The 115,343-nt window shown below is 52.3% G+C and carries 80 protein-coding genes (2 of these 80 running past the window's edge); 17 read left to right on the top strand and 63 right to left on the bottom strand.

All coding sequences use genetic code 11. The features are described from left to right. Positions 1-208, top strand: partial view of an ABC transporter ATP-binding protein gene (locus AC4G46_RS11380; RefSeq protein WP_491128846.1) — the 3' end only. It extends 1,508 nt beyond the left edge of the window; the window shows 208 of its 1,716 coding nt (coding positions 1,509-1,716); its start codon lies beyond the left edge, outside the window; its stop codon occupies positions 206-208. A 274-nt stretch (positions 209-482) separates the two neighbouring features. Here the strand turns inward: AC4G46_RS11380 and AC4G46_RS11375 are convergent, their stop codons facing one another. From AC4G46_RS11375 to AC4G46_RS11365, 3 genes are all read right to left on the bottom strand, one after another. Further along, positions 483-1,649 (bottom strand): M20 family metallopeptidase, encoded by a 1,167-nt coding sequence (locus AC4G46_RS11375; protein WP_491128031.1) that lies wholly within the window; start codon positions 1,647-1,649, stop codon positions 483-485. 140 nt (positions 1,650-1,789) lie between these two features. Next, positions 1,790-3,235 (bottom strand): DEAD/DEAH box helicase, encoded by a 1,446-nt coding sequence (locus AC4G46_RS11370; protein ID WP_491128030.1) that lies wholly within the window; start codon positions 3,233-3,235, stop codon positions 1,790-1,792. A gap of 30 nt (positions 3,236-3,265) precedes the next feature. Continuing rightward, positions 3,266-3,931, bottom strand: a complete 666-nt coding sequence (locus AC4G46_RS11365) for an HD domain-containing protein (RefSeq protein WP_491128029.1) — start codon at positions 3,929-3,931, stop codon at positions 3,266-3,268. A 339-nt stretch (positions 3,932-4,270) separates the two neighbouring features. Between AC4G46_RS11365 and AC4G46_RS11360 the strand changes: the two genes are divergently transcribed. Continuing rightward, positions 4,271-5,545, top strand: coding sequence for a histidine--tRNA ligase (locus AC4G46_RS11360; RefSeq protein WP_491128028.1), 1,275 nt, complete (start codon positions 4,271-4,273; stop codon positions 5,543-5,545). Between the two features lie 75 nt (positions 5,546-5,620). Here the strand turns inward: AC4G46_RS11360 and AC4G46_RS11355 are convergent, their stop codons facing one another. The 16 genes from AC4G46_RS11355 to AC4G46_RS11280 form a co-directional block, all read right to left on the bottom strand. Next, positions 5,621-7,081, bottom strand: a complete 1,461-nt coding sequence (locus AC4G46_RS11355; protein ID WP_491128027.1) for a glycoside hydrolase family 1 protein — start codon at positions 7,079-7,081, stop codon at positions 5,621-5,623. A gap of 26 nt (positions 7,082-7,107) precedes the next feature. Then, entirely contained in the window at positions 7,108-9,003 is a 1,896-nt protein-coding gene (locus AC4G46_RS11350) for a beta-glucoside-specific PTS transporter subunit IIABC (RefSeq protein ID WP_491128026.1), read from the bottom strand. A 116-nt stretch (positions 9,004-9,119) separates the two neighbouring features. Further along, positions 9,120-9,956 carry a BglG family transcription antiterminator LicT gene (gene licT / locus AC4G46_RS11345; RefSeq protein WP_491128025.1) on the bottom strand — a complete coding sequence of 279 codons (837 nt, stop codon included), beginning with the start codon at positions 9,954-9,956 and terminating at the stop codon, positions 9,120-9,122. A gap of 388 nt (positions 9,957-10,344) precedes the next feature. Beyond that, on the bottom strand, positions 10,345-11,586 hold the full coding sequence (locus AC4G46_RS11340; RefSeq protein WP_491128024.1) for a helix-turn-helix transcriptional regulator: 1,242 nt from the start codon (positions 11,584-11,586) through the stop codon (positions 10,345-10,347). Positions 11,587-11,699: 113 nt separating this feature from the next. Then, positions 11,700-13,733 (bottom strand): methyl-accepting chemotaxis protein, encoded by a 2,034-nt coding sequence (locus AC4G46_RS11335; RefSeq protein ID WP_491128023.1) that lies wholly within the window; start codon positions 13,731-13,733, stop codon positions 11,700-11,702. Between the two features lie 214 nt (positions 13,734-13,947). Next, positions 13,948-14,907 carry a radical SAM protein gene (locus AC4G46_RS11330; RefSeq protein WP_491128022.1) on the bottom strand — a complete coding sequence of 320 codons (960 nt, stop codon included), beginning with the start codon at positions 14,905-14,907 and terminating at the stop codon, positions 13,948-13,950. Positions 14,908-15,070: 163 nt separating this feature from the next. After that, positions 15,071-16,315, bottom strand: coding sequence for a stalk domain-containing protein (locus AC4G46_RS11325; protein ID WP_491128021.1), 1,245 nt, complete (start codon positions 16,313-16,315; stop codon positions 15,071-15,073). A gap of 150 nt (positions 16,316-16,465) precedes the next feature. Beyond that, positions 16,466-17,416 carry a nucleoside hydrolase gene (locus AC4G46_RS11320; RefSeq protein ID WP_491128020.1) on the bottom strand — a complete coding sequence of 317 codons (951 nt, stop codon included), beginning with the start codon at positions 17,414-17,416 and terminating at the stop codon, positions 16,466-16,468. A gap of 126 nt (positions 17,417-17,542) precedes the next feature. Continuing rightward, on the bottom strand, positions 17,543-18,721 hold the full coding sequence (locus AC4G46_RS11315) for a MalY/PatB family protein (protein WP_491128019.1): 1,179 nt from the start codon (positions 18,719-18,721) through the stop codon (positions 17,543-17,545). 65 nt (positions 18,722-18,786) lie between these two features. Next, positions 18,787-19,158, bottom strand: coding sequence for a LytR/AlgR family response regulator transcription factor (locus AC4G46_RS11310; RefSeq protein WP_068725375.1), 372 nt, complete (start codon positions 19,156-19,158; stop codon positions 18,787-18,789). A gap of 149 nt (positions 19,159-19,307) precedes the next feature. Further along, positions 19,308-19,997 carry a S1 family peptidase gene (locus AC4G46_RS11305; protein WP_491128018.1) on the bottom strand — a complete coding sequence of 230 codons (690 nt, stop codon included), beginning with the start codon at positions 19,995-19,997 and terminating at the stop codon, positions 19,308-19,310. Positions 19,998-20,019: 22 nt separating this feature from the next. Continuing rightward, complete coding sequence (locus tag AC4G46_RS11300) at positions 20,020-28,719, bottom strand: chitobiase/beta-hexosaminidase C-terminal domain-containing protein (protein ID WP_491128017.1); 8,700 nt, start codon at positions 28,717-28,719, stop codon at positions 20,020-20,022. A gap of 82 nt (positions 28,720-28,801) precedes the next feature. Beyond that, positions 28,802-36,541: an S-layer homology domain-containing protein gene (locus AC4G46_RS11295; RefSeq protein WP_491128016.1), complete on the bottom strand. Its 7,740-nt coding sequence runs from the start codon at positions 36,539-36,541 to the stop codon at positions 28,802-28,804. 28 nt (positions 36,542-36,569) lie between these two features. Continuing rightward, complete coding sequence (locus AC4G46_RS11290; protein ID WP_491128015.1) at positions 36,570-42,206, bottom strand: hypothetical protein; 5,637 nt, start codon at positions 42,204-42,206, stop codon at positions 36,570-36,572. A 500-nt stretch (positions 42,207-42,706) separates the two neighbouring features. Beyond that, on the bottom strand, positions 42,707-43,360 hold the full coding sequence (locus tag AC4G46_RS11285; protein ID WP_491128014.1) for a deoxynucleoside kinase: 654 nt from the start codon (positions 43,358-43,360) through the stop codon (positions 42,707-42,709). Next, the gene (locus tag AC4G46_RS11280) at positions 43,357-43,980 is read right to left on the bottom strand and encodes a deoxynucleoside kinase (RefSeq protein WP_491128013.1); all 624 of its coding nucleotides are present in this window, start codon (positions 43,978-43,980) and stop codon (positions 43,357-43,359) included. Before AC4G46_RS11280 ends, AC4G46_RS11285 begins: the two co-directional genes overlap by 4 nt. A gap of 161 nt (positions 43,981-44,141) precedes the next feature. Between AC4G46_RS11280 and AC4G46_RS11275 the strand changes: the two genes are divergently transcribed. Beyond that, the gene (locus AC4G46_RS11275) at positions 44,142-45,719 is read left to right on the top strand and encodes a stalk domain-containing protein (RefSeq protein ID WP_491128012.1); all 1,578 of its coding nucleotides are present in this window, start codon (positions 44,142-44,144) and stop codon (positions 45,717-45,719) included. Positions 45,720-46,131: 412 nt separating this feature from the next. Here AC4G46_RS11275 and nspC read toward each other — a convergent pair whose 3' ends face one another. The 7 genes from nspC to clpP form a co-directional block, all read right to left on the bottom strand. Beyond that, a complete protein-coding gene (gene nspC, locus AC4G46_RS11270) occupies positions 46,132-47,268 on the bottom strand; it encodes a carboxynorspermidine decarboxylase (RefSeq protein WP_491128845.1) in 1,137 nt (378 codons plus the stop codon). 20 nt (positions 47,269-47,288) lie between these two features. Next, the gene (locus AC4G46_RS11265) at positions 47,289-48,488 is read right to left on the bottom strand and encodes a saccharopine dehydrogenase family protein (protein ID WP_068725404.1); all 1,200 of its coding nucleotides are present in this window, start codon (positions 48,486-48,488) and stop codon (positions 47,289-47,291) included. A gap of 616 nt (positions 48,489-49,104) precedes the next feature. Then, positions 49,105-50,148: a FecCD family ABC transporter permease gene (locus AC4G46_RS11260; RefSeq protein ID WP_491128011.1), complete on the bottom strand. Its 1,044-nt coding sequence runs from the start codon at positions 50,146-50,148 to the stop codon at positions 49,105-49,107. Beyond that, positions 50,145-51,152 carry a FecCD family ABC transporter permease gene (locus tag AC4G46_RS11255; RefSeq protein ID WP_491128844.1) on the bottom strand — a complete coding sequence of 336 codons (1,008 nt, stop codon included), beginning with the start codon at positions 51,150-51,152 and terminating at the stop codon, positions 50,145-50,147. Before AC4G46_RS11255 ends, AC4G46_RS11260 begins: the two co-directional genes overlap by 4 nt. A gap of 88 nt (positions 51,153-51,240) precedes the next feature. Further along, a complete protein-coding gene (locus AC4G46_RS11250; protein ID WP_491128010.1) occupies positions 51,241-52,896 on the bottom strand; it encodes a helix-turn-helix domain-containing protein in 1,656 nt (551 codons plus the stop codon). A gap of 175 nt (positions 52,897-53,071) precedes the next feature. Next, a complete protein-coding gene (locus AC4G46_RS11245; protein WP_090715362.1) occupies positions 53,072-53,278 on the bottom strand; it encodes a hypothetical protein in 207 nt (68 codons plus the stop codon). A gap of 18 nt (positions 53,279-53,296) precedes the next feature. Then, the gene (gene clpP, locus AC4G46_RS11240) at positions 53,297-53,878 is read right to left on the bottom strand and encodes an ATP-dependent Clp endopeptidase proteolytic subunit ClpP (protein WP_491128009.1); all 582 of its coding nucleotides are present in this window, start codon (positions 53,876-53,878) and stop codon (positions 53,297-53,299) included. Between the two features lie 199 nt (positions 53,879-54,077). Here clpP and AC4G46_RS11235 point away from each other — a divergent pair, with 199 nt between their 5' ends. Together AC4G46_RS11235 and AC4G46_RS11230 are read left to right on the top strand one after the other, a co-directional pair. Next, entirely contained in the window at positions 54,078-54,821 is a 744-nt protein-coding gene (locus AC4G46_RS11235) for an RNA polymerase sigma factor (RefSeq protein ID WP_491128008.1), read from the top strand. Positions 54,822-54,898: 77 nt separating this feature from the next. After that, entirely contained in the window at positions 54,899-55,792 is an 894-nt protein-coding gene (locus AC4G46_RS11230) for an NAD-dependent epimerase/dehydratase family protein (protein WP_491128007.1), read from the top strand. Here AC4G46_RS11230 and AC4G46_RS11225 read toward each other — a convergent pair. From AC4G46_RS11225 to AC4G46_RS11215, 3 genes are all read right to left on the bottom strand, one after another. Continuing rightward, on the bottom strand, positions 55,772-57,592 hold the full coding sequence (locus tag AC4G46_RS11225) for a methyl-accepting chemotaxis protein (RefSeq protein ID WP_491128006.1): 1,821 nt from the start codon (positions 57,590-57,592) through the stop codon (positions 55,772-55,774). The two genes, AC4G46_RS11230 and AC4G46_RS11225, sit on opposite strands and share 21 nt — an antisense overlap. A 221-nt stretch (positions 57,593-57,813) precedes the next feature. Further along, positions 57,814-58,224: a VOC family protein gene (locus tag AC4G46_RS11220; protein ID WP_491128005.1), complete on the bottom strand. Its 411-nt coding sequence runs from the start codon at positions 58,222-58,224 to the stop codon at positions 57,814-57,816. Between the two features lie 158 nt (positions 58,225-58,382). Next, on the bottom strand, positions 58,383-62,456 hold the full coding sequence (locus AC4G46_RS11215) for a choice-of-anchor I family protein (protein ID WP_491128004.1): 4,074 nt from the start codon (positions 62,454-62,456) through the stop codon (positions 58,383-58,385). Positions 62,457-62,652: 196 nt separating this feature from the next. Between AC4G46_RS11215 and AC4G46_RS11210 the strand changes: the two genes are divergently transcribed. Together AC4G46_RS11210 and AC4G46_RS11205 are read left to right on the top strand one after the other, a co-directional pair. After that, on the top strand, positions 62,653-63,810 hold the full coding sequence (locus tag AC4G46_RS11210; protein WP_491128003.1) for a glycosyltransferase family 4 protein: 1,158 nt from the start codon (positions 62,653-62,655) through the stop codon (positions 63,808-63,810). Between the two features lie 21 nt (positions 63,811-63,831). After that, positions 63,832-63,963: a hypothetical protein gene (locus AC4G46_RS11205; RefSeq protein ID WP_491128002.1), complete on the top strand. Its 132-nt coding sequence runs from the start codon at positions 63,832-63,834 to the stop codon at positions 63,961-63,963. Positions 63,964-64,010: 47 nt separating this feature from the next. Here AC4G46_RS11205 and AC4G46_RS11200 read toward each other — a convergent pair whose 3' ends face one another. The 5 genes from AC4G46_RS11200 to AC4G46_RS11180 all read right to left on the bottom strand — a co-directional run bounded on the left by AC4G46_RS11200 (position 64,011) and on the right by AC4G46_RS11180 (position 66,923). After that, positions 64,011-64,910 carry an IS3 family transposase gene (locus AC4G46_RS11200; RefSeq protein ID WP_491128001.1) on the bottom strand — a complete coding sequence of 300 codons (900 nt, stop codon included), beginning with the start codon at positions 64,908-64,910 and terminating at the stop codon, positions 64,011-64,013. 38 nt (positions 64,911-64,948) lie between these two features. After that, a complete protein-coding gene (locus AC4G46_RS11195) occupies positions 64,949-65,263 on the bottom strand; it encodes a helix-turn-helix domain-containing protein (protein ID WP_491124359.1) in 315 nt (104 codons plus the stop codon). Between the two features lie 59 nt (positions 65,264-65,322). Then, positions 65,323-65,607: a hypothetical protein gene (locus AC4G46_RS11190; protein WP_491128000.1), complete on the bottom strand. Its 285-nt coding sequence runs from the start codon at positions 65,605-65,607 to the stop codon at positions 65,323-65,325. 63 nt (positions 65,608-65,670) lie between these two features. After that, a complete protein-coding gene (locus AC4G46_RS11185; protein WP_491127999.1) occupies positions 65,671-66,570 on the bottom strand; it encodes an IS3 family transposase in 900 nt (299 codons plus the stop codon). A 38-nt stretch (positions 66,571-66,608) separates the two neighbouring features. Beyond that, positions 66,609-66,923 (bottom strand): helix-turn-helix domain-containing protein, encoded by a 315-nt coding sequence (locus tag AC4G46_RS11180; RefSeq protein ID WP_491124843.1) that lies wholly within the window; start codon positions 66,921-66,923, stop codon positions 66,609-66,611. A 16-nt stretch (positions 66,924-66,939) separates the two neighbouring features. Between AC4G46_RS11180 and AC4G46_RS11175 the strand changes: the two genes are divergently transcribed. Continuing rightward, positions 66,940-67,368: a hypothetical protein gene (locus AC4G46_RS11175; protein ID WP_491127998.1), complete on the top strand. Its 429-nt coding sequence runs from the start codon at positions 66,940-66,942 to the stop codon at positions 67,366-67,368. Positions 67,369-67,676: 308 nt separating this feature from the next. Here the strand turns inward: AC4G46_RS11175 and AC4G46_RS11170 are convergent, their stop codons facing one another. From AC4G46_RS11170 to AC4G46_RS11130, 9 genes are all read right to left on the bottom strand, one after another. After that, a complete protein-coding gene (locus AC4G46_RS11170) occupies positions 67,677-68,753 on the bottom strand; it encodes a response regulator (RefSeq protein WP_491127997.1) in 1,077 nt (358 codons plus the stop codon). Positions 68,754-68,756: 3 nt separating this feature from the next. Then, entirely contained in the window at positions 68,757-72,806 is a 4,050-nt protein-coding gene (locus tag AC4G46_RS11165) for a PAS domain-containing protein (protein WP_491127996.1), read from the bottom strand. A gap of 221 nt (positions 72,807-73,027) precedes the next feature. Next, positions 73,028-73,291: a hypothetical protein gene (locus AC4G46_RS11160; protein WP_491127995.1), complete on the bottom strand. Its 264-nt coding sequence runs from the start codon at positions 73,289-73,291 to the stop codon at positions 73,028-73,030. 102 nt (positions 73,292-73,393) lie between these two features. Next, positions 73,394-73,963, bottom strand: coding sequence for a GNAT family N-acetyltransferase (locus AC4G46_RS11155; RefSeq protein WP_491127994.1), 570 nt, complete (start codon positions 73,961-73,963; stop codon positions 73,394-73,396). Positions 73,964-74,033: 70 nt separating this feature from the next. Further along, the gene (locus tag AC4G46_RS11150) at positions 74,034-74,951 is read right to left on the bottom strand and encodes a helix-turn-helix transcriptional regulator (RefSeq protein ID WP_491127993.1); all 918 of its coding nucleotides are present in this window, start codon (positions 74,949-74,951) and stop codon (positions 74,034-74,036) included. 1 nt (position 74,952) lies between these two features. After that, positions 74,953-75,561 carry a GNAT family N-acetyltransferase gene (locus tag AC4G46_RS11145; RefSeq protein WP_491127992.1) on the bottom strand — a complete coding sequence of 203 codons (609 nt, stop codon included), beginning with the start codon at positions 75,559-75,561 and terminating at the stop codon, positions 74,953-74,955. 133 nt (positions 75,562-75,694) lie between these two features. Continuing rightward, positions 75,695-77,530: a UbiD family decarboxylase gene (locus AC4G46_RS11140; RefSeq protein WP_491127991.1), complete on the bottom strand. Its 1,836-nt coding sequence runs from the start codon at positions 77,528-77,530 to the stop codon at positions 75,695-75,697. A gap of 152 nt (positions 77,531-77,682) precedes the next feature. Then, the gene (locus tag AC4G46_RS11135; RefSeq protein ID WP_491128843.1) at positions 77,683-79,110 is read right to left on the bottom strand and encodes an NAD(P)-binding domain-containing protein; all 1,428 of its coding nucleotides are present in this window, start codon (positions 79,108-79,110) and stop codon (positions 77,683-77,685) included. Between the two features lie 408 nt (positions 79,111-79,518). Beyond that, entirely contained in the window at positions 79,519-79,956 is a 438-nt protein-coding gene (locus tag AC4G46_RS11130) for a hypothetical protein (RefSeq protein ID WP_491127990.1), read from the bottom strand. Positions 79,957-80,322: 366 nt separating this feature from the next. Here AC4G46_RS11130 and AC4G46_RS11125 point away from each other — a divergent pair, with 366 nt between their 5' ends. Next, positions 80,323-81,420, top strand: a complete 1,098-nt coding sequence (locus AC4G46_RS11125; RefSeq protein ID WP_491127989.1) for a S8 family peptidase — start codon at positions 80,323-80,325, stop codon at positions 81,418-81,420. Between the two features lie 90 nt (positions 81,421-81,510). Here AC4G46_RS11125 and AC4G46_RS11120 read toward each other — a convergent pair whose 3' ends face one another. Next, a complete protein-coding gene (locus AC4G46_RS11120; protein ID WP_491127988.1) occupies positions 81,511-82,143 on the bottom strand; it encodes a hypothetical protein in 633 nt (210 codons plus the stop codon). A gap of 372 nt (positions 82,144-82,515) precedes the next feature. On the opposite strand from AC4G46_RS11120, the gene AC4G46_RS11115 reads away from it, so the two are divergent. Next, positions 82,516-83,685 (top strand): copper amine oxidase N-terminal domain-containing protein, encoded by a 1,170-nt coding sequence (locus AC4G46_RS11115; RefSeq protein WP_491127987.1) that lies wholly within the window; start codon positions 82,516-82,518, stop codon positions 83,683-83,685. A 26-nt stretch (positions 83,686-83,711) separates the two neighbouring features. Continuing rightward, complete coding sequence (locus AC4G46_RS11110; RefSeq protein WP_491127986.1) at positions 83,712-84,533, top strand: GNAT family N-acetyltransferase; 822 nt, start codon at positions 83,712-83,714, stop codon at positions 84,531-84,533. A gap of 61 nt (positions 84,534-84,594) precedes the next feature. On the opposite strand, the gene AC4G46_RS11105 is transcribed toward AC4G46_RS11110, so the two are convergent. The 5 genes from AC4G46_RS11105 to AC4G46_RS11085 form a co-directional block, all read right to left on the bottom strand. After that, positions 84,595-85,380: a nucleotidyltransferase domain-containing protein gene (locus AC4G46_RS11105; protein ID WP_491127985.1), complete on the bottom strand. Its 786-nt coding sequence runs from the start codon at positions 85,378-85,380 to the stop codon at positions 84,595-84,597. 127 nt (positions 85,381-85,507) lie between these two features. Continuing rightward, complete coding sequence (locus AC4G46_RS11100) at positions 85,508-86,815, bottom strand: amidase (RefSeq protein ID WP_491127984.1); 1,308 nt, start codon at positions 86,813-86,815, stop codon at positions 85,508-85,510. Positions 86,816-86,948: 133 nt separating this feature from the next. Further along, on the bottom strand, positions 86,949-87,407 hold the full coding sequence (locus tag AC4G46_RS11095) for a GNAT family N-acetyltransferase (RefSeq protein WP_491127983.1): 459 nt from the start codon (positions 87,405-87,407) through the stop codon (positions 86,949-86,951). 305 nt (positions 87,408-87,712) lie between these two features. Next, positions 87,713-90,583 carry an excinuclease ABC subunit UvrA gene (uvrA, locus tag AC4G46_RS11090; protein ID WP_491127982.1) on the bottom strand — a complete coding sequence of 957 codons (2,871 nt, stop codon included), beginning with the start codon at positions 90,581-90,583 and terminating at the stop codon, positions 87,713-87,715. Between the two features lie 18 nt (positions 90,584-90,601). Further along, entirely contained in the window at positions 90,602-91,516 is a 915-nt protein-coding gene (locus AC4G46_RS11085; protein ID WP_491127981.1) for a nucleotidyltransferase, read from the bottom strand. Positions 91,517-91,645: 129 nt separating this feature from the next. Between AC4G46_RS11085 and AC4G46_RS11080 the strand changes: the two genes are divergently transcribed. Continuing rightward, positions 91,646-92,536 (top strand): AraC family transcriptional regulator, encoded by an 891-nt coding sequence (locus AC4G46_RS11080; RefSeq protein WP_491127980.1) that lies wholly within the window; start codon positions 91,646-91,648, stop codon positions 92,534-92,536. A gap of 99 nt (positions 92,537-92,635) precedes the next feature. Here AC4G46_RS11080 and AC4G46_RS11075 read toward each other — a convergent pair whose 3' ends face one another. The 8 genes from AC4G46_RS11075 to AC4G46_RS11040 form a co-directional block, all read right to left on the bottom strand. Next, positions 92,636-93,532: a GNAT family N-acetyltransferase gene (locus AC4G46_RS11075; protein ID WP_491127979.1), complete on the bottom strand. Its 897-nt coding sequence runs from the start codon at positions 93,530-93,532 to the stop codon at positions 92,636-92,638. 100 nt (positions 93,533-93,632) lie between these two features. Beyond that, the gene (locus tag AC4G46_RS11070; RefSeq protein ID WP_491127978.1) at positions 93,633-95,630 is read right to left on the bottom strand and encodes an AraC family transcriptional regulator; all 1,998 of its coding nucleotides are present in this window, start codon (positions 95,628-95,630) and stop codon (positions 93,633-93,635) included. A gap of 261 nt (positions 95,631-95,891) precedes the next feature. Next, positions 95,892-96,335: a hypothetical protein gene (locus AC4G46_RS11065; RefSeq protein ID WP_491127977.1), complete on the bottom strand. Its 444-nt coding sequence runs from the start codon at positions 96,333-96,335 to the stop codon at positions 95,892-95,894. A 175-nt stretch (positions 96,336-96,510) separates the two neighbouring features. After that, on the bottom strand, positions 96,511-97,341 hold the full coding sequence (locus AC4G46_RS11060; RefSeq protein WP_491127976.1) for a metallophosphoesterase family protein: 831 nt from the start codon (positions 97,339-97,341) through the stop codon (positions 96,511-96,513). 48 nt (positions 97,342-97,389) lie between these two features. Next, positions 97,390-97,773 carry an iron chaperone gene (locus AC4G46_RS11055; protein ID WP_491127975.1) on the bottom strand — a complete coding sequence of 128 codons (384 nt, stop codon included), beginning with the start codon at positions 97,771-97,773 and terminating at the stop codon, positions 97,390-97,392. 53 nt (positions 97,774-97,826) lie between these two features. Beyond that, a complete protein-coding gene (locus tag AC4G46_RS11050) occupies positions 97,827-98,291 on the bottom strand; it encodes a DUF1801 domain-containing protein (protein ID WP_491127974.1) in 465 nt (154 codons plus the stop codon). 47 nt (positions 98,292-98,338) lie between these two features. Beyond that, positions 98,339-98,905: a YdeI/OmpD-associated family protein gene (locus AC4G46_RS11045; RefSeq protein WP_491127973.1), complete on the bottom strand. Its 567-nt coding sequence runs from the start codon at positions 98,903-98,905 to the stop codon at positions 98,339-98,341. An 85-nt stretch (positions 98,906-98,990) separates the two neighbouring features. Beyond that, entirely contained in the window at positions 98,991-100,010 is a 1,020-nt protein-coding gene (locus AC4G46_RS11040) for a phosphotransferase enzyme family protein (protein ID WP_491127972.1), read from the bottom strand. 160 nt (positions 100,011-100,170) lie between these two features. On the opposite strand from AC4G46_RS11040, the gene AC4G46_RS11035 reads away from it, so the two are divergent. Together AC4G46_RS11035 and AC4G46_RS11030 are read left to right on the top strand one after the other, a co-directional pair. Beyond that, on the top strand, positions 100,171-101,064 hold the full coding sequence (locus tag AC4G46_RS11035) for a LysR family transcriptional regulator (RefSeq protein ID WP_491127971.1): 894 nt from the start codon (positions 100,171-100,173) through the stop codon (positions 101,062-101,064). An 86-nt stretch (positions 101,065-101,150) separates the two neighbouring features. After that, positions 101,151-102,842 carry a M3 family oligoendopeptidase gene (locus AC4G46_RS11030; protein WP_491127970.1) on the top strand — a complete coding sequence of 564 codons (1,692 nt, stop codon included), beginning with the start codon at positions 101,151-101,153 and terminating at the stop codon, positions 102,840-102,842. 269 nt (positions 102,843-103,111) lie between these two features. Here the strand turns inward: AC4G46_RS11030 and AC4G46_RS11025 are convergent, their stop codons facing one another. Continuing rightward, positions 103,112-103,831: a glycosyltransferase family 2 protein gene (locus tag AC4G46_RS11025; protein ID WP_491127969.1), complete on the bottom strand. Its 720-nt coding sequence runs from the start codon at positions 103,829-103,831 to the stop codon at positions 103,112-103,114. A 239-nt stretch (positions 103,832-104,070) separates the two neighbouring features. Here AC4G46_RS11025 and AC4G46_RS11020 point away from each other — a divergent pair, with 239 nt between their 5' ends. Next, positions 104,071-109,824 carry a right-handed parallel beta-helix repeat-containing protein gene (locus AC4G46_RS11020; protein ID WP_491127968.1) on the top strand — a complete coding sequence of 1,918 codons (5,754 nt, stop codon included), beginning with the start codon at positions 104,071-104,073 and terminating at the stop codon, positions 109,822-109,824. 379 nt (positions 109,825-110,203) lie between these two features. On the opposite strand, the gene AC4G46_RS11015 is transcribed toward AC4G46_RS11020, so the two are convergent. Further along, positions 110,204-110,857 carry a hypothetical protein gene (locus AC4G46_RS11015; protein WP_491127967.1) on the bottom strand — a complete coding sequence of 218 codons (654 nt, stop codon included), beginning with the start codon at positions 110,855-110,857 and terminating at the stop codon, positions 110,204-110,206. Positions 110,858-111,069: 212 nt separating this feature from the next. Here AC4G46_RS11015 and AC4G46_RS11010 point away from each other — a divergent pair, with 212 nt between their 5' ends. Continuing rightward, positions 111,070-111,441, top strand: a complete 372-nt coding sequence (locus AC4G46_RS11010; protein WP_491127966.1) for a VOC family protein — start codon at positions 111,070-111,072, stop codon at positions 111,439-111,441. 71 nt (positions 111,442-111,512) lie between these two features. Here AC4G46_RS11010 and AC4G46_RS11005 read toward each other — a convergent pair whose 3' ends face one another. Continuing rightward, positions 111,513-112,064, bottom strand: coding sequence for a hypothetical protein (locus tag AC4G46_RS11005; RefSeq protein WP_491127965.1), 552 nt, complete (start codon positions 112,062-112,064; stop codon positions 111,513-111,515). 94 nt (positions 112,065-112,158) lie between these two features. Further along, positions 112,159-112,968, bottom strand: coding sequence for a CPBP family intramembrane glutamic endopeptidase (locus AC4G46_RS11000; protein ID WP_491127964.1), 810 nt, complete (start codon positions 112,966-112,968; stop codon positions 112,159-112,161). A 243-nt stretch (positions 112,969-113,211) separates the two neighbouring features. Here AC4G46_RS11000 and AC4G46_RS10995 point away from each other — a divergent pair, with 243 nt between their 5' ends. Next, a complete protein-coding gene (locus tag AC4G46_RS10995; protein WP_491127963.1) occupies positions 113,212-113,748 on the top strand; it encodes a CDP-alcohol phosphatidyltransferase family protein in 537 nt (178 codons plus the stop codon). 17 nt (positions 113,749-113,765) lie between these two features. Here AC4G46_RS10995 and AC4G46_RS10990 read toward each other — a convergent pair whose 3' ends face one another. Continuing rightward, positions 113,766-115,085 (bottom strand): DUF1963 domain-containing protein, encoded by a 1,320-nt coding sequence (locus tag AC4G46_RS10990; protein WP_491127962.1) that lies wholly within the window; start codon positions 115,083-115,085, stop codon positions 113,766-113,768. 18 nt (positions 115,086-115,103) lie between these two features. Next, on the bottom strand, positions 115,104-115,343 hold the final stretch of the coding sequence (locus AC4G46_RS10985; RefSeq protein WP_491127961.1) for an LLM class flavin-dependent oxidoreductase. Its footprint extends 813 nt past the window's final position; the window shows 240 of its 1,053 coding nt (coding positions 814-1,053); its start codon lies beyond the right edge, outside the window; the stop codon is at positions 115,104-115,106.

The raw sequence follows: 115,343 nt of genomic DNA, 5'->3' as shown, positions 1-115,343 counted from the left end.
GACCGAGGCCGCCATCCAGCAGTCTCTTGCTGAGCTGTCTGTCGGCCGCACCACTCTGGTCATTGCCCACCGGCTGACCACGATCAAAAATGCCGACCGGATCATCGTTGTGAACGAGGACGGCATTTCCGAGGAAGGCCGCCACGAAGACCTGCTGAATGCAGGCGGCACCTACAGCCGTCTGTATCAGGCACAGTATAACGCGTAGAGCGCCTTGACTAAATAAACGTAAAAAACCTTCCGCTCCCCGGCCTGTCGGCCGCCTGGCGGAAGGTTTTTTGTAGTAGTGCAATTAGACCGGCCGCTTCTGTCGCTCTAAGCCGGCGGTCTAACGCCCGCTGCAAACTGGCAGCCTACTATCGCGGGTCTCTAACGGACACCAGCGGATGTCGCGACAATGATGAACATACTGGTGAACCGCCAGCAGTATTCATTCCACCCGGCAGCATATGCCGGCATGGCAGACTTACACAACAGCCCTTCTAGTCTGCAGCCATCCCTAGAAAGCGGACCGCCAGCTCCCGGTAAAAGCTGATTGATTCAAGGTACGCTTCAATATCAATCCATTCGTCCGGCTGGTGGGCAAGCTTGGGATCACCGGGACCGTAGATCAGCACGGGCAGCTTCCCGTGATTATGGAGCACGGAGGCATCCGTGTAATAGGAGACTCCCTGCACTGTCCCCTCATCTGCACTGCCGGCAAGCTCAAGCGCAGTGCGGATCAGCTCCTCGCCGGGATCAGTGTAGACCACGCTCCGGTCCAGCAGCTCCTCCACCTCATAACGGAAGCCTGCATTCAGCTGCTGCATGCCTTCAAGCCTGGCCGTAATCTCGGCCAGCAGCCCGGAATGCAGCAGCGGCGGAACCGTCCGGATATCCACATCAATGCTGCAGCGGTCAGCGATCACATTGGTCTGCACACCGCCGGCGATGGAGTTAACCGACAGGCTGCTTGATCCCAGGACGGGATCATGGGCCTGCCACTCCAGCGCATGCCGCTTAAGCAGCGCGATCACTTCCATCATCCCTTCCACCGCATTCAGGCCAAGGTGCGGCATGGAGCCGTGGGCACTGCGTCCATGCAGCGTAATCCGCAGCCACAGTGCTCCTTTGTGGCCAACAGCAACCCGGCTGCCTGTCGGCTCGGCAATCACCAGCCCGTCCAGCTCCTCCAGGTTATGCTGCTCCGCATAGTGCCGGGCCCCGCAGCTGTCGACCTCCTCTCCGGCTGTCGCCAGCACAATCAGATCCCCGCCCAGCCGGATGCCCTCCTGATGCAGTGATACGGCGGCGAGCAGCATCGCCGCCAGTCCGCCTTTCATATCAGAGGTACCCTGGCCGTACATCCGGCCGTCCTCAATCGCTGCGCCATGAGGCGGGTATTTCCCGGCTTCCGCAGTCCAGGGGCTGACGGTATCCAGATGTCCGCAGAACATCAGCTTCCGCCCCCCGCCGCCGGCAACTACAGCTTCAAGATTACTGCGCCCCTGCTCAACTGTGATGACACGGCTTTCCAGGCCCTTCCCGCGCAAATACTCCTGCAGCAGCAGGGCTAAACGGTGCTCATTGCCCGGCGGGTTACAGGTATCCACCTGAATCAGGCTCTGCAAAAAGGGAACGGCAAATTCCCGGCTTCTCACGTCTATCATCTTCCACATCCCCTTCAGCAGCGTAATTTCAAATAATTATGTTGAAATGTACGCTATTCCGCCGCGGTTTGCAGCCCAAAATATCACGTGCCGGGCAGCCTTGATTTATTTCCACATTTGCCGGTGCCCGTTTGCCCCTGTTATTTTTTCGCAATATGCACCTTTAGCTGCTTGCCTTTGATAGTTGTATTCTTCATTGCCTGGAGCACCATCGGGCCCTTGCCGTTGAGAATATCCACATAGGTTACGTTGTCCTGAATCGTGATGATCCCGATGTCTTCGGCAGTCATTCCCTCAAGCTTGGCAAGCGTACCAACGAAATCAACCGCGCGCAGCTTTTTTTTCTTACCGCCGTTAAAATACAGCTTCATGATGTTGCGGTTCATTACCTCGGTTTTGCCTGCCTTGCGGACCTGCTTTTTGCCGAGCTTTTGCTCAAAAGCTTCCCTTGCCTCTTCCACAGCCTGCTCCGCAGGAGCCTGCAGAGCCGGGATACTGAAGCCGATATAGGCTTCAATATCAGCAACCCACTTGTGCTCATTAGGCGTAACAAATGTAATTGCTTTGCCGCTGCTGCCTGCACGTGCGGTACGTCCGGTGCGGTGCACGTAGCTTTCTTTTTCCATCGGGATGTCGTAATTGAATACATGAGTTATGTTCTCTACGTCAATCCCGCGGGCAGCCACATCCGTAGCAATCAGATAGCGGAACTGTCCTCTCCTGAACGCATTGATGACTTCAAACCGCTCGTCCTGCAGCATCCCGCCGTGCAGCTTGTCCGCGGGCAGCTCCTGGTCAGCCAGTCCCCGGAATAATTCATTAACCTGCTCCTGTGTCCGGCAAAAAATAATACAGCTGTCCGGGTTCTCCACCGTCAGCAGATCCAGCAGCAGGCCGAACTTGGCCGCAGGTCTGACCTCAATCAGCGTATGCTCAATGGCCGCCGTAGTGATCCCGCTGGCTGCAATCTCAATATCCGCCGGGTCAGTCATGTATTTGCGGCACAAGCTTTTTACAGCCTCGGGTAATGTCGCAGAAAATAGCATCGTTACCCGGTCTTCAGGCAGGCGCCGGATGATCTGCTCAATCTGCTCGATAAAGCCCATGCCCAGCATCTCATCAGCCTCATCAATGACCAGATAGCGAATCCGGTTCAGAGGCAGGGTGCCCCGTTCGATATGGTCGAACACTCGTCCCGGCGTTCCTACGACAACATGCGTTTTCTGCGCCAGCTCGATTTTTTGCGGGGCGAACGGCTGCTTGCCGAACACAGCGGCAGCCTTGATCCGCTTGAAGCGTCCGATATTGGCAATATCCTCTTTGACCTGTGCCGCCAGCTCCCGGGTCGGGGTAAGCACCAGAACCTGCGGCTTATTCTCCGCCCAGTCCACCAGCTCGCAGACGGGGATGCCGAATGAGGCAGTTTTGCCGCTGCCGGTCTGTGATCTTACAATCAGATCCCGGCCCTTCAGGGCAACAGGAATCACTTTGCTCTGTACTTCGGTGGGAGCCGAATAGCCCATCAGGTCAAGGGCTTTGATAATCTCTTCATTTAACTCGTAATCTCTGAATTGCAGCTCGCTCATGTAATTATTCCTTCCTTGTTGCGCCTGTTCTCATTTTAACGGCTTCCGGCTGCCCTGATTCCATTCCTTATAAAATTGCTCCAGATACAGCAGCATGAAATCATGCCGCTCCTCAGCCAGCTTGCGTCCGTAGGAAGTATTCATCAGATCCTTCAGCTTCAGCAGCTTCTCATAAAAATGATTAACCGCCGTGCCCTTGGAGTAGTCACGGTATTCCTTCTGCAGCGATTCATCACGCGGAGCCTCCTCCGGATCATACACCGGACGGCCCTTGGCCCCCGAGAAAACCATCGTCCGGGCAATGCCGATAGCCCCCAGCGCATCCAGCCGGTCCGCATCCTGCACGCATTGCCCTTCCAGTGTAGACATGGGAGCACCTCCTCCGCCGCTGAAGGACATCGTCCCGATAATCTGCATGATATGTCCGGTCTGCCCGGCGTCCTCCAGATGCTCCTCCAGCCAGCCTGCAACTTTTTGCAGCCCCGCTTCCTTGGAGTCGTTCAGCTTCTCATCGGCGACGTCATGCAGCAGAGCAGCTACTGTACAGATTAGTACATCGGCTCCTTCCATTCCGGCAATCAGCGCAGCTGTGTTCCGTACCCTATCCGTGTGAAACCAGTCATGCCCGGTAGTATCCCGGCCCAGCTGCTCCTTGGCAAAGCCCTCGGCTGCCGCAATTAATTGTTCATGATCCATCAACAATGCCTCTTTTCACTTTAGTTATCAGAACATCCGGCACACCGCCGTTTTTGCCCCTTGCACAGCTCCATTTCATCCGCTATAATGTGCATTAATCTAAATTCGAAGGGAGCTGATTCCGGTGAACCTTATAAACAGCATTTCCATCATACAGAATCAGCTTCATCATCACAAGCGGCGTTAGCACACCTGAAGGCATTCAGGGAGGGCTAACGCTATTCGCGTTCGACCTCCCTGCGTAATATCGAAACGCGCAGGACCACGAGGTCCGGCGCGTTTTTTTATTTGGCCGGGCATGCCGAAAATTCCGGACCACACTAAAGGGAGCTGCTTATTATGCAAAATATCAAAGGAACCTATGATTACTTCGGACGGGAGCAGGCGGTAAGGCAGAAGGTCCAGACCGTGCTGCGCGGGCTGTTTGAGCTGTATGATTTTGAACCGATGGAAACCACGCTGCTGAATGAACTGGAGCTGCTGACCTCCAAATATGCCGGGGGCGATGAAATTCTCCGTGAAATGTATCAGTTAACGGACCAGGGCGGGCGGACGCTGGGTCTGCGTTATGATCTGACCATTCCGTTCGCCAAAGTGGTTGCGCTGAATCCCGGTATCAGCTTTCCGTTTAAACGGTATGAGATTGGCAAGGTATTCCGCGACGGTCCGGTCAAAAAAGGCCGGCTGCGCGAGTTCCTGCAATGCGACGCCGATGTGGCCGGCATTGCCGGCCCGCAGGCTGAGGCCGAGCTGATGCAGCTGGCTGCGGAGGTCTTCCGCAGACTTGATATCCCCATCGTCCTGAAATGGAACAACCGCCGGTTTCTGGGCGAAATCCTGGCAGCGGCCGGTGTCCCTGCAGAGGACAGCCTGTCCGTGATGCTGACTCTCGACAAGTTGGCCAAGGTCGGCCTGCAGGGTGTGCTGGCTGAGCTCCGCGATAAAGGGCTCACAGAACAGGCTGTGCTCGCCATAAGCGGGCTTCTGGAAAATGAAAATGCGGATTTCAGCACCCTGGCAGAGCGTTATGGGCTGGGCTGCCAGCCGGGCGCACTTGAGGTTCAGGCGCTTCAGCAGCTGATAGATGCCACCGGGCTCTCCCGGATCTGCAGCTTCGACCCGTTCCTCTCACGCGGCCTGTCCTTTTATACCGGAACGGTGTATGAGATTTTTGTTGCCTCCGGCGGCTATACCTCGAGCCTGGGCGGGGGCGGACGGTATGATAACATTATCGGCAAGCTTGTCGGCCGGGACGATATCAATGTGCCGACGGTCGGCATCTCCTTCGGCATGGAATCGATTATGGCCCTGCTGGGAGAACGTCCGGTGCAGGAGGCCAATTCCGGCGTGCTGCTGATTCCGATCGGTGAGACTATGCCGCAGGCACTTACAGCTGCTGCCGTGCTGCGGAACGCCGGTGTCCGGGTCAATGTCGACACCGGCACGCGCAAGCTCAAAAAAATACTGGCCGCCGCCTCAGCTAAGGGCATCCGGTACTGCCTGCTGGCCGGCGAAGATGAAGCGGCGCAGGGCAAGCTACGGCTCAAGGATATGAAGCTTGGGACGGAGCAGCTGCTAACAGTGGACAAAGCATTCAAAATAATTTCCGGTTAAGGCAGTACAGCACAACAGCCGTATCAGATCCTTGTCTGATACGGCTGTATGCCGGCTTATTCTCTGATTCTTGCTCTATTCAAGCTTTTCTCCGTTGCTTTCAATCACTTGCTTATACCAGCCGAAGCTCTTCTTGCGGGATCTGGCCAGCGTTCCTCGCCCTTCATTGTCTTTATCCACATAGATAAAGCCGTAGCGCTTCTTCATTTCCCCTGTCCCTGCGCTCACCAGATCGATGCAGCCCCAAGGCGTATAACCGATTAGCTCCACACCGTCGGCCACAGCTTCCTTCATTTCCGCAATATGGCCCTTCAGGTAGTCGATCCGGTAATCATCATTGATTGAGCCGTCCGCTTCCACAGTATCTACAGCCCCAAGGCCATTCTCCACAACCATCATCGGAATCTGATAACGGTTATAGATATTATTCAGTGACCATCTGAGACCCTGCGGATCGATCTGCCATTCCCAGGCACTGGCCTGAAGATAAGGGTTTTTCAGTCCCATGGACAGGTTGCCGCCGATGGCTTCCTGATCCGGGTCGGCGCTTACGCAAGTGGAGGAGTAATAACTGCAGGTATAGAAATCAACCCGGCCCTCCCGCAAAATCTGTTCATCATTGTCCTCCATAGCGATTTGGATACCATTGTCGGCAAAATACCGTTTGGCAAAACCCGGATACGCGCCGCGCACCTGAACATCCGAGCAGAGAAAGTTCGATACATTATCCTTTTGCTGCGCAAGTATAATATCCGCAGGATTGCAGGTCAGCGGATAGGAGCACATGTAGGCGATCATGCAGCCTATTTTGAACTCCGGATTAATGGAATGCCCCAGCTTCACCGCTCTTGCACTGGCGAGGAACTGGTGATGCAGCGCCTGGTACCTGAGCTGTTCATCACCGGAAGCTGCCGGAGCATGGCCGAACTCCGTATTGCCCTGCGGCAGGATCGCTCCGGCCATGAATGAGCCAAATGGCATCGTCAAAATATTGATCTCATTAAAGGTCAGCCAATATTTCACCACATCTTTATACCGGTTAAAGATCACTTCGCAATAGTTCACATAAAAGTCTGCCACCCGCCGGTCGGTCCAGCCGTTGTACTTCTGCGCCAGATGGAACGGAGCTTCGTAGTGGGAGATGGTGACCAGCGGCTCAATGTTATATTTTCGCAGCTCGGCAAATACATCATCATAGAACTTCAAGCCGGCTTCATTGGGCTGCGCATCATCCCCGTTCGGGAAAATTCTCGTCCAGGCCATGGACATCCGGAACACCTTGAAGCCCATCTCCGCAAACAGCCGGATATCTTCCTTATAGTGATGATAGAAATCGACCGCCTCGTGGCTCGGATAGTTCAGCCCCTGCTCAGGAACCGGTGTAATTTTTCGGGGAGTGGTGTGCGTTCCGGCTGTGATTACATCTGCAGTGCTCAGTCCTTTGCCGCCCTCGTTGTAACCGCCCTCCAGCTGGTTCGCGGCTGTTGCTCCCCCCCAAAGAAATCCTTCCGGAAAATGCTTGGTCAATGGCTGCATCTCTATTCCTCCCTTAATAAGTTGTGTCAGATCATTACTGTTAATAAATCCTCTTTGTAGCTGATGGATTTCTTCCCGGTTTCAATAACATCCAGGTAATTATTTGAATTTGAAACGATTACAGGTGTGGTCAGAATATAGCCGGCCGCTCTGATCGCCTCCAGATCAAATTCCATGAGCAGATCACCCTTTTTCACATTGTCGCCCTGCTTCACTCTTGGTGTAAAATGCTGCCCTTTCAGCTTAACGGTATCTTTGCCGACGTGAATCAGGATATCTACCCCGTGATCGCTGGTGATTCCAATCGCATGACCGGAGGCAAAGAGTGAGGTCAGCACCCCGTCCACCGGAGAAAACACTTTGCCTTCCGCAGGTTCAATGGCAATTCCTTTGCCGAGCGCACCTGTAGAGAACGCCTCATCCTTAACCTCGGAAAGTGCGATAACCTCGCCTTTTAACGGACTGCTTACGGTCTCCTGCTTCACCAGTACGTCACCTTTAGGACCTTCGGCAGACTGTTCTTTAACAACATCATCTTTAAATCCGCCGAAGTACATCAGCAGGAACCCGAGCACAAAGCTCACGCTAATTCCGATAATTGCCCCGTAGAATCCCGCATCCATTCCTTCAGGACTGATATAGCTCGGGATTCCGAAAATCCCCAGACCACCCAAGATGTACCCCTTGGTTCCCATCAGCCCGATGATACCGCCGCCGACACCTGCTGCGATACAGCTGAGAATGAACGGCTTTTTGCGCGGAAGGGTAATCCCGTAGATGGCCGGCTCGGTAACCCCGAAGATCCCGGAGATGACCGCCGGAATAGAAAGCGATTTCAATTTGATGTTTTTGGTCCGCAGCAGGATAGCGAGCACAACACCTGTCTGGGCAAAGGAAGCTCCAAAGACACCGGCCAGGATCGGGTCATATTTCAGCACGGTGAGGTTGTTGATGGCAATCGGTACAAAGCCCCAGTGCAGGCCGAAGATAACAAATACCTGCCAGAACGCGCCAAGCAGAATGCCGGCAATAACCGGACTCAGATTATAGACGAACAAAGTGCCTGCACCAAGCAGCTGGCCTGCCCAAGTCGCAACCGGACCGATGACAATCAATGCCAGCGGTACAATGATGAGCAGGGTGCAAAAAGGAACAAGGAAGGTCCGTACCACGCTTGGAATGATTTTTTTGAACACGGCTTCAATCTTCGCGCCCACATACGTCGAGAGGATAATCGGAATAACGCTGGACGAATAGCTCATCAGGATTACCGGAATGCCAAGGAAGGTCAGGTAAACCGGCGATTCAATGACACTGCCGCTAAACAAGGTATACAGCGGTTGACCGGAAGCCGTTATCGATGAAAATGTAGGATATACCAGCGTTGCCCCGATTGCCATTCCTAAGAAGATATTGGCGTTGAATTTCTTAGCTGACGTATATCCCAGGAAGATCGGGAAGAAGTAGAACAGGCAGTCACCGATTGCATTCAGAATCTGATAGGTACCTGAAGTGCTCACCAGCAGCCCAAGTGAAAGGAACAGCGCGGTAAAACCTTTAATCATCCCTGTTGCACACAATACACCCAGCGCCGGTGTGAACACACCTGAGATGATATCGATAAATTTATTGAAAAGGCCAACCTTTTCGTCTGGAATTTCAGCTGCCGCTGACTGAAACCCGCCAATTGCCGAGACCTCTGCATATACCTCCGGCACATGGTTGCCGATAACAACCTGATACTGGCCTCCGCTCTGGATTACCGTTACAATCCCGTCCATGCTCTTCAGAACCTCGGTGTCCGCCTTACTCTCGTCCTTTAATTTAAACCGCAAACGGGTGATGCAGTGTGTCAGACTGTTAACATTTTCTTTGCCGCCTACGTTCTTAATGATGGCTTTTGCGAGCTGCTCGTATTTCATGTTGACCGCTCCTTTATTAGAACATTCTTATAAAAAAGACGAGACCTAATAGATAACATACAGAGCATGTTATCTATTTTGGTCTCGCCTGCTTTACCAGTAACAATCCAAAATGATTATTCAGTTTGCCGGTCTGTTACACGATGTACATGAATGGTCAGGTACAGCTTTTCCTCATCCGACAATTCGGTATTCAGATACTTCTCAATTTTCATCATACAGTTGTAAGCATTCTTATATTTTGCCTTGACTTGTTTTAATAAGAAATCATCATCCAGCTCCATCTTCTTTTTCTGGTGAATCCGCTGGAAGTAGAAGCGCAAATGGGTGATAAACCGTTCAAAGCTGATCGATTTCTCGTCGAGTGTAATATTGTAAGTGTATTTGATAATGTTCAGAATATCCTGTATCTTCTGGGTTTGGCCAGCTACGTCTGATGTCTTATGGTACGAGCTGTTGATCTGGGCATTAATTAAATGAAGGGCAATGTTGCCCGCTTCATCTTCTGACAGCTCTTTACCGACAGAATCACGGATAAATTCCAGCGCCTTTATGCCGACGGCAAATTCCTTGGGATAAATCTTTTTGATTTCCCAGATCAGCGGATTAGGGTTCTGAATCCCTTCGTCATACATCTTGAACGTATTATAAATGTGATCTGTGAGTGTAACATAAATATATTCGCTTAATGGCACCTGCAGCATGTTCTTGCCGTATTCGATGATATCGTAGCAGAGCGATACGTATTCAGACGGGACATCCTCCAGCAGCAATCTGAACCGCTCCGAAGCTTCCTTTTGCTTAAGAATGAAGACCTTTTCTATCAGTCCCTCGTCCACAATGTCGCCGATGCTTTTTTTGAAGCCAATCCCGCAGCCCATGACTACAAATTCCTGCTTTTGCGAATCTTTGGCGACAATGGCATTGTTGTTAAAGATTTTTTTGATAATCATCCGAGCTGCCTCCTCCATATCCCTGTATAATGTAACTGCAGGATTTAGACACTGGACGAATAGAATCAGGCCATCCGACACTATTAAGCATTTCCAAAAAGACTAAAATTTCAACATCACCTGCTCTGTGTATTCGTTCTATACCTACATTGAGTACAAGTGGTGAGATTAAAAAAAGGCAAAACCCAAAACATGTCTCAACACATGTCCTGGGTTTTGCCTTTTCAGTAACAATCCCAAAGTCAGAATAACACTTTTCTTCTGCTTTGACAAGAGGAAAGTATGCGCTTTCTTTTTTTGGATTTGCGGCTCGTCTCCGCCCATAAGTTCAATTAGTGCTACCGGAGAAACTCCCGTTAAAGAGGAGTAACTCCGGAGCGTCTAACTGTCAACGGCCTTTATGCAGCCGCTCCCGGTATTCCTTTGGACTCTTGCCGTTGTATTTCTTGAAGGCGCTGACGAAATGGCCGGCGCTGTCATAGCCGACCAGCGGCGCAAGGTCCGTGAGCTTCAGCTTATCATCCGGCAGCAGCTGCTCGGCTCTGCCCATTCTGATCTTTACGGTATAATCAGCAAGCGGTATGCCAACGTGCTGCTTGAACTGCCTGTTCAGGCTGCTCTCCTCCACCCCGAAGAGCTGCGCAGCAGCAGCAGGCGGCAGCTCCCAGCCGTAATTGCGCTCCGCATATTTTCTGACGGATTCCGCAAGCGCTCTTTCCGGAGACTGGCGGGCCAGCTTCACTTCTTCCATTACCAGCAGCCCCAGTGCGGACAGCTGCTCTTCCAGCTGCGCCGGAGAGTTACAGGCAGCAAGCGCAGCGTGACTGTTCCACAGATATTTACAGAGGGCAGTGCCTCTGAAGGCAAATTTTCCGGCGGCAACGTTCAGCAGGAGCAGGATACGAATCCCCTGATACAACTGGATGGCAGAGGGCTTCCCTGCAGCTTTGTCCGTTCCAAACAGGGCTATCAGCTCCCGCTCATAAGCAAAGGTATCCGCAGTCTCTATCATTTGCAGCAGCCTTCGTTCTTCCTCCGGGGATAACCATGACATGACAGGAATTACTGCGTCTGCAGCTCCGGCCCGCATACCGGGCCAGCCGTTCATATCCAGGGTGTAAAGGCAGGAAGCAAAGGCATTTCTCAGCCGCTTCAGCCCTTTAACCTCAAGTCCGGCCGCTGAGATCCACTCATATTCCATAGCAGCCTCCAGCCTCTGTCCCAGCTCTGTTAGAAACCGGCTTGCACGGCCCGAATGCTCTGCACCTTCCCTGGCAGGAATCAGAAAATAGACCTGCAGCGGATTCGCCTCACTCACAAACGGATAAATGTGCTTCCATCCGGCTGCCGCTTCGCGGCACACAAGCTGGAATCCCTCACCCGCGGCAAGCTGCCGGCGCCTGAAGGCAGGTGATATTTCCTCAGGCGGCAGCTTAAGCTCAGCAGCGGCAAACTGCAGCCTGAGACCCTCAGCGGCAAGGGGCGCCAGCTTGAGCTGGCGCAACCGTGTCCTGACCGGTTCCGTGCCCGGCCAGTCCTCCTGAATCAGCTGCAGGAGAAAGCTCTCCTGCAGCTGGCGCACTTGGCCGCGTCCCGACTGCAGCTCCTCTTCCGGCGAGATTTTAACCATCCCTGTATCCCCCTTATTTCAGCATTAAGCAGTACACTTAACATCCACAATAATATTCTTACTATTATTATGGACTGAAATACCTGGAAGAACCGTTGAGGAGTGAAATCTAATCAGATTTTGAACCTGTCTACCAGTACTTGCAGCTCTTTGGCGCTATGGGTATTCTCATCTGCCATAGCAGCCTCATGGAAGGTCTTCTCGACAATGTCGGCGGTTTTTACGGCAATGTCCTGTACACCGATCGCTCCTTCATTAATGGTTGCTGCAACCTCATTCACAGCAATAGCGATACTGCCTACGGTTTCGTTCAGATGATCGGCGGCTTCGGCAAACTGGCCCATCAGCTCATTGATCGTGGACGCATCCTCATTGTACTGCTGGCTGACCTCGGTAAGGCGCTCATAGTCTGCGAGCACGTTCTGGTCGATGAAAGCCAGAACCGCCTCGGAATGCTCTTTCATCAGCTCGACGGATGAATACACATTTTTGACAACCCCCTGAATGCCGGATGCCGTCTCAGAGGATTTCTCCGCCAGCTTGCGGATTTCGCCGGCCACTACAGCAAAGCCGCGGCCCGCTTCACCTGCACGCGCAGCCTCAATCGCCGCATTAAGGGCAAGCAGATTGGTCTGGCTCGTAATCGACAGAATGGTATCTGCAAGCACGTTAATCTCATTGATTGCGCCGGATTGCTCGATCGCTTTTTCCATTTCAGTCCTTACCGCTTCATAGATCTCCTTGGCCCGGTCTGTCGATTCTACGGCATCATGCTGCAGGGCAAGCGCACGTTCTGTAATATGGCCGGATACATCCGCGCCTTCTCTGACCCGCCCGGAAATCAGCTGCACGTTGGTCTGGACTTCATGGATCGCCGCCGTCATCTCCTGGGTGGAGGCTGCCGTCTCCTCCATGCCGGCGGACAGCTGCTCTGTTGTTGCCGAGTTGTCGTGCGCATTCTCGCGGACTTCAACCGAGAGCTTTTCTAGTAGCACCGCATTGTCCAGAACCTTGCCCGAAATTCCGACCAGGCTGCCGGCCATTTCGCGCAGAACCGCACGTGTGTGGAACATCGCTTTGGCAATTGTACCGGTTTCGTCCTTGTTCCGGACCAGATGCTCGAACTGCTTGTCGTATTTCAGATCCAGCTCTGCCGTCCGGTTAATCAGCTCTGTCAGCTTGATAATCGGCGAGGAGATCCGGGTTGCCACAATGATTCCGATCAGCAGGGTCAGCAGAAGACTGCCCAGTCCGAGCAGAATAATATAGTTTGTCATACTATCAACAGGCTGCATTATTTCCCCCAGGTCACCGGTCAGCACCAGCGTCCATTTGGTCAGCGGGAGTACGCTATAGGCTGCTTTTTTCTCGGCTCCCTTATAAAAATACTGCACATTGTCATCCGCAACCGTCTCACCGGACTTCACCCGTTCAACCACACCCTTGATCTGCTCATTCTCCACAGGGGAGCCGATCTTGGCTTCATCCGGATGATAGAGGATATTGCCGGTCTCATCTACCAGATAGGCATAAGAAGAAGGGGCATTGGCCACCTTGGCATCTGCCAGGTATTTGATGATGCTGCTCGCATTGACGGCTGAAGCCACGAACCCGATCATTTGGCCGTTATTCATTACCGGATGCGCAAAAGCAAGCACGTAAGCGCCTGTGGACTTCGACTTCAGCGTTTCACTGATCACTGCCGCCTGTGTCTTGATCACATTAATCGTATAACTGCGTTCGCTGAAATCTGTTCCCACCAGCTTAGTATCACTGTCGGCAATCCCGATCCCCTGCATGTTAACAACAAACATATGCTCAAGATTCCCTGCATCATTAACCTGTGCCTGCAGTCTGGTATTCACTTCAGTCACCAGTTCATCCCCGGCGGCCAGCTCACCGGCAGCATCCTTCAGCAGCAGCTCGGCAATCTCCGATTCTCCGGCTACCAGCTGCATGCTCCGCTTCTCTTTGTCTATCATAGCTTCAATGGTCTGTGCTTTGTTCGTGTTGACTTGTGCCATGGCAGATTCGGTGAGATCCATAATAGTGCCTGTAGATTTGTAATACGTGAAAACGCCCATCATTGCCGTAGAAATCAGTATAACGGCGATCATCATAACCGATAGCTTCATCCGAATCTTCATTTTGTAAGCACCCTTCCACCTTCATCTTATCCATCTTTTATAAATCCTTAATTTTGTAACAATTATTACAATCTATATCGGATTAAATCGGAGAATTTTGTAGATAACATGAAGAATTTCAGCGAATTTTATCACACTTTGTCGAATGATGGGACTAAAAATAAAGCCCTTTTTCTCCAAACAGAGAAAAAAGGCTTTATAATCATTGGCCGGTCTATACCTCTGCCGGGAAAAGGGCGTCCAGGGCCGGACAAGGCTGCTTCTCCAGGAACCGCTCCAGCGGTTTAGGCATATTCGTATACAGCTCATTCAGCGAGGTACCCTTGTAGATGTTGCCGATAATGACCGGGTGGCACAGCTCGGAGATCAGAATATCTCCATTGCCGTGTAGATGCAGCTGCTTCTTGCCTTCAATACAGTGCGGGAAATAGACGCCCGGCTGCTCCTCAAAGCCCAGTCTGTCCATGAACCGGTCCATGCAGGTAAAGTACAGGGTAGTGTCTTCCTTCCTGTTCGCAATCAGCTGGTTTACGGCATTCTTCAGGTTCTCCTGCGCTGCGATCGCCTTCCAGCCGGTGTGGCCCATAATGATGCTGTTCTGAATTTCGTGGGTCCGCACTCCCATGGAATAGACGTGGTCGCTGATCTCCTGCATGTTATCCTGTGTCTGGTCGAACAGCAGGGTTTCCAGCACAACGTTCACTTCTGTTTTGGCGAACATGGTGATATTCTCTCTGATTTTTTCGTAGACTGTCGGATGGATATTGTAATATTTCGAGAAGCCCTCAGCCGTCGTAAAATTAAATGAAATATGTATCGTGGTCAGGCCGGCCTTGACGAGCTGGTCAATCCGCTCCGCATTAAGCAGACTGCCGTTGGAGTTCAACTGGGTCTGGATACCGCGGGAAGAGCAGTAGGACACAATCTCCACGCAATCCTGGAACTTCAGTGTAACCTCACCGCCGGAGAGACGGACCCGCTTCAGCCCCGGAAGCTCCTCCAGTATACGGATAACTTCCTTGCCGTTAATGGCTTCCCCGTCATTTCTATTATAGGCGCAGCAGTAATCGCAGCGGAAATTGCAGTTCGAGGTGACGCCCACTTCAAGCCCCTCCAGCTCATACGTCAGCGGCTTATCAAGCTCCAGTGCTTTATATTTTATGCTCATGCTCAAATGTCCTCCTGTAAATAAAATAGTCAGCCTAAGGGTCAACCTTAAAAATTATAAAGGTTTCGGGCTCAGGTTAATGTGACATTTGTTGTGGCGGGTTTGTCCGGCATACAGCGGCTATACCAAAAAAAGAGACTGCACACGGCAGTCCCTTCCTCACAATAATTTATAATTCCACGGATTTACTCATCTCGTTCCATACCGGCTGCCCGATCAGGCCCAGACGCCAGATGGCGATGCCTTTCAGCCCGTAGCGCTTCGCCAGGCCGATCTTCGCATTCACAGAGGTCTCATTCTCACTGAACACAGAGATGCCGAGAATCAGCTTATCCTTGCTGACCTGCTCCAGCGCCAGGCGGATGCCCTGATCGACCATCGCCAGCGGCTCCGGCCTGGATTCATCTTCATAGGCGTAAGCCATAATGACCAGATCATCAGCCAGCGATGCCAGCGTCTTATAGTCATAGCCCTTATAGGAGCCGTTCAGCGGCGGCAGAATCACTGTCAGCTTCAGCCCTGCCGGACGGGCAACCGCCACCAGATTCTTCACGAACGTATTGAACTGGCTCTGCACCAGCTTCTTGTCACCGGTCAGCCCCAGACCTTCCAAATCCAGTCCTATGCCCTGAAAGCCCTTCTCCGTTGCCAGCGAGACGATGCTTGAGATAGTCTGCTGCTGTAATACCGGATCTTCCAGGTTCTTGGTCAGCTCAAGCTCCTTATCTCCCGAGTAGACCATCAGATAAGGGGCAGTGCCTCCTGCTGCGGCGTTCTGGACAATCGACTCCGGCGTCACATCACCGTCAGCCTTCGGCCACCAGAAATCCGTACTGCTTGTCGTAAACTGGCCGCTGCGGTCAAGCCGGCTCCAGCCAAAATGCACTGCATCAAAGCTGGGGATCAACGATACTTCACCGTAAGACTTCTGGGCGTAGAAACCGAGCGTATACAGGTCTCTTTGGGGAGAGGTGATGGACACGGTCTTCGTCGCCTGATTCCAGCTTACCCCTGCCCCGAACTGCTGGCCGAAGAAGCTGAGCGGAATCATCGTCGTTCCGCGGATGTTCTGCGGTGCTACAGCCAGCTTAACTGCTGCGCCGTTGACGGTTGCCGTTGTACTCCCTAATGTAAGAGTGACCACCTTGGAGCCTGAAGCTTCGGTATTGGTCGCTGTAATTTTCTTAGCTGCCTGGTTCCACTCCACTTTAATGCCAAGCGCTTCGGAAATGGCCCGGAACGGTACCATCGTTGTTCCGCTCATCACGGCCGGTGACACTGGAAACGGCAGCGGATAACCGTCCAGCATAATCGTTACGCTGCCTGTTGCAGCCTGTGCGGGCTGTACAGGAAGAGCAGTAAAACCGCTCATCGTTATTGCAGCACATAATATCAGCTTACTCAGTCTTTTCATATCTTCTATTCTCCAATCTGCAGGATTTCTGAATGACGGACAATCACGACCCTATCATTTTACCAAACTAGCACATTTTAGCAAATTAATAGATTGTCATTTTTGAATGACGCCACTGATATTTCTTCAGAACCCTGCAGCCGGGAGAGCCTACATAAACGCGCTTAAAAAGATACCTACCGCACGCCGGGCATCTACTCCAACAGCTACCTCAATAAATTCCCCTGCCTTGGGCTGTGCCCGCAGATCGGCTACAACCATCCCGCTGGTATGCTCCCCCTGATGCTCCACACGGACCTTCATCTGCCGGCAGGTCAGCAGATCCGGATGCAGCGCGGCCATCATGGCCAGCGGATCGTGCATCGGTGCGGCATTGATAATATAATTCGCCTCCCGGTAAAAATGGAAATAATGCTGCAGAGACTGGTCCATAAATTCGATAACCGCCCGGTTCTCTTCCTTGCCGTGACGCTTCAGCAGTTCCAGATGCTCCGAGGTAATCAGCGTTTCCAGCGTTACATCCAGCCCCACCATTAGCACAGGCAGACCTGAGGTAAATACCCGGTCTGCCGCCAGCGGATCGCCCCAAAGATTGGCTTCGGCCACCGGCGTTACATTCCCCGGCTTGAAAATCGTTCCGCCCATCACAACCACCTTTTTCAGCTTGGCGGTCAAATCCGGGTCCAGTTCAAGCGCCTGCGCCAGATTGGTCAGCCGGCCAAGCGTCACCAGCACGATTTCGCCGGGATGCTCATTAGCCACTCTTACGATAAACGCTGCAGCACTCTCTTTAACCGGCCGCCGGGAAGACGTAGGGAGCTGAACGTCCCCAATGCCGTTCTCCCCGTGCACATGGGGCGAGAAGCCGCCTAGCTCACGTGCCAGCGCTTTGGAAGCACCAATGGCAACAGGAATTTCATAATCCGGTTTGGCCAGATCCAGCAGTCTGAGCGTATTGTCAGCCGCCTGTTCGACGCTCGTATTGCCGAAGACCATCGTAATTCCCTCTATTATTACACCCGGAGTACGGAGTGCGTATAGTATAGCCAGTGCATCATCAATTCCGGTGTCACAGTCAATTATCATTCGGGTCAAGCTCATTTGCAGGTTCTCTCCATTCATCTCTGTATTAAGCCGGGGCAAGTCAAGCAAAAAGCCTGCCGCGGTCCCCTGAACAGCCAGTGTTCAAGAGGATCTGCGGCAAGCTTACTGTAATATTATATAGTTTTACTGCTGAACATAAGGTGCAGCCGCCCGGCTGAACCGCTGCAGGGCTTCAGTCAGCACTGAACGCGGGCAAGCCAGATTGATGCGCAGATGCCCTTCGCCTTCAGGACCGAAAACAGAACCCTCGTTAAAGGCCACTTCGGCCTCCTTGTACATCAGCTTCTTGAGCCCGGCGGCATCCAGCCCGAGCGCCCGGCAGTTCATCCAGAGCAGATAGGTGGCTTCAGGCCGCATAACCTTGACGGCAGGAAGATGCTCTGCGAGATAGCTGATTGCATACTCCACATTTCCGGCAATATGCTGAATCAGCTCGTCCAGCCAGGCCTCGCCTTCATTGTAGGCCGCTTCTACTGCTTCCTGGGCAAAATAATGCGACATATGCAGGCTGAGCGCCTTCAGCTTGCGTTCGTATTTACGGCGCAGCTCCGGGTTTTTAGCCACAATATAAGAGGTCTGCAGGCCCGGCAGGTTGAAGGTTTTGGTTGCTGCAAGTGTAGTAACCGTGATGTCAGCAAGCTCCTCCGACAAGGAGGCAAACGGAATATGCTTATGTCCGGGCATGATCATATCGCAATGAATTTCATCGGAAATGACCGTTACCCCGTAACGCAGGCACAGCTCGCCCAGACGCAGCAGCTCTTCACGCTTCCAGACCGTACCGCCCGGGTTGTGCGGATTGCAGAGCAGCAGCAGCTTGGCACCGCCCTTCATCACCTCTTCGAGATGCGCATAATCCATTTCATAACGCCCGTTGTTCAGAATCAGCGGGTTCTTAGCTACTGTCCGGTCGTTCATATTAATGACATCGTAAAAAGGATAATAGACCGGCGATTGCAGAATCACCTCATCCCCGGGCTTGGTAAGCAGCTCGACCGAAAGGCTGAGCGAGGTTACAATCCCCGGTGAATCGGTAATCCACTCCGGCTGAATCTTCCAGTCATGACGCCGGCTGTACCAGCTCACAATGGCCTGCTTGTAGGATTCGCCGGTTACACTGTAGCCGTAAACGCCGGATTCCACCCTGTGCAGTATCGCTTCCTTAACCGCGGGCGGACTCTCAAAATCCATATCCGCTACCCACAGCGGCAGAATATTGCTGTTGCCGAACAGCTTTTCACTCTGGTCCCATTTATAGGATCGGGTATTGCGGCGGTCTATTTTGCGTTCAAAGTCATACATTCCTTCAATCCCCCATCTTTTAGGCTTTTCAGATTATTGTATCACAGGGGGGACAATCCGGCATCCTATACCGCATCACTGCCTTTACGCAGCCGTTCCAGGGACTGGCACAGCCTTTCCTCTTCAAACGGCTTCAGAAGATAATCTACAATAGCCTGGTCAAAAGCCCAAAGCGCATGCTGTTTACTTCCCGTTGTAACCACAATCTGGATTGCCGGCAGCTGCTGCTTAATCTGCTCGGCCACCAGTACCCCCTGCAGGCCGTGGAGCTGAAGATCCAGAAACAGCACATCCGGCTGCAGCCCGGCCATCTGTTCCAAAGCGCTCTGCGGATGAGAAGACATCCCGATCACAGCGACTTTTCCTGACCTGTGCAGCATGGCAGCCAGCTTATAGAGATCCTCCTGATTCACATCCAGCAAAAACGCCCTAATCATTTCTCTCCCGCCTTTCACCAGGAATTTGCTTTAAAAAAAGAGCTGCCCTTGACATCTGTCTAACAGACGTCCCGGGACAGCCGTGATTGAAGTTAACCCGCCTCAGCCTCTGCTGCTGCCAGAACAATGTGCTGCAGACGTAAGACGGTCTATTTCAGCGCCGCCGGCAGCAGGCTGCGGAGATCATCATTGTTAATGATGAGATGAATATTATTCATCGTTCTGAGGGAACCGGATATCACTCCGGCCAGCTGGCCGTGCGCATCCATCAGAGGTCCTCCGGACATTCCGCTTGCTATCTGTGCCGAGGTCAAGATTCTGCTGCGTCCGTTAATCTCAGCTGCAGGCGTATTGACGATGCCCTCGGTAATAATATTCGTATTCTTCAGCGGGTACCCCAGTGCGAATACCGACTCGCCGTGTTTAACTGCATTCTTGCGCACCTGAAGATAGGAATAGGCATTGTCCTTTATCTTCATCGCCGCAGGCGAAGGCAGCTCCAGCACCGCTACATCCTTAAGCTCATCGTACTTGGTAACCTTGACAGGACTGATTACAGTCCCGTCTGCCATTACCCCTTCCATCCGCTCCGCACCCTTTACAACATGGTACGCAGTGACCGCAGTGCCGCCGGGGGACAGGATAATTCCTGTACCCGTGGCACTTGCCGTTCCGTCGCTTTTCAGCACCCGCAGATAGAACATCGCATTTTCTGCAAGCTGATAGGTCTGTTCAGCGTTGTTGACAACCGGCGTATCGGCACTGGTAGTACCATTGTAAAAGAACGCTGCAGTCAACAGGGATACTATAATGCAAAGATACGCAAGCTGTTTTTTCATCCGCTTATCATTCCTTTATCGTTTATTGCACTACTGACATAATATCTTTGAACGCCCAGTGGGTGGCCGGCAGATCCTTGTATTTCACAGCCGTTACAGTCAGCTTCTTCGTGCCGACAATCCGGTTGATCATTACAACTGCCTCCGCACGTGTAATCGGAGCGTTCGGTTTGAAGGTTCCGTCAGGGAAGCCTTGCACATACCCTGCTCTGGTCAGGGCATTCACATACTGCTCGGACCAGTGGCCCTTCAGATCAGACTGTCTGGTAATGCCGGCAGTCTTGAGATCCAGATTAAGCACTGTAGTCATAATCTTCGCAAACTCGGCTCTTGTCAAGCCTTTTGTACCGCCAAATCCGCCGTCAGGATATCCCTCAATGATGCCTGCCGAAGCAAAGAATGCCGTCAGCGCTTCATGTTCAGCCGGTACATCATTGAACAGATTCCCTACATTTACATTCTCCATCTCAAGGAGCGGCGCCAGTGCAGTGATCAGCTCATATCTGGTAATCGCTGTGCTTGGTTTGAACGTACCGTCTGCATAAGCAGTCATGTACTTGGTCTCGTCCGCTGTGCCCTTCAGGCTGTACTTGGCATTTTCAACCGCATACTCGATAGTGATAACTGTATCATCCTGATCGGTGATCATTTTGATAGTCATGTTTCCAGTAATGAGAAGCTCACCGGTATATTTCGTGCTGTTCACCGTCGGTGTGCTGCCGTCAAGCGTGTAATAGATGACTTGCCCTTCAGGCGCATTCAGCTTCAGCTTGCTGTTCTTGGCAACCTTCACCGGAGCCTCGCTGTCACCGTTAATGCTTGCGTTGCTGGTAACTGCTGTAATGGCAGGCTCCTTGGCAGGAGGAAGGAAGAATCCTCCGCCGCCGTAATTACCGCCGGTAGGAAGCGTCCATGTTGCTGTCCATACATTGCTGTATTCTTTGCCCTGAACGATTGTAACAGCCTTAACTGTTGTTGCGTTCTTCAGGATAATCGGTGCAGTGTACAGCAAGGATGTTTCATTAGGCGTGCTGCCATCCAATGTGTAATAAATACTGCCGCCTGGCTCATCTGTTCCCAGGACGACGGATGTCTCGGCCGTAATAATCTTGTCCTTCGCATCAGACAGCAGCTTCGGTGCTGCAGCTGTTGCCGGGTATTTCACTGCAGGCTCGTTGATCATGATGCTTCTGGTTAGTCCTTGAGCGGATACCGTCAGTTTAGTGGCGGCTCCATCTCTCAGTGTGCCAGTCGTCCCGTTCAGGACAACGGCTGCCGGATCTGCACTCCAGTTCACCCGGTCTGCACCTTTCAGTGCAAAGCCGGAGGCTACCCGGTTGATCAGGTCCTGCGGGTTCAGGATAACTGCAGCAGTGCTGAGCATTCCTTCCTTTGTCCCTTCAAAAGCAGTGAGTCCAGGGTAATAGCCGTTATGCACTGTCCAATGTCCTGCTGTAAGACCTGAAGGAAGCGTTCCGTTAGCCAGTTCAGACGCTTTAAGTCCTGTGACACTAGAGGTGCCCGCAATGCCGGTTACAGCTTTGCCTTCAGCATCAAAGTAAGCCACATTCACCTTGAGCATTTGTGCATTGAATACAGAGCTGCTGATAGAAGCTTCGTTCGCCTTCTGTCCGGCAATTCCGCCGAAGAATGCTTGTCCTGGTGCAATGACACCATTGACAGCTGCTCTAACCTCACCGGTATTCAGGGAAGAAGTAATGGTACCTTCTGCCGCATAACCGGCAATACCGCCGCTCCATGCCTTCTGTGTACCCTCTGCAGAGATTCTTCCTGCAGCATAACTGTTATTGATGCTGCCGCTGTTGGTTCCGGCGATACCGCCGGAGACCGCTTCTGCTGCTGCTGTATTCACATCTGCATAAGAAACGGAGTCAGAGATTACACCCGCAGGCGCATTCTGGCCGGTGATTCCGCCGGCTGCCTGTCCGTTTCCGCTGATGCTGCCACCAGAGCTGGAAGCCGTAATTGTACCTGCGTTCACGCCGGTAACTCCGCCAATCCGTCCCGGACCTGATACAGTCAGGTTAACAGCATTAACCTTGCTGATTGTTCCTTCGTTGACCGCTGACGCACTGCCCGCAGCTTCAGTACCCTCAAGGGCGCCGCTGATGGTAACACCGGTGATGATCCCGGTACTGCGGTTAATCCCGGCAGCAGCTCCGGCATTTTTACCGGAAGCTTTAACACCGGCAAAGTTCACATTGGTAATAGTACCGATATTCTCGGTTACAAATCCAAGATAGGTCTGATCTGCCGAGGTTAATGCCAGCCCGGACACTGTATGACCCTGGCCGTCAAATGTTCCCGCCAGGCTGGTGAACGGTACCCAAGGCTTGCCTTCAAGATCAATATCCGCTCCAAGGAGCAGTGTATTGTATTCAGGCTTTTCAGTAGCCGTTCTGTTGTAAAGAACGTAGTAGTCTAAGTCTAAACCAGTCTCATTGTAGAGCAGGACTGCTCCGGTTAACTGCTCCGCAGAGTTCAGTGTAATTACACCCTCTGCTGCATTATCCATGAAGGATGTATCATAATCAATGTTCCAGTCACCTGAAGCCAGCGGGTTCAGCGCCTCTTCCGGCGCCAGTTTCACAGCGCTAACTGCAGCACCGGCATTTTTGCCTACCGCTGCCAATGTGCCTACATAACTCGAACTATTGATTTTACCGTCACGGAAATTGTAGCCGACAAGTGCGCCCTGCTGGAAATCAGCTCCCGGTGCGCTCGCCGTAATGGCCGGCACATTAGCATATACATTGCTCAGGGTACCGTCATTGTATCCGGCAAAGCCGCCTGTAAAGGAACGGGTTGCCGATTTGATTCCTGTGGTAGAAATTTTCGCTTGCAGTGCATAGGAGCTGCTGATGCCGGCGTTTCTTTCTACAGCTGCCGCAAAACCGCCTGTACGTGTATCAAGTGCGGTATTTGCCACATCACCTGAAGCATAGGAACTGCTAATGCTATAGTGGTCAACTGAACCGGCGAAGCCGCCGACATAAGATCCCAGTCTTCCGCTGACATTCAGAGCACCTGTGGCGTAAGAGTGTGTAATCTGTCCCTCGCGCACATCGGTATCACCGAGCAGACCGGCGAAGCCGCCTGCGTAAATGGTGTTGTCTTTATTGGTATCATTAATATTTACAGGAATGTCCGCATGGGAGTAAGTGATCTTGATATGATCCCCCATACCTACAACTCCGCCGGTCCGTGTTGCCGGCAAGGAATTCTCCAGTGTCAAAGCAGTCCCTACAGTAATTGCCTGTCCGGCAGGTGCTGCTGTTTCACTGTAATGAATCTCGCCGTCAGATCCCTGACCGACAATACCGCCGACATTGTAGACACTACTGTCATCAGCCTTCAGGCTGTTGGCCGCGTAGGCATCCACAATAATACCGTTGCTGTAGCCTGCGATACCGCCAAGATTTACTGTTTTACCGCCGCTGACATTAAGTTCTGCCTGCGAGCTGGAACGGTAAACCGAAGCGTCGTTATTACGTCCGGTAACACCGCCGGCATACAGATCCATAACATGACCTGTACCGCCAACTGTTACAACCCCGTTATGAACATTGGCAAGATAGATGCCGCGGTACAACGGATACGGCTTACCGAAATCAAAGCCCTCATTAATATCACTGCTGGAGAGGAGTCCGGCAATACCGCCTGCTGCTGCCTCACCTGTCTTGGCAGCTGCATTCATTACTGGTGCTGCATCCACATTGTAAAGGATGCTATTGACAGCTTGTCCGGCAATACCGCCTGCAGCGACCGTTTCGCCGGAAGCCTGTATTGTGCCTGCAAATGAACTGCCGTTCATGGCTGCATTTACAAATTGTCCGGCAATACCGCCGATTACTCCGTTCAGAGAGTCTGCAGCAGTAGCCAGGGTAACCTTGTTTACAGTTACATGGTCAAGGTCAAAGGTACTGCTGCTGGCAGCCAGAGCCTTAAGTTTCATGCCCCCGAGAGTGCCTTCTTTAACGCCTACTGCTGCACCCACTATGCCATTACCTGTCAGCTGGACTCCGTCTCCCGTTCCGGTAACGGTAATGTTATTAAGCACAGTACCTGCCTCGGCATGTCCGATAACACCGCCCAGAATGGAGTCAAGGCCGCTTGCCTGCAGGGCTCCGTCAGTGAAGTTCACTTCCAGCGCGCTTGCTGTACCTGCAGTATAAGAACCGATTAGTCCGCCGGTAATGCTCTCCATTCCAGAGGAGGCAATCTGCAATTTCGAGCTCACCTCGGACTTCAGTCCGGTTACATCACCGGTTTGCACACCTACAACTCCGCCGATTACAGCCTGATCCGCAGAGCTGCCGATGCTGCCGTTGATGGCTGTGACGGAATAGGTTGCTGCAGTCAGATCAGAGGTGTTATCACCGATAATACCGCCGGCAATTCCGCCGCTGTATACAGTCTCAACCCGGCTTCCGCCGTCAAAAGTGACGTGAAGTCCGGAAACTTCACCTGTGTTCTTACCGATTACAGCTCCAACGGTTCCGCCGCTGATCTTGATGCCGTTCAGCAGCTTCAGATCCACGTTCGATACGGTACCCAGGTTAAGACCGGCCAGAGCGCCGGTGAACTGGTTACCTGATACAGTCAAAGGCTCCAGATTAATATCAGATACTGCTGCATCTGCCCCTATAACCCCGAACAGTCCGGAGTACGTGAAGACCGGCTGCAGTGTCAGACCGTCAATCAGATGGTTGCCGCCGATGAATGTTCCTTCAAAGGCATTCTCTTCCTTGTCACCGATCGGAACCCATTGCTTGGATTGAATATGAATCGGGTTCATGATGGTGATTGTTCTGCCTGCAAAATTGAATTTGTCCACACCGGCAATAGTGCCGTTGACAATGGACGCAAGACCCGCAAGCTCAGCTTCAGTAGTAATCTGGAAGCCGATAGCGTCCTTATCCTTCATGTACCAGTTGATATTGGCGTTGACATCATTGCCGAGGTCGCCGCCGGTATTGGCTTCACGGTTCACTTCAGGATATTTGTAATCTGCATTCAGAGAGCCGTATTTCCATGCGCCTGTGAAATCCCAGCCGGATAAGTCAGGGAACACGGTTCTGTCTTTCAGGGTGGCTGAAAGAATAGTAGTCAGCCGTACATGCACATTCAGCCACCGGTGGTTGCCTTCGGCAAAGTCCGGCAGATCCTTGTTGATGTTCAGCGATTCATCTTTAATATAGTAGGTTTTGTATAAAAGCTCTTTGCTGGCATTGTCATAACGTCCGGCAAAACCGCCGGCATATGCGCCGTTAGCAGCCGAAACCTCAGCCGCAGAATAGGCATTAGATACTTTACCGTCCTGGATTCTGCCGATAAAGCCGCCCGCATAGGAATGATCACCTGTGGCAGCCACACTTTTTGCCACATAAGAATTCTTGACTGTTCCTCCGGTAAGTTCACCGATCAGACCGCCTACGTTCGTATACACTCCGCTGGCGGTAACTCTGGATGAGGTGTAGGACTGCTCAACAGTACCTGCGCTGTTGCGGCCGATCAGACCGCCCAGGAATACAGATTGGCCTGCTGTACCGGTCGCTTTTCCGGTCAGATCAATGTCGATATAAGAGCCTTTAACTGCTCCTGTGTTCTCCCCTACCAGACCTCCGGCCAGAGTACCTGCGCCTTCGATGGTCAGATTGGCATTCGAATAGGTGTAGTAAAGCGTACCCTTTTCAGTGTTGAGACCGGCTAAGCCGCCAAAGATTACGTTGTTGCCTTTGGAGGATACCGAGATTTTGTCTGTAATGCTGTTATTGGCAATCAGGTTGCGGTTCTCACCGACCATTCCCCCAAGGACGGAGGATGGGGCCGTTGCCGCAATGCTGCCCAGTGTACGCGTGTTCTGAAGAGTGCTCACTGCAGTTCCCGGATTCATCACCGGATCACCTGTGCGGGCATCGTTAAGCCCGACAATTCCCCCGATGGTAGAATTGACTGCTGTTGCATTTACCTTCAAGCTGAGTGCTGTTACATAACTGTTAGTAATAACTGCTGAATTGGTACCCAGGTTGTAAGCGGCAATACCCGCTGTTTTGGCATTTGCACCGTTGATCGTCAGGTTAAGCGTCTTTCCGACCAGGCGCTCCAGTCTGGATTTGTCGTTATAGCCGACAAGTCCGCCGGTATAGCCGTTTGCCGCATCTTTAGTAGTATTAATAAGCAGGTTCTCCAGGTTGACAGTCGTTGTGTCCCCGCTTAGTGTACTGTTCTCCAGTGCACCTGCCAGACCTCCGACTCTTGCCCCTGTTCCCTTAACGGAAATGCTGACATAATCCGGCGCTGTTGCTGCAACGACTGGATTAACAATATCCGTAGCCTGGGCATAACCTACAAGTCCGCCGGCTTTGACATCTGCACCGTTAACGGTAACTACTGCCAGCTCGCCGGCATGGAATACCGGAGTGTTGATGCTTGCGCGGTTAGTTGCTGCATCCGCACCTGCCGAACGTCCGGCAATACCGCCGGCTTCTGTACGGATTCCGCCTGCTGTGATGCTTACGGCGTGTGCCGTTGCATCCGTAAGGGAGCCTGTATTCAAACCGGCAACCCCGCCCAGCAGCGCATCCGCGCCTTCAGAGCTGAGGATGATGTTCTCGGCAAGCACATATGGCGCTGCACCATGGTTCTCACCGAAAATTCCGCCGGCATGGGCAGATGCACCCTTTGCCTTAATTTCAATACGCTCGGCATGGAGATGAAGTGCGGAAGTACGGTTGACACCGACAGCACCGCCGACGATTCCGTTGTCCGCATTCATTTCAATGACAAAGTCCTTCGCCACAATCGGTGCTTCCGTTGTACCGATCACTGCCAGCGTGTTCAGGTTACCAGCTACTGTACCCAATGTGTAGCCGCTTTTTCCGCTTTCAGTGATCAGTCCCACTCTGGCAGCCTGACTGTTAGTCAGAGTCAGTGCCTTGTCATTCATACCGACAAGTCCTCCGGCAGTAACATTATCTGCTCCGGCAGCGGGGTTCTTCACCGCAGCCTCGATGGCAAGACTGTTATAATCTGCACTTTCGGCATCCCCGGCATAAGCGCCGTTGATTGTTCCTTGAGCGTTACCGGCGATCCCGCCGATTACACCGCCTTCTAAGGTTGCTTTCAGGCGGATGTTTTTTACTACTGCATTGTTAATCGTTCCATCCAGATAACCGGCAATCCCGCCGATTGTTCCGTCAGAAATGATTGTTGGAATAACGGACGCCGCTTTGCCAGCCTGCGAAGCCAGGATGCTTCCGCCGGCTTCATAACCGGCAATCCCGCCGGTATACACATCTGCTGAGCCAATGGCATCAATGGCACCGGTAAAGGAGGCATTGGAAATACTTCCGCCTGCATCATAGCCGGCGATTCCGCCTGTGTAAACAGAGGTTCCGCCGCTTGCCTGAATATGTGCAGTGTTCTGGTAAGCATCTATTGCAGGGTTATTTAGAACAATCCCGCTCGCAGCGTAACCGATAAATCCGCCAGTGTAGATCTTTTGCGAACCTGTAGCAGTTACGTTTGCAGCATTGGTATATTCTTTGGTCCATGTAACCGTACTGGCCGCATAACCGGCAATACCGCCAGTATGCACATTCGTTCCGCCATTATTGGTTACAGTTGCCGTATTCACAAAAGCAATACTGAAATCAGGGTTTGTCACAGCACCCGCTGCACCGAAAAGGCCGCCGGCATACGTGCCGGTTGCTGACGGAGCATTGATGCTGACAGCCCCGCTGTTGTTCGTCGAATCGGAGAATACCGCTGTGTTGCCGATTCCTCCGACAATACCGCCTGCATATCCTGTTGCTCCGCCATTTACGGTGACGGCTGCACTGTTGCTGATAACCGTGTCTTCATCATTCATAGTTACGGAGCCGATGGTATGGCCTGCGATCCCTCCGGCATAGATGGAGTCGCTGCCCTGGCCGTTAGCAAGCACCGCACCGGTGTTTGATACCTTTTTAAGCTTCAAACCGCCGGCGTCTCCGTAGCCTACAATCCCTCCGGCAGCAGATGTGCCGTTTACTGTGATGGAGGCATTATTAAAGGAGTTGGCAACCGATCCTTCACCCATCCCGACGATACCGCCGGCGTAAGTGTGGTAAGGCGCACTGTCCGTTGCAATCTTAAGGTTGTTTGTAATGTCGTATACAATGCTTGTGCCGGCCATTTTACCGACTGCAGCCCCTGCATACACATCGTAGGTGACGGTGGTTACGCTGATTGAACCGTCGTTCGAGAACACAAAACCGCCAACGGTTCCGTCAATCATATTGCCTACCAGACCCTGGTAGGACAAACCGGAAGGCACCTTCATTTGCGAAATGGTTAGAATGGAGCCTTCTTTGGAAATCAGTGTTCCGCGGAACGGATGCTCTCCGTTACCGATCGGCACCCAAAGATAAGCACCTAGATTCATGTTGCGGTCAATTTCAAGAATTTTACCGCTAAACCCGTTTACCTTGCCGCCGTCTGCGTCAATATCTTCATTGACGAGCTTCGCCACCCCGGCGAGCTTGGCTTCTGTATCAATCTTGAAGGTTGTATAAACCGGGTTGTACCATGACGTATCCGCTGCACTCGACCAGGTCTGTCCGTCGGCTTTAACCATAAGGCCACCGGCAACCGCTGCGATAGTCAGAACTATCAGTGCAACCGCCAACCCAAGGATTGATTTTTGCTTCATTGCCATCATGACACCACCTTAAATAGTTTGAAATGCTGTACAGTAGGATACCCGCATCAGCTTCTCGGCTGATGCGGGCCCTGCTGTTCTATTGTTTGTCTGTAATATACTGGTCCAGTCTGATTGCAATCGTAGCTGCTTCAGCACGGGTCAATTCGCCGGCCGGGTTGATTTTACCGTCCACACCGCGGATGATGCCGTATTTGATGCTGAGTGCTATCGACTGCTGAGCCCATGCCGGAATGGAATCCTTGTCAGCATACGCTGCGAGAATTTGTGCAACCTCAGCTTCGCTGAGCGTTTCGCCGCCTGCGCTGATCACATTAAGGAGTCTGCCGACCATGGTCATGGCTTCCATCCGTGACAGGGTAGCCTGCGGTGCGTATTGTCCGCCGTTCTGGCCGGTTACGATACCCAGCTCAGCTGCGATCGATACGCTGCGGCTGTACCAGCTGTTCGCCGCCACATCCGAGAAGCTCTGCTTACTGAACGGATTGTTCATCAGACCTGCCACTCTCAGGAGAATCGTCGGCAGCTCTGCGCGGGTAACCTTGGACTGAGGAGCAAAGCTGTCAGCCGATTTACCCAGCACAAACAGTTTACCGGAAGCGGCATTGATATCCTGCTGAGCCCAGAAGCCTGCAGCCACATCCTTGAATGCCTTCTTGTTACTGATGAAGAACAGGCTTCCTTCGCCGGTCAGCTGTACATCCACAGCTGTGCTGTTGCTGTTCAGCTTCCAAGGAACTGTTGTCCAGTTTCCGCTGGCATCCTTCAGAACTACTGCGGTAATTGCGCCGGCAGTAATGCCAGACGGGATCCCTACATTGGCTTTCAGGGCAGGAGCCCATTTGCCGGAAGGCAGATTGACGGCGACATGCACCCCTTCGCCCGCTCCCAGTACAGTGAAGTTCTGGACGGATGCGATTGTGGACATGGCTGTCTTATCAGCAGCAGTATTGCTTCCGATGCTGATCTGGAGCGGACCATTCAGTCCCGACAGATGCTCCGGTGTCAGGACAAGTGATCCGAACGGAACTTGGATAACCACTTTCTTTTTGGCTGTAACAGCCTGCTGTACAACGCTCTGATCAACAGTAATATCGAAGCCTGCAGCAGCTGAATCTGTACTGCTGATTGTAATATCCCCGCTGCCCTCTGCAGCTTTGCTGCTGTCAGTCAGGTGAATTACAGCTGTTGTTCCATTCCAGGCTGCTTCTACATCCTGGCCGTTCAGCGTCACCTTAGGTGCGCCTTCCGGAGCCGGTGCAGGTGCTGCTGGTCCAGGTGCGCCCGGAGCGCCCGGAGAACTAGGAATACCAGGTGCGCCTGGTTCATTGCCCGGTAATGCAGAGTAGATTACCGCATTTACTTTGGCAGCTGCCATTGCCAGTTTGTTCATGGATGTCCGCTTGGCAACGACGATCTCATCACCCGGCTTCACGAATACTGCACCATCTGCCGGCAGGATCTTCCAGTCGCTCAAATCCTCTTTGAATGCCGGAAGGGCTCCGCTTTGACCTGTGCTGTAAATCTTGTACGCCAGTTGTTGTCCGGTCATATCGCCGGAGTCGGAAACCACAATTCTTGTCTGGGTAGTATTAGTCCCTGCAGGCTCTGCAGAAATAACCAGACTTCCCAGCTTCGCAGGCTCAGGCACTTCAACCGAAGCAACCGTGTAACCCTGGATTGTTACTCCATCCGCTACTGTGTACTCCCCTGTAATCAGGCTTGAGCCTGTTGCAAGGGCTGTGACGGTAGTGGTGCGCTGCTGTGTTACTTCATTAACCACGGTCTCCACATCAACCGAATCTCCGGATGCTACAGAATAGTTGATTTTGCTCATGTCCTTCTGGCTAACTTCGACTTGCTTATACTTCGTCTTACCGTTCTCGTCCTTGCCGTCGGCCACTTTAAGATAGGCCTTGGTAATGATGCTCTTCTCACCAGGCTGCAGCGAAGGAACCTGCTCGAGAATCAGTGCCGAAGGAACATCAAAGCTTTCATTGGAGATGTTCACAACTGCCGAATTTTCATTGCCCGCAGCATCTGAAGCGGTGAACTGAAGGGCAACAGTCGGATCAGCCGACGCTACCGGCACTTGTGCATTAAAGGTTCCGTCTTCAGCAACCGGCACTACCGTGCTGCCTACTTTCAGGAGAGTTCCCTTTGTAGTAGTACCTGCTACTGTGATCTTGTTGCCCGAACCGTCGTTAACCGTTCTTGCTCCGGTCGCCGGCTGGTCAATGTAGAGCACAGGCGCAATGGTATCAACGGTCAGATAAAGCATGGTTACAGAAAGGTCCTTGGTTACTGTATTCGTTGCCCGCAGTTCTACAGCAAACGGTCCGTCTGTCTGGAACTTGGTCAGCTTCAGCGTACCCTGGCTTCCGCTTGCAGTATTGCTGAGTGCTGCCTTACCGATTGACTCTTCCGCGTAGAACGCTTCTACCGTTACATTCTTCTGATCCGAAGTAAACGTCAGTGTCTGTTCCGTTTGCTTGGTAAGCAGGTTAATGTAATCACCGGTGTTCTCCACGGTACCTTGGCCAGTCACATTCAGCTTAGGTTTAACAGGTACAGGAAGCAGCTTCTTCGCAGCAGCAACCCGGTCTGCGTAATGATAATTCTGGTTTTTGTCATCAGCCTCGGTCGGAACAGTTGCTGCCGACACGCCGATTTCGTATTCATAGCCAACTTCAAGACCGACATACTTCACATCCTTCAGGTCCATTGTGGTGCCTTCCAGACTGCCCAGCTCCACAACATCTGATGTAGAGGTTGCGGACCAGCCGCCGATCAGAATGCCTTCATACTTGCCTGTTGCCGCATTCCAGTAAGGGGCAAGCTCGGCTTCCGTAAACAGGATTTCGCCGAAGTTGTCATAATCCTTCATTTCGCCGTCCTGCAGACGTTTTGCATCAATAATGTAGCTGTGCTCATAACCGCTGTGTCCGGCTTTCTTCGCTCCCGGTTTGAAGGAAAGGGCAAACAGTCCGTTTCCTGCCGGTTCAACCTTCAGATCGCTGACGTTCTGCGGTGCATACGGATCAACAATCTCAAACTTCTGCACCGAAGTCTTCGTAGCGAAGGTAGCGCTGGATTTCAGCTCGGCACGCAGATAGTAGTTTCCTTGTCTCAGCAGTCCGCGGATATCCTCCGGATTGCCCATCAGGGTTACATTGGTTACGTCAATGCTTGTGCTTCCGCTGGTTACTCCGCCGCTGACTCCGCCGTTCTGGCCGACCGGTATATCCTTGGCGATGAGCAGACCCGGATCACCTGCTTCAAGCACGGGCTCTCCGTTGTCCAGCGTGGTTGTTTTCTTGGAAACTGCGTCCTGGGCCAGGTACAGATTGATTGTATCCCCTTCGGCCGCATTCGCTACTTTCCAGGAAGCGTTGAACTTGTTCGCATTCGAGCTGTCCTTAGCCAGAACGATATCATTCAGCTGCGGTGCAGTCGGTACGTTCAGCAGCTTGGTTTTGACCGGGGAAACCGCAGTCAGTGTCCACGTGCCGCCATTTACCTTATCTGCAGGTACGATGATATATGCTTTACGCACATCGACCTGGTCTTTTGAATTGGCTGCCGGAATGTACTGGGTGAACGCATTGGCAGTCGGGTCTGTATTCGTGTTGTCGAATTTAACCGGGAATACCTTGCCGCTTGCATCCTTCAGCGTGAATTCCGGACGATCCTTGGATTCATATTCCATTTCGATAACCGCATTACCGGTTACATTACCCATTGGAATTTCATGCACTCTGCCGCTGTTTTTAACCGTGATGCCGCCTACGCTGACGTTCAGTGAACCATTTTCAACGTATTCCACACCTTCGGCAACTTCGCGGTAGACAATTTCCTGATTCTCCTGCTCAGCTGCCGGAACAGCCGCTTCGGAGGTTGCTACAGTCTCAACACCCTGTCCGATAACCATCAGACGAGGTCCGAGCTCAGGGTCATCTACAACCAGATGAATGACACCATCCGGCAGCTGGTCTGTCGAGGTTCCGAATTCAACCCCGCCGCCCCAGTAATAAGTGATTCCTAGCGAGATCAGCAGAATGCCGATGCTGCCCCATACCTTATCATTGTTGACTCCGAGGAACATGCTGGAAAGCGGCATACCGCCGACAATCGGCACATCATTAGGAATCTGGATCTTGGAGCCGATATAGCCTTCAAAATCGGTGCGGTTCTTCTCGAGGTTCTGTCCGACAAAAATCCCCGCTTTACCGATAATGATATCCCAGCCGCCGATATCCATCTCTGCCTGCACACGCACGAACCAAGGGGTGACCCACTGGGCTTCGAGCAGCGCTTTGGTCAGCATCGGCAGCTTGTCATCATCTTCCGGATCTGCCATCGTGGAGAAATCCATCTTGCCTTCCACTTTCAGTCCGGTCCGTTTCACGGTAAGATCAACATCCCCGAAGAAGTAAGCCGGAGCCATACCGAAGCGTAAGCTTACACCGGCTGACACGGTCAGCGGGAATGGATCATCTTTGCTTCCGCCGGCAATGGTATCCGCAAGCTCGCGGACCGCACCGCGAATTCCTGTAAGATACGTAGCACCGGTGATCAGAATACCCGGAGAAGGAAGTCCTGCTCCGAAGGCAATGACATCCGGCAGAATCCGGCCGTCTCTAACCTTCTTAAGGGACAGCTCAACCGATACTTCGAGCATGTTCTTGAGCTGGGCATCAAATGCCAGCCCGTACTGGTTCTCTACCGGCTCTCCGCCGATATCCTGGACAAAGTGGGTGACTGTAATTTCACCGCTTGGGCTTGCCGGACCGTCGTCATCCTTTTTCTTGGCGCCTTCCTTCTTGGGTCCGAATAAGCCAACTTCTTCACCCAAGTCGAACTTGAGGGCCGCGTCAATGCCGACAAAACCTTTATCATTGAACACCACGTTGTTGATCTCTGCATTGATGATCTTCATCGACAGGGAGCCGCCGAAGGAAATCCCGCCTTCTCTTAACATAAAGTCATTAAAAGAAAGTCCGAAGCCGTCAATCGAAAAGCTCGGCGCTGCGAACAGCGACTGTCTGTTGAAATATACATCCTCGATCATTACCTGGCGCAGCGGATTCAATCTGTCGCCCACGCCCCCGACGGCCCATTTCAGGCTGCCGTTTTGGGTATCATCTTCGGGGTTCGTATTTTCTTCTTCCTCTTCTTCTTCGTCATCATCACCTGTGCTGGCCGATGGAAGGTTAAAGTTCTCATCACCCAGCGACTTGTTGAAGCCGTTGAAGAAATCCAGCGTCCATTCCCCTTTATGGAAAATAAAACCGCTGCTTGCCACGCTCAGCGTTCCGTCCCCTTTGATGAACAGGGTATCCAGGAACGGCATGTCATCTGACTGTGTTGTTCCGAAGATGTCCAGCTTACCGCGGACAAACGCCAGATCTTTACCTGTATAAGCTACAGCATCATTAATAATGGCCGGTTCAGTCTTTGTATCTACGATAACCTGCTCGTCAGCCTTGGAGCCGACCTGCTTGATCATCCCGCGAATGACAACAACCACTTCGCGGTCAATTTCCTCTTCCTCTGCTTCAGCCTCGAATGCCTCCAAATCCTCTTCAGAGTCAAACAGCATGTAGTTGTAGAGAGGTGTTTCTTCAAGCGCTTCATCATCCATGAATTCACTCAGCTCGAACTCCGGATCAACGGCCTTGCTGGCCATTCCGATTACCGCTTTGGTCTTCTTGTATTCCGTTACTGCGTTATAGAGGAACGCTCCGTCTTCAAACGGCTCGTCCGGGAACATGCTGTTCAGATCGTCAAGTAAATCTCCGCTTATAGACGATCCGTTCGCAATGCCGCTGACATCCACCAGCTGCTTGTATACGACCATGATGCCGGCTTCACGGATCCGTGATTCGTCATTGTCGGATACGATAATGGACTGTTCAGTGGTGATGTCATACATCGAGGCAATTTCCTCGTCACCGCCGGCATCGCCCTTGTAGTCAATCTCCACCTGGTATTCACCGAGCGGAAGCTCAGGTCCGAGGCCTTCTTCGATTACATTGCCGGCCTCATCCACTTTGTCTCCGCCGCGGTAAGTGATTCTCATATCACCGGACATTCCGTCATCAGTCGGCTGCATAACAACGGCATCCTGTACGTTAACCTTGTAGCGTTCACCGGTCACTGTCTCTTTCAGATACAGATCAAAGTTAGGCGCTGTCGTCTCGTTACCTGTATTGTAGGCTTCGATGTTCGACAGGTTGACGGTCATATACTTCACGTCTGTGCTGTACAGCTCATCAGGAGACATTCCGTATACATAGGTCGGTGTTGCCTCGCCTACCGGCGGCAGCAGAATGAAGTTCGATTTGTTCGACTCATACTGTGCTTTAATGCTTTCATCCGCCATACCCTCTATCTCACTTTGGGTCTCCGGACTGCGTGCTGTAATCATATATTCGCGGGTTGTAGGCCATGGTCTGCCTTTAGCCTGCACCTTGAACGATGCGGCAATGGTATCACCCGGCTTGTACTTCGGCTGGATGCCCTGTTCCGCTTCTTCAGGCGATGCCGTTTTCTTGAATTCCAGCGTCCGGCTTCGCGTGTTCTCAAGCACCGCATTGCCGTTCGCATCTCTTACGACGTTCCCTTTACTGTCAAGTCTGACGAAATTCAGCCCGCTTTCGAGCGTAAGCTGCACTTCGATCTTGGAATGCTCCATGTTAAAAGCGGCCAGATTCTCTACCTCTGCAGTGATATCGAAAATGCCCTCATCCCTGTAGGCACTGTTATCCTCAAGAGTCGCCAGCTGCTGAATCTGATCTACATAGCGGATCGAGAATACTTTATCCGGAGCAATGATTTCCCCGAGACCGTATATGGTCTCGAAGCTCTGGGAACCACCGGCGGCAATCTTGTCCGGGTTCCAGTAGAAGGCGACTGCAGAGTCGGCACTTCCGTAATCATTGGTGTCACGGGTGAAATCCAGATTCGGGTTCACCTTGTAATCCCATTTCGTGTTAGCCAGCCCGTTCCAGTGGCCGACAATCATCTCATCAACAATGTTGATATTCTGCTCGGCAATATTGTTGAAGCCGTAGGCGACAACATTCGTCGCCTGCGGATTGGTCAGGTCCAGCTTGTCACGCATAACCCAGTAGGAAGGAAGCTTGTACAGCGCGGCGTCCTCTTCAGGAATACCTGCTGCCCGCGGGTCATGCACCAGCTTTCTTTCGACCATCAGCGGAGCCTGGTAGGCAGTGCCTATCTGGAACAGCGGCCCGTCATTGGCGCCGACCATTGTATCCAGCAGGATCCGGCTGCCGACCTCAACGACAGCCCCGCTCTTGTTATTGACTTCATAGCGGATATTGATATTACCGGAATTCACCATATCCTTGCTGTCGGTGTAGAGCATCAGGATCTGCTTGATCTCTACGCCTTTGATTTTCCACAGCATTTCGAGCTGCTTGGTTCCGTTAGAGTTCTCCACAATCTTCGGTGCTGTGGTTTCGGAATAAAACTTGCTGTCGAACTTGTATTTGTTGCCGTAGATATAATCTGTTCCGTCAATCCGGAACGTCGTAAACGACGTTTCCGGATCATCTCCCTGGAACAGCAGGCTCGTATTCTGATCCTTCTTGCGTATTGGCTGGCCATCCACTGTACGGACACCGTAACGGCCCGTAGCGTTATCCACAGTGACTTTGATGAAGTCATTGGCGATCGTGGTTGTATTCGTCGCCTTGGCCGCATCCGCCAGGGCATGCAGGCTCTCTGATGTAGACAGGAATACCATCACGAAGGAGAGCATTACCGCACACGTTTTTTTAAGCAGCTTCACCTATAGTCCCCCTGTTCATAGTTCTTTTCTAGTTCGTGCTGCTGACGAAGAAGGTCGCATACTCACGGTCGCGCTCCTGCGTTCTCACGATAATTGTGTACCAGCCGGCTTTCGGGAAAGTAACCTTGTACTGTCCGCTCACGAGCTGATCATAGGTGATTTTGGTAGCGATAGTTTTCATTTGCCCTTCGCGGTAGAGTCCTGACTGATACATCAGATCGAATGTACCCCACTCATTCACTTTGTCAGCGCCTGAAACCTTCATTGTGTTGTAGCCGCTGATTTTGAAGGTAATAGTATTGCTGCTGAACAATGCGGATTCTCCGGAGGAAGCTGAAATCAGTGTATCGTCTCCGAAAATAAGCAGTCCGCCGTCCTTCACGACAATAACATCCTGCGTTGCCACGGTTTTATTGCCGACCTGGTCAGTTGCAGTGTAAGTAACCTGCTGGCGGCCAAGCTTCGTCAGATCAAGACCGGTGACAGCCACCTTCACATTCGCTGCCGCCGATACGTTATCGGAGACGGTGTAGCCGCCGAGATCAACGGCGAAGTTAAAGTTCTGCTTGTTCTGGGCAATGCCGACAGCACTCTTTTTCAATGTGAGCTCAGGTGCCGTGTTATCCAAACCTTTTACCGTAACCGGAATTTTGCTCGAATTGCCGAGCAGGTCGGAGATCGTCATTACCGTTGAACCCGCACTTTCAAATTCTCTTGAGTAAGTGAATGTACCGTCTGCCGCACTGATTTTGTTCGTGTAGCTTGCGCCCGACTGAATCGGCTTCAGTCCCGAGAACACCATATTCGGTGCTGTCGTCTTGCCGGAAACCGTCACTTTCACCTTGCCTTGTGCGTATTCCTGTCCGCCGATCGTAACGATCTTGCTGTCTGGAACTGCTTTGCCAGCAGCATCTACGAACGTATAAGTGATTTTATCCGCATCCGGCGCTGTGTTCAGGATATTGGTTACGGTCTCTTTGATTACAGTCGTATTACCGAACTGATCAGCTACGGTAAAGGAAGCTACGCCGTTTTCTTTCATGGATACGGTCTGGTTCTGGCTGGTGATAAAGATCTGCTTCGCAGAGTTATCCGCCTTCTGCACTTCCAGCGTCACTCCGGAGGAGAGCACCACATTGCCGTTGCCGTCCTTAATCGTGCCGAATATCTTGCTGCCGTCAACTCCGTACTGATAAGAGCGGACAATTTTCACCTTAGGTGCTTCTTTGTCAATATTGTTCACTGTGGCTACCGCTGTGCCGGTGTTGCCTGCGGCATCCTTGAATTCAAAGGTAAACGAGCCGTTCTCCGTAAAGGTATAAGAGCTCTTGCCGTTGTTGTTCGTAATAATAATTGGCTCTGACGGATCGACCAGCTGTGCCGTAACATTGCTGTTCGTCAGTGCTGTGAACGGATATTCTACGGTTGCCATCGGCGCCGTTCCATCCACATTCTTAACCACGATGTACAGTGTGTCGGTACGCTCGGCATCATTAAGGTCGATCAGATCAAAGCTGTAGAAGCCGTTCTCTTTGACACTAAAGGTATTGCCTGTGCGTACCGGTACGGTTGGATTCACCTTGCCGACAATAACCTTGACACCTGCAGGAACCGCCACTTCAATATTGGCACCGACAGTGGCATTCACCGGGCTGGTAGTATTCATGCTGGCGAGTGCATATACCGGAGCATCTTCCGGCATCTGGGCCGGTATTTTCAGCTTGGCAGCGTCGCTGATCTTGCCGCCCGGCGTTCTGTATTTCACCATGACTTCCAGGAATGCAGGATTACCTGTAGGCACCTTAACCGATACAAAGTTCGTGTAAGGCTTCCAGTTCACCCAGCTTGCTCCGTTATCCGGCGAAATGGAATATTCATAGCCTGCTTTATCCTCTGTGTCGAGGCTCAGCTTCACAATGGCGGTATAACCGTCTTCCTCGTCACCGGACAGGTACAGGAGTGCAGACTCGGCAGCTGCCGGAGGTGCATCCTTATCTCCGCTCGCCGAAACCTTGAAGCTTTCAGGAGTGTGAGAGACGACACTGTTGCCTGCTCCGTCAACGGACCACACATACAGGATGTAATCGGCTACTTCACCCGGCTTCAGATCCTTGCCGGTAATTTCAACGGCTCCGCCAAGCGGAAGGTCAGTCCATCCCTGGGAAACCGCATCCGGTGCAGGAGCATCCGCTTTGACCCATTGGTATTTCGTTTTCGCGCCTGTCTTGCTGTACAGCTCGGAAACAGTAACACTCAGCGACTGCTTAGGCAGCGGATAATTAACGCCGTTCTTGCTGTAGGTTACTGATGACGGCTCATTATCAAAATAATAGGCTTTGGAGTAGTAATACGCTTTGTCGCCTTGCTTCACAATTAAATGCACATATTGCACACCGTTCTTGGTGGCATCGGCCGGAATCAGATAAGTGAGCTTCTCAGCCTCTTCTTCTGCCGCCAGGAGCATGGCTGCCTGATCTGTTCCTTCTGTCAGCTCAGCATCCGCAGACGGCGATACTTCCGGTGCGGCAGTTGGGGCCGGCGTTGCCGAAGCTTCAGGAGCTGGTGTAGGTGTAGCCTCCAGTGTATTGACAGCCACTTGCTTGAAGCTGCCTGTATTCAGCAGGCCAACGGACAGCAGCTTCATCATTGCCGCCGGTCCGGCCACTGCGCCGACAGCCGGTTCTACAGCCGGATCGGCTGCAGGTGTTGGTGCCGGAGTGATTTCCGATCCGCTTCCTCCGCTGCCTTCAGCTGGAGCAGGTGTCGGTGTTGGCGTTGCTTCTGCTCCGCCGCTGCCCGCTTCAGCTGATGAAGACGGTGAAGGTGAGGGCGTTGCTTCCAGAAGCGCTTTTTTCCCCGTCATTTCTACCGGTTCCAGTGCCGTAAATTCACTGTCACCAGCCGGATGATTGGAGCTATCCGTTATGGCATATCCGACAAAGTCCGGTGTAATGCCTCCAATGCTGAACATTACATCATGACTTTGCACATAGTTAGGGTTGGACGGTGGTGTAAATTCGGCAGGCATGCTGTCCTGTGAATTCACAGTAACCGTCTTGTTATACGTCACATCCGTAATTTCATTTCCGGCTTTATCAGCCGCCTTAAGATAGAGCCAGTAGCTGCCATCCTCAAAAACATCCTCGTAGGTTGACTGGGTTACTGTTGTGCCGTTGTAGTTGGCCGGCTTCCAGTCCACATCCGCCGGCTGATTGCCGTCTTTAACCCACTGGTACTTCACGGTATCGATTCCGCTGTGCGGATCAGATACAAGGGCTGTAATCTCAACGCTGTTAGAGTTGTCGTTACTCGGAGTACCATTAGCAATGGTAGGAACCTGATTATCCAGCTTCAGGATACCTACGTTATGAGTCCAGTTGGAATCGTCCTTCTTGAAGTAGTCCAGCTTCCATACATTTGTGTCGCCGTATTGTCCTACAGCAACCAGTGCCTTGTTATCGGCGTACAGGATTTTTTCATCTTCAGTGCCCGGAGCTTCTGCAAGCCAGGCCTTGTACTGCTCATCATGCTCTCTGACATATTGCTGCTTCAGCTCGTACTGCTTCAGCTCACGCGCTGAATCCCAGGTCATGTCTGCAGTCCATGTGTGCAGATACCACTCTCCGCTGTTCCCGGAGGTAAAAGCTTCTGCCGGAGGTGCCAGCAGGTTGGTTTTGTTATTGGCAACCTGAAGCTTGATATCCTGGAATTTACCCGGATACAGCTCCTCTGTAGGCTGCTTCGCTGACAGTGCGAAACGTTTGAGCGCTGCATAATTTTCATCTGCTACAGATGCGAATGGATCTGCCGGATTCTGGCTCCACAGGTAGTACACCAGGCCGACCGACGGAGAAGCCGAGCCCGTCATGTTCGACGGACGGTAAATCCCCCGGCTTGGTCTGTCAAGGCCGCGGTCTGCTGCAATCGGATCAAGGGCAGGAACCTTCACTGCGGGATCGTTGGCATCAATGGTAACCTTGCCTTTTTTCTGATAAGTCGTATTGCTGCCTCCACCGGTTTCATAACGGTAGCCGATGATCGGCAACGTATTGTCGATGGACAGGTTAGCCCAGTCGATCTTGGAGTTAACCAGCGACGTATCCCCGTCCACATGCTCTCCGTCATAGTTAGCCGGCTGGAACAGCAGGTTACCTGCGTAGTCCTGAATAACATTGATGTCGGTATTGTCGCCCTTGGCATCATTGGAAAGCGCAATGACCTTGAGCAGCGGCGCCTCTACCGCCGTACCGCCAGGCACCGTCATCCGGAACGTCCAGTTCTTTGTATTGGTACCGCCGGTATAATAAGCCTTCATGCCGTTATTGAAGCGAAGGAAGGTCTGCTCAGTGGTCCAGTCTTTTTTCACAACGGCTTCTTCGGTCATTTGAACCGTAAAATTAATAATATCGCCTTCATTAAGCGTTACCCCGGTCAGAATCTCCGGCTGGATGCCGTTACCAACCTTTGTGTACTTCGGCCGAACCGCATCGACAATGACCCGGTAACCGCCGCTCTTATAATTGAAGGGGTCAACTGTCTTGTCCTGTACATTTTCCAGACTCGCTGAACTGCCTTTATTCGGGAAGCTGATCGTTGCCATATTTCCCGCTGCATCCGCAAGTCCGGCTGCCGTGAATTTCTCCTGCATCGTCTGCTCCATCGGAGGATTGTTCGGGGTTGTCCCTGCAATCTTCGGCTCCACCGGAAGGTTTCCGCTCTGGGAGTATTCATTCGGGCTGTAGGAGAAGGCGATCGAATTATTCAGCGTACTCAGATTGGAGGAGCTGTAAGTGATGTTCTCGAGATACTGCTGCTGACCTGCTCCAGGAAGCCCGGTACCCGCGGGGTTCACAAACAACGGATGACGGAGGAAAAAGTCAGAGTTGCTTGCCACCAGTGAGGTCGGTTTAACCGGCTCTGTAAAATTGTAAGCAACTGTTACATTTTCGCTCTTTTTCACATATAGTTCAGTCTGGTTAATTGTCGTATTCTCACGGGTTGCACCGTTACCGGTGAAGGTGTAGTCTTTCAGCACCGGGCGCTGCAAATCTTGGAACTTCAGGTAAAAGCCGCGTACACCTGCTGCCTCACCATCGTCATCGCCTTCTCCCATAATCCAAATATTAATTACAGAATTCGGAGTTATGATGGCTGACGCAGACTTGTTATACTTTTGACTGTTTCCCTCATCTGTATCTTCATCAATCAGCATTCTGCCGTCGATGCTAATTTCGATTTCAGATTCTCGGGACCAAAAGACACCGGAATGGCGTCTAAGAACAGAAAACCCAGTAAGCATTTCAGCATGTCCGCTTTTGGCCATCTCCCGAAGAATCGGGTTTTCTGCCACACGAACCTGAAAGGTGACAGTTGCCTTTTCATCATGGACACCAGCAAAAATATCGCCGCTTGACCAGTCATATTGGGCATCCTTATCAGTCTCTGTTTGTACAAAGCCTTCGACTTGGTTATTGTAAAAATTAACAAACGTATTGGTGGCAGAATAGGACAGATTTCCTATGCGCGCCCCACTCTTAAAGACCACTTCAAGGTCCTTCGCCGCAGCCTGCACCCGCCCTGTCCACATATCAGGTATCAAAGACAGCAGCATAATAATCGTCAGACTTAATGCGGTGTATTTCTTCGCTTTCCTGCTCATCAGCAATTCGATGCTCCCCCTTATTGTTTCATCACTCTAAGTCCGCCGTCCTACAAGAATGGTTGGTGTTTAGTCTTTTTTACCTTGTGTCTGCACGCTCTCTCCTTTCGGCTCCCTTACGACGGACAAGAATGATTAGCTTCTAAATACCTATTTTTTCATATCTGAAATCCATTCTAGCAGGGAGCTCTAAACAAACTCTTAACAAATCTCGACAAAATACTGTTTCAAAGGGGTGAATAGGGGGTAAATTGCATGAATCTGCGTATTTTTTTCTTTTTTCTAGAAATTTTTTTTGATTTTTCGACTTTTTATTTATTTCCGGGCTGATTTTATAGGGCTGTACAAATTAAAAAGCCCGGACGGTAACTACCGCCCAAGCTGAAGGATTTTTGCAATTTGTGATTTATCAGTCTGTTTTTATTGAATCATATGTATCCTTTCCTGCCCATCAAAAAAAGCCAACCGCTCCCGGTTGGCTTCCCCTCTATCCTCTATATAAAATATTACTTCGCCACCGCACTCCGGTTAATCGCCTTGCCCACCTGCTCCAGAATAGCGGACATCGAAGCCGGGTCTTTTACATCATAGTCGTCGATATTCAGGCGCAGCACCGGACAGGCGCTGAACTCGTTGATCCACTGGGAATAACGTCCGTGCATATGCTCCCAATAGGAGACATCGGTCTGGATTTCCATCTCGCGGCCGCGTTCATTGATCCGGGTGAGGATCGACGGCAGGCTGCCTTCGATATAGATCAGCACGTCAGGATGCGGGAAATACGGTGTCATCACCATAGCCTCATACAGGCTGGTATAGGTGTCATAGTCGGTCTTGGACATGGTGCCTTGATCGGCATGCATTTTGGCAAAAATCCCGGTGTCCTCATAAATCGAACGGTCCTGCACAAAGCCGCCGCCCAGCTCGAACATCTTTTTCTGCTCCTTGAACCGTTCTGCCAGAAAATAAATCTGCAGATGGAAGCTCCACCGCTCAAAATCATGATAGAACTTCTCGAGGTAAGGGTTATGGTCGACCTGCTCCAGCGAGGTCTGGAAGTTCAGGCGCTCCGCCAGCGCTCCGGTCAGAGTCGATTTCCCGACGCCCACCGTTCCGGCTACTGTAATAATGGCGTTCTCCGGAATGTTGTATGTGTTCATTGCATAAGCTCCTTTAAATGTGCGGCGATGGTGTGGTAATCCTCCTGGTTCTCCACAAAATCTACCTTATTCCCGTCAATAGTAACGATAGTTGTCGACGGCTCACGAACGGCCAGCTGGGCCATGGCATTGTCATAGTCTTCGATCAGCTGCTGCAGATAGGCCTTGGAGATCTCTTCCTCAAACGGACGGGCGCGCTTGGCGATTCTCGCCAGCAGTGTATCCAGATCTGCCCTGATATATAGAATGATGTCCGGCTTCGGCAGATCATCGGTGAGCACATGATAAATTTCACGGTATTTGTCCCGCTTCGTACCCTTCAGCGTCCGTTCGCTAAAAATCAAATTTTTATAAATATGATAATCCGAGATAACCGGTTTCCCTTTCACTATATACTCGGTCACGGTGTCTTCGAGCTGCTTGTACCGGTTGCACAGGAAGAACATTTCGAGCTGGAAGCTCCAGTCATCCATATTCTGATAGAACTTGTCCAGGAACGGATTCTCTTCAACAATCTCTTTAATGACCGGAAGCTCAAGCTCAGCCGCCAGCATGGTAGCAAGGGTAGTCTTTCCGGCCCCGATCGGGCCCTCTACTGCAATAAAAGGTGCATGTTTCATTAACGCTGATTTCCTCCTCAGATACGGACAAAACTAAAAACAGACTAGGATATTGTATCACAGGTCAGCCTACAATGAGCGACATTTTTCTGCAGAAACTTTTTATAGGGGAAGCGCGTCTAAATGTAAGTTAATGGAATCCAAATCTAAGGAGATCTCTAATGAAAAAATGGACAAAACTGCTCGGCCTGGCGCTAAGCCTGGCTGCGGCAGCCGGATTTCCTGCACCCGGCAACGGAGGAGCCGCTGCAGCGGCTGACACTGCAGCGGCTGTTACCAATATCGCCGCATACGGTCCGGATCACCTGATCAAAAAAGACGGCAGCCTCTGGGTCTGGGGCGACAGCCGCTCGGTGCCTACACGTGTACCGGGACTTGCGGAGGTTAAGTCCTCCTTCAGCCTGCCTGGAGGCGGAGGGCTTGCTGTTAAGCAGGATCACTCCGTCTGGCAATGGCAGACCAACACCAAGACCTTAGCCATTGAAACACTGCCGGTAGCAGAATTGACGAATCTTACCGGTCTTTCGATGGTGCAGGGAACGTATCTGGCTATAGACGCAGAGGGTGAGGTCTATCAGGCAGCGTTACCGAACGAGGGCGCTTCACGCTTCTCCTTCTCCCCTGTTGCCGGAATAGATGGAGTGACTGCCGCCGGAGGTTATTTTGAGGATAATGAGCAAGGCCCCTGGAAAAGATTCCTTTTCCTGAAGCAGGACGGGACGGTCTGGACCTCAACCGATCTGCTGGCATCCTTCCAGCCTGTCCGGAAGCTGAGCGGCATCATCCAGCTGGAGAATAACTTTGCGCTTGCCGGGGACGGCACCGTTTGGACCTGGCCCGTCGAGTCGATCTATAAACCGGTTGCCGGCAGCGATGTGATGAACCCGGCACCTGTAACCGGACTGAAGGATATCCGTATTCTTCACGACAACGGGCGCAGCACACTTGCTATCGACAATAGCGCTAACCTCTGGTTCCGGGGAATGACCATTACCGGCAGCTCTGACGGCACCACCTTTCATGAGCAGACGGTACCGCTGCGCTTCACCGGAATCAGAAATGTAACAGAGGCTTATATTATAGAACGTTCTATCGTTGCCCTGACAGCAGACGGCAAAGTGTATACGACCTCTATCGGGGAAGAGACCATCACGGCAGATGCTGTATTCCAATTACTGACTTCCAATATCACTTCCATGCAGGACGGCGGACGCCACATTATCATGCAAAAGAGTGACGGCACCCTCTGGGGCTGGGGCGTCAACAAAAACGCTCAGCTCGGCTACGCCAACTATGATTTCAACTTTGACCAGCCGGTGCCTATGCAGAAGCCGATAGCCGTTACCCTGAACGGAGAGCAGGTCAATCTGACGAATGGTGTGATTACCCGCGGCGGCCAGAACTTCGTTCCCTTGCGGTCGTTATTTGATAAACTGGGAGCCATCGTTGCCTATAAAGAGAACCATACGACCACTCCCACCAGTAACGGCGGCACTGCTTCCAAAGTTGAAAAAATAGTAACCATCACCCGTACCGCCGCAAGTAAACCGTCTCTCTCGATCGCCATAAATACCGTAAGCGGGGAGACTACCGTCAACGGTACAACAGTCACCCTCGCCACACCGCCGTTCATTGTGAACGGCACAATCTATCTCCCGCTGCGCTTTATCAGCGAGCAGCTCGGCGCGACGGTTAACTGGCTGCCGCAGCAGGAGGAAATTACCATTGTAATGAAATGATTCAGCTTTGCTCTGATGTAGCTATGGTGCAGCTATGGTGCAGCTAAACAATAGTGTCTCCACTCAAAGCAGTCCCGTGTCCCGCCTAATAGGCGGTGATGCGGGGCTGTTTTTTTCATCCTTTATGTAAAATATGCTTCAAGGGGGTGCTATAACTGCACTTTCTGCAACTATTCGGCGCGATAAAAGCTGATTTTTCATTTTAACTGCAGTCTGTGCAATTAAAAATCCCCATTTTGCTTCTCAGAGCCGAAATTGCCACTTTTAGTTGTATGAAGTGCAGCTAAAGCCGCGCTAACAGCAAAAATGAGCATAATAAGTGTACAAACTGCAGCTATCTCGATCAAATGTAAAAAAGCGCCCTGCAAGCCAGCTTCAGCCGGCCCACAGGACGCTCTATTATAAGAAAGAATTAAGACAAACGGCCGCTGAAGTCGCTGTATTCAAACTCGCGGATGATCTTCAGGCCTTCTTCATCATTGTAAGAAGCAATGGCCGGAAGGTTCACGCCGTTGAACATATGGTTCTTGACCATGGAATAGATCGCCATGTCAAGAAAAACCAGCTTGTCGCCGTATTTGAGCGGTTCCGGGAAGGAATAATCCCCGATAATATCACCTGCCAGGCAGGTCATGCCGCCGAGTCTGTACGTGTACGGATATTCTCCAGGCTGTCCTGAACCGATAATGTTCGGCCGGTAAGGCATCGCGAGCACGTCCGGCATATGGCATTCAGCCGAAGTGTCGAGAATGGCAATATCCATGCCGTTATGCATCGTATCCAGCACGGTAGCTACAAGGTATCCGGTGTTCAGCGCTACCGCTTCGCCCGGCTCCAGGTAGATCTGTACATTGTAAGTCTCTTTCATATGAAGAATACACTTGATCAGTGTCTCCAGGTCATAATCGTCACGGGTAATATGATGGCCGCCTCCGAAGTTGAGCCATTTCATACCGTGCAGATACTGCCCGAACTTCTCCTCCACAACCTTGAGTGTGCGCTCCAGTGTATCGGAGTTCTGCTCACACATCGTATGGAAGTGCAGCCCTTCAATGCCTTCAAGCTCCTCCGGACGGAAGTTAGGCAGGGTTACACCCATACGGGAGTAGTTGTAGCAAGGATCATAGAGCGGCACTTCAATCTCGGAATATTCCGGATTCACACGGATTCCGCAGCTGATTGGCTTGCCGGCATTCTGCACGCGGTCCTTGAACCGGTTCCACTGGTCAAACGAGTTGAACACAATGTGGTCGGTATAGCCAAGCAGCTCATCGAATTCACGTTCCATGTAGGCAGGTGCATAGACATGCACTTCCTTGCCCATCTCCTCGAAGCCCAGACGGGCTTCGAACAGGGAGCTGGAAGTGACGCCATGCAGGTACTTGCCGACAAGCGGGTACAGCGCGTGCATGGAGAACCCTTTTTGCGCCAGAAGAATCTTGGCACCGGTGCGCTCCTGCACGTAATTCAGGGTCTCCAGGTTCTTCTTGAGCAGCCGCTCATCAACAAGATAAGCAGGTGACGGCAGCGAGCTGATGTCGATATCGATTTCTTTCATTGCCTTACGCCCTAGTCCAGCAGCGTTGGCGAGAAGTCTTCTTGCCAAGGCAGCCCGTGTTTGTTAAGTGCATCCATGAACGGATCCGGATCGAACTCTTCGATATTGTGTACGCCCGGTTTGTTCCAGATGCCCTTGATGATCATCATAGCGCCGATCATGGCAGGAACGCCGGTTGTGTAGGAAATGGCCTGGGAGCCCACTTCTCTGTAGCATTCTTCATGATCGCAGACATTGTAGACATAATAGGTTTTTGGCTGGCCGTCTTTAGTGCCTTGAATGATGCAGCCGATGTTGGTTTTACCCTTGGTTCTTGGTCCCAGCGATGCCGGATCAGGCAGGATTGCCTTCAGGAATTGCAAAGGAATGATCTCTTTGCCTTCATACATAATCGGCTCGATCGAAGTCATGCCGACATTCTCCAGCACCTTCAGGTGAGTCAGGTAGTTCTGCGAGAAGGTCATCCAGAAGCGGATTTTCTTCACGCCTTTGATATTTTTGGCCAGGGATTCCAGCTCTTCATGATACAGCAGGTAAATATCCTTAGGACCGATCTCCGGGAGATCGTAGACTTTCTTCTCGGACAGCGGAGCTGTTTCAATCCACTCGCCGTTCTCAAAGTAGCGTCCGTTAGCGGTAATTTCGCGGATATTAATTTCAGGATTGAAGTTGGTAGCAAACGGGTAACCATGGTCGCCGGCATTCGCATCAACGATATCAATCGTGTGAATTTCATCAAAATAATGCTTTTGCGCATAAGCGGTGAACACACCGGTAACGCCCGGGTCAAAGCCGCTGCCGAGCAGCGCCGTAATTCCGGCCTTCTCAAATCTTTCCTTGTACGCCCACTGCCAGGAATACTCAAATTTCGCGGTATCCTGCGGTTCGTAGTTAGCTGTATCTACATAATGCACTCCGGTAGCCAGGCAAGCATCCATGATCGTCAGATCCTGGTATGGGAGAGCCACATTAATCACGACATCCGGCTGGAAGCTCTTGATCAGTTCAATAACTTCTTCCGTGTTGTCCGCATCAAGCTGAGCCGTAGAAATCTTCGTCTGGCCGCCATCCAGTTTCTCCTTAAGAGCATCGCATTTCGACACCGTACGGCTGGCAATACAGATTTCTTCGAATACATCCGGGTTCTGGCAGCATTTATGAACAACAACGCTTGCTACACCGCCAGCGCCAATAATTAACGCTTTTCCCACAATTAATAACCCCCTAAATTTGCTTAAGTTATTAGTTATTAGCCTTGCTGCTCTGGATTCGTTTCGTTGTCAGTCGTTTCGTTTCATCAAGCTTGGGCAGGCTACATCCTATGAAAAATCAACAAGGCTGATTATACATAAAGCACAGCAATAAATCAATAAAAAACGACAAAAATTGATGCGTAGTCTGTAAAATCTTGCGATTATCCTGTTAATACTCCTGAACGCATGTAAATACACGCTTATGCTTCATTTTCCTAAGATTTATAAACATATCCTGTCAGAAGAAGCAGCTCCTCCGAACATCATATCCGGCAAGAAGGACAACTAGGCTATTGTATCACAGCAGCGCCTTTCTTCATACGAATTTATTTTACAACCAAACAACAGGCTCACCTCCGGATTTGGGCGCATCAATTAACCTTACCCGTTTTGGCTTGTCTGCTAACTGCTTCCATTGCCGCCCTTCGCGCCTTTTCGCCGTTATCTGCATGATTCTCCATTAGTAGTATGTGTAACAGCGGGAATCCAATACCTTCTTAACTCCTGCTGCTATATTTGAAAAAAAAGAGCCCAGGCGCGCTGAAGCTCCGCGTCCTGGGCTCTGCCCGCGATCTTATTTCACACGTGCCTTGAACAGCAGCAGGATGAAATAAGGTACGCCTATGATGGAGATAACGATGCCAACCGGCAGCTGCGCCGGTGCAAATACGGTTTTGCCGATAAAATCGGCCAGCACCACCATCAGCATGCCGATCATGCCGCATAGCGGAACAATGTACCGGTAAGTATTACCGATCAGGCGCCTTGCGATATGCGGGGCAATCAGCCCGACAAAGCCGATGCTGCCTGATACAGAGACACAGGCACTGACCAGCCCGACGCAGCAGAGCAGCAGGATCTGTCTTTCACGGCCGGCTGCAACGCCCAAACCCTTAACACTGACTTCGTGAAGCTGCATCAGGTCAAGTACTTTCCCCCTCCGCCAGATGACCGGCGTCAGGATGATCAGCCATGGCAGCGTGGATAAAATCTGCCGCCAGCTCGCATTATTGATGCTACCGGCCAGCCATACGGTGGCCATCTCGAAGTTTTGCGGGTCCATCTTGAGCGAGATGTACAGGGTAACCGCCCCGAAGCCTGAGGCCAGTGCAATCCCGACCAGAATCAGCTGCTGCGGATGGAACTCGCCGTGCTGCCTCGCGAACAGGAACAGCAGCACGACCGCGACCAGTCCGCCAATGAAGCCGAACATCGGCATGGACATGACCGACAGCCAAGCCGGAGCCTGCATAGTGCCTGCAGTGAAGAACATAAACAATACCACAAATGCTCCGGCGGCGGCATGGATACCCAGGATACCCGGATCAGCCAGCGTATTGCGGGAGATTCCCTGAAGGACGGCACCGGCGATGCCGAGCCCGAAGCCGATGAGCGCACCGAGCACGATGCGCGGCAGGCGGAATTCAAAGATTACAAGATCATAATCCTCTACAGGATTAATCCGCAGCAGTGTGCGGAACACATCTTTAACGGTAAGATCAAACGTCCCGTTGGTCAGACTGACATAGATTCCGGCCAGCGTCAGCAGGCTGAGCGCAAGGAACAGCGACCAGAATCTCCGCTGCTTGGACTTCGGTGCAAGAGAAGGCTTGTTCATGCCTGGCTGCCTCCTCTCGTCTTCACAAGATACAGGAAGAACGGTACCCCGAACAATGCTGTGACCACGCCGACAGGCGTTTCGAACGGATAATTGATAAACCGGCTGATCAGGTCGCATGCCGCCAGGAACAGTGCCCCGAAAAACGCGGCAAACGGAACGATTTTGCGGTAATCCTGCCCGATTAACAGCCGCGTGATATGCGGGATAATCAGGCCGACGAAGGCGATTTTGCCGGCGATAGCTACCGAGATGCCTGTCAGAAGCACAACACTCAGCATCGTAAGCCCCTTAACGGCAGTCACCTTGAGACCAAGCCCTGCAGCCGTTTCTTCACCAAGCGACAGCATGGTAACCGGCCGGGACATGAGCATGCCCAGCGTCAGGCCGACAACCGCAAACGGAATGGCGAGCTTGATCACCGCCGGGTCCATCATATGCAGCCTGGCGTTATACCAGAAGCTAATATCCTGCGATACCTGAAAGTAAACCGACAACGCCTGGGACACTCCGCCAAGAAAGGTACCTATGATTGTGCCGAGTACGGCCATAGTCAGCGGAGAAGCACCGCCGGGTACCAGCCTGGAAATTCCGAACACAAGCGCAGCACCCAGTGCGGAGCCGGCCAGGGAATACAGAATCATCGTCATAGACGATGTACCTGGCAGAAATACCATACACAGGGTAATCGCGAACACGGATCCGTCGCTGACACCCATAATAGCAGGTGAGGCCAGATAATTCCGGGTCATCCCCTGCATGAGCGCACCTGATACAGCCAGGAAGGCGCCGATCAGCAGTGCTCCGGCAACTCTGGGGATTCGTGAAGTAAGTATAATTTGGTGGTCAATATTATCCGGGTCGAAATGCATCAGCGCATTCCATACCGTTATGTAGCTTATATCTTTGGAACCGTAAAGCACTGATAACACACTGACAATAACAATCAGGACAACTCCCAGCACCAGCAGGGAGGCTGCTTTCAATCCGGCCGCTCGTTTCATCTCATCCCACTCTTTTAACAGTCTCAATTATGATAATGATTATCATTACCGATTATAGCGGGACGCCGGGCGGTGCTCCATGGACAAATTACGGAACATGTATGGACGATTGGCCGAGGAACAGCTGTCTGGTTTCCCTGATCATCCGCAGCTGGGCATAAGCAGACTGTTCCCGCCAGGGATCGGAGGCCAGAAAATGCACCCTGTGCCGCTGCACAGCCGCGATCTTCAGCCACTGCGGATCATTTTGCAGCCGGTTCCATTCATTCAGCGTGTCGCTCTCCCGTCGGATCAGCATCAGCAGATGGTCGGCACCGACCGCTGCAATCTCCTGCGGAGTCACCGGAATATTATAGATTCCGCCTTCGGCGTCATAAGCAGGCTGCAGCTGCAGCTCCTGGTAGATCATGCTGGCCATGCTGCGGCTGCAATGCAGGTACAGCTTATTATGCAGCATCCGGATAACCACCACCGATTCACTGCCGATCTGCGCATGCAGCTGTTCCCTGACCTGCCCCGCCTCCCAGTCGAAGGCGGCCAGCCATTGCTCTGCCTGCCAGGATTCCCCCAGCAGCTCAGCCAGCTCCAGAAAGGGGCTGCGCCAGTCCGCCGGCTCGGAGGACAGATAATGGACTGGTGCAAGCTGCTCAAGGGCCGCCTTCTCCTCCGCCTGCAGCGATTCCTCAGCCAGAATGAGATCGGCAGAAACCTGCCGCAGCACCTCCAGATTGGCCTGCCAGTCCTGGTTGCTGCGGTAAGCGCTGATATGGACGGGAATTTCATTGCGGTAGTTCCGGTAATAGTACTCCGTCCACTTGGGATGGAGTGCCGCCGCATACGGCATCAGATTCAATGGAAGCAGCTGCCCCAGCAATGAGGAGGAGTAGGCTACCAGCTTGCGGCGGCGGCTCTTCATGTAGACTGCCGGTGGCACTCCGATCATCTTTTTGAATTTGCGGCTGAAGTAGAATTCGTCAGCGTACCCGACCTGATGGGCGATTTCCCGCAGCTTGGCGCCGCTCTCCGCCATCAGGCGTTTGGCCTGCTGGAGCCTCAGCTCGGTGGCATAATCCAGGGCGCTTTTGCCGTATTTCTTTTTGAACAGATCGTTAAAATATTTGGGGCTGAATTCGGCAGCCTGGGCCAGTGACTGCGAGGTCAAATCCCGGGTGAAATGCTCTTCTATGTACTTCTTTGCCTGCTCCAGCGCATAATTCGTATCCTTGGGACGCTGACGGCTGCTTACCCGGACACTGTAGAGCAGCTCCTGAAAAGCAATCTGTGCCCGGAAGCTGACCTTGTGCAGCTCCATTTCCTCCTTCTGCGCCAGCTCACTGCATACCGTCAATATATTCGGCATCGGGATCTGTGCCAGCAGGCCGGTCTTCGGAAGCAGCTGCGCATCCTTGAGAAGACGGCTTTCCTCGTCCGCTGCACCGTACTGATAAACGTTAAAGCAAAACACATACATCTCCAGGCTCCCTGACTGCTCCACAGCTCCGAAGGTCTGCCCTGGCAGACAAAGACTGACCGAGCCTGCTGTTAGCTCCAGCAGCCCGGTGTCCGCCAGAAGCTGAACCGTACCGCCGGTTACTACAATCAGTGCATAGGATAAGACAAGCTGCTGGGGCAGATGTACCTCGTCGCTCCCCTTCAGCACTTGAACCGACAACAGCCGGAAGCCCAGCCCGTCCCAGTCCATCGGCTGACCCGCCTGCTCAATCATCATCTTCTCTTGTAGCATCGACTGCTCACCACCATCAATAACTTTTCATTCCTCTAAGTATAATTGATAATGATTATCAATGGAATCCTGTCTGCACAAAAAGAAGACTATCCTTGCGCCCTTAAGGCATAAGAATAGTCTTTGGGTTACTATGTCCTTCTCCGGTTCCGATGGTGCCGGTTACACGGATTGCCTATTGCCCGAATCCGACCCGCGGCCGTTCCCGTTCCTTGGTTTCAAGCGCAACTGCGCGGATGGAAGTGACAGGAATATAGAGCAGCTGATACTCCGTCCGGTATTTTACAAAACGTTCGTCAAGCTCTTCCAGCACACCCTCCCTCACACTTGTTCCGTCCAGAAAATGTACCGCCACCTTCTGTCCCAGCAATTCCTTCAGCATGTACGTCAGCTCCTTTGGTTATAAACTTGAAATCACTTTGTCGATAATGCCGTACTGGAGCGCTTCCTCCGCCGTCATGAAAAAATCACGGTCCATATCCCGCTCGACCCGCTCTGCCGGCTGGCCGGTCCGCTCTGCAGTAATCTTGACGATCTTCTCCCTGATTCTCAGAATCCGTCTGGCGCTGATGGCAATGTCGCTGGCCTGCCCCTGCGCACCGCCATGCGGCTGATGGATCATGATCTCGCTGTTTGGCAGCGCGAATCTTTTGCCGGGAGCTCCGGCCAGGAGCAGCAAGGAGCCGAAGGAAGCCGCAAACCCCGTGCAGATCGTACTGACCTGCGGTTTGATTACCTGCATCGTATCATAAATACCGAACCCGGCGGTAGTCGAACCGCCTGGACTGTTAATGAACATCTGGATATCCTTCTCCGGGTCCTCTGCAGCCAGATACAGCAGCTGGGCAATGATGCTGTTAGCCAGCTGATCATCTATGGCCGCACCGACAAATACGATCCGGTCCTTCAGCAGACGCGAATAAATATCATAGGAACGCTCGCCTCTGCCCGTCTGCTCAACCACATAAGGAATAACATTCATCCATCATACCTCCTTGAAATTTGCATTGAGTAATACCCTGTAATCGAATGAGTACCGGAAAAGGATACGGGAAACAGGCAGAGTATTTTCCCGCAAAAAAACCATGCCGGCTGCGTACCTTTTATCTGGAGATATTCGCTTATATAATAGAGGGAACTAAACACAAGGGTAAGGATTGCCGAAAAGGAGATGAATTCGCATGTTAATCCTTGATGAACATGATCTAACGGATGCCGCAGCTGAAGAACGCCTGCAGCCGCTTGATACAGCCTTGAACCGCTATTGCCTGGCGCTCACCCGCTCCGTACACGAGGCTGAGGATCTGGCACAGGACACCTGGACCAAGGCGCTGAGCTACAGCGGCTGGTCGGCCAGCCCCAACCGCCAAGCATTGCTGCTGCGGATTGCCAAACATACATGGATTGACAGCCTGCGGCGCAAAGCTGCGCTTAACCGTGCTACAGAGCGGGGAATTCAGCCGGCAGATGCTGCCGCGGAGCAGGAGCCCCTTAGCCTGACGGAACTGGAAACGGCCTTCCACGCCTTGATGAAATATTTGCCGCCGCTCCAGCTATCCGTATTTCTGATGCGGGATGTGTTTGGCTACCCGGCACAGGAAACGGCTGAGCAGCTGGTTACCACGGAAGGAGCGGTCAAAGCCGCACTGTACCGGGCCCGCCAGGCTCTCGCAGCAGTGCGCATGGAGCTGGCAGCAGATGGGCCGGCCCGGCCCGAAGACGGCGATTTCCGGCGGATGCTGAGCGCGCTGGCCGAAGCCTACGAGCAGGGCCAGCTTCCCGTAATGCTGGAGCTGCTGCGCCGGGAGAATGCTGCCGGGATTACAATGGCAGCCGGCATCAGCACAGTCCGGTCCCGGCACAGTTCAGTCCGTACTGCTGACCGTGCTGGTATGTACGGCGGCGTGCTGATGATGGCGGCTTAATAGATCGAGGCCCAATAAACTGGCCAGTAGACTCAATGAATCTGCAGGGAAATTCGATTCAACCAGGGAGGGAAATGATGAGGAGCATATTAGTACTCGGAGGAACGAGGTTTTTCGGCAAACGGCTGGTACAGCGGCTGCTGGAGGATGAACATACACAGGTGACGATTTTAACCAGAGGACAGACAGCGGATCACTTTGGTGAGCGGGTGATCCGGTTGACCGCCGACCGCTCTGACGCACAGGCGCTGGCTGCGGCCGTTCGCGGCCGGCACTACGATGTTGTCTACGACAACATCTGTTACTCGCCGGACGATGCGGCGGCTGCAGCCCGGATTTTCGCAGATACGGCAGACCGGTATATTCTGACCTCCAGCCTGTCCGTATATGATCCAAGCAAGCAAATGCTGCGTGAAGCCGATTTCGACCCGGAACATTATCCTGTCCGTCTTGGGCCCAAGGAAAACTTCAGCTACCAGGAGGGCAAACGGCTGGCCGAAGCCATTCTGCTGAACCAGACAGCCTTTCCTGCGGCAGCCGTCCGCTTTCCGATTGTGCTCGGAACGGATGATTACACACGCAGACTGCATTTCCATATTGAACACATCATGGACGGAAAGCCTGTCGGCATACCGAATCCTGAAGCCCTGATCTCTTTTATCCGGTCCGATGAGGCTGCAGACTTCCTGTATTGGCTCGGCTTCTCCCCGCTGACCGGGCCAGTAAACGCCTGCTCGGACGGGGCGATGACTATTCAGGAGATCATCTCGCTGATTGAAGCCGTTACAGGGGTACAGGCAATAACACCAAGCCAGACTGAAGAAAATGACATGTCCCCGTTTGGCATTACGGAGTCCTGGCATATGGATACAGCAAAAGCCCGCACTGCGGGCTTCGTCTTCCTGCCGCTTACCGGCTGGCTGCCTGAGCTGGCGGCTTCGCTGCACGCGTCACTCCGCGATCGCCAGTAACGGAGCTTCGTCTGCGTTGTTCTTGCTGCTGCGGGCTTCCTCAATAATCAGCAGCTGACCGCTGTGAGGCTTGTTGTCCTCCTCCCGACCGATCTTGAATACATTGATCTCGCGGAACAGCCGCTGTGAAATCTCGCTGATTTCCAGCGCCTGCCGGGCAATATCGTGAATGGCCTGATCCTGCTGGGTGCTCGATGCATTCACCTCCTGAACCCCTGCCGCTGTCTGCTCGGCGACGGAGGCTACGGAATGGATGGATTCACCGAGCCGGGAATTGATCCGCCGCGTCTCCTCCACTTTTCCGTGAATCAGAGTAATCTGCCGGCTGATTCCGGCAATCGAGCCGTCAATGGCCTGGAAAGAAGCCAGCGTTTCCGCAACCTGGGAATCCTGCTCCTCCAGGCTTTTTTTCGTATCCAGCATATACTCCTGAAATCCGGCCATGCTCTCCTGCAGCTCACCGATAATCCGGCTGATCAGAATCGAGGAATCGCTAGTCTGCACCGACAGGTGGCGGACTTCATCAGCAATGACAGCGAAGCCTTTGCCTGCAGCTCCGGCCCGCGCAGCCTCAATCGCCGCATTCAGCGAGAGAATGTTCGTCTGCTTGGAGATTTCTGTAATGGAGTTAGTAATCCGTGAAATATCCCCCGACTGCTCTACCAGCTTCTCCAGTGCTTCATACACTCTGCCGATGGAAGAGCGCGAGCGCTGTGAAAGCCGCTGCAGCTCTCCGACCGTCTCGGAGCCTTTGCGCGCGTTATGATCAGCACTGCCGCTGGTCGCCAGCATTTTATCGGTATAGTCGGTGATCTCAGCCACTTCCCGCTCAAGCTCCCGCAGCAGCAGTGCACTCTGTTCGGACTGTATAGCCTGCTGGTCAGCACCTACCGAAATCTCCTGAATGGTTCTGACAATCTCCTGGTTGGTATTCGCGGTAACCGTTGAGGATTCCTGAAAGGACCGTGAATAATCCGCCAGGGTGGAAGCAACCTGAACCGTCTGCCGCAGCATATCACGCACTCTGCTCACCATATGGTCAAAATGGAAGCTCAGCCTTCCCAGCTCATCATTATACGGAGAATTGATCTGCTGCCGGAGATCCCCTTCGGCAATATTGCGCAGCGCATGCTGAAGCCTGCCTACCGGAGCAAGGAACGAGCGTGTCAGCAGTACAGCAAGTACAAGCATGAACAGGACTACTGCACCAGCGGCATAATAAACAATCGAAACGGTGTGCTCCAGCAATCTGAAGGAATTCGCCTGTGCCTGGTCGGCATTATCCGCTGCTGCCTTGTAGAGCGTGGTGTTAATATTGAGCAGCTGCTGATGAACGGCCAGCGCATTTGTATGCAGACCGTCAATCTCCTCAAGCACCGTAAGCGGGTCAAGGCTTGGATCCTCCAGCGTTTCTATCAGCTTCCCAACATGTCCGGTATACATATTGATTGCGGACTTCAGCAGCTGCAGATCCTTCCACGCGGCTGTTTCTTTATCAAAATCAACCTTGGCCACAGCTTCGTCCAGCTGCTGCTGCTTGTCCAAAAACGGCGCTGCCAGCTCCAGGTCACTGGATTCGGCAAGTGAGGTCTCCAGGCTGTTCAGCTCCTGCAGCAGCTGGGTGATGGTCGAAACGGTGATTCTTTTTTCCATCTCCGTCTTCTGGCGTTCCATTGAGAGCTCCACCTGGCTGATCTTCTGTCCCTGAAGCAGCGCAACCCCTAAAAAGATCAGCGAAATCGCAGTAAAACTAAGAATCAGCTTCCATTTCATGGATAAGTGCAGCACACTTCTTTTCAAACCAATCATCCCTTCTATTAAACCTTTGGTCTTTTCGTATGTATGTATGTAATTTTTGCCACGAACTCATTGTAGAAGCTGGATATTAACGGGTCTGCGGGGTTATGTATATGGAGTGTAAAGAATCTGTTGCAATACTGTAAACACCGGGGTATGCAGGAACACAAAAAGGCAAGCACCGCGAGGGCACCTGCCTTGACACTTCACTATTATTTAACCTTTTACTGAGCAGCACTTGCATCCATATACACAACTTCCCACAGATGCCCGTCCAGGTCCTGGAAGCTCCAATTATACATGAAGCCGTGATCAACCGGAGCATTGAACGGCTTGCCGCCGGCATCCAGCGCCTTCTGCACCAGCTCGTCCACCTGTTCCCTGCTGGCTGCGGAGAAGCAGGTAATGACCTCTGTATGGGCCGCAGAGTCAATGATTGTCTTGTCCGTAAACGTGCCGAAATACTCCCGTGTCAGCAGCATCGCATACGTATTTTCGTTAATGATCATACAGGTTGCGTTCTCATCCGTAAATTGCGGATTAAACTCAAACCCTATTGCCGTAAAAAAATCAACCGACTTCTGCAGATTGGCAACGGGCAAATTAATAAACAGCTGGCCTGCCTGAAATCCCATTCGCTGATCACCTCATACATGGATTTGGGGGTGCTACGCTCTATTATAGCATGTCGTTTTGCAAAACAATAAAATTTAAAATACCCGAGCCGCAATAAATGTCCAGCCGCTATCGGGGGCTATTTGCGGCGCGGAATGCTTCATACTAATTGGTACTGTTACTGCACAGCCTTCAGCAGTTTTGCCAGCAGCTGTGCTGTTTCTTCACGGGTTGCCGGTGCCTGCGGGGCAAAGTTAACCTTGCCGTCCGCCGCTGCCTGGCCGGACAGGATGCCTGCCTGCTCGACTGCTTTTGCAGCTTCCTGTGCGTAGCTGCTGATCGACGCCTGATCAGCGAAGCCTGCAGCTGCACCGCCGTTCACCGGCAGGCTCCAGTTCATCGCTTCAGCCAGACGGACAATCATCACAGCCAGCTGTTCCCGCGAAACATTGGCTTCCGGCGCAAATTTGCCCTCGCCAGTACCGTTCACGATTCCGTTAGCGCTGGCCCAGCTGACCGCAGCAGCGAAATAATCATCCGCCTGCACATCATTAAAGCTCCCGGAGGCAGTATTGCCAAGCTCAGCACCGGCCAGACGGGCCAGCAGCAGCGCTGCGTCCCCGCGGCTCAGCTTGCTTTTCAGGCCAAACTGCTCTGCCGCGATCCCAGAAATGATGCCGCGTGCTGCCAGATAGGTAATGGAATCCTGCGCATAGCTGGACGCTGTATCACTAAAAGCCGGTTTGTTATAACCGACAGCATATACTGAGAAGTGCGATGTCTGGAAGGTCAGCTCGCCGGTTCCCGCATTATAGCTGCTGGCCGGCAGCACCGTCAGCTCACCCGCTGCGGACACATAATAAGCAACCACTGCAGCGGCGTCTTCTCCCGCAGCAAGAGTATACGGAACACTTACCACCGCTCCGCCTGTGCCAAAGCTGGAAACGCTCCGGCTGCCGGTCTTGACTTCAAGGCTCACTACCGGCCGGCTTCCGATCAGGCTTGAGCCGGTTGTGAGATTTGCAGAAGCAATCGTCAGGCTGACCGCTTCACCTGCAGCGGCAGTTTGAATAGCCGTGACAGCGGCCCGGTCCAGGGAAATCGTGCCGCTTCCGCTTGCAAAGGTTACTGTCTGCGCTGTGCTGCCGGCAATCTCGGTCCAGGCTGCCGCAGGAACATTAAGTGTAGCCGACCCAGCAGTATTTCCTGCAGCCGTGCGGAATACAAGTTCGTCCGCCGATGAGCTCTTCAGTGCCTCAAGGGCTGCTGTCACTTCTGCCGCGCTGACCGGATACGATGGACTGCCCGCTGCATCTGCTGCTGCTTTGATTTCCAGAATTGCCTTACCGTCAGAAGTACTCACTCCTGCAGCCGGTATGGTCACCACTGCTGTTGATCCGCCCGAAGGGCTTGAACCCGGCTGGCTGATTACGGGGTCTGCAGCCTTAACAGTCACCTTAGCTTCAGCCAGACCATAGCCGTCTGCGCTATATACAGAGATTACGGCTGTTCCCGCTGTCACCGGCGTGACCTTGCCTGACTGGTCTACTGAAGCTACAGCTGTATTGGAGGAGCTCCAGTTCAGCCCTTGCGCACCTTCACCCGCAGGCTGCACTGCTGCAGTAAGCACAGTTGCACTGCCGCCGGCCTGCAAGGACAACGCAGTCTGATCCAGGGTTACCTTGGTCACATTGAGCTGGTAGATTGCAACGGTTCCGCCGACTTCATTGGCGACCAGCACTAAGGGCAGTCCGGTCGGGCTGTCTGCTGCCGCAATGAACTCGATTCCTTCCGGTCCGGTGTCTGTCTCCAGGTTGTTCTTCGGAGTAAACTCGCGTGTATTCATATAGTTCACAAACTCCGGCTGCTCGGGACTAGTCACATCATAGGTCATCAGACCGCCGATCCGCTCCAGCCCGATGAACGCCAGCGCCTTCTTACCCACCTTGCCGATTTTTACATATTCCGGCTCAGGCCCTTTTTTGCTGCTGCGGCTGTCCAGGGTAGTATTGCTGTTGCTGGCATTGAAGTAAGCTGGCAGCCTTTCCGCCGTAATCTGCTCAAAATCGCTGCCGCTGTCATACACCTGCTTCATGTCTGCAGCATCCCAGATGGAGAAGGAACGGCCTCCGTACAGATAAATGCCGTCATGCCCCATATCCGACATCACTTCAACACCGTCATACTTTGTTGTTCCGGCCAGGAACTTTGCGGCATCCGATTCCGGATCGAGTGAGCCTTTCATTTTACCGATGGTACTGGCATTCTCCTTGCTGTCCCATTCCGTTGCATCGCCTTCGTTGGCCGTGAACAGGTATGTTTTACCGTTTACCGTGTACTGGCTGATTCCATCCGGCATATACACCCCGTAGAACGGTACATTCTCCAGCTGGATCTTGCCGTCATTCACCAGGTCGAGCGCATTGCCGGGAGCATTCAGGTTCTTCACTCCCAGACCCTTAACCGACAGCAGCTTGCCGGATGCAATATCTACAGCAGCTATAGCATTGTTCTCCTGAAGGCTGACATAGGCCGTTTTCTGGTCTTCGGACAGCTCAATAAATTCCGGTTCCAGATCACGTACAGCATCTTCTTTGGCGCCTTCACCAGTGATCAGCTTTGTCTCCGGGTCAACCGCTCCGCGGATGTGCACCAGGTCATCAATGACCGCAGGGTTATCGAATTTAACCCGGTTTACCGCTTTGGTCACGGTGTCGATAATGGTCACGCTGCCTTCAGGATCACCGTCCAGCGTACGCGGCTCTGCTTCATCAGCAGTCAGGATAAACCGGCCGTCCGCCGTATATTTGACCATGTCCGGCTGAACCCCGGCTTCATAGGTTTCCAGCAGCTTGCCGTCATAATCGAGCACAAGCACCTTGCCGTTCTTCATGGCATCGGCTTCCTGCACCGCTACAGCAATCCGCTTGGTTGCCGTATTAATGTCCACACTGGTCAAATCACCGTACACGAAGCCATCTGTCTCGGACAAAGCTTCAACGTTGATGCTTGTCTCTTTTTCCGGATGAGCGCCATCTTTGAGGTTAACAACATCTACAGTCGCAGGCTGCGTCGACCCGTTAACCAGATAAAACTTACCGTTATCACGGTTATATCTGACAATCTCGGCTACACCGCCGTCTTTATTCGTCGTACCTACAGAATAGCCTCCGATTTTGGTAATGCTGATCAAATCCGGTTTGGGCTCAGCTGCAGGCTTGCCCACTTCCAGCTTAAGGCTTCCTGTAATTTTGGCAGGCGTTGCCGAGCTGTCATAGACGGTATAGCTCACAGTTGATGTACCTGCCGCCAGCGGAATCCCGCTGATCGTACCGGTTGCTGCATCAAGCTTGAGACCTTCCGGCAGACCAGCTGCAGTAAAGGAATAAGGCTGTATACCGCCGTACACCGACAAAGCAACTGTATATGGTGAGCCTGCGGCCGCCGCTGGCAGTTCGGCAGTTGCTACGCCGAGGGCCGGTGCTTTGATTCCCCACGCCCCGTCCGCGCTGCTATGCGGCTTCATCAGACTCATGCCTGCCGCATCCAGATTGTCGAAGCTGATCTGCTTCAGATCGCTTTTATTGTTGTCCGTATCGGTAAAGTCTGCACGGCGCACGGACTTTTGCTTGGAGGTTCCCTCCTCCTTACCGGTCGGATAATCTCCTTCGTAGCCGTCGATGACGGAGCCTTTGTCATTTCCCGCTGTGCCGATCATGTCCACATAAGCCGCTGTTTTGCTACCGAACGGATTAGCTGCACTCAGCAGTTCCGTATTACTCAGCAGCACAACCTTCATGCCTTTATTATTGAAAAGAAGCCCGCCCCATGCCTGGTCTCCTTTGGCGCTGATGTCGCTCTGGAAGGCGGGGTTATTTTTGCTGTCGGTAATGAGGTAGGAGGAATGTGCCTTGATAGTGCCGCTTAGCTCCAGCCTGCTCCATGCCCCGTTCATTGCCGGATCGGAGTATTGCAGCGACCAGCCGTTCAGGTCAACATCTGTGTCCAAAGGATTATACAGCTCAATATAGCCGTTTGAAAAATAGCCGCCGGTAGTATCTGCATCCCCTCCGCCATAAACCTGATTCACAATAATATGAGGAACATTTACATTATAAGTGCCGTCAGCATTATACGGAGTGCCCGTCAGCTGTCCCGCAGCCGCCGCTGCCGGAGCTGTGCCCCAGGCGGGAACAAGTGCAATTTCAGCCGCAAGCAGCAGAGAGAGTAAGGTTGTGCCTGATCTTTTCAAGTCGATGTCACTCCTATAGTTTATTTTTTAAATAACTATAGTGGACGAGTGTTTGCGGTTATGCTGATTTGTATCAACGGAGCGTAAAGTGAAGGAACATGCCGGCAGATCCCGCAAAAAGCCTTAACATTCCGCTGACTCCGCTCAAATATTCACCTGTTATGATCAGGGTAATCAGAGCTCTGGAGGGGATATTATGCGTCTTGCCCTGTTTACAGACACTTATCTTCCGCAGACCAACGGCGTCGCCCGTACGCTTCACCGGCTGACCGGCCATCTGCACCGCCGCGGAATCGAACATTTGTTGTTCACCCCGACATCGGCCTCAGAGGAAGAATGCGATGATCCGGTGCGTAAAATCTCCAGTATCCCCTTCTTCCTGTATCCGGAATGCCGGCTGGCCCTGCCTGGTCTATCCTCCATTCAAAATGAGCTGCGCTCCTTCCGCCCCGATCTCCTGCATATGGCTACCCCTTTCAACCTCGGCCTAAGCGGACTGCGCTATGCCCAAAAGCATAACCTCCCGCATATCGCCTCCTACCACACCCATTTCGACCGTTATTTGCACTATTACCGGATGCGCAAGCTGATTCCGCTGTACTGGAAATACATGAAATGGTTCCACCGTACCTGCGATGCTGTGCTTGTCCCCTCCCAGGAGACAGCAGGTGTCCTGCGGGCACACGGCTTGTCCGGCATGCGGCAATGGTCGAGAGGAGTCGACTGCGTGCTGTACGATCCGGCAAAACGTTCAGCTGAGGTGCGGGAACGTTACGGGATTGAAGCTCCGCTGCTGCTGCTCTATGTAGGACGGGTGGCTCCGGAAAAAGATCTGCCCACGCTCATGGCGGCCATGCGCCAGCTGCCGGAATCTGTTGCCGCCGCCGTTCATCTGCTCGTCGTGGGCGATGGTCCGCTGCTGCCGGAGCTGCGGGCTGACGCTCCCCGCAATGTCAGCTTCGCCGGCAGCCGGCATGGCGGGGAGCTGGCAGAGCTGTATGCCTCCGGCGACCTGTTCGTGTTTCCGTCGAGTACGGAAACCTTCGGCAATGTCGTGCTGGAGGCCATGGCCTCCGGCCTGCCGGTGATCGCTGCTGACGCAGGCGGCCCAAGCGAGCTGGTCGCCTCCGGCCGGAGCGGCCTCCTGCTTAGCCCGCAGCAGCCTGGGGCGATGGCCGAAGCCATCTGCCGGCTGGCAGAGCAGCCGGAGCTGCGCCTGGCGATGGGCCGCGAAGGCCGGCGGCTGGCGCTCAGCCGCTCGTGGGATGAGATTTTTGACCGGCTCATCAGGGATTATGAGGAGGTCATTGAGGAACGGCGCCGTAAGGACAGCGCGGGAATTTTTACGGCTTAGCGGCGGGGAGGGGCAGCCGGAATGAGAGGCACTTTTGACTCTCATTTCGCCATCCGGACCGTTTTCGCCGGAATGAGAGGCACTTTTGACTCTCATTTCGCCATCCGGCCCACTTTCGCCGGAATCAAAGGCACTTTCGGTGCGACCCCCTAATTCCGGAGTCTCCTATTTAAAATCGACTCTTGTCGTAGACTTACTCTTTATTTCGCCTTTTTCCTCGGCCAGAAGAAGGCGGATCGGTCTTCTAGGCTCATGACCCACTCTGAAAATTTGGCCGGTGGCATTCTGCGAAGACTGGTATGCATTCTGCGGTTGTTGTAGAAGTCCATGTACCCGTCTACGGCTTCATAGGCGTCTTCAAACGTTGCGAATTCTTCCTTGCCAAATAGATCTCTCTCCATGTTGCTGTGGAACGATTCAATAAAAGCATTGAGATCCGGCGTTCGAGGCGGAATCCGTTCGTGTGTAATCTCCCAACCTTCGCACATATCTCCAAAAAGGTGGCTCACGAACTGTGGTCCATTGTCGGTTCGTATCACTGGGCGTTCGCTGTGATTCGTACAGTGAGAGTCCATCGCTCTCCAAAGCGTCTGACAGACATGCTTCGCCTCACACGACGATCCTCTGTAGTAGCCGACGATGACACGGGTGAATACATCGATAATGCTAAGGACGAAAAAATGCCTGTCGCGACCCGCGACGTAACCATATTTAATGTCCATCTGCCAGAGCTGGTTACATCCGGTGATGACTCGGTTCTCTGGCAGCTTCCGGGGATGCTTGAAGCGCTTCTGACGTTGTGGCTGCAGGATATCTAGTGCCTTACACAGCCGGTAGCTCTTCTTATGGTTCAGCTTTAACCTGTACTGATTCCACAAGCATTCCGCAAGCAGCTTGTACCCGTACACGTGCTCTTCTCCAGAAATCAATTCCAGAAGCCACTCTTGAATTTGCTCGTCGCTAATCTTCTCCCCTGACTCCGTAAGGGAATAACCCGGTACAGGTCTCCCGCGCCCACCTTGAGCTGCTTGCGGGGACTGCAACTTGCGCTTGATGTGGTCATAGTATGTGGACTCCGCCAGCCCAATGATACGCAGCACCAGGACTGCTGAATTCCCCTGCTTAATGAACCGCTCGGCTACCTTGATTTTCTCGGATAAGCAGGGGTTGGCTTTTTTAGCAGTTCACGTAGAATCTCGATCTCCAGATCTTTTTCTCCAAGCATTTTGACGGCTTTCTCGTATTTCTGCTCGACCTCAAGAAGGCGCTTCAGCTCTTCTGCCTGCTCCTGGGGATAGGGATGCTCTTGTTCGCCATGCTGTTCCCGATAATCCCTTACCCACTGATTCACCGTACCCGGGGTAACACCATATTTTCTAGCAACAACCGCTGCCTTAATGCCAGACAAGACCTCCTGTGCAGCCTTCTCTCTCTGTTCGGACATTTTTCCCATTGTGCTCATCCTCCTCATGTATAAAGTCTACATTTTTGTGGGGGAGGACTCCAACTATATTAGGGGGCTGTGGAGCTTTTGACTCTCATTCCGCCATCCGGCACATTTTCGCCGGAATGAGAGGCACTTTTGACTCTCATTTCGCCATCCGGCACGTTTTCGCCGGAATGAGAGGCATTTTTGACTCTCATTTCGCCATCCGGCACGTTTTCGCCGGAATGAGAGGCACTTTTGCCTCTCATTTCGCCATCCGGCACGTTTTCGCCGGAATGAGAGGCATTTTTGCCTCTCATTTCACCATCCGGCACGTTTTCCCCGGAATGAGAGGCACTTTTGCCTCTCATCGGTGCGACCCCCTAATTCCGGAGTCTCCTATTTAAAATCGACTCTTGTCGTAGGCTTACTCTTTATTTCGCCTTTTTCCTCGGCCAGAAGAAGGCGGATCGGTCTTCTAGGCTCATGACCCACTCTGAAAATTTGGCCGGTGGCATTCTGCGAAGACTGGTATGCATTCTGCGGTTGTTGTAGAAGTCCATGTACCCGTCTACGGCTTCATAGGCGTCTTCAAACGTTGCGAATTCTTCCTTGCCAAATAGATCTCTCTCCATGTTGCTGTGGAACGATTCAATAAAAGCATTGAGATCCGGCGTTCGAGGCGGAATCCGTTCGTGTGTAATCTCCCAACCTTCGCACATATCTCCAAAAAGGTGGCTCACGAACTGTGGTCCATTGTCGGTTCGTATCACTGGGCGTTCGCTGTGATTCGTACAGTGAGAGTCCATCGCTCTCCAAAGCGTCTGACAGACATGCTTCGCCTCACACGACGATCCTCTGTAGTAGCCGACGATGACACGGGTGAATACATCGATAATGCTAAGGACGAAGAAATGCCTGTCGCGACCCGTGACGTAACCATACTTAATGTCCATCTGCCAGAGCTGCTTACATCCGGTGATGACTCGGTTCTCTGGCAGCTTCCGGGGATGCTTGAAGCGCTTCTGACGTTGTGGCTGCAGGATATCTAGTGCCTTACACAGCCGGTAGCTCTTCTTATGGTTCAGCTTTAACCTGTACTGATTCCACAAGCATTCCGCAAGCAGCTTGTACCCGTACACGTGCTCTTCTCCAGAAATCAATTCCAGAAGCCACTCTTGAATTTGCTCGTCGCTAATCTTCTCCCCTGACTCCGTAAGGGAATAACCCGGTACAGGTCTCCCGCGCCCACCTTGAGCTGCTTGCGGGGATTGCAACTTGCGCTTGATGTGGTCATAGTATGTGGACTCCGCCAGCCCAATGATACGCAGCACCAGGACTGCTGAATTCCCCTGCTTAATGAACCGCTCGGCTACCTTGATTTTCTCGGATAAGCAGGGGTTGGCTTTTTTAGCAGTTCACGTAGAATCTCGATCTCCAGATCTTTTTCTCCAAGCATTTTGACGGCCTTCTCGTATTTCTGCTCGACCTCAAGAAGGCGCTTCAGCTCTTCTGCCTGCTCCTGGGGATAGGGATGCTCTTGTTCGCCATGCTGTTCCCGATAATCCCTTACCCACTGATTCACCGTCCCCGGGGTAACACCATATTTTCTGGCAACAACCGCTGCCTTAATGCCAGACAAGACCTCCTGTGCAGCCTTCTCTCTCTGTTCGGACATTCTTCCCATTGTGCTCATCCTCCTCATGTATAAAGTCTACATTTTTGTGGGGGAGGACTCCAACTACATTAGGGGGCTGTGGAGTCATTTCGCCATCCGGCACGTTTTCGCCGGAATGAGAGGCATTTTTGCCTCTCATTTCACCATCCGGCACGTTTTCCCCGGAATGAGAGGCACTTGTGCCTCTCATTTCGCCATCCGGCCCACTTTCGCCGGAATCAGAGGCACTTTTGCCTCTCATTTCGCCATCCGGACCGTTTTCACCGGAATGAGAGGCATTTTTGCCTCTCATTTCGCCATCCGGCACGTTTTCACCGGAATCAGAGGCACTTTTGACTCTCATTTCGCCATCCGGCCCACTTTCGCCGGAATCAGAGGCACTTTTGCCTCTCATTTCGCCATCCGGACCGTTTTCGCCGGAATCAGAGGCATTTTTCCCTTTGATTGCCGGTAACTAGTCTCTTTAATAGGATTTCTCCCTCTCTCCCCACCTACAGCCAGCAGCACACCACCTGCCCTTCCCGGCTCTATGCAAACAACAAAGCCCGCCCAATCTCCTGCTTCAGGAGGTTCGGCGGGCTCTGTTTAGAACCACTACTAAGTATTGCTATAGCTGGTTATGACTCTACCGGCAATCGGCCGCCAGTGTGCCGTGTGCGCCATTACTAATTTAAACACCGGATCTGCTAGTGGTGTGCATAAGCACAACTGTCCCTGCAATGAGCACTAGCCAGTATTCCATAGGCCAGGCCTGCCAACCGCTTAATACTGTTCAGAAATCTCCTGAAATTTATGGCAGCATTTCACAAAGATCTCCACAATATCGGGATCGAAATGCCGGCCGGCGTCCGAGACAATAATATCGACAGCCTGTTCATGACTCATCGCCTCCTTGTATACACGCTCGCTGGTCAATGCGTCGTACACATCGGCAACCGCCATCAGCCTTGCGGACAAGGGGATCGCTTCACCGGCCAGCCCCTGCGGATAACCGGTCCCGTCCCATTTTTCATGATGGGAATAGACGATCTCCTTGGCGAACCGCAAAAAGGTTTCGGTGCTGTTCATCAGCCGCTCGGCACGCAGGACGGCATCCCGGCCCTGGGTCGTGTGTGTCTTCATCACTTCAAATTCGTCGTCTGTCAGCTTGCCCGGCTTAAGAAGAATATGGTCAGGGATACCCACCTTGCCGATGTCATGCAGCGGAGCCGAGGTAACAATCAGACTGATATGCTCGGGGGTAAGGACGTCCGCATATTTTTCCGTCCGGCCCATCCGGGTTGCCAGCTCCTTGATATACAGCTTGGTTCTCTGAATATGGTTGCCTGTCTCCGGATCACGCATTTCCGCCAGCGCCGCCATCGCCATTACCGAGACCTCCTGGATCAGCGATATTTCCTGGATCCGCCGGGAAATCTCTGCTTCGAGATACTGGTTTTTATCTGCAAGAAAATCCTTGGAGCGCTTCAGTGTCAGATGTGTCTTCACGCGCGAGAGGAGGATCGGCGCACTGATCGGCTTGGTAATATAATCAACCGCACCGGAATCGAAGCCCTTGTTCTCGTCCTCCACCTCTTCTTTAGCTGTCAGAAAAATAACCGGGATCTCCCTCAGCACCTTATCCTGCATCAGCCTGCGGCAGGTTTCGTAACCGTCCATACCCGGCATCATAACATCCAGCAAAATCAGGTCAGGTGGAGCAGCCTTGGCAATATGCAGCGCCCTTTCGCCGTTTGTAGCCACCTTCACCTTGTAGCATTCTTTCAACAGCCCGCTGAGCAGCGCAATATTGTCCGGCGTGTCGTCAACGACTAGTATAACAGGTCTTAAATCCAGCATTGTTTACATCAACCTCTGTTCATAAGGACTTTCGAGGATAGCCTGCCTGGTGATTTCCACAGCCTCCTCGTATTCAAACCGGTCAAGACTGCGCTCCAGCCGCTTCACATCTGCCGGTTGGATCAGATGGGCCACCTTACCCCTTATATCGGCATAATAATGAACGGCTTCACTGTCATCATCTTCCAGAAGCTCCAGCAGCCGCACCAGCAGCTGCACAGGCGGATTCAGCAGCTGTCCTGTCTCCTCCGCCTGCACTGCAGAACGCGGATTGCTGCCCAGTTGCCCGAAGATTTTCTCAGAGATATCCTGCACCGCCGATTCCAGCCTGTGCAGCAGCTCTTCCAGCACCTCCGGCTCTGCTGCCCGGGTGATCATTTTACCCATGGTACCAGCCAGCTTCTCTACCCCGGTGACCCCGAGATTGCCCGATACTCCCCTAAGGTTATGGGCAAGCCTCTCTGCTGCTGCAGCCTCCTCCTTAAGGAGCGCCTTACGCAGATTCTGAACCGTTTCACGCTGGCTGTCCGCATATTTCAGCAGCAGGCTGATGTACAACGTCCGGTTCTGCCCAACCCGGTTCAGACCGCCCGCCGTATCGATTCCACTAAGCTGCAGGATTGACAACGCATCAGTACTAACACTTGCATCTGTACCTGCATCTGCACTTGCATCTGTACTTGAATTAGAATTCGCTTCAGCACTTTCAGTACCATCATCACGCCCAGCCGCCTTTACATCACTCCCGGCAGCCGGCCTGGCCGTCCCGTCCGTAACCCATCTGCCGATCTTGGTGAACAGGATATCCGGGTCAACCGGCTTGGCGACATGACCGTTCATGCCTGCAGCAAAGCTGCGTTCCCGCTCCTCCTGCATCGTCCGGGCTGTCATGGCGATAACCGGCAGCTCAGGATACAGCTTACGGATTCTGGCCGCCGCTTCGAAGCCGTCCATCTCCGGCATTTGCAGATCCATCAGCACGATGCTGTAGGGCCGGTCTGCAGGCATCGCTTCAATCATCCTCACCGCTTCAGCCCCGTTCACTGCGAGATCCGGCTGCATACCCTGGCTTTTCAGCAGCTCAGCGGCAATCTGCCGGTTAATCTCATTGTCTTCGGCTACCAGCACCCGGGTCCCCGCCAGCCTGTAATCCTTTTCCCGGACGGGGGAAGCTGCTTCTTTTAACAGCAGAACCGGGGTATCCTCATCCTGCGCCAGATCAAACCAGGCGGTAAAGGAAAAGGTGCTGCCCTGGCCTTCCACACTGTCCACCCACAGGCTGCCGCCCATAATTTCAACAAGCTTACGGCTGATGGCCAGTCCCAGCCCCGTTCCGCCAAACCTCCGCGTAGTCGAGCTGTCGGCCTGGGTAAAGGCCTGAAACACCTTACTCTCCGTCTCTTTGCTCATGCCGATGCCGGTATCGCGCACGCTGATCTGCAGCTTGACCCTGCTGTCAATCCGGCTGTTCAGCTCAACTGCAATGGAAATCTCACCCGCCTCGGTGAATTTAATCGCATTGCTCAGCAGGTTGGTAATAATCTGCCCCAGACGGAGCGGGTCACCCCTTAGCCTTGCAGGCACATCAGGCGGAATATTACACAGCAGCTGCAGCCCCTTAGCCTCAGCCATCTGACTGGAGAGATCCAGCGCCCCGGAGATGATCTCCATAAGTGTAAATTCCGTGTTCTCCAGCTCCAGCTTGCCTGACTCCACCTTTGAAAAATCAAGAATTTCATTAATAATGCCCAGCAGCGAAGTACCGGCATTATGGATTTTGGAGATATAATCCTGCTGTACAGGGTTTAGGCCGGTCATTAGCGCCAGATAGGCCATCCCGATAATTGCATTCATCGGTGTACGGATCTCATGGCTCATGTTGGCCAGAAACTGTGACTTGGCTGCTGTCGCTTCCTCTGCCAGATTCAGTGCATATTTCAGTTCTGCTTCTTTCCGTTTCGCTTCGGTAATATCTTCAGAGACGCTAAGCAGATACAGCGGCTGTCCCTCAGCATCCATAATGGGGAGCTTGGTGGTCTGTACATATCTAAGGTTACAATGCTCGCCGTCGTCCGGAATAATCTCGATCTCGCTGAAGGTCTGGCCGGTGGCGAGTACTTTTTTATCCGCATCCATCAGCTTGCGCGCTATCTCCTCAGGGAACACTGTCCGCAAATCCAGACCCACCAGCTGCTCAGGGGCGACACCCAGGAAATCCGCACTGGCCTGGTTAGTTTTAAAAATCTTCAGGTGCTTCGCATCCTTCACCGTTATCATGACCGGAATATGGCTGATAATGGCATCGAGGAAATTGCGGTTATCCATAATCTGTTTTTCCTTTTGCTTCAGATCGCTGATGTCCGTCATAATCCCCAGATACCCGCCGACCGAATGATCGGACAAGCGGAAAGCAGACAGGGAGTACAGAATATGATGATCCTCCCCTGAAGCAAAGGTTCTGACAATCTGCCGGTTCGAGGATCTGCCGGTCGCCGCTACTTCAGTCATCATTTCGCTGAGATTGCGGTACCCGTCCTCCGGCAAATGCGGCAGCATGCTCATCGGAATCCCGGACAGCTCACTACGCGACACCCGAAAAGCCTGCTCATAAGCAGCATTACAGCCAAGAAAGCAATGCCGGTCATCAATATAAAAGAGCGGATGCGGCAGCGTATCAATTAACTGCGAGGTGAAGTACAGCTGGTCTGACAGCTCTTTTTTCATCCGTTTGTATTCGGATATATCCTCTTTGATGCCGACATAATGCGTAACCTCGCCGCTTTCATTTTTGATGGAGGAGACCAGCACAGCTTCCGTGTATTCCTCGCCGTTCTTTTTACGGTTAACAAACTCTCCGTGCCATCTCCCCCCTGCCTCCAGCATGTCATTTAATTGGTTATAGGTCTCACGCCTGGTCTTGTCTGTCTTCAGGAGGGACGGTGTCTTGCCGAGAATTTCTTCTTTGGAATATCCGGTCACCTCGGTAAAGTAAGGGTTGATATATTCGATACGCCTGTCTTTATCGGTAATCAGAATGGACATCGGCGCCTGCTCAATAACATTCAGATAAAGGCGCAGCTTCTCGTTGTACTCCCTTTCCGTTTCCAGCATTTTTTTGGCGGCACTGGTCTGTTTGGCATACAGTCTTACAATGAAATAGGCCATAATGATGATCGTAAAATACAGAAATACGTAAACAGAAAAGCCCTTCAGCAGCACAATGATTACAGGGTAGATTAAAAAGAGGGCTCCGCCCTTCAGCATTCGCGGAGTATTCTCCGGCTTTGCTGCAGGTCCTGTTCTGCCCATCTGCAGTGTCCCCATAATACCGCTGGCTGCAGTACCTGCGATGGAGAGCCTATACAGGCTGTCTATGTATGAACTTTGGATCATTCCGCCTTGCAGCGCCTGGATCAGATCAAGCGTCCCGATCAGGGCAATGCCCGAAATCAGCAGGATAAAACCGTGTGTACGCTGGCTGCTGTCCATATAGATCCAGATCAGGATAAGTCCGGCCAGCACCAGCAGCGGTACGAGCAGAAAAAAGAATACGGCGAACGACTGCGGGCCGCCCGGCATCCAGTGAAAGGTCTCATCCTGAAAAAAGATAAACCATACACTGCCGACAATACACTCTGCAGTTGTAATCTGATCCCACAGAACCTGCAGCCTGCTGATCCGCTTTTTCAGTCTCCTGTATATTTGATATATGCCGAACAGAATCGCCACTCTGGCCGGAATATGAACCATCACCGCCAGCTGGACGCTATACGGCTCTTCCCCGAATCTGATTTCCATGCCTCCGGGAAATACAGCCACGAAGAGGTTGCCCGCTGACCACAGCAGAAAAGCAATCTGAATCCAGTTCCGTGATCTGCTTAATTCAGAGTCTCCCCCATCTCCTCTTTTCCAGTAAGCACTGCAGACCAGAATCGGCCCGCCTACGATAATCAGCATCCACAGTATTTTACTGTATTGGATCTCCACCCAGATACAGGCCAATATGTACAGCGCCAGAGCCGCCCATAACCTGTACGTCCTGCCCTTGTCCATCCACCGCCAACCACCCTTAATTTCTATAATATTTCTCTACTCTAGCTCTGCTGCCGGTTCTTGATAGTGTTGTTTCATTCTACTCTTTATGCTATCTTATTCATACTTCTTTTTTCGACATTCTTCTGCAAAAAAATTAGCCCGGCCAAGGCTCCACCTGGGAGTTTGGACGGGCTGTTAACACCTTTTGGCCGGGAAAAAGAATAATTCTGCAGATATAGCTACACGCTGGATTCCGTACCCTCGTACTGGTCTCTTGAAAAGTAGCGGTCTGCACAATCTTTGACAAGATATTCCCGGGAATCTTCATGTAACTTTAATAGCTGGTTTAACACAAAAATCCGCTGGACATTGTCCTCCGCATACATGAACAGCTGCTGCTTATAATGATCGATCTGCCGCTGGCTGGCCCCGGAGGGCCGTATGCTTTTTTCGTATACACTGAGCAGTTGTAAATGCAGCCTGTAAACCTCTTCGTCATTCATGAATGGCATCCCCCTGTAAAAACAGTTCTTAGATGCCATTGTCTCCATCTCTGAATGATTAATACCTGTTAGTAGAGTGATCAGGTAGATTGAATGAACTTCCTACTGCACCATCTTGATGTAATAATCCCCATAAGGCAGTTCACTGCTTCTCTCCAGCTTGCGGTAGCCCAGCTTTTGAAGAACCGCGACCCGGTCCACCGCCTGTGGAACCGCTTTGGTTAACAGGCCGCTGAATGTGAAATGCTGCGGAAACTGAAGCTCTACCAGCTCTATTATTTCAGATAACACATTAGTCTGTTCATACTCAGAGGCCAGGTCCAGTCTCAGAATGCCGGTCTCACCCTTTTCATCCCCCTGCCCAAGCTTCCTGGTGAAAAATTCAACAGTTCCGATTACCCGCCCAGACGTTTGCTCAACAATACTGAATCGTATAAAACCCCGTGCCCGGAATTCTGCCAGCCAGGCTTCAATACAACTCTCCATTTCCTCAAGCTTGTTCATGCTGAACCCGTAAAGGCAGTTGTCGCTGTTAAACAGAGGGATCGATTCAGGATCACTGTAGCATCTGAGCAAATCCTCAGCATCGTCCATCATGACTAACCTCAGGCTGAAGCTTCCGGTTTCATATACGGGGCAACTGGTATAAGGATCTGTAATTCCGGTATTCATGGAAAATCCTCCTTAATGAAATGTATGTTTCCATTATAATCAGGTAAACCGGACAACAGCCTGTCGTCATTTATGCATATTGCTGCAAAATCTTTCGGGCGTGGCTCTGCAGCCTCTGGCGCAGCGTCTCAGGTTCCAGCACGGTACAGCAGCCGGCATTCAGCAGCAGAATCCCGAACCAGCCGGTTTCCGTCTCAGGCACACTGAATTGCAGGATCAGCTCACCGCAGCGTTCTTCAACTACACTCGCATTTGGAAAAGCCTCTTCCAGCTGAACTCTCCTGTCGGCAGGACAGGCAAGTTTTATGTTGATGTAAGGCCGTACATCCTGATGGGCAGCCAGCAGCTGCTCCGCATTTCCGTGACAATGGACAAAAGCCTGACCGGCATTCCGGATCTCCCTGATCCGTGACAGACGAAACAGCCGGTAATCCTCACGTTCACAGCAATAGGCAAACAGATACCAGGCATACCATCTGTATGACAAAAGCAACGGCTCCACATATCGGCTTGACACAGACTGCTGTGCATCCGTGTATTGAAACTGCACCGCAGTCCGGCTGCGGATAGCCGCTTCAATAACTTCGATAGAGCGTAAGGTTCCGCTGCCTTCGCGCAGCGTTTCCAGCTGCAGCCGGAACGGCTGTTCAGACGGAATCCCCTCCGGAGAGAGGGATATCATTTTTTCCACCGTTTCCTCTGCCCGCCTGCTGTTATAACCTGAGACCAGTCCCTTTAATGCAGCCAATATGTACATGTAATCCTCTGACTGGAGCAGCTGCCTGTTCATTTTGAAGCTGTCCGGAATGTAATAGCCGCCGCTCTTGCCCTGTATAGAGCCTATCGGGATGCCCGCCTCACCAATCGAGTCCATATCACGCTGAATCGTCCGCGGAGAAACTTCAAATTTCTCAGCCAGGGCACGTGCGCTGACCACTTCCCTGTTAAGCAGGTATACCACTATGCCCAGCAGCCTGTTCACTTTCATCTCATTTCACCGGCTCCGCTAGATTGAACCATTCGCTTCCCAGCAGTCCGTATGCAAAGGTATCATGCCATTTGGGTTCACCCTGCTCATCCTGCTTAAAATAACCGGTCTCGCGGAAATAGCCCTCTCTCCGCAGCTTCAGCCGTTCCAGCAGCCGCCATGACGGTGAATTATCCGGATCGCAGTGGGCCGTTACACGACGCATCTTCAAGTCTGTGAACCCGTAGTCCAGCAGCCGCCGGCAGGCTTCCGCCGCATACCCGCAGCCGTGAAAATCACTGTTAAACACATAACCCAGCTCCCAAGTGCGGAAAGCGTCAGGCTGCTGCTGCTGAAAATACAAATTGCCGATCAGTTTCCCCGAATCCTTCAGGCAGACGGCCCAAAACGCCGGATCACCGGATCGCCGCAGCGCCTCAGCCTCACACTGGGCTTCATTATGTACACCGTATGGCTCAAATTTTACAACACCCTCCCTGGAGAGGTACTCATACAAATCTACGGCATCCTCCGGCTTGAATCGCCGCAATATCAGCCGCTCTGTTTCCATCGCTTCCAATGCATTCACCTCATACTGATAGTTGTTGGACGTACCAGCTCTATCATCCATATTTTTCCTATCCAGTATAAATGAGCTCATGGGTTTCTTCAAATGAACATATGAAGGCGGTGAGCTTACACATGGAAAAGAAAAAGAGATGCCCGCCCGGCCGTTACCCGGCTGACGGAACATCTCTTATAAATTATTTGCGGATGCCGCTGAGGCTTCCGCCCTGCGCAAACACACGTTCAATATTGCGCTGCACATCCGGATCCGGAATGAGCGGCGGCGCCTGGTGCGGCTTCACGCGGGCATCGATAATTACATTGTCGCAGGCCCAGTGCTTGTGCACGATTCTGCTGTTTACACCGTGAATATCATGCGATGGGTTGCTGCGCGTAAAGGTCGCCCACAGGAAATTATTCAGCTCTTCGCTCATGAACCTGCTGTCATCGCACAGGATGATCATCGGGCATTCAGGCAGTGGTCCTTGCGCTGCAATAGCAGCATTCAAGCGGATCATTTCCTGCTCCGTATCCTCATACGTGGTGAAGGCAGGTCCCTGGAGTGCCACTATTCCCGGCAGCACCAGCTTGGCTTCACCGAAGCCCTCCAAAGAAGCCAGAACCTCCGGCACCTCTGTGCACAGCGTTCTTTTTACATCGCCCACTGCGGCAAAAACAACCTTACTCCCCGTGTTGATCCCCGTTCCCGAGTAATCCAGCGTATCAATCGTCGTATTCGTCTGAAAATGAAGATCCCGCCGCAGGTCGATCCGCTCCAGGATATACGTCAGGAAATCAGGGATATCATGCGTGCTGACCGGACGGTCCTCCACTGCAGTGATGAACAGATATTTAGCGAGGCTAAGCTGGCCGGTGCCGAGCACCCGGTTGGCAATCGTCAGCAGCTCGGCCGGCTGCTTCAGCTGCTGGTACGGCGTATAGCGCTCACTGCCGATGGCGAACAGCAGCGGATGCACGCCTGCCGCATCGACGGCATGCACTTCTTTTACACCGGGCACCTCATTTTTGATCGCACTGCCGGTCAGCTCATGGATCAGCTCTCCGAAAGCGGTATCCTCCTGCGGCGGCCGCCCGACTACGGTGAAGGGGAAGATGGCCCCTTTTTTGGCATAGACCTTATGCACCTTCATTACAGGAAACGGATGAGTCAGGCTGTAATAGCCCAGGTGGTCGCCGAACGGGCCTTCCGGCTTCGTATCACCGGGGTGAATCTCCCCCGTGATGACAAAATCCGCATCCGCACTGACGCAGAACCCGTCAACATAGCTGTAGCGGAAATGGCGTCCGCCGATCAGACCGGCAAAGGTCATCTCGCTGAGGCCTTCCGGCAGCGGCATAACGGCCGACAGCGTATGAGCGGGAGGCCCGCCGATGAAGCAGCTGACCTTGAGCGGCTCGCCGCGCTTGACTGCATGTGATTGATGAATCCCGATGCCGCGGTGAATCTGATAATGGACCCCGACCTCTTTGTTAATCTCATAATCGTTGCCGCTGAGCTGAATCCGGTACATCCCGAGATTGGAATTCATTATCCCCGGCTTGTCCGGATCTTCCGAATAGACCTGAGGTAGCGTTACAAAAGCGCCGCCGTCCCCCTGCCAGTGCTTGATCTGCGGCAGATCGGAGATCTGAATCTCCTCGAAACCGGACGGCAGTCCTCCGGGCAGCTTGAGCGGCAGCGCCTTGCGGGCGGCAAGCCCTGTGCCGACATATTTAAACGGTGCCTTCAGCGCCTTCACCGGATCATCCCGCAAGGCGATAACATCCTGGGAAGATTCCCAGGTATCCCGGAAAATAAACTTGCTGCGCTCAATCGTCCCGAACAGGTTGGACACGGCGCGGTATTTGGAGCCTTTTACCTTTTCGAATAATAATGCTGGCCCGCCTGCCTCATACACCTTCATATGAATGGCTGCCATTTCCAGATGAGGATCGACTTCCTCGGTAATCCGCACCAGATGCCCGTGCTTTTCCAGGTCATTAATGCATTCTTCCAAATTGCGGTATGTCATTGGTCTTACTCCAATCTGCAGAAGAAATATGAACCTCTTTATTATCAATGAGCCGGGAGCCGAGGTCAACGTTTGCGGGTTTTGCACTCATACAAAAAAAGAATGTCCCAGCCATTAGAACAGCTTAAGGACATTCCTTGGATATAGAAAGCTTATGATTTCATTCCGGCAGGCTGCCACTCCCCCGTAAATTCTGCCACATCATATTCGTAAAAAGCCTGCAGCACCGCTTCGCGGTCATCCGTGAACAGCTGATCCGCCACACCGGCAACCAGCTTCGGAATTGCGTTCCTCATTCCGGAAATCGCCGAGGCCGACAAGCCGTTGCTGGCCAGCGCGGAATAATTGAAGACAAATAATCCGTGCAGCAGCTCTTCCCCCGCCTTGTCGCGGCTCTGCAGCGCGAAGCCGGGACTGAGGTAAGGATGTGCATCGAGCAGCGGATTGGCCGTTTCCAGAGGAGCCTGATAACGGTCGCTCCAGCGCGCGATGTGACGCTCAATCAGCTGCAGCTCCGGGCGCAGCGCGGGATCGCTGAGCAGTCCTGTGCTGACGATCAGATAGTCAAAGGTAAACTCCCCCTTGGGTGTAGTTACCCGCGCCTGATCGCCTGCCGCTTCCACCTTCAGCCAAGGCGAGCCGAGATGGAGACGGAAGCCCGGCCAGGCCGCTGCACGGGCAAAGGTATCGTTCGTCGGCGGCTGATTGTAATTGAAGAAATGTGAGATGACCCCGTATTTGTCCGTATCCGCCAAGGTATGGAACCGTTCGATCATTCCCGACTGCTCCATCTGGCGGATCGGATTGATGCTGGGCAGCTGCTCACGGCGTACAAACACATGAGCTTCGGCAGCACCCTCCGACAGCACATAATTGGCATTGTCAAAGGCCGATGCACCTCCGCCGAGAACGGCGACCTTCCGGCCGGCCAGGGCGGCAAAATCAATGGCTTGCGAAGTATGGGCATACAGGCGCTCCGGCAGGCTAGCCGCAATCATCTCGGGCACATGCCACTCGCCTCCGCCCTGAATGCCTGTGGCAAGCACAACCTTACGGGCCAGCAGCACACTGGAGGGCGCTCCCGCTCCGGCGATATGCAGCCGGTGAATGCCGCTCCCGTCCGGCTCAATCAGCTTCAGGGTTACTTCATTAATAACCGGCAGACTGAGCACGCTGCGGTACCATCGCAGATAATTCATCCAGTCGCCGCGCGGAATTTTATCAACCGCTTCCCAGCCCCCGGAAGCGTTCTGCGCCTCCCACCAGGCGCGGAAGGTTAGCGATGGAATTCCCAGGTCAATAGAAGTCAGGTGCTTGGGAGTCCGCAGCGTAACCATCCGGGCATATGTCTCCCAAGGCCCTTCCCGCCCCTCCTTGTTCTCGTCAATCACCAGAATATTGGAGATCCGCTCCCGCAGCAGTCCAAAAGCCGCTCCGAGTCCGCTCTGCCCGCCGCCGACAATGACAACATCATATACATGACCTTCGGGATGCTCCAGGGAACGTACCCAGTCCGCGCCGCCGTAGGCCAGATAGGAAAGATCGGTATTCACTCGTTCGTTTAAAGCTTCCAGGCTCATCATCCCTCAGACCTTTCGCCGCTTTTCTTCAGGAACCTCCTGTGAACAGGCCGTTCCCATGCGCTTCTTTGTTGCCATATTATATCTGCTGTAGGCTGGCTTTTAAATATATATGTCAGGTTAATTGTCATTATAGCTAAAAAACGGCGGTGTGATTGTACATTCCAACCAATTTTTCAGCTTATAATGCCTAATCTTCTTGACAAGGATCATTTTTCTACGGATACATAAAGGATTTATGTAATAAATTATATCATATGATTGCGGTTTACTTTCCAGGAAAGTTTATTGCTATCAGATAAAACATAAGTGCAGGGCAGGCTGCCTGCGGTTAACCACTGCACACAAACAGCGCACCCCAATACCGGATGCGCTGTCTGCTGCCCGCTTTAACCGCTGAACACTGAATTAGAACTGGGCAATATAGAATTCGCGGTTGGCAGGAACAGTGCCCTGGAAGACTTGCTCGTTATCTTCGTTGTTGATTCTCAGAACATACTGGAAGTTGGTGAGGGTTCTGATGTCATAGAATACAGCTACCCCTGTATCGTCAAACGTTGCGTTGTACGTCTGGCTGCCACGGGTCAGCGTAGCTGTGAAGTCTGTAGTGCTCTTAGGTCTGTTGTTGAAGTTGACTGCAAGCACCACGAAGTAGAAGAATGTTTGTTTAACTTTGCGTTTTTTTCCGGCAACCAGCCTTACTTTTTTCGCCAGCAGAGCCTTTCTGGCCAGAAGGGCTTTTTTAGCCATTTGCGCTTTCTGGGCCTGAACCTTGGACGGTGTTACTTTCTTAGCAGTCACTCTGGATACACTTGCTTTTTTGACCATTGCTGCACGCTTTGCCATTAATGCTTTTTTCTCAGCTTCTCTCACTTTGCTTCACCACTTTCTTTTAAGATAGTGTATTAGATGCAAGCGAAGAGCAATCTGAAATTGATAATAACCTACTCTTGTAAAAATGTGATAATGTCTCAGTTTCATAGATAGGTATCCGATAGGCCGCTCTCTGCATAGGATGTGCTAGTGGAGAGGTGAAGCGAAGCAATGAGTGATTCAGTGTGGGTACGGCATTATGCCGCCAAGATAAACAAACCGTTACAGCACAAGCTCCGTAGTTCAAAAGGTTCAGCAAGGAAATCTGCGGCAGTCCCCGTAATTGTGCAATTCAGGCACAAGCTGACCCCTGCCCGGATGCAGGCTCTGCAAAAGCATTTGGGTACTCATTCCTTACCCGTAAAGCACAAGCTGCATCTGCTGAATGCCGTATCCTCGCATGTTTCTCTGAAATGCCTGGAGCGGATCTGCAGCTGCGGGGAAGTAGGAAAAGTCTATCTGGACGGAGTCAAAAAGGCTTCCCTGAACATTGCTACCCCTTCCATCGGTTCAACCGTCCTTCAGCAGACGCGGGGTCTTACGGGCAAAGGTATCAACATCGCGATTATCGACACAGGGGTATATCCGCATCCTGATCTGACCCGGCCGTTCAACCGGATTGTTGCTTTTAAGGATTTCATCAATCACCGGAAAAAACCATATGATGATAACGGGCACGGCACACATATCAGCGGTGATGCAGCAGGAAACGGATGGAGCAGCAAAGGCAAATATAAAGGGCCTGCGCCGGAAGCCGGCATTGTCGGTGTCAAGGTGCTCGACAGGGACGGAGAGGGCTACGACTCTACCATTATTAAGGGTATCGAATGGTGTATTGCCAACCGGAAACGGCTCCGGCTGCGCATTCTCTCCATGTCTTTCGGCGGACCTGCAGCGGCCACGGCCGAAGAAGACCTCCTTGTCCAGGCAGCGGAAAAGGCGGTCAAAGCCGGATTAACGGTAGTCATCTCGGCCGGCAACAGCGGTCCCGCAGCGCGTACAGTGGATTCTCCCGGAATAAGCCCTTCTGCGGTTACCGTCGGTGCCGTGAACGACCGGCGGACCATTACCCAGGCAGACGACCGGATCACGCCCTATTCCAGCCGCGGACCTGCGCCGGGAGGTAAGGTAAAGCCCGATATTGTGGCACCCGGAGAAATGGTCACCTCCCTCCTGGCCCCCGGCTCCAGAGTGGCCCGCCAGCTGGCGGGGCTGAGGGTAGGTAAAAACTACATCAAGCTGTCGGGCACCTCTGTCTCTACGCCGATTGTCTCAGGCGCGGCTGCCCAACTGCTGCAACTCCGCCCTTGCCTGACCCCGAAGCAGGTTAAAGCTGCACTGAAGCGTAACGCCTTCCGGCTGAAGCTGAAACCGAATACTGCCGGCAGCGGCGAAGTGAATATGCGCTTTCTGGACTGCGGGAAGAAGCGGAAATGATGAAGCTGCGGGATACAACCTGCTGGAAAACTTAAAGGCACGGGCGGATGCCCGTGCCTTTAAGTTTTCTTTTTATATGCATAATTCCCCTTAGGTTAAATCATTTAGCTCTTGAAGAACTTCCTTTACATCACAATTGGGATTTAAGAGATGGATCATCTCTTCCGTAATAGGGAAATCATCGTAAATTTCTTTAACAACATCTAACGATGGTGATAACTCAAAATAATCTGTTGCAAATTCTACAAAATCCTCTGGCGTATTGAATATACAACTCAATAAAAAGTCAGAACCGTCGCTTTCACCTTCTGGAATCTCAACTTTTCCCTTGTGCCAGCTACTATCACTGTTCTTCCGCCAAATACAAAAGGTCACATCTTCTTTTTCAATTGCATCATCTTCAAGTAAAGATAATAATTCCATTGGAACGTCATCATAAATCCCTTGCCATACTTTATGTTCATCTTGCGCATGAGGACTTAATCCAGATTCATGATCAAAGCCTTTAATTATGCAGCCTTCATGGGAAAATAGAATAATGAGATGATCCCCTGCCCCATTATCTATTTTCGCCATACAGACACCCTCAGTCCAATCTTGAATAAAGCTATGGTAGCGGAGCCATTCATCCTGACAAAAAATAATATTAAGGGACGCTTGGATTTTCATCAGCTTTTTCAAAATTATTGGATCTGGTAAACGCTCTAACACCTTTCCTTCCATGAATACTCCCCCTCTCATTTCAATGCTTACTTTACAATACAAATAAAGAAAGCAAAAGACCCGTAGAATCTCTTCTCGGTCTTATGCCTTTTCATATGCATATATCTTGAAATGTTGTTCATCCAAATATGTTTACTTGAAGTGGCAGTAGTACCGTTCATGACCGATTCCCCCGCCTTTCTGAAATCCCCCACAATCCAGAACTTTGATTTCTTTTGATAAACAGTAGTATATTCTAGTTCCGAGAAATTTTTGTATATTTTTTCTATTTTCCCTCAGATAAAGGAAACATTCTCCTTCATTCCTCGTCTAATCTTATAAATCACATATCTGTTAATGCTCCTATTTATTCTGAGAAGGAAGGTAGCCTGTATGATCAGAAAACTGCTGCTCCTGTCTACTGTAGGACTTATGCTCTTTTCAGGCATCGCACCTCCCCCCGCATCAGCCAAATCAGGCACCCAAGAAGTGAAATATTATGTGACTTATGGCAGTGACAGCGGCATGTCAGGAAGCTTCGTAGGTACCGCTTTAATTAAGAACGGTGTATCCTATCTGCCGGCTTACATCGTTAACAGCCTCGGTATCGAAACAACATGGGATAAGTCCCGCACACGCGCTTCATTCAGCGGCTGGGAAAAAAGCTTTGCTGTACGGCTTGGCAGTACAAGTGGCGTACTGGATAACGTCAGTGTGAACATCGGCGGCACCCCTTTTCTTGCCCAGGACGAGCTGTATCTGCCCGCCAAGTTCCTGGTTAAAGCGCTGGAGGGCGGTACGGTCCGCTGGGACGCCAAGACCCGCAGCCTGCTGGCTAACGGTCTCCATATGTACCGGGGGTATACAGAGACTTACAAGGGTACACGTTACTCCGTCTCGCTTGATACCGGCGACCTTTATATTGCATCCGGGAAAGCGGACAATCGTAAGCTCGCCCATCTGGGCAGAGGTCTGGATCTTGTAGACTTCACCTTCGAGGATACACCCGGCGGACTGACTGTGCTGCAGGTCAGAAACTCTTACGGTGAACCGCATCTCTATGCGGAATACTATACCTATCTGCTCAAAAACGGGGCACTTATGCGCCAGGCACATACCGATTTCCATTCTACCTTTGATGAGCCGGCTCTCTGGTCCGGGGACAGGCTGCTGATGAACGACGGGCAGACTCTGCGTCTGATCGAAGACGGTACCGGTGCTGTAAAAGAAACCGTCGACTTGCCGAAATTGATGGGGACCAGCGTAACACGGGACGTTTATTACAATGTGGAGGCTTTTTATTCCGATGTGGCCCTGATCCGGCCGGGCGATACTGCCTTTTTGACTGCTGTTGACCGTTCCACCGGCACCCAGACCCTGTTATATGAGCAATTACCTGCAGCCGACAGCAAATGGATATTGGACCAGTGGGACTCCATGTTCCCCGGTGATGATCTGCGGTTTGAAGGCCGCAGCGGCAATGAGCTAACTATCCGGGCTTACAATCTTGGCTTTGAGAGCAAGGAAAAACAGTTCGTATATACTCTGCCGGCATCGCAATAATTTAAAACCTATGGGGTGTACCAACAATGAATATACGTAGAGCAACAGAAGCGGACGCACTGATTTTAGCAGCCATAATGAAAGAAACCTTTGACGCAGAGAAGCAGCGCTATTCCCCGGGAAATGCTGTACAGGATCATAATCTTTCCCCGCCGGGTTATGACTCTGCCGTCATGCATGCCTATTTCATTGAGCAGGCCCACTATTACGCCATAGAAATGGACGATAAAGTCATTGGCGGAGCCTGTGTAGAGTATAACGGCAGAAGGCATGCCAGGCTGGATAAAATTTTTATTGATCCCGCATACCAAGGCCGGGGATTGGGCTCCAGGATACTGGCTTTTCTGGAAGCAGAGTTTCCGCTGGCAGAGGCCTGGAAGCTGGAAACCTCGGACAAACAGACGGCTAATCATCATTTCTATGAAAAAGCCGGATATTCCCGGATCTATGAATCCGAAGCGGAATTCGGTTACGAGAAGCGGATAGCTGCTTCCCCGCGGAAGGATGAACCTACAGCCTGCTTCAAGGATCAAACTCTGCCTGAAGCAGCGTTTGAGAACTGTCTGATGAGCGGGGCGGATTTTTATAATATGAACCTGGAGCAGGCCAGCTTCAGCAACACTAATTTATCCGGCAGCTTATTTACTGACAGCAATATGAGCGGATCAAGGTTCACCAACCTGAATCTCATCCAATCGCTCATCGGCGATCTGAGATTAACCGGAAGCAGAATAATCGGCTGTGATCTGTCAGGCGTGGACATCCGGCACTGCAACACAGATGGTCTGACAATAGACGGAATACCGCTGCAGGAACTGCTGGCTGCTTACAAAAAGATGAATCCTTAGTTTCAACAATAATAAAGCAGCCGCCGGACACTGAACAGGTCCGGCGGCTGCTTTATTATGTTTATAAATCTAGTACCGGCACCATACCGTCTATCCAGTTCAGCTGGCTGTCCAGCATAAACCTCACAGTCCAATGCTCGTTAGAGGTGTACCAGTCATGGAATCCCGTAACGCTCTCATACAAGCGTTCGATGGATTCCGGAGTCTTGAGCGTAGCAACAGCATCCAGCAGTTCCATGAAATTGTCCGGCTTAGCCTCTGCCAGCTCCAGCTCCTTGAACAGCCATTTATAAGAGGGGAACAGCCTGTTATTATAGGCTAATATCAGCCGCCCGGCGAACATGACGTAATTCGTGCGGGAATAGTCCATCAGCAGCTGGTTCTCTCTTTTCAGGCCTTCATAGTAATACCATTTCCATGTCTCCAGCTGGGCATAGAACTTCTGAATATTCTCTTCTTTTTTCTCTGCAGGATAGCAGGAAGCTGCCTGGATCAGCTCGTCAAGTCCGTTGATTCTGGAATAGGCAACAAAGGCATCCTTAAACGCATATTTGGCTGGCTCGCTTCCGGATGCGGCGACCTTTCGGATATAGTCTACCGACAAGCATTTACCATCTACGTAGCCGCCCTCATAAGGAGTCGATTCTGTTTCAAAATAACCGATTTCCCCGGTACCCAACGCCTGCCGGTAATCTTCCTCAGAGAGTACAATCATGATATCAATATCCGAGGTTTTATTGGCATACCCGTGCGCAACCGAACCGCCAATAATGACGCCGAGCACCTCTTCTCTGGCCTGCATCTTGAGAGTAATGGCTTCAATGGCTTTTTGATGGTGAGGATACAACTCTATCACTCCTAGCTTAGATTAATAATTAATAATTTTATTAATTAATCAATATCAAAACTAATCTTATCCATAAAAATAATAGCACATGCCGTTTGAAAAGAATACCAGAATTTGTGAGTCCCAATCAGATTCTGTCCGGACAAAGATCCTGCGCCACCTGCCGTGTCCAGGCCAGAAGCCATTCATCTTCCCCGTAGCTGCCGACACATTGAAAGCCGAGCGGCAATCCCCCTATACTGGCCGCAGGAATACTGAGAGCCGGACATCCGGCAAAGCCCCAGACCGCCGTCATGCCGGACCAGCCGGTATTGTTAGCCTCCAGCCTTGGCGCAGTACCGCCCTGTGCCGGTGATACCCACAAATCTATCCCCTCCTGATCCATGAGGCTCTTCAGACGGTCTCTTAATTCCAGCTGCAGCTGCCGGCATTCAGCCAGCTCCTCCTCCGGAATGGCCGCACCGCTGAGTATGGCTTCCCTGACACTTGCACCGTAATCTTGTTCATACGCGCCGAACAGCTCTGCGTGCTCACGGGCCATTTCTCCCTGTATAAACCGCAGCATCGCATTCCCGTAGATCAACTCATCCTCCCAGGGCATCTGAACATGCTTCACCTGATAGCCAGCCTGCTCCAAGGATTGAATCTGTGCTGCAAAAACCGCTTTTACCTCATCAGACATCAGCTCCATATATACCCCGCGCGGGATGCCAAGCACAGGCTTACGACTCACCTGCCGGGCATTCCATTCCGGTATGAGCAGTCCGGCTGCTGTCTCCATGCCGGACAAATCCTGAGTAAACAATCCGATCGTGTCAAATGAAGGCGACAGCTTGATTACCCCGTCCAGCGGAATTCTGTCATAGCTCGGCTTAAAACCCGCCACTCCGCAAAAAGACGCCGGCGCGAGAACAGAACGTAAGGTCTGTGTCCCCAACGCCAGCGGACATAGGCCTGCTGCAACAGCAGCAGCCGAGCCTGCACTTGACCCGCCGGGGGTGTGTGCAGGATGATGCGGATTAAGGGTAGCAATCGGCCCATGGTAGGCAAATTCCTCGGTCACCGTCTTTCCGGCAATAACGGCTCCCAGCGCGCGCAGACGGGTCACTATGGATGCCTCCCCGCCAGCCAACGCCTCAGCAGGCAGCCGGGAGCCTGCGTGTGTGGGCAAGCCCTCAGTATGAATCAAATCCTTTATCCCGACGGGAATACCCCAAAGGGCCGGTTTACCGGCGGTGCCGGTGAGTGAAGCCAGCAGACGCTCCTGTTCCAGCTGGAGCCGCTGCTCCAGCCGGGCTTCGGGCACAAAGGCATGAATCTGCGGCTCCAGCTCCCGGAATTTTGTCAAATAGTTGTCAATCGATTTCCTGAGCGAAATCTCAGCCTCTTCAGTGTTATGTGCCGGATTGTTAAGAGAATTCCGGACGAGCTGCATATCATCATCTCCAGGATCAGTTTGGACATTCTCCTGACATACGCAGCCCGCCTGCAAAGGTTACATTTTTTTCCTGAATAATTCCTCCGGAATAAAGATCGGCGATTTGTGTCAGACAGCTAAATTTTACAGCCTAGCGCTTAAGTATAAATTTCTGATGCGGATAATCAAACTCCTCGGTCAGCTCAGCTTCCACAAATCCAAATTTCTGATACAGCGGCCGGGGTGCAATCCCTTTTTCATCCTCCGCCCGGAAGGTAGTCACACTAATCTCCGCATCCGCCGGGAATAACGAGATCATAAGTTCAATCATTGCGGATGCAATCCCCTGTCTTCGGTGACCAGGATGGACCGCCATGCAGGAGAGGCATTTCGAGTTGTACGAGAAAAGCAAGAGTCCTACTACCTCCCCGTTATCTTCAGCACAAATGGCTGTCTGCCGGTTGATATTTTTGATCACAGTCTGCCGGTAGCCTTCCAGCTGTTCAGCCGTATCCAGGCCGGGAAAGTTGTCACGGACAAATCCGATCATTGCCATCCAGGAATCAAGCTCCGGTAACTCCGCTAATCTTACTTCGTAATTTGAGTTCACTTATCGGTCTCCTTTCTTATAAACCGAGATTTACTTTTTTCCTGTTTAGTTTGCTGGCTTCTTTCGTGATTGTACTTTGTGCAATAGATTTACTTGCAATACTGCCAAAAAATCCAATCTATTGCACTCCGTACAATTGATTTCAGCATAATGGGGTTAGAATGCCTGAAACCTGAAAATCTGCTGTACAAAGTACAACAGATCTCATTTTCAGGGTGATATAACGGTTTTCTGTTGTACAAAGTGCAATAGAACATCCCTCACACCTTCAATCAGAAGGTTAGCTAAAATGCTCCCCCTCCATTCTACCCCAGCACACTCCGCAAATACCGTCCGGTATGCGACGCCTCGACCTTCGCAACCTGCTCCGGTGTCCCCTCCGCAACCACAAAGCCGCCGCCGTTGCCGCCTTCCGGCCCCATGTCGATGATGTAATCGGCGGACTTTATCACATCCAGATGATGCTCGATCACGATGACGGAATGACCGCCGTCCACCAGCTTGTTCAGCGCGAGCAGCAGCTTCTGGATGTCGGCCAGGTGCAAGCCGGTGGTCGGCTCATCGAGAATGTACAGATTGTGAGCGCCGCGCTTGATCTTCGCCAGCTCATTCGACAGCTTGACCCGCTGCGCCTCCCCGCCGGAAAGGGTGGTCGAGCTCTGGCCGAGTGTCAGATATCCCAGACCGAGCTCGTTCATAATGCCCAGCTTATGCTTCAGGTACTTGTGGTCTGCAAAAAACTCCGCAGCCTCCTCTACCGTCATATCCAGCACATCCGAGATGGATTTCTCCCGGATTTTGATCTCCAGCCCTTCCTCCGAAAAACGGTTGCCCTTGCATACCGGGCAGATCGTTTCGATGTCGGCCATGAACTGCAGGCTGGTGACGATAATCCCGTCCCCTGCACAGTGCTCACAGCGGGTCCCGTTCGCATGGGTCAGACTGAAGTCAATCGATTGATAGCCGCGCTCCACGGCCTCCGGCTGCGAGGCGAACAGATCGCGGATTTTATCATACAGCCCGATGTAGGTGGCCGGGTTCGATTTGCTGTTGCGGCCGATCGGCGACTGGTCGATGTTGATGACATGGTTCACCAGGTCTGCGCCGAACACATAGTCATGTTTGCCGGCAACGATCCGCGCACCGGTCTTGTCAATTTTAAGCTGCTTCGTCAGGATCTCGTTGATCAGCGAGCTTTTGCCTGAACCGGACACGCCCGTGATGCAGATGAATACATTCAGCGGAATATCGAGATCGACATCCTTCAGATTGTTCTCCCTTGCGCCTTGAACAGAGAGAAAGAAGTCCCCCAGATTGCGCCGCCGCTCAGGTACAGGAATAACCGTTCTGCCGGACAGATAGCCTCCTGTGACAGATTCCGCCGCACCCTTTATATCCTCTAGCGTCCCGCTCGCGACAACATTCCCGCCGTGAATCCCCGGACCCGGGCCAATCTCGATGATATGATCAGCACAGCCGATCGTTTCCAGATCATGCTCGACGACAATTACTGTGTTACCGAGGTCGCGCAGCTTTTTCATCGTCTCAATGACTCTGCCGGAATCGCGGGGATGCAGTCCGATGCTTGGCTCATCCATGATATAGAGCATGCCCATCAGCTCGCTGCTGATCTGGGTAGACATTTTGATCCGCTGCATCTCACCCCCGGAGATACTGTCACTGCGTCTGCCGAGATTAATGTAATGCAGTCCGATCTCAATCAGCAGGCTAATGCGCGTATGCAGCTCGCGGACAATCGTCTCTGCCACATCACTGACCTCCGGCTCAAAGGTGAGCGCCGTAAGAAAAGCCAGCAGCTCCTGCAGCTGCATCCGGCTGAGCTGATCGATATTTTTGCCGCCGACCGTTACCTGCAGCCGCTGCTTCTTCAGCCTGGCGCCGCTGCATTCCGGGCAGATTTTTTCAATCATGCAGTCTTTAATGAAGCTCGGCTCAAACGCCTCTGTTGTGGAGGATTTGCGGATATAGTGCTTGTACCAGTTCTCCATCTCATGGACAAAGCCGCCAAAGGCCCGGTCCCGGCCGGTCATCCAGTTTTTCTTCTGGGAAAAAGGCGGCTGCAGCATCGGCACAAGCTCACCCCGGGTTCCGTAGAAGAGCAGCTCGTGAATTTCTTTTGGCAGCTCATGAAACGGGGTATCCAGACTGAAATTGTATTTCTGGGACAGGCTGTACATCAGCACCGTGCGGTAGCTGTCCTTGCCCGAGGGGTTGAACACCGTATTCTTAAGCGCGCCTTTGCTGATGCTCTTCTCCGGGGCGACCACCAGGAAATGCGGCTCTACCACATAGGACATCCCCACCCCGAGACAGGTATGGCAGGCGCTCGCCGGCGTGTTAAAAGAGAAATGGAACGGCTGCATATCGCACAGGAAGAAATGATGATCCGGGCAGGCGAAATGCTCGTAGAAGTCCTGCGGCGCTCCGCCAATCACCTCCACCTTGATCATAATATCCTCGTCCAGTGCCAGTATGGCCGCTTCAATCGACTTGGTGAGCTGGATATAAGTGTCATGGCGCAGCGTAATCCGGTCAATTACAATCTCGATTACATGGGACTTGCTCTCATCTGTCTCCAGCTCATCCCCCAGCGATACCGGGTCCCCGTCGATCAGGAGATGCTTGAAGCCCTTTTCGCGCAGCTGCTGGAAGGTGTAGCTGTAATCTTCCCCGTACATTTTGTATACCGGAGCCCGAAGCTCAATGACCGTCCCTTCCGGCAGACTGGTAATATGCTCGGCGATCTGGGCGGCGGACAGCTGGCGCAGCGGCTTGCTGCATTCCGGACAATGCCCCGTACCCGCTGTGGCGAACAGCAAGCGAAGATAATCATTGGTATCCGTAACCGTTCCGACCGTGGAGCGCGGGTTATTATTGCCTTTTTTCTGCTCAATGGCAATGACCGGGGATAGGCCGCGCACGTAATCCACCTTGGCTTTTTTGAGCTGGCTGATCCGGCTTTTGGCAAAATTGGAGATGGAATCGAGAAACCGCCGCTGCCCCTCCCCATAGATCACATCGAACGCCAGAGAGGACTTCCCGGAGCCGGAGACGCCTGTAATGACAGTCAGCTTATCTCGCGGAATTTCGACCGACACATTCTTGAGATTGTTTTGCTTCGCCCCGGAGATTTCAATGCTCGTTCTTATGGACATTTACCTGTTCTCCCCCCGTTAAGGTATGTATAGAAAGCCGATCTCTTCAGCCGCCGGTTTGCTTTTGGATGTAATACGGATCGTTTGGGACACCTTCTCTATGATCCCCTTATCCGCCATATAGTCCAGAATGTTAATCAGGTAATGCCCTTCCATATGAAAATGCCTGGTCAGCATGGTCATCGTCTTAAGCTGCTGATCGCTCATAAATTCCAGTACCGGACGGCTCATAGCCTCAAGATGGCGGTCCAGCACCTGCTCCATTTCCCGGATGGCGCTCCATAGCTCAGCTTCGCTTAACTGACCGGACAACGGCTTCTGGTAAAAGGGGGCCATCTGCGCCGGTGAACGCTCCAGCATGCTCACAACCGCTTCACGGGTCGGCGGCTCACCTTGCGCACACAGCTCCATACCGGCGATCAGATCTGCCGCTTTCAGGAGGAAAAACTGGGTGTACCTGTGGTCCCTACGCACCGTCAGCCATTTCTGGCATTTGTGGTAGACATCAATCAGCTCACAGGACCGCCACAGCAGCGACCGCGCAATATCCTGGCTGCCCATCCGCCGCATGTCTTCGAAATAGTCGTACAGGCTCTCGTCAGAGCTGTAAACCATCTTCCCTTTGGCAAAATACGACTGCGGCATCGAACCTCCCAGCAGCCGGTCCATCCCCCGCTTAAAGCTGCTCCGCTCAAACAGCTGCACATTGATCGTGATGCCTTCCTCCTCCAGACAGTATGCATTCTGCTGCAGCGTCTGGTCGCGGATGATCAGGGTCATGTCGATGTCGCTTTTCTCCCAGACCGTATCGTAAGCCAGGCTACCGCACACAATGACCGAAATGACATTCGGGTCGCCTTTCACCCGGTCCACAAAGCTGTCCGTCGCAGCCCGGTAACGCTCCTGCAGATCCGGCAATAGTCTATCCTCCATCTCTTCGTTCCTCCTTCTATCATTGCTATATGACTGAAATCGCTTGCCCTTTCAATATCCTATGGTAGAATTATACACCTCATCCAACCCGCAAAACCGGACACTAATTGCTAAGTACAGGAGGAACGCATGGATCATTACCTGCTGGAAACCATTAACCGGACAACGGATTTTATTGAAGAGCATCTGCTTGAACCGCTGTGTCTTGACGATATTTCGGAGCATGTTAACGTCTCCAAGTTTCATCTGCTGCGCATCTGGAAGGGGGCAACGTCAACCGGCCTTATGGAATACGTGCGGAGAAGGCGAATCGCCAGCTCACTCGGAGATCTGCTGACCCAGCAGACCAGCATTGAATTTATTGCAGATAGATACGGGTTCAGCTGTGAACGGACCTACAACCGGAGCTTCAAGGAAGAGTACGGCCTTACTCCGGCAAAATGGCGCAAATCCCCGTCCCAGCTTAATATCCTCGACCGGTTCAATGGCGACTTTATGAGCCGTGCCGGCGAAGGACTGGTCTTCTTCCGTTCCATCAGCGTGGTCCCATCCTTCTCGATTGCCGGTCCGGAATATACCCTGCAGCACGGGCGCAGCAGCGACAATGTGGATGCTGCCAGACTAGGCGTTGACTTCTTCACCCTGGACCGCCAGCGGATTCTGAATCCTGTGCAGAAGGATGTCTATATCGGTTTTACGGCTGTTCCTGAGCCGTTCCGGGGTCTGACCTTTTACCAGCCTTCCCTGCAGATCAATCACAGCAGCATCATCCCGCCGGATATGAATGTGCGGCACACGAAGCCGCATAAATACGGAGTGTTTACCTATATCGGCCTCCACCGGCCTGAAGAAATCTCCGCTGAGTCCCTGAGTGAAATCTGGAGGTATATCTTCGAAATCTGGATGCCGACAGTGCAGTTTGAGCTGGAGGAGAAATTCAGCTACGAGTCCGTCAATTACGCCAAGGGCAACAGGCATTATTGTGAGTGTGATTTGTATTTTCCGATTGCGGGGCTGTGAATAGCGGTGTCGGAAAAATGTCTTACGGGGCCGCAGCCGTCACAACAGGTTGTAGACATAAACAAGCCAGGCTCCGTAGTTCAGAGCCTGGCTTGACTGTCAGATTATTTTTTTGCGCCACACGCCCAGCTCAACCTCCGGAACGAAACCGATCCGTTCATAGAAGGGCTGGTTTGGGCCGGTATAGGCCTTGATCATTCCTTTGGAGCGCAGCCGGTTCAGTGCTTCATAGATTACTGCCTTGCCAAGCCCGCAATTTCTGTAGTCCCGGTGGGTTCCAACCGGCTCAAGTATACCAATCCGGTTGGCTTCGTCCACAAAAGCATTACAGAACGATACGACCTCCCCCTGCCCGTTAAGCAGCGCCAGATCAAGATCGCGGGAGTAACCCGGCGCCTCACGGATACCGCCGTAGAACTGCAGCATCTGCTCAGCTCCCTTTGTCCCTGGGTAATTAAAAGCCATAATATGGCCCAGCGCCTTGGTGTGATCAGAAACTTCCTCACCGCTGCACAGCCTGAAGCCCTCCTGCAGGCGCACCGGAAACTCCTTGTCGAGCACAATGGAGACCGCGCTGTCGCTTTCATCCGGCAGCAGCTCGTATCCCCGGCTCAATGCTTGCCTTTCCAGGCTGCTCATAAAATTAGGAATGGCCAGCTTACAGTACTCGGCAGGCTCCCTGGCGCTCTTCCCCTCAATGTAGTCAAACATTTCTCCGGTAAGGCTGTCCGGCGGATTCTCAGAATCCAGCTGGAAATAGAAGTCGCCGTCTTTACTGGCCACGGCTGCGAGCCTGCCGGCTTCATCCTCCCATAGCCCGATGTTCCGCTCCCAGTCCTGCAGCGTGCCTGCCCTCAGCTGAAAGAAAAAAATCTCGAATTCCCAGCGGGCGATCAGCCAGCTGTTCGGCCGTTTTAATCGGCCGTAAGCATCAGACAGAAACTGACGGACCTTCAGCATATCTGCACGTTCATAAGCCCTATAATGATAATTCAAATCTAACCCCTCCCTACAACTCTTCTTGATCTAATTGTAGGGGTAATACCGGATAGAATAAATACCCATCTCTGTTATAAATAAACTTTACATTGAACCGCTAATTGCCCAGCATTACTTTTACAATCGAATCCAGCTGCAGTTCAAGGGAATACGGGTCCTCCATGACAAATTCATCGCCTTCACTTCCAAACGAGCCGTACAGGTAGACCTGTCCCTTCTGCACCGCCGGAAGCCCCTTCCAGATGCCGCTGTCCAGAATTTCCGAAGCCCCTTCATCCCCGGAGCCATATACGAAGACATGATCGCCTATATACTCCGGCAGCACCTCAAGCGAGATATTTTCAAAGCCTTCCTTCATATTCAGCGCTTTATCTGTCGGCGGAAGCTGCAGCATCTGATAAATCGTTGAGCTGCCATAATTGCCGCCGGACGCTGCGAGCACGTAAAGGGATTTGTTAGCAACCTGCACAATGGATACCGTCTCGCCTTCCTTGACAATGCCTTCAATCTGCTTGCGGGCATCCGCTACCTTGGCTTCATATTCTGTAATCCAGGCCTCCGCTTCCTGCTCCTTGCCGAAGATTTCACTGATCCGGCGGAATTTATCCAGCGGGCCTGAGGTGGATTCCCCTTCCCAGTACGGCAGGAAGACGGTTGTTCCGATTTTTTTGTAATCCTCGATATTCTTCTCGATCGATCCGATGATCAGATCAGGCTCCAGGTACGCCAGCTTCTCCAGATTCATCGGAAAGCCGCCGAGGTCCTCAATGCCGGCAATGGTTTCGGCAGATATGCCGGAATCTGCAATCCAGCTTTCCTTCAGCATGAAGCTGCGGGCACCAACCGGAATAATGCCCAGCTTCAGCAGCTGGCCCATATACTGGTCAGAAGCTACCCGCTGCGGGTTAGCCGGTACCTCAACATCACCCAGCAGTGTGGATACCGTTCTTGTTGCCTTCGCTGCCTCCTCTGCTTCAGGCTTGGCAGAGGCAGGAGCAGCGGTCTCAGCAGCCGCAGCATTAACAGCATTACCTGCACCAGCGGCATTTGTACTGGTATTGTTACCCGCTGCCCCCGAGCAGGCAGTCAGCAAAAGCGACAAGCATAAAACCATGGTCATTGCGGTGAATTTGAATCTTCCTTGCATGAATAGATCCCCTTCCGGTCTGTAGTGAAATTGATTATCAATATCACTATAACCCGGCAACAGGCCTAGCTGAACGGCAGATTTTAGCATCGGGAAGGGCATATCCTGACTATTCTTGCGTTTTTGCAGCTCCTCTTTTAGGCGGATGGGAGAAAGCCCCTTAACCTTTTTGAAGCTCCGGCTTAAGGAATGAGCATCCGGATAACCCACATTCTCGGCAATCTCCTGCAGGGTAGCGTCCGTCTGCAGCAGCAGCTCCATCGCCCGTTCCACTCTCACCTGTCCCAGATAATGAATCGGGCTTGTGTCCATTCTGCTCTTGAACAGCCGGGACAGGTGCCCGGCGCTGCAGTCCAGCTCCCCTGAAATCCGCTGCAGTGTGACCGCTGAACTGTAATGTTCGCGGATAAAGTCTACTGCCTGCATGACAAGATCCGGCTTCTGCGCATGAACCTTCTGGCTGTACAGCTGGCGGAGAAGCTCATATACAAACTGGTGGAACAGCGCCCGTACGTGCAGCTTCCCTAGTCCGGAGCCCTGCGCCCACTCCCGCTCCAGCAGCTCCATCTTTTCATATAAGGTCAGGGGATTGTGCGGGACAAAGGCATATTGATCGAGAAAAGGATTATCCTGCTCCATCAGCCTGGCAATCTCCCTCAGATTCGCGGAACCCGGTATAGCCCGGTACAGAAGCAGATAATATTCGAGCCCGCTATCCTGGCGGATCTGCAGTCTGGTGCCTTTTCCCCCATGCAGCACGTGAAATCGCTCTACCCTGTGCCTGCTGTGATCCAGATACACATCGGCTTCTCCGCGTACAACATAGAGAAATGCACTTGATGGCAGCCGGTAAGGCTGCCTTTCCCCGGGTGAGAGGACTGTATGACGGACATCCATTATTTTAATAAACACATGATTCCATAACAGTATATGATCGTTCAGATTCATTCCGGTACGTCCTGCCTCCAATCCTAAGTCTGTATGTATTCATTATAAATGATAACGGTTCTCACTAACAATGAATAGAGTAAACTGGACAGGCCGGCTTCCCGTTTATCGGATTATCTATCTTCAAACACGATATTTGTTCAGTTACAGGCGTTTCTGATAACACGGATCACACTTAGCCGACAGCCACCCGTTAATGTCACGTTCTTCCCTTTCTCTCCGCCCACGGAAAACGCTGCAGCAGCTCCTCCAGTTTATGCATCATCCCCTGTCCCTCCTCTGTATGCTTGACGTTTGATACCCGGCTTGCTCATCAATAATCAGGGCATTCAGCTGATATCCGAACTTCACACCACCGTCAATCCCGGTATATTGCTTACCGAACCAAGGGTTAAAATTCGTCTCATCCTGATGGAGCCTCGCGCAAACCTCATGCCCGAAGATAACCCTTTTTGTTAACGCAGCATTCCCGTCCGTCTGATAGAATCGTCCGCGGATCCAGCGGAAATCCTTGGGTGAGGTCTGCCGCCAGTCTCCAATTGCCGGATCTATACCCGCATGCACATAAATGTGCTTTTCATCTTCAATGTAAAAAGGCAGACGGCGCAAAAACGAAATCTCACCCGGATAGTGCTCTTTAATATATTCTCTTGCCCTGGAATCATCAGCCTGAGTCTGATACCAGGGACGCAAATTAACCTTCATTTTGGACAACGGCAGACCAAGGCGGTTCGCAGCGATCACCTCACAGCACACTCAACCAGTAAGCCTCCAATTCCTGTTCCTTCGTTTGTTTACAAACAGTATAAACGGCGCAGCTGGTGTAAGCACAAGTGTTAACAGCAAAAAAATCCAGCCGGAGCTGGATTTATAGAACTGCTTATACATCTGCAATGACGGTTGTTATCCTGCCCTGCGGACGGTTGTACTCATTCGGGTAGCCCAGGGCATTATTAACGAACAGGCAACCGTCCCTTCTGTAAGAATGGTTAATGTGAACATGACCGGAGCACCACACCTTGCCGCCGATACGGGCCATATACGCCGAACCGTCAAAATAATAACAGCCGCTGACCGGATCAGCAGCATGCTCCTCCGCAATATGCGACCAGTCCGGGGGAACATGCGTAATGATTACGTCACAGTCATGAATAATCCGGTCCAGCTTCTCCTTCTGCTCCCAGAAGAATTCCAGCGGACGCCGCGGTGCTCCAATCGTGTAGTTGCGGTCATTCAGCTGATTGGACCAAATATCGAGCATATCCGAGAGGCTTTTTCCCAGTACATTGATGCCGTAGGAAAAATCATACCACATGCCGGCTCCCCCATACCGCACACCGTTCCATTCAAAGATGTCGCCCTCCAGATAGTGAACCCCCTCAATGGCGGTGCCCAGCGACTTCATCTGTGACCAGCGGTTCATTGAAGTCTGCAGCTTGTAGCGTTCCTTGCTGTTCACCAGATAATAATCATGGTTCCCGGCCACAACCAGGATATTGGCGTAATACCGCCTGAGTGCATGCAGCAATTCCACATTCTGCTGGTTGCGGTGTCCCAGATCACCGGCAATAACCAGCACCTCCGACACCGTCTGCGGCAGCAGACGCTCTGCAAACTGCTCAACCTCCCGCACATTATCCTCCGCCGTCGGCCCCTTGCGCCTGAGCCAGAAATCCAGATGAATATCGGAGATGAGATCGAATGGTTTCATTGGGGCTCCTTTCAAATCACAGTTACTAACGTTTCAGCACACGGCGGGTCATCCCTTCCGTTTCCCCTTGGCCTTCTCAATATTCTCCGCCGCCCTGAATTTCACAATCCGGCTGATCAGGTCATAGGGCATCGGCTGGTCCAGCGGGAACTGGACTGAGCCTTTAGCACCCTTATATACGGACAGCTCTTCCTTAAAAGCCTCAATTCCCCGCGGGGCCGGATAGAATCCGATATGCTTTTTGAACGCTGCAAAATGTACAAGATTTCCATACAGGTCAAACGTAGGCATCTGGTAGCTGATTTTCTCGGTGGCTTCGGGTGCAGCTTCGTGAATGACGTTCCGTATCTCCTGCAAAAGCTCCCGGACCTCCGGTGCGGCCTGTCCAATATAATCGTCAATGTTCTCAAAGGCAGCCTTGTCAGTGTTCATTTCATCATCCTCCGTAAATTTCTGATAGCCCGGTTGTATCAAATGCAGCTCTACTATTTCTTCTTTATTTGTGCGATTTCCCGCTCATAAAGCTGAATATATTCAGTGACTGTAAGCTTGCGGCTTAACTCGCCGATCAGTTCATAAGGGATGTTGCCCGCCGGCTTGAAACGGATACAGGATTTGCCCATATCCAGCCTGGTCTTCATATGCTTCGGGTACTCCTCCCGGAACCAGGACAGCAGCTCAGGCTGCATATAAATACCCATGTGATACAGCGCGATATGATTTTTCTGTGAGGCTATGCTAATGAACGGCAGCGGCTGCTCCGGCTTCACGTGATACCCTGGCGGATACAGCTCATGCGGAACTATGTATTCTATGCCGTAACCCATAGTCTCTGCAAAACCTTCCGGGAGATTCTCCTGTATCACCTCTCTAAGCTTCGCAATGATGATCCGGCGCTCTTCCGGCAGCTGGCGGATATATTCTTCAGGACTGCTGGCGTTGTACTCCATGTTTGCTCCTCCTCGGTCAGTCGGGTTATTTTACTCGCCCGAACCAATCAGTAATCAATCAGACGCCCGTTATCATGCCATGCCCCATACATCCGGTTCTCCCGTGTATTTGCAATAAATTTATCCAGTCTGCTCCGGAACAGCTCCGGCTGCTTCTTGTAGCCTTGTATGTTATCAATCCGGATTCTGCTGTACAGCGGCGGGAAGGCCAGAAAGTTCGCATAGACCTCCGGGTCCTCTTTTAACCTCTGCTGAATAGCTTCATCTATTACAAAAGATTCCGGGGCCATATCCGGTAGCACCCGTCTGCCCTCCTCGCTCATCAGCCCCAGCTTGTCCAGGCGGCGGACCCGCTCTTTATTCAGCTCGGTCCACGAGCTTCTTTTGGATCTTGGTGACAGCCGCTGCACGACACCCTGCTCAGAGCTTTTTTTGACCCCGTCAATCCAGCCAAAGCATAGTGCCTCCTCAACCGCATCCAAATACAGCAGCTTGTCCGGAACAGGCGTCATACTTACGATAACCCAGCAGCTTTTTTCCGCTCTACTATATTCCTGCAGCCAGCTCCGCAGCTCCTCCCGCGTTGCAGCTGTTAACAGATTTTCCATTTCCATAGTTTGCATTCACTCCTAATGGACTCACACTCATGTTACCACAAGCTGACGGACCCGGACTGACATTGCACAGGCATATACACATTCAAATATCCGCAAGCCAGTCCAGACATAGAGGTATGAATGCCGCATAGTCGTCCAGCAATTCCAGTGTGGCGATAACCTGACTGGCCCCCAGCTCCTGCTCAGCCTTATCTGCACATTCATCCCCGAGTGCACGTTTCAGGCTGTATTCCAGCCAGTCCAGCTTGCCCTGGTAACCGAGATTGAGCACATCCTCCCAGTTATCGCAGAGGGTTCCGCCGTTATTCCGGTAGGCCCTGATTAGCAGCTGAAAGGCCTCTTTGCTTGGATTCCCCGCCTCAAACCCCGACCAGTACAACGCCACCTCAACCAGCTCCTGCATCGGATGAACAGCACCTGCCGATTCCCAGTCGATCAGGAGGGGCTGCCGGTCAGCCGTCCACAGCACATTCTTGGGATCGAGATCCCTGTGGCTAATTACCCGTTCACACCGGAGACTATGCGCAGCAGCACTTGCCAGCTGCCCGTACTGCTGCAGTCTGGTGTAACCGCCGGCAAGCTTGTCTGAATATTCCATCGGCTGCTGTAAAGGCCGTCCGGCATAAGCATCCCAGTCTATTGCGGGCGGTAAGCATGCTTCTTCCGGAAGCCCGCCCAGCAGATCAGCAAAATCCGCCGTATGAATATCCGCAAGCACCGCACCGATCTTCGCCGCGAAGTCCAGATCGACAGTTCCAGCGGATAAGGACTTTCCTTCCCGCCACGGAAACACCAGGTAATACTGTCCGCCGGCTTCATACATGCAGCTGTCACCGTCCAGCATCGCCGGAAGTGCATGGATCCCCTGGGACAGGGCCTTCGTTGCAACCTTTTCGGCAAAAATCATATTGCCCATTGCCTCTCTGCGCTGCATGATTTGGGGATTGAGCGCTTTGACTGCATATTCTGCCTGATCCGTAACAACCCTGTACATCCTGTGCAAAAAACCGCCGGCCACCGGCTCCGGTACCCCGGTAACTGCTCCAAGCTTGTACTTGGTACACAGCGCCGCAAAATCAAGGTTATAATTCGTAGTATCCATTGTAACTGGTCCTTTCATTTCGTTTACGCGGCTCAATGTCCGCAACATACGTGTATTTGCAGAATGTTAGCGCGATATTAACTTTTTGATGCATCAGTTTTAACATTCATAGAATTTTTCTATGTTAACCTGTAGCTAATAGCGCGGGGGAGTGAACGGAATGAATTTGAATTTAATCAAGCTCCAGATAGTTGAGCTCTTGCATAAGCATAAAAAAATAACAACGGTAGCAGCTGTACTCGGCCTAAAGCAGCCGACAGTAACCTACCACCTGAAGAATCTGGAGCAGCAGCTTGGAGAGAAGCTGTTCGAGCCAAGGATGGATAAAATGATTCTTACTGAAAGCGGGAGAGCCTTTCTCCATTATGCGGTCAAAATCAATGCTCTGGCCACCGAGGCAGAGCGGGTTGTGAAGGAGTTCAGCCAAGCGGGCCGCAGTACGATCAGCGTCGGGGCCAGCTACGTTCCGGCAACCTATATCCTGCCCAAAATACTCAGCAGGTTCGGCGAGCTGCATCCGGAGACAACGGTATCGCTGTCGGTGAAGCCTTCGCCTGTTATCAAGGAAATGCTGGTGAACCAGGAGCTGGACCTGGGGATTCTGTCAACGGAATCCTTTTATCTGCCCAGCCTTCACTGCCAGTCGCTATGTGAGGACGAGCTTGTGCTCGTATTTGCTCCGGCTCATGAATTCGCCGGTCAATCCGGCCTGACTGCTCCGCAGATTTCAGCGGCAAAATTCATTCTGCACAGCAGCCAGTCCAGCACCAGCCGGATCACGAGTAAATGGTTCGAGGATTGCGGCTGCGAGCCCCATGCCCCGCTGCTGCTCGATTCCCTGGAGGCGATCAAGCAGTCTCTGATGGGAGGCAGATATGTATCTTTCGTTTCCCGGCTTGCCGTCACAGATGAAGTCGCCTCCGGCAAGCTCATGATGCGGTCTATTCCGGAATACCATTACCAGCGGAGAATCTATTATTCCTATAACCGTGACCGCCACCTGTCCCCACCGATCGGATTTCTGATCGAGCTGATGCAGGCAGCCTGCCGGTAGATTCCTTTTATAATTGTGAGTTTTGGTTTTCTCTTCCACATAGTATAATATACTTCATCTGGCAGAGAAAGGATGTTGATTGTTTTATGAAATTTACAGAGTATCCCTATGAGCGCCCTGATGTAGACAAGTTCAAGCAGGAATTCACAGCACTCCTTAAGGGACTGGAAGCAGACAGCCTGGAGGAGCAAAAGGCTTCGATCGTCGCGTTGAATGAGCTTCGCAGCGGATTTGATACTATGTTGAATCTGGCCTACATCCGGGCCTCGATCAATACCCTTGATGAATTTTACAAAGCTGAGCGGAACTATTTTGATGAAGTCGGACCTATACTCCAGGAGTACATAACCGAATACTACAAAGCACTCGTAAAGTCCAAATACAGGACTGAATTCGAACTGGAATGGGGTTCCCAGCTCTTTGAACTGGCTGAAATCTCGATCCGTACCTTTAGTCCGGAGGTCATTGAGGATCTGCAGCTGGAGAACAAGCTGTCCACCGAATACAGCCAGCTCATCGCTTCAGCCAAAATTATGTTTGAAGGTGAAGAACGCACTTTATCCCAGCTCACACCTTTTGAGATGTCGCCCGACCGGGATATGCGTAAACGAGCTTTCCAGGCCAAATATGATTTTATGGCAGCACACGAAAATGATTTTGACCGTATTTATGATGAGATGGTTGCCGTACGTACAGCCATTGCCCGCAAGCTTGGATACCCCAGCTTCGTTGAGCTTGGCTATGACCGGATGAACCGGACGGATTATAATGCCGGCATGGTTGCCAATTTCCGCAAGCAGGTGCTCGAGCAGATTGTGCCTGTAGCACTGAAGCTGAAACAGCGCCAGAATGAACGGCTGGGTCTGGACAAGCTGAATTTTTATGACGAATCCCTTGTATTCAATAGCGGAAATGCTGCACCAAAGGGGGATGCGGACTGGATTGTGGCTAATGGTGCAAAAATGTACCGGGAGCTCTCCCCTGAAACAGACGAATTCTTTACGATGATGCATAACAATGAGCTGATGGACCTTTTGAGCAAAAGCGGCAAGGAAGGCGGCGGGTACTGCTCCTATTTAAGCAAATACCAGGCGCCGTTCATCTTCTCCAATTTCAACGGAACCTCAGAGGATATTGATGTACTAACCCATGAAGTAGGTCATGCGTTCCAGGCATATTCCAGCCGCGGCCTGAACATACCGGAATACGCCTTCCCAACCTACGAGGCAGCTGAGATCCACTCGATGAGCATGGAGTTTATTGCCTGGCCGTGGATGGATCTGTTCTTTAAGGAGGATGCCGATAAATACCGGTTCAACCATCTGGCCGGCAGCCTGGAGTTTGTCCCGTATGGCGTAGCGGTCGACGAGTTCCAGCACTTCGTCTACAGCCACCCGGAAGCGACTCCGCAGGAACGCAGACAGGCTTGGCGGGAAATCGAGCAGAGATATCTGCCGCACCGCGATTATGACGGCAACAGCTATCTGGAGCAGGGCGGCTTCTGGCATAAGCAGTCGCATATTTTCCGCACACCGTTCTACTATATCGACTACACCCTCGCCCAGCTGTGCGCATTCCAGTTCTGGAAACGTTCGAACGAGAACTTTGAGGAGGCCTGGAGTGACTATCTGCAGCTCTGCAAGGCCGGAGGCAGCAAGTCTTTCGTAGAGCTTGTAGAGCTTGCCGGGCTCATCTCACCGTTCAAGGACGGCTGCGTCAGCTCCGTAATCGGTGAAATTGAGAGCTGGCTGGATTCAATCGACGATAAAGCATTGTAATCCGGCATGGTTAACTGCTGTACGCTAGCGTACACCTAAATAGAGTCCCGCCCCCGGAATAAGCCGGAGTGCGGGACTCTTCCATGTTTTATAAGGATCATTGTTTCGGCACCGAGCTGCGAGAGGATGAAGGGGATACGCCTGGCGGCAAAGTAAAGGTACAGTTTCACCGCCGCCCCACGGAAGCCTTCCAACAACAGGCACCGCTTGCTTACGACAAGCTTACGTGCAAACCGCAGTTTTTGTTTATCCGGGCACGCAAACCGCAGCTATAGCTCACGGTCGGCAAAGGTCCGGAAATTCCCGGTTACCGCCACCGGAACGCTGCCCTTCAGGTAAAAATAATCCTTGGCCTTCCAGGTATGGCTGCCTTTGTCCGATCTGCGCACATAGACATAGTTATACGTGGAGGTGGCGAAGGTGCGGAACCCTTTTCTTTTGCAGCGTCTGAGAAAGTTAACATCCTCACCAACCGAGCGGTCAGGGAACAGCACCTGCGCAGTCACCCGTTTTCTGAACAGCAGCGTCCCGCCCTGCAAAAAAACCACCGGCTTATGCTGCTCCTTCGGCGACCTTATAATCAGCTGTCGGCTGGCCTCCAGATAGACAAGACAGGCATGCTTGCCGACAATATCGCTTCCGGTCCGGTTCAGCGCCCTGATCTGCTCTTTCAGATAATAAGGGGAATAATAATCATCATCGTCAAATTTGGCGATCAGCGGATAACGCGCCTTGGTGATGGCACCGTTTAGACATTGGCCGAGCGAGACGGACTCCGGCAGCTTATAGACCGAAATGTTGTGCCCGGAGCCTGCCCTCCTCTGATACTCCTTCAGCTTCATGCTGTCCTTGTTAAGGATAATAATCAGTTCCTTGTGCTTGACCCGCTGAGTCCTGTAATTGGCAAGCAGATTATCAAAAAATTCCGGGCGATTCGTGCATACGATAATGGAGACTGCATTGACATGGCTTTCCGCCGCTTTTCCCACTGCCCCTCTCTCCCCTCCTGTTATCCCTTCAACATATGAGCTCCGCTCAGGGCCCGTTCGGGCGTATGGGAGTGTACGGTACTCCAAGTATCATTAGCTCACATTTTTGCCATTCCTCCCCTAAACTGCAAGATGTGAGTTATTGATTGTAGCCGCACTTTTCGGCTGTACGGTATAATTTCGCTTGATCAGGCCATCCGGCCGATCGAATACAGGTATATACGGAGGGGATTCTGGTTTTGTATAAAAAACGCTTGCTGTCTGTACTCACATCCATCCTGTTACTGTCATCCTCGCTTCCGCCGCCAGTCACTGCAGCAGAAAGTTCTGACGCTGATCCTGCTGCCGGTATGATCAATATCAGCAGCAGCTGGAAGGGCAGCGTGTTCGGCGATGTGGGCGGACAGGAAAAAATTACGGCGGCGAACTTCGGCATCACAGAGCATGCGGATTCTACCGTAACCCTGCGCAGCTCAGCTGACCGCGGCAAAATTTCCGGCAGTACCGAAGGAATCGCTTATTATTTCCAGCAGATTGATCCGGATGCGGACTTCGAGCTCAAGGCTACGGCTCATGTGGATGCCTGGACAGCGAACAATCAGGTATCGTTCGGGATCATGCTGCGCAGCAATGTGTGGGATAACCAGTCCGGGGCGTACACGGGGGATTTCACTGCAGTCGGTGCACTGGACCAAGAAATGAAAGCGTTTTATAAGCAGAACGGCAGCCTGCAGAAGACCGGTTATTTGTTTGATACAGCCGCCAAGCCTGCGGCCGGAGAGGATTATGATCTAAGCATCCGGAAAAACGGTAATCTGTATGTATTCACCCTTGACGGTGTCACCAAAACATTTGAAGGCTTCGGCGGTACTGTTCAATATGCCGGACTTTACACCGCAAGGAACACAACCGTTACTTTCAGTAATGTACAGCTGCTTCAGGAGAAGCCCATTGAGCTGGGCCCGTGGACGTACAGTGCTTTTGGCGGGAACACCAGTGCAGTGAAGAACCCTGCGCCAGTGGACGCAACTGAGACCTCAGTCACACTGGAAACCTACGGCGGAAAAATCTCCGGCAGCGACGAAGGGCTTTCCTTCTATTTCAGGGAGATCCCTGCCCAGGCTAATTTTGAGCTTACGGCTAAGGCCAAGGTCATTTCGTTCAACAGCAACAGCAGCATCAGCACGCCTAACCAGAAATCCTTCGGGCTAATGCTGCGGGACAGCGTCGGCGTGAACGGTGATTCTGCTACAGCAACCTCCAATTATGCTGCAGTCGGGGCGCTGGACCAGGTAATCAAGGGCTTTTACAAGCAGGCGGCACAGGTGAAGCTGAGCCCTTTCAGCGGTATTTCTGCTCCGGCAGCCGGTGAAGAATACGGGCTCCGTATCAAAAAATCCGGCAATACCCTGCAGCTCAGCGCCGGCGGCCAAACCGAAACCGTGACGCTGGACGGAGCCTTCAGCGATACGCTGTTTGCAGGGGTATACGCAGCCAGGGATGCCGTTATCGCCTTCAGCGATATCAGTATCAGGCTTGAGACCAAAACCGTCACCGCCTTGACGGCTGATACCAGCGCCATGCCGAAGACCTCCTATTTCATCGGAGAGGCGCTGGATCTTACAGGCCTATCCGTAAAAGCACTGTATTCCGATCATAGTGAGGCTGTCCTGTCACCGGCTGACTATATCGTTACAGGCTTTGACAGCAGCACAGCCGGGGCAAACACGGTAACTATTCATTATAATGGCGCATCTGCGGCAATTACCCTGCAGATTCTTCCGCTGTCCGTGTCGGAGCTTACGGTCAAATACTATCCGGCCAAAACGGTCTATTATCCGGGCGACGCCTTCGACCCGCAGGGGCTTGTCCTGCTGGCCGGCTATAACGGCAGCCCCGCAGCGACAGAACTGGATGCCAGTCTCTACTCGATCTCCATTAAAGGTCAGAATATAACGGAGCAGGCTCCATACCTGTTCACCGCACCTGGCGTCTATGAGGTGACGGTCACCTCGGTGGAGACACCTGCGGTAACCACTGCCTTTGACATTACAGTTGAGGATGCCGTGCTCAGCAAACTGGAGATCCGCAATCTTCCCGAGCAGACCGTTTACTACATCGGGGATTCCCTTAAGCTGGAGGGCCTTGTGCTCTACGCGCATTACAGCGACCGGTCGTCACAGCGGCTGATGAAGAAGGAATACACCGTTTCTCCACTTGATACATCGGCTCCCGGCACAAAGGAGCTTACAGTGAGCCACAAGGGAGTCACAGCAAAGTTCCCTGTTCAGGTTAAAATAAAGCAGCTGACCGGCATAGAAGTCACCGCCTATCCCAAAACAACCTTCCTGCTGAACGACAGCTTTGACAGCGAAGGATTGACCGTTTCCAAGGTGTACGACAACGGGGACCGGGAAATTCTAAGCAGCTATACGCTTGACACCGGCAAATTCAACAGCAAGGCAGCCGGTGTGTATGCTATCGGGATTATCCCGGCTGATCATTCTATCGATCCCATTACTTATTCTGTAACCGTTAGAGAAGCATCTCAGCCGGTATGGAGCAGCATCCAGTTCGGCCAGTCTACATCCGCTGCCAATAACCAGACGCTTGTCCGCGAGGATGGCTCAGTCCGTCTGACTGCACTGGAAGGCGGAGGCAAGGTTACCGAGGATCATGACGGTATCACGTTCTACTACACCGTGCTTGATGCGGCTCAGGATAACTTCGTGCTCTCCGCAGACATCCAGGTATCAGCCTATGCCAAGACCCCGCATGACGGGCAGGAATCCTTCGGTATCATGGCCCGTGATGCCATTGGGACAGCAGGCAATTCCAGCGTATTTGCTTCCAACATTGCTGCAATCGGCGGCTACAGCGGCGGCACCAAAAGCAGCAACGGTACCCAGCTGTTTGTACGCACCGGGGTAGAATCCTCCGACGGAGCCGGAAGCAAGGGAATCAAGGCTGTTATGCTGAACACCGAGCAGCCTGCTCCAGGCAATACGTTCCCTGCAGCTCCTTACCGGCTGACGTTGTCCAAGACAAACAGCGGCTTTACGGGCCAGGTTAACGATGGCCAGGAAGCGGTGTTCTTTACACCGGATATTCTGAACGTGCAGGACGGCAAAATGTATGTCGGCTTCTACGCAGCCCGGCTGGCTACCATCGATGTCAGCAGCATTCAGCTGACCGTAACCTCGGCGGCGACAGATGCACCTAAGGTAGCTCCACCGCAAAATCCGGTTACGCCAGCCTTTGACATCTTGTCTCTGGGCAGAACCTCCCAGTCGGATTACCGTCTGATTCTGCGGCCGAATGTCACCGGAACGGTAACTTTGAAGCAGGGCTCCGCCGTAATTGCACAGGATGTCAGAGCCGAGGCAGGCAAACGCCTTGCGCTTCCGGCCGCACTTGCGGCACAGGATACGAATTTCAGCATCAGCTTTTTGCCGGATGATACCCAGTATCTGACCTCCTACGATAAGATCGTCCGCAACTTCACCGTTACTATGAAAAGCTATGCTGACAATAGCGATATTTACGTCTCTCCTGCCGGAACCAGCACCGGGGACGGTACGATGGAGCATCCGCTCGATGTTGATACCGCGATTGATTTCGTACAGCCGGGACAGCATATTATCGTCCTGGACGGCCGGTACGTGCGCAGCAGCAAGCTGGAGATCAAGAAATACAATGACGGGACGGTAGACGCCATGAAGGTGCTTGAAGCTGCTCCCGGAGCAAAACCGGTTTTTGATTTTGACAAAAAAACTGAAGGCGTCCTGCTGAGCGGAAGCTACTGGCACATCAAAGGACTGGACTTCACGCGTACAGCCGGCAATACCAAAGGATTTACCGTAGGCGGCAATCATAACATCGTTGAGAACAGCCGCTTCTATGCCAACGGCGACACCGGCCTGCAGATCAGCCGGACGGACGGGACCGCTGCGGAAATCGCGGATTGGCCGTCGTATAACCTGATTCTGAACAGCTCCTCCTTCGATAACCGTGACCCTTCCGATAATAATGCCGACGGCTTCGCGGCCAAGCTGACCTCCGGTGTCGGCAATGTGTTCAGAGGCTGCCTGTCATACAACAATATCGACGACGGGTGGGATTTGTACACCAAGGCGGGAACGGGAGCGATTGGTGCTGTACTGATTGAGGACAGTGCGGCCTTCAACAACGGCCGCCTGACAGACGGAACCGTGGGTGCAGGTGACAAAAACGGCTTTAAGCTCGGCGGGGAAGGGATTTCGGTCCATCATACGATCCGTAATTCCATCGCCTTCGGCAATGGCGCGTACGGCTATACCAGCAACAGCAATCCCGGCGTTATTGCCGAGAATAATATCGGCTTCAATAATACGCGCGGCAATCTCAGCTTCACCACTTATGATCACATCACGCCGGATTTCACCATCGACGGCTTCCTGTCCTACCGGACGGCCAGCATTGCCAAGGACCAGTATCCGGCGGGACTTGCGGCAGACAACAACTTTATGTATGACGGAACCCTTTCGGCGAACAAGTCCGGCAAACCGCTCAGCGATGCCAACTTTGCCAGCCTGACACCGGTCAGCTCCTATGCAAGAGATGCCGCCGGGAACGTGATCTGGGGCGATTTCCTGAAGTTCATCCCGTTTAGTGATAACGGGTCCGGCGGAGAAGAGCCGGTTGCGACTCCAACTCCAGGGGCAACTCCAAGCCCAAGTGCAACACCGCAGCCGACGGCCACAGCAGTTCCGGCAATTCCGGGCGGTACCGGAGCAGCCGCAGATCTTGCTGTAACGGCGGTACAGCCGGATGGAAGGGTCAGCGTTACCCTCCCGGTTACGGCTGCACAAGGCACGGCCCGGGCGGCACTGACAGATACCACGCTGCAGAATGCGCTGGCTCAGGCTAAGAGCCAGGCAGACGGCACCCGGCTGCTTCAGCTCCAGCTGAAGGAGAATACGGCAGAAGGCTTCAGGGCCTATGAAATTACACTCCCTGCCTCTTTGTTTACAACCGGAAACTTGCGGCTCCAGCTGGAGGTAGTTACCGCCATCGCGGGCTTTGTGCTCCCGGATACCCTATTCCGGTCAGCAAAGCTCACAGGTGCCAGTACGGTTATGCTGAAGGTAAACAGCGCCGAACCTTCCGTTATGCTGAAAGGTCAGCTGGGAAGCTCTCCGCTTATAGCCTATGAGCTTCTGGTGGACGGCAAGGCAGCAGAAGCTGACAGCCTGGGCTCTGCAATCGGGATCCGCCTGCCTTACCAGGCTGCCCTGCCTGCTTCCGAACACCCGTTTATTGTTGTCTGGCAGGTCAGCAGCAGCGGTGTCATAACGCCTGTTGTGAACAGCAGATTTGATGCCACCGGGCAACAGGCCGTTTTTACGACTGAACGCCCTGCCGGACAGTATGCGGCTGTCCATCACCATCCAACCTTCGGCGATATCTCCAGCGGGCACTGGGCCAAGAATGCTATCGAAGTTCTGGCCTCGCGCGGGATTATCCATGGTACACCTGGAGACCGCTTCCTGCCGGGACAGTCCATCACACGGGAAGACTTTGCCTCCATGCTGGTCCGGCTGCTGAATCTGTCCGGTACCACCAGCAGCACTGGTGCAGGTTTCACAGATGTTAAGCCGGAAGATTACTTCTACGGCGATTTGTTGACAGCCAAGCAGTATGGTCTGATCAACGGCCAGCAGGACGGCAGCTTTCATCCGCAAGAGCCGGTCTCCCGTCAGGATATGTTTGTGATGACGGCCAGAGCGCTTAAAGCCGCGGGTATCCTGCAGGGAGACTCCGCAGCAGCAGCCAGCGCGTCAGCTCATTTCGCTGACCAGGCTGGTATTGCCTCCTACGCTGCCGCTGACATTGCCTCGCTGGCCGAAGCTGGCTTCATTAAGGGAGATGACGGCGGCCTGCTTCAACCAGCAGCCCTGTCCACCCGTGCTGAAGCAGCTGTCTTGATCTACCGGATCTTGATGCGGGAATAGCTGCAAGAAGCAGATGCATTGGTAACAAGCAGCGATATTCGCACTGCCAGCTTGAGGACGCTGACTTTGAGGTCCCACCACAATAGACTCCTCCTTACAACACAAAGAGACGGCACTTATGCCGTCTCTTTGTGCGTGTCTGCGTGTCTGTCAGAAGCGTACGAGACACGATCAGGTTGAATACCCGACGCTATGGGATTGAGTTTCTTGCGTAGTCAGCAGATCCAGCCGGAGTATAGGCATAAGCATCTTCCAAACGGTGTCTGCCGCCGGGACCTGACGGACAGAGCAGACCTTTTTCCTGCGAAAATACCGCTTTTGTCCGTTAGAATTGTAAAATAGTGACGGCCATGTACCTTCAGCAGGTAACCAGCGTGACCTATTCCAGCCCATGCTGCTTCCGGATGTTGTACATCCCGGCAAGCACCAGTTCGGATGGATCGCGGTTCAGCTGGAAGTGTGTGAAGAGCAGCTGGAGCGGAACTGCACAGACATTGTTGCCGTCTGTAATTGACGGGAAGCCTGCCTCGAACACCGGTCCGTGGTCTTCATTCCAGGCCAATCCTGCATGCACCTTCTCCGGTGCAAATTCCTCTTCCACTGTCTGGATGCACAAAGGAATCACCTTGTTATCAATGATCGCCTTGGCCTCATCTTCGCTCTCCGGCTGCTTCGGAAGCGGCTGGCCTCCCTTGGTCTTCATCAATTCGTGGAAGAAGGAGGACACCCATACTTCCGGGCTCTTGTCCGACTGGAACCGGTTCACCAGCTCACGCAGGAAAAATCCGGTCGAATAGACTTCGCCCGATTCATTTTTCACATGGTATACAAAGACAGGTCCAAAAGCCGCCAGATTAATAATCTGGCTCTGCACCTCTTTAAAGTACATTTTCAAAGCTACCATACCATTATGATGAACCGCTTTAATCAGCTCATTCCATTTCTCTTCGGTCATACCTGCCGGGTTATTGCCGGTTTCCTCAGTCGCTGTTTCAGTTGCTGTTTCATTTACTGTTTCATTCTCATTATTCATTCGTCTTTTCACCCCGCTATCTATCATACCATCAACCGGCCCCGGGTAAAATATAATCCTCATCCCCGCCGGCAGCCAGCCTGCCTGCAGAAGCTTAACTATCCTTGCAGCGGCGGGCTTTTACCCATGCTTGCGTCGTATTTTTACAATACAGTGAAAACTATTTCCTGTAAAATATTTATATATCATTCTATCACTAAAGGAGAATTCCGATGCTTGTTCCCCAGTTGTATTTAAACGGACGTACGAATGAGGCGCTCAGATTGTACTCTCAGGCTTTTAACAGCTCTGCAGATTCGGTATCATATGATCCGGAGCAGCCTGAGACCTTTGTTATTCATGCAGAAATACATATTCTGGGCCAGCGGGTCATGCTGAGCGATTATGGCGGTACATCCGGTTATCCGGCTGAGTCCGTCCAGGAGCTTGTTGCCATTTTTGAGCACGAAGCTGCACTGAAACAGGCCTACGACAGCATAAAGACCGGAAGCACAACCATTACACCGCTCGGTCCGGTTTTCTACAGTCCGTGCATGGTACAGTTTGCCGATCCTTTCGGCGTCCGCTGGTGCTTCATGGTATGATTCCGGCATGCAAAAAGACACCTTCACAGCGATTACTGTGAAGGTGTCTGTGCTCTCTAAGATGCAGCGGTTTATTTAGCCGCTTTGGCTGCGTCGAGAATTGCCTTGAGGTAACCATGGGTATCCACAAGTGTAGCTCCGCTTACTGCATCAACTACCTGCTCAGCCGATTTGTATGTCAGTGTCTGTTCCAGTGATTTGATGGTTCTGCCTGTTGCGAATTTCTCGATCGCTGCGAGGTTCTTGTCATAAGCTACTGTAGAGCCAGCAGCTTCAGCCATATGCTCACTGTAGTATTTACTGTTCGCTTTTTTGGAAGCAAGAACGACGTTAGGGTCTTTATAATTCTGTCCGAAATCCTTGTCCGAGTTAGGCACTCCCTTAGCCACATCAGTGCTCAGGAACTGGTAGTCATCCAGCGAAGCGGCTACGATTACACCGTTCTGAACCACTGCAACGGCTACAGTAAAGCATTTAGTCCCATGGGCTGCTGCCTCAACACGGCCCACTTTCAAAGGCGCACTGGCTGCAGAAGATACGTTGTTAAGTGTACCGCTGTTGCCTACGCCTACAAGTGCCAGTGAGAGTCCAGCCACCAGCATTAATTTTGTAACTTTTTTCACAAACATTCCCCCAGTCATGTTATAAAAAACGCTTACAACCTATTTTTATCAAATTCTAGCATTAAACACTGTTACAAATGTTACTAGAAATATGTTAATTCGTGGAAGTCGGCAGCGCCTGCTGTTTATGCCATAACTTGACGACAATGATAATCCCAAGCAGTAATACAAGGGTTGTAACCGCTCCTCCCTCCGGACCAAAGGCTCCGCCTGTAAACATCACCGGCCCCGTCTGACTCAGCTTTACGAGCGACTGCCCATTATCGGGAAATCCGCTGACCGGAAATCCGTAAACATTGCCCAGAGTAACATTCCACGCAAAGTGCATACCGCAGACACCCCAGATATGCTTAGTAAGAATTGCATAACCGGCAAAAAACAATCCGGACAGGATCAGATTGGTAAAAGACAATACGGTAACCCCGGCACTGAACAGATGGAAAAATCCGAATATAACGGAAGACAGCAGGATTGCAAAAGCGGGTGAGCTTTCCTTTGCCAGCATAGGTATAAGCCAGCCCCTTACGGCCACTTCTTCCGCTGCACTCTGAACAATCCAGCCAAGAGCAATAACTGCTGCCAGAGGTGTTATAGACGCCAGATGAGAGGCTTCCACCTGCACCATGCCCATCCCCAGCAATATGGCAGTGACTGCTGAAATTGCACAGAACCCGATGAGAACCCCAGTCCAATAGGCTCTAAGCGGTTTGACCGCATGAAGTCCTGCTGATTTGAGCGGACGTTTTTCAACCAGAACGATCCATAAGCCAAATAAGATAATTTGTATGCCGCATACAATTATCTTCCGGAAAGCCTGTACCGTAACTTCTTCCACCCCAAAAGCCTGGGTCAGACCGGAGGAGACCACGGAAAAAAACAAACGGCCTGCAGTCAGGCTCCCCATCCAAAGGACAAAATAAAGCGGCACCAGCATATAAATCTTTATCTTCAGTCTGCTGGCCCCGGCCCCGGAAAATAACAGATTACTCCTCAAAATTCCATTAAGTCTCTGCACAGCATAACACCCGCTTTTATATAGTATTGTAATTTTCACCCTATCACGAAAGCTGGTGGCTCAGATATAATAAAAGTCCCTCCCCTTTATATTAACCACCACCCAATCCCGATTATGATTTCAGGAGGTATAATGATCAGACATCTCCCTAACGCACTCACCGTTATGCGGATCATTGGCTCGCTTAGCCTGCTGTTTGCGGAGCCGCTATCCGGCTTGTTTTTGACCATATATACCCTGTGCGGTGCAACCGATGTGCTGGACGGCTATATCGCACGCAAAACAAACAGCGCCAGCGAAGCTGGCGCAAGTCTGGACAGTATGGCTGACTTTCTTTTTATAGGCGTGTTACTGCTGGTTTTCCTCCCGCGCCTGCATTTACCCGGTTGGATCATATACTGGATAGCCGGCATTGCCGTCATCCGTACCGCTTCGCTGCTGACCGGATGGTTCAGATACCGCGCTCTGGCGTTCATCCATACCTATGCCAACAAGGCAACTGGACTGCTGCTGTTCTGCTTCCCGTTTCTGTACACACTGCTTGGACTTGCGGTAACCGCAAGCCTGCTGTGCTTCGCAGCCGGCCTGTCAGCCCTTGAGGAGCTGGCGATCAATTGCAGATCACAGGAGCTAAATAGGGATGCCCGTTATTACCAATGGAAAAGATAGACTGCCGCCATCATACATCAGGATTGCTGGAACAGTGTGGCAGACATCCTGCCTTCCGGACATAGGAACATGTAATATATCCCTTCCCCGTACTCCTCTACAGCTTCCCAGTCCAGCTGGCCGATAAAATGCATGCGCTGCGAGCAGCAGGGACACTCAGGATATTCTGCATCCTGGATCCAGGTCGGATACCCGCCAATCTGCGAAGCCCAAGGCTCCATGGTCCACTGAACGGCATGGTAGGTGTTCCTCGGTTCCTCCGCTATACGGAATTGTTTTCCGGCAGACAGGTATGCCCGACTCTCTTCAGCCGGATCCGTCTCCGGCAAATAATCAGGCTTTCGGTTAAAAGCACTCCACCGCGCTCCCTGCACGGAATCCAGCTCCATATACACCTGACCGTAACAGCTGCAAATGACACAGGTCTGCACCTGCAGCCGTTGTCCGTTCACAGGCAAATGTTGAACCGCAGGATGTCCGGCAGCAATATCCATAAGGACCGTCAGCCCGCTCCCGCACCAGGCACAGGTCTGACTGCTTTCCGACAGAAAGGCTGCACCTGTATCCTCAAAGTGTGCCGGTTCATCAGAGGGTACTGTTTTTTCAGCTGTTTTTACAATGGCATAATTATCCGGATAAAATAAATCCAGCCGCTTCCCGTCCCCAGTCAGCTCCCAGCCGGCTTCATATGCATACCGTTCAGGCGCTACATACAGCTCATCTACCCATTCCGGCGCATGCTCCCGCCATTCCCGGAAGCGCTGAACGACAATCTCGTCACCGATCCAGCTTAATACGAGCAGCAGGGAATTACGGTTCTCCCCGTCTGTTTCCACCTGCTCCAGCAGCAGATCCCGGATATCCGCCGGTGCATGTTTATACAAAAACGCCGGATCGTATATTTCCCGGTGAACCAGTTCAGCAAGAATGCCGGTTCCGCTAAGCACCCGGCTGGTATAGCAGACCAGCGACATCAGGATTTCAGTACAGGCCTCTTCATCCCCTGTCTGCAGTAATTCCATGGCATAAGCCTCGAGCCTGCAAGCGTCCTCTGCGGAAAGTGTACGGTACAGTTCTTCCTTGCCGGATCTATAGGGTATGTACACAATGAGCGGGTCATAGGGTCTGGAAGCATGCATAATCTTCAGCACCTCAACAGGGTCCGTAATGCCTGCATATAAATCCACTGTTTTGCGGTGCTGCATAATGTAGGCCTGCCGTTCCTGACGCTCCTTTTCCTGCACACAGGGCATACAGTAGCCGCCGGTTTTCTGATAGGTAGCCGGAAGAATGGTCGCTTTGCAGCCTTCACTTTTGCAGGGGATGCGTTCTGTCATTGATAATCCTCCTTTTGCCTACCGATTCTCCTCCCAGCGGGCTATCTCCTCGCGCACCAGTGGAGCAACCTCTGTTCCCAGGAGCCTGATGGATTCCATTACCTCGGCGTGGGCCATGGTACCATGCGGGACATGAAGCAGGAATCTGGTGATTCCAACCTCTTTGCGCAATTGAATGATTTTGTCCGCGACTGTCCGCGGATCGCCGACGAATAACGCACCCTCCGGACTGACTGCCGCATCATAATCTGCGCGTGT

It is taken from the genome of Paenibacillus sp. fava2 (assembly GCF_058313675.1).
The sequence above is the reverse complement of the archived record's forward strand: the minus strand, read 5'-3'. Positions and strand labels throughout refer to the sequence as shown.

What these genes read in the sequence shown, in the direction of transcription:
- AC4G46_RS11375 (WP_491128031.1), bottom strand. Translation starts at nt 1,649, where the DNA reads ATGATAGACGTGAGAAGCCGGGAATTTGCCGTTCCCTTTTTGCAGAGC.
- AC4G46_RS11370 (WP_491128030.1), bottom strand. Translation starts at nt 3,235, where the DNA reads ATGAGCGAGCTGCAATTCAGAGATTACGAGTTAAATGAAGAGATTATC.
- AC4G46_RS11365 (WP_491128029.1), bottom strand. Translation starts at nt 3,931, where the DNA reads ATGGATCATGAACAATTAATTGCGGCAGCCGAGGGCTTTGCCAAGGAG.
- AC4G46_RS11360 (WP_491128028.1), top strand. Translation starts at nt 4,271, where the DNA reads ATGCAAAATATCAAAGGAACCTATGATTACTTCGGACGGGAGCAGGCG.
- AC4G46_RS11355 (WP_491128027.1), bottom strand. Translation starts at nt 7,081, where the DNA reads ATGCAGCCATTGACCAAGCATTTTCCGGAAGGATTTCTTTGGGGGGGA.
- AC4G46_RS11350 (WP_491128026.1), bottom strand. Translation starts at nt 9,003, where the DNA reads ATGAAATACGAGCAGCTCGCAAAAGCCATCATTAAGAACGTAGGCGGC.
- licT (WP_491128025.1), bottom strand. Translation starts at nt 9,956, where the DNA reads ATGATTATCAAAAAAATCTTTAACAACAATGCCATTGTCGCCAAAGAT.
- AC4G46_RS11340 (WP_491128024.1), bottom strand. Translation starts at nt 11,586, where the DNA reads ATGGTTAAAATCTCGCCGGAAGAGGAGCTGCAGTCGGGACGCGGCCAA.
- AC4G46_RS11335 (WP_491128023.1), bottom strand. Translation starts at nt 13,733, where the DNA reads ATGAAGATTCGGATGAAGCTATCGGTTATGATGATCGCCGTTATACTG.
- AC4G46_RS11325 (WP_491128021.1), bottom strand. Translation starts at nt 16,315, where the DNA reads ATGAAAAGACTGAGTAAGCTGATATTATGTGCTGCAATAACGATGAGC.
- AC4G46_RS11320 (WP_491128020.1), bottom strand. Translation starts at nt 17,416, where the DNA reads ATGAGCTTGACCCGAATGATAATTGACTGTGACACCGGAATTGATGAT.
- AC4G46_RS11315 (WP_491128019.1), bottom strand. Translation starts at nt 18,721, where the DNA reads ATGTATGACTTTGAACGCAAAATAGACCGCCGCAATACCCGATCCTAT.
- AC4G46_RS11310 (WP_068725375.1), bottom strand. Translation starts at nt 19,158, where the DNA reads ATGATTAGGGCGTTTTTGCTGGATGTGAATCAGGAGGATCTCTATAAG.
- AC4G46_RS11305 (WP_491128018.1), bottom strand. Translation starts at nt 19,997, where the DNA reads ATGAAAAAACAGCTTGCGTATCTTTGCATTATAGTATCCCTGTTGACT.
- AC4G46_RS11300 (WP_491128017.1), bottom strand. Translation starts at nt 28,719, where the DNA reads ATGGCAATGAAGCAAAAATCAATCCTTGGGTTGGCGGTTGCACTGATA.
- AC4G46_RS11285 (WP_491128014.1), bottom strand. Translation starts at nt 43,360, where the DNA reads ATGAACACATACAACATTCCGGAGAACGCCATTATTACAGTAGCCGGA.
- AC4G46_RS11280 (WP_491128013.1), bottom strand. Translation starts at nt 43,980, where the DNA reads ATGAAACATGCACCTTTTATTGCAGTAGAGGGCCCGATCGGGGCCGGA.
- AC4G46_RS11275 (WP_491128012.1), top strand. Translation starts at nt 44,142, where the DNA reads ATGAAAAAATGGACAAAACTGCTCGGCCTGGCGCTAAGCCTGGCTGCG.
- AC4G46_RS11260 (WP_491128011.1), bottom strand. Translation starts at nt 50,148, where the DNA reads ATGAACAAGCCTTCTCTTGCACCGAAGTCCAAGCAGCGGAGATTCTGG.
- AC4G46_RS11255 (WP_491128844.1), bottom strand. Translation starts at nt 51,152, where the DNA reads ATGAAACGAGCGGCCGGATTGAAAGCAGCCTCCCTGCTGGTGCTGGGA.
- AC4G46_RS11250 (WP_491128010.1), bottom strand. Translation starts at nt 52,896, where the DNA reads ATGCTACAAGAGAAGATGATGATTGAGCAGGCGGGTCAGCCGATGGAC.
- AC4G46_RS11245 (WP_090715362.1), bottom strand. Translation starts at nt 53,278, where the DNA reads ATGCTGAAGGAATTGCTGGGACAGAAGGTGGCGGTACATTTTCTGGAC.
- clpP (WP_491128009.1), bottom strand. Translation starts at nt 53,878, where the DNA reads ATGAATGTTATTCCTTATGTGGTTGAGCAGACGGGCAGAGGCGAGCGT.
- AC4G46_RS11235 (WP_491128008.1), top strand. Translation starts at nt 54,078, where the DNA reads ATGTTAATCCTTGATGAACATGATCTAACGGATGCCGCAGCTGAAGAA.
- AC4G46_RS11230 (WP_491128007.1), top strand. Translation starts at nt 54,899, where the DNA reads ATGAGGAGCATATTAGTACTCGGAGGAACGAGGTTTTTCGGCAAACGG.
- AC4G46_RS11220 (WP_491128005.1), bottom strand. Translation starts at nt 58,224, where the DNA reads ATGGGATTTCAGGCAGGCCAGCTGTTTATTAATTTGCCCGTTGCCAAT.
- AC4G46_RS11210 (WP_491128003.1), top strand. Translation starts at nt 62,653, where the DNA reads ATGCGTCTTGCCCTGTTTACAGACACTTATCTTCCGCAGACCAACGGC.
- AC4G46_RS11205 (WP_491128002.1), top strand. Translation starts at nt 63,832, where the DNA reads ATGAGAGGCACTTTTGACTCTCATTTCGCCATCCGGACCGTTTTCGCC.
- AC4G46_RS11195 (WP_491124359.1), bottom strand. Translation starts at nt 65,263, where the DNA reads ATGGGAAAAATGTCCGAACAGAGAGAGAAGGCTGCACAGGAGGTCTTG.
- AC4G46_RS11190 (WP_491128000.1), bottom strand. Translation starts at nt 65,607, where the DNA reads ATGAGAGGCAAAAGTGCCTCTCATTCCGGGGAAAACGTGCCGGATGGT.
- AC4G46_RS11180 (WP_491124843.1), bottom strand. Translation starts at nt 66,923, where the DNA reads ATGGGAAGAATGTCCGAACAGAGAGAGAAGGCTGCACAGGAGGTCTTG.
- AC4G46_RS11175 (WP_491127998.1), top strand. Translation starts at nt 66,940, where the DNA reads ATGTATAAAGTCTACATTTTTGTGGGGGAGGACTCCAACTACATTAGG.
- AC4G46_RS11170 (WP_491127997.1), bottom strand. Translation starts at nt 68,753, where the DNA reads ATGCTGGATTTAAGACCTGTTATACTAGTCGTTGACGACACGCCGGAC.
- AC4G46_RS11165 (WP_491127996.1), bottom strand. Translation starts at nt 72,806, where the DNA reads ATGGACAAGGGCAGGACGTACAGGTTATGGGCGGCTCTGGCGCTGTAC.
- AC4G46_RS11160 (WP_491127995.1), bottom strand. Translation starts at nt 73,291, where the DNA reads ATGAATGACGAAGAGGTTTACAGGCTGCATTTACAACTGCTCAGTGTA.
- AC4G46_RS11155 (WP_491127994.1), bottom strand. Translation starts at nt 73,963, where the DNA reads ATGAATACCGGAATTACAGATCCTTATACCAGTTGCCCCGTATATGAA.
- AC4G46_RS11150 (WP_491127993.1), bottom strand. Translation starts at nt 74,951, where the DNA reads ATGAAAGTGAACAGGCTGCTGGGCATAGTGGTATACCTGCTTAACAGG.
- AC4G46_RS11145 (WP_491127992.1), bottom strand. Translation starts at nt 75,561, where the DNA reads ATGGATGATAGAGCTGGTACGTCCAACAACTATCAGTATGAGGTGAAT.
- AC4G46_RS11140 (WP_491127991.1), bottom strand. Translation starts at nt 77,530, where the DNA reads ATGACATACCGCAATTTGGAAGAATGCATTAATGACCTGGAAAAGCAC.
- AC4G46_RS11135 (WP_491128843.1), bottom strand. Translation starts at nt 79,110, where the DNA reads ATGAGCCTGGAAGCTTTAAACGAACGAGTGAATACCGATCTTTCCTAT.
- AC4G46_RS11130 (WP_491127990.1), bottom strand. Translation starts at nt 79,956, where the DNA reads ATGGCAAAGCGTGCAGCAATGGTCAAAAAAGCAAGTGTATCCAGAGTG.
- AC4G46_RS11120 (WP_491127988.1), bottom strand. Translation starts at nt 82,143, where the DNA reads ATGGAAGGAAAGGTGTTAGAGCGTTTACCAGATCCAATAATTTTGAAA.
- AC4G46_RS11115 (WP_491127987.1), top strand. Translation starts at nt 82,516, where the DNA reads ATGATCAGAAAACTGCTGCTCCTGTCTACTGTAGGACTTATGCTCTTT.
- AC4G46_RS11110 (WP_491127986.1), top strand. Translation starts at nt 83,712, where the DNA reads ATGAATATACGTAGAGCAACAGAAGCGGACGCACTGATTTTAGCAGCC.
- AC4G46_RS11100 (WP_491127984.1), bottom strand. Translation starts at nt 86,815, where the DNA reads ATGCAGCTCGTCCGGAATTCTCTTAACAATCCGGCACATAACACTGAA.
- uvrA (WP_491127982.1), bottom strand. Translation starts at nt 90,583, where the DNA reads ATGTCCATAAGAACGAGCATTGAAATCTCCGGGGCGAAGCAAAACAAT.
- AC4G46_RS11085 (WP_491127981.1), bottom strand. Translation starts at nt 91,516, where the DNA reads ATGGAGGATAGACTATTGCCGGATCTGCAGGAGCGTTACCGGGCTGCG.
- AC4G46_RS11080 (WP_491127980.1), top strand. Translation starts at nt 91,646, where the DNA reads ATGGATCATTACCTGCTGGAAACCATTAACCGGACAACGGATTTTATT.
- AC4G46_RS11070 (WP_491127978.1), bottom strand. Translation starts at nt 95,630, where the DNA reads ATGAATCTGAACGATCATATACTGTTATGGAATCATGTGTTTATTAAA.
- AC4G46_RS11065 (WP_491127977.1), bottom strand. Translation starts at nt 96,335, where the DNA reads ATGAAGGTTAATTTGCGTCCCTGGTATCAGACTCAGGCTGATGATTCC.
- AC4G46_RS11060 (WP_491127976.1), bottom strand. Translation starts at nt 97,341, where the DNA reads ATGAAACCATTCGATCTCATCTCCGATATTCATCTGGATTTCTGGCTC.
- AC4G46_RS11055 (WP_491127975.1), bottom strand. Translation starts at nt 97,773, where the DNA reads ATGAACACTGACAAGGCTGCCTTTGAGAACATTGACGATTATATTGGA.
- AC4G46_RS11050 (WP_491127974.1), bottom strand. Translation starts at nt 98,291, where the DNA reads ATGGAGTACAACGCCAGCAGTCCTGAAGAATATATCCGCCAGCTGCCG.
- AC4G46_RS11045 (WP_491127973.1), bottom strand. Translation starts at nt 98,905, where the DNA reads ATGGAAATGGAAAATCTGTTAACAGCTGCAACGCGGGAGGAGCTGCGG.
- AC4G46_RS11040 (WP_491127972.1), bottom strand. Translation starts at nt 100,010, where the DNA reads ATGGATACTACGAATTATAACCTTGATTTTGCGGCGCTGTGTACCAAG.
- AC4G46_RS11035 (WP_491127971.1), top strand. Translation starts at nt 100,171, where the DNA reads ATGAATTTGAATTTAATCAAGCTCCAGATAGTTGAGCTCTTGCATAAG.
- AC4G46_RS11030 (WP_491127970.1), top strand. Translation starts at nt 101,151, where the DNA reads ATGAAATTTACAGAGTATCCCTATGAGCGCCCTGATGTAGACAAGTTC.
- AC4G46_RS11015 (WP_491127967.1), bottom strand. Translation starts at nt 110,857, where the DNA reads ATGAATAATGAGAATGAAACAGTAAATGAAACAGCAACTGAAACAGCG.
- AC4G46_RS11010 (WP_491127966.1), top strand. Translation starts at nt 111,070, where the DNA reads ATGCTTGTTCCCCAGTTGTATTTAAACGGACGTACGAATGAGGCGCTC.
- AC4G46_RS11000 (WP_491127964.1), bottom strand. Translation starts at nt 112,968, where the DNA reads ATGGGGAGCCTGACTGCAGGCCGTTTGTTTTTTTCCGTGGTCTCCTCC.
- AC4G46_RS10995 (WP_491127963.1), top strand. Translation starts at nt 113,212, where the DNA reads ATGATCAGACATCTCCCTAACGCACTCACCGTTATGCGGATCATTGGC.
- AC4G46_RS10990 (WP_491127962.1), bottom strand. Translation starts at nt 115,085, where the DNA reads ATGACAGAACGCATCCCCTGCAAAAGTGAAGGCTGCAAAGCGACCATT.